Raw genomic sequence first — 115,343 nt, 5'->3', positions numbered from 1 at the left:
TGCAGAGCCAGCGGACAGTCGACTGAGAACCCCTCCTACCTGCAGACGGGGCGCATTCCGTCAATAGCAGGCTTCGTAGCGCTCCACGATCTGCGGCATCTCAAGCGCTAAGGAGTTGTGTGGTGGCATCCGTTGCAGTCCAGCCGCTGGCCCGTCGCTCACTCAGGTGGCCTGGCTTCTTTCTTGGATTTGCACTGGGAGGGTTCTTTGACGGCATCCTGCTGCACCAGATTCTGCAATGGCACCACCTGCTTTCCAACGTGCAGGGAGTGCGGGACATGCGCTGGCAGATCATGGCAGACGGGCTTTTTCACGCACTGATGTACGGGGTGGCTGTGCTGGCAATGGTGCAACTGTGGCGACGTCGCAGTGCGCTCATGCTCCGCACGGCCGGGCGCGCGCTGTGGGCGCTGGCGCTGCTGGGCTTCGGGGGCTGGCATATGCTGGATGGCACGCTCTCGCACTGGATTCTGGGCATCCACCGCGTCAAGGTGGACGCCGCACAGCCTCTGGTGTGGGACCTGGTGTGGTTTGTTGTGTTCGGTGTGGTGCCCGCTGTGGTGGGCTGGAGGATGTTGCGCAGAGGGGGCGGCACAGGCGGTTCTGGGTCTGGCTCGGGCCGGGGCGATGACCAGGGCACTATGGGCGCGGTTGCACCCACCGACTACTACCAGACGGGATCGGGAGCCGCCGTGGTGCTGGTGCTGGCAGCCCTGATCGCTGGACCAGTGGCAGCACTGCCTTCCGGTGAGCAGGATCAGGCGGTGGTGCTGTTTGCACCCGGCGTTACCCCCGCAGAGGCCTTCAACGCACTGGCCCGGCAGGACGCGCGGGTGCTGTGGGCAGACGCAGCCGGAGGCACCTGGGTGGTGCGCCTTTCCCCATCCCACAGCGCCAGCGCTCTGTACCGCGAAGGCGCCATGCTGGTCGGGCGCTCTGTTGCAGCCTGGGGCTGCGTGGGATGGGTGCGATAAGCGTGAACTTAAGCGTGAGCGCTTTTTACGCACTCAAACCTTCTTGAGGCGCATTTCTGCCGCCTGCGCGTGGGCCTGCAGCCCCTCGCCGTAGGCCAGCTCTGCCGCGATGGTGCCCAGCACCTGGGCGCCGGCTTCGCTCACTTCGATCAGGCTGCTGCGCTTCTGGAAGTCGTACACCCCCAGCGGAGACGAGAACCTGGCCGTGCCGCTGGTGGGCAGCACGTGGTTGGGACCAGCGCAGTAGTCGCCCAGACTTTCGCTAGTGTAGGCCCCCAGGAAGATCGCGCCCGCATGGCGCAGCAGTGGCTCCCAGCGGTGTGGATCGGTACTGGAAACTTCCAGATGCTCGGGCGCAATGCGGTTGCTGATGGCGCAGGCCTCTTCCATATCGCGGGTAAGAATCAGCGCGCCACGGCCCGTCAGGCTCTTGGCAATGATCTCTGCACGCGGCATGGTGGGCAGCAGGCGATCGATCTCGCGCTGCACCGCGTCCAGGTAGGCGGCGTCAGGGCACAGCAGGATGCTCTGGGCCAGTTCATCGTGCTCGGCCTGGCTGAAGAGGTCCATGGCCACCCAGTCAGGGGGCGTGGTGCCATCGGCCAGCACCAGAATTTCGGAGGGGCCCGCAATCATGTCGATGCCCACGGTGCCGAACACGCGCTTCTTGGCGCTGGCCACGTAGGCGTTGCCGGGGCCCGTGATCTTGTCAACCTTGGGCACTGTGGCCGTGCCATAGGCCAGCGCGGCCACTGCCTGCGCACCACCAATGGTGAAGGCGCGTGTGACGCCCGCCACGTAGGCGGCAGCCAGCACCAGCGCGTTCTTCTCCCCCTTGGGGGTGGGCACCACCATGATGATTTCTTGAACCCCGGCGACATGGGCTGGAATGGCATTCATCAACACGCTGGAGGGGTAGGCCGCCTTGCCGCCCGGCACGTAGATGCCCACACGATCGAGCGGCGTGACCTTCTGGCCCAGCAAGGTGCCGTCTTCGTCGCGGTAGCTCCAGCTCTCGCCCGTGGCTTTTTTCTGCGCCTCGTGGTACTTGCGCACACGGGCTGCAGCCGCCTGCAGAGCATCGCGTTGGGCTGCAGGAATAGCGTCGAAGGCAGCCTTGAGCTCTACCTGGGTCAATTCCAGCGCAGCCATGGAGGCTGCGTTCAGACCATCGAACCGGGCGGTGTACTCGAGCACCGCGGTATCGCCCCGCGACCGCACATCGGACAGGATGTCCGCCACGCGCTGCTCAATGGCCGCATCGGTGTCTGCAGACCAGTGCAGACGCGCCTTGAAAGCAGCTTCAAAGTCAGGTGTGGCGGTGGACAGGCGCAGGGGCGTTGCTTTCATGGTTCTCCAAATTCAGAGAGGTTTATTCAGTGTCTGCAGATACATCCCCGGTCTTGCGGTTGTAGCGCAGGGTGATCTTGTGAAGCTCACAGAGGTTGAAGCCTTCCCATTCAACCTCTGAGTCGTCATCAGTAAAGATGACCTTGATGTCTTGTACGCAATTCTTGGTGTCGCCAAAGCGGAAAGTCCGCGCCTGGCCATTGAGCAATTGATTGCGACCCAAGCGGTCTTTCCCCCAGCTGTCTTTCTGGGTGGGAGAGATATACACCTCATTGATGGCATAACCGGTGCGATTCACCAGAGTGAAATCCGCATCTGCCGCATACGCCAAGCCACTCAAAGCCAGAGCCGCAAAAACCACTGTTTTCTTCAACATGGAACCCCCACAGGATGATTATTTAGGACACGAAGAGACATTCTTCATGCGGTGGGGGATTGTCTGCTCAGCATCGCACATCACCAAGAAAAACTGGCGCAGCTTTTTCGTCAAGATGACTGGGGAATCGCCGAGGCAAACGCGTCGATGATGCGGCGCAGCCGCTCACGCTTGAGCTTGAGTGCGGCCTGGTTGACGACCAGATAAGAGCTGATGTCCATGATGCGCTCGACCTCGACCAGATGGTTGGCCTTCAGGGTATTGCCTGTGGAGACAAGATCCACGATCGCATCGGCCAAACCGGTCAGCGGTGCCAGCTCCATGGAGCCGTAGAGCTTGACCATGTCCACGTGCACGCCCTTGGCGGCAAAGAACTCGCGGGCGATGGAGGTGTACTTGGTGGCCACCTTCAACCGCGAACCCTGCTTGACAGCACGCTCGTAATCAAAGTCCTTGCGCACGGCCACGCTCACACGGCATTTGGCGATGCGCAGGTCCAGCGGCTGGTAGAGCCCTTGGGTTCCATGCTCAATCAGGGAGTCCTTGCCCGACACGCCCATGTCGGCACCGCCGTACTCCACATAGGTCGGAACATCCGAAGCGCGTACCAGCACCACGCGCACATCCGCATGGTTGGTCGGCAGGATGAGCTTGCGCGATTTTTCGGGGTCTTCCAGCACCTCAATGCCCGCAGCAGCCAGCAGGGGCAGAGTCTCTTCAAAGATACGGCCCTTCGAAAGTGCCAGGGTGATCATGTTGCTGCTCATGCTTTTACTCGTTCGATGTCGGCACCAATACCGCGCAGTTTGGCTTCCATGCAGTCGTAGCCGCGGTCCAGATGGTAGATACGGTCCACCATGGTTTCGCCATCTGCTACCAGACCGGCGATGACCAGACTGGCAGATGCGCGCAGGTCGGTAGCCATCACGGTGGCACCCGACAGGCGGGGCACGCCTTCCATCACGGCCACCTTGCCATCCACCTGAATTTTTGCACCCAGCCGCATCAACTCGTTGACGTGCATGAAGCGGTTTTCAAAAATGGTTTCTGTCACCGTGGCGGTGCCCTGCGCAATGCAGTTGAGCGCCATGAACTGGGCCTGCATGTCGGTGGGAAAGCCGGGGTATTCGGTGGTGCGAAAGCCCTGGGCCTTCAGCACAGCGCCGCCAGGGCTTTGCACGCGGATACCGCCGTCTACCGCCTGCACGGTGGCTCCGGCTTCGCGCAGTTTGTCGATGACGGCGTCCAGATGGTCGGCCCGCCCGTGGCGCAGCACCACATCACCGCCCGTGGCGGCTACGGCGCACAGGAAGGTACCTGCTTCAATCCGGTCGGCCACCACACGGTGGGTGCAACCGTGCAGTTTCTCCACGCCCTGGATGCGGATGCGGCTCGTGCCGTGGCCTTCGATCTTCGCGCCCATGGCGATGAGCATTTCAGCCAGATCCACAATCTCGGGCTCCTGGGCGGCGTTTTCCAGCACGGTCTCGCCTTCGGCCAAGGCGGCGGCCATCATGAAGTTCTCCGTGCCTGTCACCGTCACCATGTCGGTGGTGATGCGGGCACCCTTCAGGCGTGTCCAGCCTGCGGGCAGCTTGGCGATCATGTAGCCATGCTCCACCACAATCTCGGCCCCCATGGCCGCCATGCCCTTGATGTGCTGATCGACCGGACGCGAGCCAATGGCGCAGCCACCGGGCAGCGACACCGTGGCCTCGCCAAAGCGGGCCAGCAGTGGCCCCAGGGCCAGCACGGAGGCGCGCATGGTCTTGACCAACTCGTACGGGGCCTCTGGCGTATTGAGCGCGCTGGCGTCAATGCGCACCGTGCCGTCGTCTGACCGCTCTGCCGTCACGCCCATGTTGCGGATCAGCTTGAGCATGGTGCTCACGTCCTGCAGTTGCGGCACGTTCAGCAGCGTTACGGGGTCTGCGGTGAGCAGTGCGGCGCACAACTCCGGCAGGGCGGCATTCTTGGCACCAGATACCAGCACCTCGCCTTGGAGGGTGCGGCCGCCACGGATCAGGAGTTTGTCCATTTCAAAACCAAATCATTAGAAAAAACGCTTCCAGCGCCCATTGAATAAGCGCAGGCAGCTATCAATACAATAGCAAATCCATCAGGCTTGCTGGGCTGCCCACTCTGCGGGGGTGTACGTTTTCATGGACAGGGCATGCACCTCGTCGGTCTGCATGCGGTTGCCCAGCGTGGCGTACACCGCGCGCTGGCGTTGCAGGGTGCGCTGGCCCTCGAAACTGGCCGAAACGATGGTCGCATACCAGTGGCGGCCATCGCCTTCGAGCGTGATGTGGTCGCAAGCCAGGCCTGCGGTGATGATGTCTTTGAGTTGGTCAGCGGTCATGGCAGCGATTCATTGTGGGAGGTTACCTGGGGGCACTGGCGCAGCCCAAGCCATGGGACGGCGCTGTGCGGTTCAGGAGGGGGATGTTCATCAGTTTCTGATCTTGTAGCCCGTGCGCAGCAGGTGCACCGCCAGGGTACTCACCGCCAGCCATGCAAAGCCCACAATACCAAGGCTGACCCAGGGCGACACATCGCTCTGCCCAAAGAAGCCGTAGCGGAAGCCGTCAATCATGTAGAAGAACGGATTGAGGTGGCTGACCGTTTGCCAGAACGGGGGCAGCGACTGGATGGAATAAAACACGCCCGACAGGAAAGTCATCGGCACGATGATGAAGTTCTGGAAGGCAGCCATCTGGTCGAACTTGTCGGCCCACAGGCCCGCAATCAGCCCCAGTGTGGCCAGCAGGCCCGCGCCCATCAGCGCAAAGGCCACAATCCACAGCGGCGCAGCAAACTCGGGCCGCGCAAAGGCCAGCGTGACAATGAAGACACCCAGCCCCACCACCAGACCGCGCACGATGGACGAGCCCACATAGGCCACGAACCAGGCCCAGTGCGACAGCGGCGTTAGCAGCACGAACACGAGGTTGCCCATGATCTTGCTCTGGATCAGGCTCGACGAACTGTTGGCAAACGCGTTCTGCAACACGCTCATCATCACCAGGCCTGGCACCAGGAAGGCGGTGTAGCTGATGCGGTCGTACACCTTGACGTGGTCTTCCAGCACGTGGCCAAAGATCAGCAGGTACAACACGGCGGTCAGCACCGGGGCCGCCACGGTCTGGAAACTCACCTTCCAAAAGCGCAGCACTTCTTTGTAGAACAGGGTTTGCCAGCCGGTCATGCTGCGGCTCCTTGCGTGACAGCCGCGGCATTGCCAGTGCCTGCACCGGACATGACCTGCAGGAAAACGTCTTCCAGATCGGGGCGGCGAATCTCCATGTCCTGCACATCCACCCCCGCAACCCGCAGGGCCGCCAGGTGGCTTTCAATCTCTGCGGCATCGTGCGCGGGCAGTTGCACGATGCGCCCCGTCACCCGCGCCTGCTCAGCCAACGGGGCGGGCAGCGCCGCATCGGTCTTGAACTGCAACACGCTGCCGGATGCTGCCTTGAGCAGCTCGGAAGTGCGGTTGAGCGCGACCACCTGCCCCGCCTTGAGCATGGCAATGCGGCCACACAGGGCTTCGGCTTCTTCCAGATAGTGGGTGGTGAGCAGCACGGTGTGCCCTTCCTTGTTGAGGCGGGCAATGAAGTGCCAGAGCGTCTGGCGCAACTCCACGTCCACCCCTGCGGTGGGTTCGTCCAGCACGATGATGGGCGGCTTGTGCACCAGGGCCTGGGCCACCAGCACGCGGCGCTTCATACCACCGGAGAGCTGGCGCATGTTGGCGTTGGCCTTGTCGGCCAGGCCCAGGTTTTCCAGCAGCTCGTCAATCCAGGCATCGTTGTTCTTGACGCCGAAGTAGCCCGACTGGATGCGCAAGGCCTCGCGCACGTTGAAAAATGGGTCGAACACCAACTCCTGCGGCACGATGCCCAGCTTGCGGCGGGCATCGGCGTACTGGGTCTGCACGTCACTGCCATGCACCAGCACCCGGCCACTGGTGGCCCGTGCAAGGCCCGCCAGAATGCTGATCAGGGTGGTTTTGCCAGCGCCATTGGGGCCCAGAAGGCCGAAAAACTCGCCCTGCTCAATGTCCAGGCTGACTTGCTGGAGTGCTTGAAAAGGGCCTTTGGGCGTGACAAAGGTCTTGGAGACGGCTTGGAATGAGACTGCGGGCATGAGCCCTTGATTTTAAGGCCAGGGCCGTCCACGCGCTGGCCAGGGGCTGATCAGTGTGGCGAGGTCTGGGATGCGGCCGCCACCTGCAGCAGAGCATCCACGCCATACAACCCGGCCATGCCTTGCAGTGCCGCGGGCAGGCCCTGCACACCGAACGACACGCCTGCCGCCAAAGCCTCGCGGCGGAACTCCAGCAGCACCGCCAATGCCGAGGTGTCAAACACCTGCAAAGCAGAAGCATCCACCACGGCAGCACCCCCACCACTGACCGCCCGCAGAGATTGCAGCAGTTGTGCCAGACAGGCCGCAGCCTGCCGGTGGGTCAGCTCAGAGGGCAAGCGCAAGGCAGAAGATACAGGGGTCATGTCAGCGGACGGTTTCAGACAAGAGAGCCGTGGGTCAGCTCTTGGCCGCGGCGTTGGACTTGTTGCGCGCCACCAGCGTGTTGATCAGGCCATCAATGCCCTTGGCGTTGATTTCCTGGGCAAACTGGCTGCGGTAGGTTTCCACCAGCCACACACCCAGCACGTTCAGGTTGTAGATCTTCCAGCCAGCGCCCTCGCCCGGCGTCTTCTCCAGGCGGTAATCCAGCTGGATCGGGTCACCCTTGCCCACGATTTCAGTGCGCACCAGCACGTCCTTGTCGTCCGCACCGGCCCGCAGGGGCTTGATCTGCACGGTCTGGTCGCTCACCTGGGCCAAAGCACCGGCATAAGTGCGGACCAGCAGCACCTTGAATTCATCCTGCAGTCGCTTTTGCTGCTCGGGCGTGGCCTGACGCCAGCCAGGGCCGACTGCAGCGGCTGTCATGCGGCGGAAATTCACGTTGGGCATGACGGTGGAGTCCACCAGGGCGATGACCTTGTTGATGTCCCCCGCCTGGATCGCCTTGTCAGCGCGCACGGCGTTGAGCACATCCACGGACAGGCGCTTGATCAGCGCGTCGGGCGTCTCGTCGGCAGCCATCGCCACCATGGGCAGCCCCCATGCCATCGCGGTACCCGCCACCAGGGCAGCACCTGCCCACATACGTCGATTCATCATTTCATTCAGCTCCGGCCGCACCTCAGGCGACCCTTGAAAACATTGTGCGCACGCCACGCCGGGCGCATGCTTCAGCGGTGTACCAAGGTGCAAGCAAGTGCAACACCGTGGCCGTCACACTCAACGATCAGGCTCCGGGGGCAAGATGCCGTCATTACCACCCTTGTCCGAGTCGTCCTTGAACAATGGCTCGCTGGACTGCCCCTGGCGCACCTGCAGGAACACGTCCCGCGTGAAGGAATACTTGTCCAGCGCAGCGCCATCAATCACTGCGCCTGCCCGCAGCAGGTTCGCCCGGGTGTCCACAATGCGCAGGCCATACAGCGCATTGCGCGCGGAGACCGGGTCTGCATAGCGAATCGGGTTGCCCATGGTGTCTACAGGCAAAGCCACGGTGTCACGCAGCGTGGAGGGGCCGAGAATGGGCAGAACCACGTACGGCCCCGTGCCCACGCCCCAACGGCCCAGGGTGAGTCCAAAGTCTTGCCGCGAACGCTCAATGCCCAGTTCGCTGGCCACGTCCAGCAAGCCACCCAGGCCAAAGAAGGTGTTCACGTTCACGCGCATGAAGCTGTTGGCAGCACCCTCGGCGCGCAGCTGCAGCACGTTGTTCACGAATGACCAGACATCACCCAGGTTGGCGAAGAAGTTGCTCACCCCCGTGCGCACCGGGGTGGGAGTCACGTCCACATAGGCCGTCGCCACAGGCTTGAGCACCACGGCATCCACATGCTCGTTGAAGCGGGTCATGCTGCGGTTGTACGACTCAAAAGGGTCGTCGGGATTGGCGTGCGGGCCCGTGGCGCAGCCTGTCAGCGCTGCAAGCGCCACCATGGGCAGCACGCGGCGCACACCGGCGAAGCGGGTATGAGTCGTGGAGGAGACCACCACGGTGGCGTTGGATGTTGTTGTCATTTGTTGGAACCCGCTGCAGCACCCTTGCTGCCGTCTTCGGCCTTGTTGTAGAGGAATTGACCGATGAGGTTTTCCAGCACCACGGCGGACTGGGTCGCCGTGACGGTATCCCCCGCAGCCAGATTCTTTTCATCGGCACCGGCCTCAATACCGATGTACTGCTCACCAAGCAGACCACTGGTCAGGATTTTCAGCGAACTGTCCTTGGGGAAAGCATACCGGTCATCCATCGAAAGCGTCACGCGGGCCTGAAAGGTCTTGTCGTCAAACGTGATGGATTCCACACGCCCCACCAGCACACCCGCACTGCGCACGGCCGCCTGGGGTTTGAGCCCGCCGATGTTGTCAAACCGCGCGGTAATGCGGTAGCCCTTGTGGAAGTTGAGGCTGAGCAAGTTGGCGGACTGCAGGGCCAGGAACACCAGCGCCACAGCACCGAGCATCACAAACAGGCCGACCCACACATCATTTTTGGAGCGTTGCATCGCTTGAATCCTTTTTGCCGGGAATGCGGCTTCAAATACTGAACATCAGAGCCGTCAGGACAAAGTCCAGGGCCAGCACCGACAGCGAGGCGATCACCACGGTGCGGGTGGTGGCACGTGCCACCCCTTCAGGCGTAGGCCGCGCGACAAACCCCTGCAGCAGCGCAATAAAGGTCACCGTAAAACCGAACACCAGGCTTTTGAGCACGCCGTTACCCACATCCTTCCAGACATCGACACCGCCTTGCATCTGGCTCCAGAAAGCACCGGGGTCGATACCGATCATCAACACACCCACCACCCAGCCGCCAATCACACCCACGGCGCTGAACACGGCTGCCAGCAAAGGCATGGTGATGACACCCGCCCAGAACCGGGGGGCCAGAATGCGGCGCACGGGGTCCACCGCCATCATTTCCATGGCGCTGAGCTGCTCCCCTGCGCGCATGAGGCCAATCTCGGCGGTCAGCGAGGTGCCAGCCCGGCCAGCAAACAAAAGCGCGGTGACCACAGGCCCCAGCTCGCGCACCAGGGACAGGGCCACCAGCAGGCCCAGCGCCTCCGACGAGCCATAGCGCTGCAGCGTGTAGTAGCCCTGCAAGCCCAGCACGAAGCCCACAAACAGACCCGACACGGCAATGATGGCCAGCGAGTAGTTGCCCAGGAAATGGATCTGGTCACGCACCAGACCAGGCCGGGTCAGCACCGCGCCTGCCAGTTGGACCAGCCGCGCAAACAGACGCGCGGCATGGCCCAGATCGGCCAGCTTGGAGCGGACCGCAAAACCGATATTGGAGGGATGAAACCAGCTCATGAGCGCACCCCTGCCGTGGGGCCAAAGTCCTGCGCGGCGTCAGGGCCCGGGTAATGAAACGGCACGGGGCCTGAAGGCAAAGCGTGCACAAACTGATGCACCAGCGGATCGGTGCTGGCCATCACCTCTTGCGGCGAGCCCTGGGCTGCAATCACCCCAGCGCCGAGGATGATGACGTGATCCGCAAGCCGGAACGTCTCCTCCAGATCGTGCGACACCAAAATGCTGGTAAGCCCCATGGCATCGTTGAGCTGGCGGATGAGCTGCGCAGTGGTTCCCAGCGAGATGGGATCGAGCCCCGCAAAGGGCTCGTCGTACATGATGAGTTCAGGGTCCAGCGCAATCGCGCGGGCCAGGGCCACACGCCGGGCCATGCCGCCGGAAATCTGGCTGGGCATCAGGTCCCGAGCGCCCCGCAAGCCCACCGCATTGAGCTTCATCAGCACCACATCGCGGATCAGGGCTTCGGACAGATCGGTGTGCTCACGCAGAGGAAAGGCCACGTTCTCAAACACACTCAAGTCGGTGAACAGCGCGCCAAACTGGAACAGCATGCCCATGCGTCGGCGCACCGCAAACAGGCCTTTGGCATCCAGCTTGCCCACATCCTGCCCATCAAACAGCACCTGCCCTTGCCGGGCGTGCTGCTGTCCGCCAATCAGACGCAGCACGGTGGTCTTGCCCCCGCCCGAAGCCCCCATCAGGGCCGTGACCTTGCCACGCGGCACCTGCAGCGACACATCGCGCAGGATCACCCGGTCTCCGTAGGAGAAGGTGACGTTGCGCAAATCAACGAGAGCGGGAGTGTCAGACATTCAATGCAGACCTGGTGGACTAGGCGGAAGGCAGGGGCAAACCCCGATTGTCGGGGGCAAGCATTCGCCGCATGGGGCGCTATGGTAATACAAGCAGGCATACATACATTCACGTCTGTTTGTTTCCAAAAGGTGAATGCTGTGTTGCTGAAAAAATGCCGGCCCCTTACCCGCATCGGCGGGTAGGGGCCCGAGCCCATTCAAAGCATGTGGTTCAGGAAAGCACGGCTGCGCTCGTGGCCTGGCGCGGCAAAAAAATCTGCCGCGGGGCGGGTTTCCAGCAACTCGCCCTGGTCCATGAAGGCCACCGTATGGGCCACCTCGCGCGCAAAGCCCATTTCATGGGTGACCACCAGCATCGTCATGTGCTCCTGCGCCAGCGCACGCATGGTGCGCAGCACTTCGCCCGTCAGCTCCGGGTCCAGGGCCGAGGTAGGTTCGTCGAAGAGCATGATGTCGGGCTCCATGGCCAGTGCGCGGGCAATGGCCACGCGCTGCTTCTGCCCACCCGACAGACGTGCAGGGTAGTTGTCGCGTTTGGCGCGCAGGCCTACCTTGTCGAGCAACACCTCAGCACGGGCGATGGATTCGTCGCGAGACATGCCGCGCACCACCATCGGTGCCTCGATCAGGTTCTCCAGCACCGTCAGGTGCGGAAACAGGTTGAAGTGCTGGAACACCATGCCCATTTTGCGGCAGATGCGCCGCACCTCGGCTTCAGGCACATAGGTACAGCGCCCGGCGGCATCCGTGGCTGCAAGGCTCTGGCCTTCGATGGCGATGGAGCCGCTGTCGATGGTTTCAAGGTGGTTCAGGCAGCGCAAGAAGGTGCTCTTGCCAGACCCCGAAGGGCCGATCAAAGCCACCACCTCGCCCCGCCCCACGGTCAGCGACACATTGCGCAGCACGGGCACCCTTCCAAAGGCCTTGTGGATGCCACGCGCCTCGATCATCGGCACGGGGACAGACAGGCCGCCCTGCCCGCCCGAGCGTTCATTCGTCGTGCTTGGCATAACGTTTCTCCAGACGCTGGAAGCCCCAGGTCAGCACCAGGGTCATGACGAGATAGAAAGCCGCCGCCACAATGAAGGGCGTGGTGGTGAAGTCGCGCTGTACGATGCCCCGTGCGGCACGCAGCAGATCGTTCAACGCCAGCACGTAGATGAGCGAGGTGTCCTTGACCAAAGTGATGGTCTCGTTGCTCATGGGCGGCAGAATGCGGCGCACCATCTGCGGCAGCACGATGCGGCGCATGGTCTGGCCATAGGTCATGCCCAGCACCTTGGCACCTTCGTATTGCCCGCGGTCAATCGACTGGATGCCCGCGCGGAAAATCTCTGCAAAGTAAGCCGCGTAGTTGAGCGCAAACGCCACCACGGCGGCGGGAAAATCGGGCAAGCGCACGCCAATCACCGGCACAAAAGGCAGCGCAAAGTAGATGAACAACATCTGCAGCATGAGCGGCGTGCCGCGCATGAGCCAGATGTAGCCATTGACGAAAGCCGACAAGGCCTTCCAGCGCGACACACGCGCCAGCGCCAACACCAGCCCCAGCGGTACCGCCAGCAGCAGGGTGATGACGAAAAGCTTCAGGGTGACGGTAGCGCCTTGCGCCAGCGGCCCCAGAAGAGAGAGAACGTAATCCATAGCGGCAACGGTTCCGAGTTTTGTACTGTCTGCTGCCATCACAACTGGCGCGGCCCAGACCAAAGACCGCCGCGCAAGGGCCGCCCCGCCGCGCTGGCGGTGTCCCCCTTCCGCATCGCACAGCGATGCCAGAGAAGGGGGAAGGCGCGCAGCGCCTCAGGGGGTTGTTCTTTATTTGATGATGTTCTTGCCAAACCACTGTTCGGCAATCTTGGCAGCAGCGCCGTCCTTCTTCATCTCGGCAAGCACCTTGTCGAGCTTGGCTTGCAGTTCGGTGTCATCCTTGCGCACACCCACGCCATAGTCTTCCGTGCCAAAGTGGGCTTCCAGCACCACGTAGTCCTGGGGCTTCTTGGCCACGTAGTAACGGCCCACCACTTCGTCCACCACCACGGCATCCAGGCGGCCGGTGGACAGGTCCATCAGCGCCGTCACGTTGTCACCAAAAACCTTGAACTCCTTGAAGGTCTTGAACACGGCATCGTCCTTCTTGACCGCATCCACGGCGCTGCTGCCGTCCTGCGCGCCCACGGTCTTGCCCGCCAAGTCAGCCTTGGTCTTGATGGGGGACTGGGCTGCCACCACGATGATCTGGTGGTTTTCCATGTAAGGGGCGGTGAAGGCAATGTTCTGCTTGCGTTCTTCGGTAATGGTCAGACCGTTCCACAGGGCATCCACGCGCTTGCCAGACAGCTCGGCCTCCTTGGCGCTCCAGTCGATGGGCTTGAAGTCCACTTCCACGCCCAGGCGCTTGGCAGCCTCGCGTGCCATGTCGATGTCAAAGCCGACCAGTTCGTTCTTCTCATTGCGAAAGCCCATGGGAGGGAAGTTGTCGTCCAGACCGACAACGATCTTGGCCGCTGCGGCGTGTGCTGGGGTGGCAGCGGCAGGCGCAGGTTCTTGCTTGGAGCAGGCAGACAGAAGGGCACCCAGGGAAACCAGGGCGACAGCGGCAATCTTTTGGAAGGAGTTGGGTTGCATGGTGCGGAAAGAGAAAAAGGGGCTTTGCCCCCAGGAAAACCCTTGATTTTCCCACCACTGGGCCGCTGCCTCTTGCGCAGGCACCAAAAAATGAGGAAAGGCGGCTTCCAGGGTAATACGCAGCGCTCTTATTTTGAGAGCATCTTGCGCCCATCCTGCTTGCCCTGCAGGCCAAAATGGCTATAAACCGGCCGCATACAGCCCCCCCCAGCGGCACCGCAAGGGGTGAAAGTCGCTTGAAGCAGCTCCAAATGCAAAAGGCCTGAAGCACTTTCGCACTCCAGGCCTTATGGAATCAGCGCAGGCAGCTACATATTCAATAGCACGCGCCATGCGTCCCTCTGCAGGACGCTACGGGTAACCCGACTCAGCGAGGCAGGTCCGAATAGCCCATCAGGAACTCGTCCACAGCGCGGGCAGCCTGGCGGCCCTCGCGGATGGCCCACACCACCAGACTCTGGCCGCGACGGATGTCACCCGCTGCGAACACCTTGGGCACGTTGGTGGCATAGCCGCCTGTGAAGTCGGTGGTGGCCTTGGCGTTGCCGCGGGCGTCCTTCTCTACGCCAAAGGCGTCGAGCACGGCAGCGACAGGGCTCACAAAGCCCATGGCCAGCAGCACCAGATCAGCCTTGATGACCTGCTCGGAGCCCGCCACCTCGACCATCTTGCCGTCCTTCCACTCCACACGCACGGTCTTCAGGCCAGTGACTTTGCCCTTCTCGCCAATGAATTCCTTGGTGGAGATGGCGAACTCGCGGTCACAACCCTCTTCATGGCTGGAGCTGGTGCGCAGCTTGATCGGCCAGTAAGGCCAGGTCATGGGGCGATTTTCTTCCTTGGGTGGCTGAGGCATCAGCTCAAACTGCGTCACGCTCACCGCGCCGTGGCGGTTGCTGGTGCCCACGCAGTCGCTGCCGGTGTCGCCCCCGCCAATCACCACCACATGCTTGCCGTCGGCGCGCAGTTGACCCTTGAGCTTGTCGCCCGCGTTGACCTTGTTCTGCTGGGGCAGGAACTCCATGGCGAAGTGGATGCCGTCCAGATCGCGGCCAGGCACAGGCAGATCACGCGATTGCTCGGCGCCACCGGTCAGCAGCACAGCGTCGAACTCCTTGTTCAACTGCTCGGGCGTGACTGTTTCCTTGGCCCAGTTGGTGACCTTGGAGTCCTTGCCCAAGCCGTCCTTGGCGGCACCGACGAACACACCGGTGCGGATGACCACGCCTTCGGCTTCGAGCTGCTTGACGCGGCGGTCGATGTGCGACTTTTCCATCTTGAAGTCAGGGATGCCGTAGCGCAGCAGGCCGCCCACGCGGTCGTTCTTTTCAAACAGCGTGACGCTGTGGCCCGCACGCGCCAGCTGCTGTGCAGCGGCCAAGCCTGCAGGGCCGGAACCTACCACAGCCACCTTCTTGCCCGTCTGGTGCTTGGCGGGACGAGGCTGAACCCAGCCCTCAGCCCAGGCGCGGTCGATGATGGCGTGCTCGATGGACTTGATGCCCACCGCGTCGTTGTTGACGTTCAGCACACAGGCTGCCTCGCAAGGTGCGGGGCAGATGCGACCGGTGAACTCCGGAAAGTTGTTGGTGCTGTGCAGCACCTCGATCGCGCTCTTCCAGTCTTGCTGGTACACCAGATCGTTGAAGTCCGGAATGATGTTGTTGACCGGGCAGCCGTTGTTGCAGAACGGCGTGCCACAGTCCATGCAGCGCGCCCCCTGGATCTTGGCTTGCGCGTCATCGAGACCGATGACGAATTCCTTGTAGTGCTTCAGGCGCTCGGGCACGGGCTTGTAGCCCTCCTCGATGCGCTCGTATTCCATGAAGCCAGTAGTCTTTCCCATGACGATGTCCTTATCTATGAATGTGGTGCTGAATCAATGGCCGGGCCTTACTTGGCGGGCACCGCTTCCTTTTTGGTAGCAGCTACCGCTGGTGCAGCGGACTCTTCCAGCACTTTTCGTTCATAAATCTCAGCCAGGGCGCGCTTGTATTCGGTCGGGAACACCTTCACGAACTTGCCACGCGACGAGGCCCAGTTGTCCAGCAGCTCGCGGGCACGCTTGCTGCCCGTCCAGCGGTTGTGGTCTTCCAGCAGCTTCTTGAGCTGCGCCTCATCCGTCTGGCCGTTGTGCCAGATCGAGCGGGGCACCGTGGCCTCCTGCTCTGCTGCAGGCAGGATGCGCTCCAGCGTCACCATCGACATGTTGCAACGGGTGTCGAACTGGCCGTCCTCGTCATAGACGTAGGCCACGCCACCGCTCATGCCAGCGGCAAAGTTGCGGCCTGTCTTGCCCAGCACCACCACCGTGCCGCCGGTCATGTATTCGCAACCGTGGTCGCCCGTGCCTTCCACCACCGCAGTGGCGCCCGACAGGCGCACCGCAAAGCGCTCGCCAGCCACGCCGCTGAAGAAGGCCTCACCGGTGGTCGCACCGTACATCACGGTGTTGCCGACGATGGTGTTGCGCACTGCGTCGCCACGGAAGTCGATGCTGGGGCGCACGATGACGCGGCCACCCGACAGGCCCTTGCCCGTGTAGTCGTTGGCATCGCCAATCAGGTACAGCGTGATACCGCGTGTGAGGAACGCACCGAACGACTGACCGCCCGTGCCTTCCAGCTGGATGCGGATGGTGTCGTCTGGCAGGCCTTCGGGATGCACGCGGGTGACAGCACCCGACAACATCGCGCCGACCGAGCGGTTCACGTTACGCGCCACTTCGATGAATTGCACGCGCTCGCCCTTGTCGATGGCAGGCTTGCTGCGCTCGATCAGTTTGCGGTCCAGCGTGTGGTCGATGTTGTGGTCCTGCTTGTCCACGTGGAAGCGTGGCACATCGGCAGGCACCGCAGGCTGGGCGAACAGGCGGCCGAAATCCAGACCGCGGGCCTTCCAGTGCTCGATGCCTTGGCGCATATCGAGCAGATCGGTGCGGCCAATCATGTCGTCGAACTTGCGGATACCCAGCTGGGCCATGATCTGGCGCACTTCTTCCGCGATGAAGAAGAAGTAGTTCACCACATGCTCTGGCTTGCCCGAGAACTTCTTGCGCAGCTCAGGGTCTTGCGTGGCCACGCCCACGGGGCAGGTGTTGAGGTGGCACTTGCGCATCATGATGCAGCCTTCCACCACCAGCGGTGCGGTGGCAAAGCCGAATTCATCCGCGCCCAGCAGCGCGCCGATGGCGACGTCACGGCCGGTCTTCATCTGGCCGTCGGCCTGCACACGGATACGGCCGCGCAGGCGGTTGAGCACCAGGGTTTGCTGGGTTTCAGCCAGGCCGATTTCCCAGGGGCCGCCCGCATGCTTGATGGACGACCAGGGCGAAGCGCCCGTGCCGCCGTCGTGACCAGCGATCACCACGTGGTCGCTCTTGCACTTGGCCACGCCCGCAGCGATCGTGCCCACGCCCACCTCGGACACCAGCTTGACGCTGATGTCAGCGTGCGGAGCCACGTTCTTCAGATCGTGGATCAGCTGCGCCAGGTCTTCGATGGAGTAGATGTCGTGGTGGGGTGGTGGCGAGATCAGACCCACGCCAGGCACGCTGTGGCGCAGCTTGCCGATGTAGGTAGACACCTTGCCGCCAGGCAGCTGGCCGCCCTCACCGGGCTTGGCGCCCTGGGCCATCTTGATCTGGATCTGGTCGGCCGACGACAGGTACTCGGCCGTCACACCAAAGCGGCCCGAGGCCACCTGCTTGATGCGGCTGCGCAGCGAATCGCCGTCCATCAACGGCAGGTCCACCTCCACGTTCTCAGCACCGATCACGCTCTTGAGGGTGTCGCCCTTCTTGATCGGGATGCCCTTGAGTTCGTTGCGGTAACGGCGCTCGTCTTCGCCGCCTTCACCCGTGTTGCTCTTGCCGCCAATACGGTTCATGGCCACAGCCAGGGTGGCGTGGGCTTCCGTAGAGATGGACCCCAGCGACATGGCACCGGTAGCAAAGCGCTTGACGATTTCCTTGGCGGGCTCGACCTCGTCGATAGAGATCGCCTTGGAGGGATCGATCCTGAACTCGAACAGGCCGCGCAGCGTCATGTGGCGCTTGCTCTGGTCGTTGATGATCTGGGCGTACTCCTTGTACGTGTTCCAGTTGTTGGCGCGCGTGCTGTGCTGCAGCTTGGCAATCGCGTCAGGCGTCCACATGTGGTCTTCGCCACGGGCACGCCAGGCGTATTCGCCACCGGCGTCCAGCATGGTTTCGAGCACGGGGTCGTCACCAAAAGCGGCCTTGTGCATGCGGATGGCTTCTTCGGCGATTTCGAAGACGCCGATACCTTCCACACGGCTGGCGGTGCCGGTGAAGTACTTGCTCACGGTTTCCGAGTTCAGACCGATGGCCTCGAACAGCTGGGCACCGCAGTAGCTCATGTAGGTGCTGACGCCCATCTTGGACATGATCTTGGACAGACCCTTGCCAATCGCCTTGACGTAGTTGTAGATGGCCTTGTCGGCAGACAGGTCACCACCCAGGTCCTTGTGCATGCTGGCCAGGGTTTCCATGGCCAGGTAGGGGTGCACGGCCTCTGCGCCGTAACCTGCCAACACGGCAAAGTGGTGCACTTCGCGGGCAGTACCGGTCTCGACCACCAGGCCTGCTGTAGTGCGCAGGCCCGTGACCACCAGATGCTGGTGGATGGCAGACAGCGCCAGCAGCGCGGGGATGGCCACTTGCGTGGCGCTCACGGCGCGGTCGCTGATGATGAGGATGTTGGCACCGCCCTTGATGGCATCGACAGCCTGCGCGCACAGCGACGCCAGCTTGGCTTCCACGCCTTCACGGCCCCAGCTCAGTGGGTAGGTGATGTCGATGGTGGCGCTCTTGAACTTGCCGTTGGTGTACTGCTCGATATTGCGCAGCTTGGCCATGTCGGCAAAGTCCAGCACGGGCTGGCTCACTTCCAGCCGCATGGGCGGGTTGACCTGGTTGATATCCAGCAGGTTGGGCTTGGGGCCGATGAAGCTGTTGAGCGACATCACGATGGCCTCGCGGATCGGGTCGATCGGCGGGTTGGTCACCTGAGCGAACAGCTGCTTAAAGTAGTTGTACAGCGGCTTGTTCTTGCCCGAGAGCACGGCCAGGGGGCTGTCGTTGCCCATGGAGCCGATGCCTTCTTCGCCGTTCTTGGCCATGGGAGCCATCAGGAACTTGATGTCTTCCTGGGTGTAACCAAAGGCTTGCTGGCGATCCAGCAGCGGCAGGTCAGCAGCTTGCGGTGCCGCAGCCTGGGCACCGGCTTCAATGCTGTCGAGCTTGATGCGCAGGTTTTCAATCCACTGCTTGTAAGGCTTTGTGTTGACGATGTTGGCTTTGAGCTCATCGTCTTCAATCAGACGGCCCTGCTCCAGATCGATCAGGAACATCTTGCCGGGCTGCAGACGCCACTTGCGCACAATCTTGTTCTCAGGCACGGGCAGCACGCCGGATTCGGAACCCATGATGACCAGATCGTCATCAGTGATGCAGTAGCGCGAGGGGCGCAGGCCATTGCGGTCCAGAGTGGCACCAATCTGGCGGCCGTCGGTGAACACGATGGACGCGGGGCCATCCCAAGGCTCCAGCATCGCGGCGTGGTACTCATAGAAGGCGCGGCGGCGCTCATCCATGGTGGTGTGCTGCTCCCAGGGCTCAGGGATCATCATCATCACGGCCTGGCTGATGGGGTAGCCCGCCATGGTCAGCAGTTCAAGGCAGTTGTCGAACGTGGCAGTGTCGGACTGGTCGGCAAAGCTGATGGGGTAGAGCTTTTGCAGATCGGCAGCCAGCACGGGCGAGGCCATCACGCCTTCGCGCGCCTTCATCCAGTTGTAGTTGCCCTTGACGGTGTTGATTTCACCGTTGTGCGCCACATAGCGGTAAGGGTGGGCCAGAGGCCATTCAGGGAAGGTATTGGTGGAGAAGCGTTGGTGCACCAGGCCGATGGCCGAAACGCAGCGCTCGTCTTGCAGGTCGAGGTAGTACTTGCCCACTTGGTCGGCCAGCAGCAGGCCCTTGTAGACCACGGTGCGGCTGGACATGGAAGGAACGTAGTATTCCTTGCTGTGCTTGAGCTTGAGGGCCTGGATGTTGGCGCTGGCTGTCTTGCGGATCACGTACAGCTTGCGCTCCAGCGCGTCCTGCACGATCACATCGTTGCCGCGGCCAATGAAGACCTGGCGCAGGATGGGCTCCTTCTTGCGCACGGTGGGCGACATGGGCATGTCCACATTCACCGGAACATCGCGCCAGCCCAGCAGCACCTGACCTTCGGCCTTGATGGCGCGCTCCATCTCCTGCTCGCAAGCCAGACGCGATGCGTGCTCCTTGGGCAGGAAGATCATGCCAACGCCGTACTCACCTGCGGCAGGCAAGGTCACGCCTTGCTTGGCCATCTCTTCGCGGTACAGCGCATCAGGAATCTGGATCAGGATACCTGCGCCATCGCCCATCAGCGGGTCGGCACCCACAGCACCACGGTGGTCGATGTTTTCCAGAATCTTCAGGGCCTGCGTCACGATATCGTGGCGCTTGACACCCTTGATGTGGGCAACGAAGCCGAGCCCGCAGGCGTCGTGTTCGTTACCCGATGAGTACAAACCGTGTTGTTGCAGATGCTGGATCTCGGCGGCCGTAGTCATGGCGCATTCCTCATAGTTTTCGCAGGGAAGCCGAGATTAGTGCAATGCAACATTCGAGGCAAGCGATTTAAATAGGGTCAGATACCATTTAATTGCCGACAAAATTCATAGAAAATTTATTGGGGACACATTAAAAAGACGAAACTAAACCGATTGAGATTCAGACTTGGCTTCTCAGCCGGTTGTGTTGACAGTCTTCTTTGGCCTGCCCGGCGAGGCGCGCACAACCCGTCTGGATGTTTTTTGCCCCAGGGATTCCTTGAACTGAACAGAGCCAAGCGCCCAACCATTGAGCGCCGAATCGGTGATTGCCTGCTGTTGCTGCATATCCAATCCGCTCTGCAGCATTTCTCCGTAAGCTGCTTCTCGCGCAAAAGGCGTATTCCCCAGCGCCCAGTAGCACGCGTGGGATGTAAGCAATCGCTCATTCCGCATCCCAAGCCAGTGCGCGCAGCTGGACCAGGGATATTCCTGCGCGATAGACACAAGCCCCGAACGCACAGGATTCAAGTCCATGTAGACCATGCAGGGCAGCAAATAGGTCTCCGCCTCCAGCACAGTGGATCTATAGCGCCCTTCCCATAGGGTGCCGGACCGCTGATAGGCCTTGTTGAAATACTGCGCGTAAGCTCTGCCCACGCTCTGCATCATTTTGGACAAGCCTTCTGCAGCATCCGGCGTTACCAAAAGATGAAAGTGGTTGGGCATCAGCACATAGGCATGCACCTTGACCTTGTGACGACTTGATTGATCAAGCAGCAGGGAGAGAAAAAAGGAATAGTCGTCAGCATTCAGAAAGACAGGCTGACGGTTGTTTCCACGCTGGATGATGTGATGCGGATAACCGGAAAGCGAAAGGCGTGGCAAGCGGGCCATGGCGCACCACCGTTACGAGAATAAAGACACGCTGGAAGCTCTGGCCTCAATTAGCAGAATGCGTGGAGACCGATTCAGCAGGGATACCAAACCTGACACCCATGGCCGAGCGCAAACCGAACTCATCCAGGATAGCGCCGAGGCGCTCTGCCGCGCTGCGCTTTCTCTGCCCCGTGTAACGCGCAATGATGAGTTCGTTCTTCATGCTGTGCTCCCAGCCAACCAGCTCAGTCACCGTCACTTGGTAGCCACTGGCCTCCAGATACAAGCAGCGAAGCACATTGGTCACCTGACTGCCAAGTTCGCGGGTATGTATGGGGTGACGCCACAACTCTGCCAACGGCGTTCGCGAGAGCTGCATCGCCTTGTCCCGACGAAGACAGGCCGCCATTTCAGCCTGGCAGCAGGGTACAAGCACCATGGCTTTGGCTTTCTTTTGCAGGCCAAAGGCTATTGCGTCATCGGTCGCGGTATCACATGCATGCAATGCCGTCACGATATCGATCTGTGCGGGCAGATCCCCAGCACTCATTGCATCCGCAACCGACAAGTTCAGGAACGACATTCTTTCAAATGCCAGCTGCTGGGCCAGTGCCTTCGACTTATCGACCAGCTCCCCACGGGTCTCAATCCCGTAAATCCGCCCTCGCCCAAATGCCTGGAAGAACAGGTCATACAGAATGAACCCCAGATAGGACTTGCCAGCCCCGTGATCTGCAAGCGATACCTCATGCCCATCGGTAGACAGCTCTTTCAGTAAAGGCTCGATGAAATTAAAGAGGTGATATACCTGCTTGAGCTTGCGGCGAGAGTCCTGATTGAGGCGCCCCTCCCGGGTCAGGATGTGCAATTCTTTCAACAACTCGACCGATTGCCCAGGGCGCAGTTCATCAAGGAGCGAAGGCTTCGCCGCCTCTTCCTTTTGAGAGACGGAATGACGCGCTTGTTTGTTGCGTGATCGTTGATTCGCCATGCTCACCTCGATGCCTCTTTTGCGTCCAGATCTCCCGCCCCGGTCGCTTCTGGCGGATGCCGCCCTACATCCAGGGCGCGCCATCCTTCCATACCCATATCCTCCAGCAACCGAATATTCCGCTCATAGATCGCATCGGCCTCAGGAAATGCGGCTACCGCACGGTCAATGCTCTCCTCTCGGATCAGATGTAACGTCGGATAGGGTGACCTGTTGGAGCAGTTGGAAACATCCTCGATCGACGTTCCAGCAAACTGGAAGTCGGGATGAAAAAAGGCTACCTGCAACACACCATCAAGGTCCAGTTTCCCCACCAAGTCGTCTGCAACTGCGGTGAAATCATTGAAGTCGAAAAAGTCCTCCATGCACCGCGGGGCTATCAAAAGCGTGGTGTCGCGAACCTCTGGACTCATTTGCGATAGAGCCAGCAATTCCTGGCGCAAATCCTCCGCCAACCCTTCCGCACCCTCAGCCCGACTCACTACATAGTGGATCTGCTTCTTGACGTGAACACTCTTGGCAAAGGGACACAAATTCAGGCCGATCACGGCCCTCTCCAGCCATTGCACGGTGTCTGCAACCACTGAGCCCTCGAACAATTGCGTAGAGTCTGGAGACATCGGAAGACAAACAGGCATTGGCTGGGGAGAGGGAATAAGGAGGGGTGGCGGATTGTATGCGGGCCATCAAATGGTCTCTCTTTGCGCCCCATCAAAAACTATCGGGCCACCGGCAATACACAGCCCGAGAAGTCCACAAGCATTCAATCAATCGGGTGTAAAGGTCTCTGCTGAAACTACACGCTACACGCCCATCAACTTCGTGTGAAGCAAGCGCTCGTGTTCGCGTATTGCATAGCGATCGGTCATGCCAGCGATGAAGTCAGCAACAACCCTTGCGCGCAACTCCATATCCCCACGGGCAGCCCGTTGCCCGAACGCAGGTTTCATTTCGGCGGGCTTTTCGAGATAAACACCAAAAAGCTCATGGATCACCTGTTTTGCCCGACCGGTGGTTTCCATGACCTGGGGGTGCCGATAAAGCGATCGGAACAAAAATGACTTCAACTCTGCAGAACGTTGCTTCATCTCTGCACTGAATTGAACCAATGGCGGTAACTCACGGACATGTGCAACGCTTTGCGGCTGATATTTGTCCAATACAGCGCGAGTTGCATCAATAAGGTCATACACCTGCGCACTCAGCATGCGGCGGATGGACTCATTCAACAGCCGCCTGCGCATGTCATCGCTTCCTAACCCCGGGTGCTCTGCCAGACTGGCTCGACGAAACCGATCAAATAGATCCACTTCTTGAAGCTGGTCCATGGTTAACAAACCGGATCGCACCCCGTCGTCTATATCGTGAGCGTTGTACGCAATCTCATCTGCAAGATTACAGAGTTGCGCCTCCAGACTGGGGCGGCGTTTCAGTAGAAATCTTTCTCCAACTCCCCGGGGCTCCACTGCTTCCAGTTTGGAGGCATTGGCAAGCGAACAATGCTTGAGAATTCCTTCCCTTGTTTCGAAAGTCAGATTCAAACCGTCATAAGTGGGGTAACGCTCTTCCAAAAAATCTACTACCCGAAGACTTTGGAGGTTGTGCTCAAAGCCCCCATATTGCTCCGTACAAGCATTGAGTGCGTCTTGGCCTGCATGACCGAACGGGGTGTGACCCAGATCGTGCGCCAGAGAAATTGCTTCCACCAAGTCCTCATTGAGGCCCAATGTACGAGCTACTGAGCGCCCCAACTGAGCGACCTCCAACGAATGCGTAAGTCTGGTTCTGAACAGGTCGCCCTCGTGATTCAGGAAAACCTGGGTCTTGTAAACCAGTCGTCGGAACGCAGTGGAATGCACGATGCGATCCCGATCGCGCTGATAGTCCGTACGGGTCGGCGCGTCAGCTTCCGCAAACTTGCGTCCGCGGGTTGCAGAAGGATGACACGCGTATGAGGCAAGCGTGGGGTGACTTTGATCCACAGTCAGCCCGCTCTTTACTTAGGCGCAGCAGTCATTGATCACTTCTTTGACCAATTCATCCGGTACCGAGCGAAGAACTGCTTTGCCCGGCCCATCTATGAGGATGAAGCGTATCTCTCCGCCCTCCGACTTTTTGTCTAAGCGCATCAGCTCCAGATAACGCTCTGCATTTCGTGCAGCGTCTAGTACAGGACCTTGAACTGGCAATCCGGCCCTTTGAATCAAAGCTTTTAAACGCTGCACAAAGTTGGCATCCACCATGCCCAAACGAGCCGACAACTCGGCAGCCATCACCATGCCTGCCGCGACCCCCTCGCCATGCAGCCAAGTGCCATAGCCCATTCCCGCTTCAATAGCATGCCCGAAGGTATGACCAAAATTCAAAATGGCACGCAGACCACTTTCCTTTTCATCTTGCTCAACTACATGCGCTTTGATTTCACACGAGCGTTGAATCGCATATGCCAAGCTCGCAGAATCTTTTTTTACAAGCAAATCGATGGAGCCCTCTAACCACGACATGAAATTCATATCGAATATGGGTCCATATTTAATTACCTCCGCTAGGCCTGCGGACAACTCTCTCTCTGGCAGAGTCTTTAATGCATCTACGTTACAAACTACCACTTTAGGCTGATAAAACGCCCCAATCATGTTTTTCCCCTTGGGATGATTGATAGCAGTTTTACCCCCAACCGACGAATCTACCTGAGCCAGCAAAGTAGTCGGAACTTGGACAAAGGCGATACCACGCATGTATGCGGATGCTGCAAAACCTGTCAAATCTCCAATTACTCCCCCACCAAGCGCGTAAAGCACCGTACTGCGATCACAATGATTCTGAATCAAAAAATCGAAAACTTCATTTAAGGACTCCCAATTTTTATAAGATTCTCCATCAGGCAAAACAATATCAAAAACAGCAGAATAACGGGAAGATATTTCATCTCGCAACGCCGCGGCATATAGCGGTGAAATTTTAGAGTTCGTTACAACAACAGCAGAACCACCAAAAGGAACAACTCCAAAAAGACCCTCAAAAATAGAAAAACCTTGCGTTATATATATTGGATAACCTCTATCCTTCAAACCAACAGATATACATGGAATCGAATTAATATTCAAATCAGGAGCCATTTCAAAGACCACAAAATAACAATCCGATTAATAAAAATAAAAAAGGGGACACCCATTTGAGCGCCCCCTCATTCAAAAAATTCAAAAATTAATTAAGAGTAAAAGGAATAACAGTGGTCAAACCACCGGGGCTTGTGATTTTAACATTTACAACCCCCCCTCTCGCACATCCCTTGAGGCCAATCGACACACGCGTCTTCAAGTCCTCACCAGGATTACCTGGTGTCGCCGGAGTGTTAACCACTGGAGAACCAGCAATATCAGCCACAGTACACCCATCAGCCAAGGGAGTCGCAGAAATAATCGTACCGGCAGGCATAGGCAACAAATTATTATCAGCACTACCCAGAGCAAAATTAATACCTCCGGCACTTGCGACCTGATCGGCAACAAATGGGGAAGACGACGAGAATAATATTACTGCCGTCTGCCGCACTGTCGTAGAGAGCCCAATATTACAAGTATTCTCTCTAGAGGCAAACGCACCTCCGACGCCGGGGCAGGAGAGAGTGCCACCACGCGAAACAACGAATTCCCCCGAATCAAAGAGACCATTCTCGTTGTCGTCACGGAAAGCATCACCTAGCTGGCGAAGATTATCCGTCGAATCAAAAATATTATTTCCATTTAAATCATCGTAATCTTTTGTGCCAGCCAAATAAGCCATAACAGATACTCGCCCCCCGGAAGTCCGGGGATTTTGCGTGCGAAACTCTACTGAGCATGACGATATTTTATTTGTGGTTGTCGTTGCACAACTATTTGCAACCTGTCCACCTTCTGCAGTAAAGTTAATGACAGTTCCATCCGCAACTGCATTTCCCTGTCTATCAGCAATTCTCGCTGTCAGGGTTGTAGAAACACCATCTACACCCCATCCCTCAATATTAAACGTGCTGACTGAAAGGCTCATGAATTTTTGGGATGCGGGCCCAGAAGCAATAGTCAGGTTCTGTGTTTCCGAAAAAACAGTCGGTGCCGCAACAAGGGAGGCCTTAACTTTGACTGGCCCTGGAATGGTTCCAGAAAAAATTGACACTGAAACCAGCCCAGCCTGATCCGTAGTTGCAGTAACACTCGATGTAGAACCAGATGCATTCAAACCAACCCCACCTGGATTCTCTGAAATGCTGAAACTAACCGGTATCCCCGATATCGGCGTGCCCGATGCTGCAAGCACCTTGAATGTAGCAACAGCCTGCTCTGCAGAGCCTGAGCCTGCTACGAAAATTTGATTGGGCGTCGCCGAGACAAAAACAATCGCGTTAGCAACCGGAGGAGCGATCGATACAGAAGCGGTGCGTGCAGCAGCTCCTGGGCTGGTGGCAGTAATACTCACACTACCACTACACAATGAACCATCCGAGTTGACCGAAACATAGGTGACTGATGCTTTACCTGCACCATCTGTCTGTGTGCTAACTCCGCCTCCTGAAGCGTCTAGACCATTTATGCGACCGCAAGAAACAGTAAAAGCGACATTAACGGGTGTGCCGACTAGCGGAGAACCAGCTACCAATGCACTAACTGAAACAACTGTATTACCACCTGCCTGCAAGTTTGGATTAGCAATCACCAAAGGAGATAAACTTAATCCAGCAGCAGCAACAGCAAAATCCTTCGATACAGTTCCGACGCTTACAGATCCGCCTGAAGTGGATGGCAATTCGACTGTAGCCTTCAGCGTCGCTGCACCGGAAGCGGTGAAAGATGCAGCACTTATCTGAACAATAGCCACACCAGCAGCATCAGTCAGAGCTGAGTTTTGCTGCAGTACTGCAATAGTCGTGTTAGATACTTCAAATGTTACTTTCCGGTTAGCCACCAAATTATTGGAAGAATCACGGACCGTCGCTTTTACTTGGTACGCCTTACCCGCCGTAATGCTACTTACAACTTTACCATCAGTATCACTCAATTCGAGTTGCACAATTGGAGTTGGCGTACCTCCTGAAGGACTTGAACCAGCACTACCACCGCCCCCACCACATGCCGCAAGCACAGCAGCCAATATCAAGAATATATATCTAATCATATTTTTCATAAATACTCCTCTTTTCATCTCGCCACACTACGGTCGGCAATAACTTTGGGCGTTATAAATATAAGCATCTCACGCTTTACAGATTCTTTTGTTTTGTTTTTGAAAAGATTTCCAACAACTGGGACATCACCAAGGACGGGAATCTTATTTTCTTGATTTGTTTCTTCAAGCTCAAAGATCCCACCTATCACAACGGTACCGCCATTTTCAATAAGGACTTGGGTCTTTATGTGCTTAGTATCGATCGCCACGCCTTGAGTAGTAGTTTCACCCCTACTGTCTTTGTTGACGTCCAAGTCAAGGATAATATTACCTTCCGGTGTTATCTGCGGAGTAACCTCCAGCTTCAGAACTGCCTTCTTGAACGCAATAGTGGTCGCACCGTTTGGTGCTGTTACAGAGTATGGATACTCAGTACCTTGTTCAATCAATGCCTTTGTCTGATCTGCAGTGATCAGCCGTGGGCTTGAGACTACCTTGCCTTGGCCATCAGCTTCCATAGCAGAAAGTTCAAGAGTCAAGAATCGGTTAGCTGCCGAGTTAAAGATTGAAAGGGCGAACGAGCCAAAGTTACTAGCGTTTGACAATGAAGCAGGCAAATTCACAAATGTGCCAGATGTGTTGACTGCCGTTCCATAACCCGCAGAACTGGTAGCGTTTGCATAACTGGTGCCAAATGCAACACGATTGTTGCCACCAATACTATAACCACCATCGCCACCGTTTTGAGCCCGGAGATCACCCCCCCCGAGTTTCACCCCTAATGAACGCCCAAAAGTATCACGTGCCTCAACGATACGAGCCTCAATCATAACTTGGCGCACGGCTACATCTAAGGTAGAAAGAAGCTTGCTCACACTCTCCAGTCTACTCGGAGTGTCAGTGACAAAAATCTGATTAGTTCGAGGTTCTGCGATGGCACTTCCCCGTTCCGACAAGAACCGGTTTGAATTATTTGCTCCTCCGCTTGAGCTGGTCGTGGTGAGTTGGCTAACCATATCGGCAGCCTTCGCATAGTTCAACTGAAAAGCTTGGGTTTTCAGGGGTTCCAGCTTTTGTATTGCAAGAGCTGCTTCATAATCTTTTTTGGTTCTGTCATCGATTTCATCCTTGGGTGCAATCCACAAGACGCTGCCAGTCTTACGCATTCCCAAACCTTTAGCGTCCATGATAATTTGAAGAGCCTGATCCCAAGGAACGTCCTTCAGCCGAAGAGTGAGCGCTCCCGTTACAGTATCGGAAGTAACGATATTAAAGTTAGTGAAATCAGCAATTACCTGCAGCAAAGATCGAACTTCAATATTTTGAAAATTCAACGATAGTTTTTCACCGCTGTAATTAGGCCCTGAAGTGAGTTTTGACAAATCAACTTTCTTTTGCCTAACTTCAACGACAAGCTGGCTATCGCTCTGATAAGCGGAGTGCTCCCAATCGCCGATAGGCTCGATGACCATTCGGACTTTGTCACCCTGTTGCGTAGTAGTTATGGACTGAACTGGCGTCCCAAAGTCGGCCACATCTAAGCGCCGACGCAACCCTTCGGGCAATGACGAACGAAGAAACTCCACATTAAGAGATTTCCCCTGCTGCTTCAAATCCACTCCGATTTGATTGCTAGGCAGTTCAATAATTACCCTTCCAGCGCCGTCTGCCCCCCTACGGAAATCAATATCCTTAAGGGACTGAACATCGCTGTTATAACTATCAGCAAACTTAGCCTGCTGAGACGCGGACGAACTGTTACTTACAGCACCCGCAATCGGATCCAGCACCACAAAAATGCTGGTGCCTACGATCTCAGTCTTATAAGAGGTCGGCTGTTTTAAGTTCAAAACGATACGCGACCGCCCTCCAGCCTCGACCACATTGGCAGATTTCAGATTGCCCTGATTAATTTCAATGGAAGCTTTTCCTGTCGAGTTTGCAGCCCCGAGGAAATCCAGGGCAATCCTGGCAGGAGATTGAGTAGAAAACCCCGTAGGCGGAGATGTGAGGGGCTCCTGCAAATCGATCTTCAAAACTTCAACACCCGCCTGCATGGAACCGGAGACTGCTTTAATAGCTTGTTCCGCCAAAGCACTCAATGGTGCGCAGGTGACACATAATGCAATAGCTGCAAATTTGAAAAACACCATATTTTTCCTGTTTTTATGTATCATTTTTTTGCACCCTCTTGCAGATCTAGTGATGTCATACGCTCAGTCCAGTCACCCGTTGCATCTTGAACAATTTCTCTCAACTGAAGACCAGACTCATTAATCTTCACAATGCGACCGTAGTTTTGACCAAGATATTGACCTACATAAACTTGATATAGCAAATTATCAACTTTTAGCAATGCAGTTGGTTTGCCATTCTTGGTCATGCTACCAACCATAGAAATAGAGTCCAATGGAAAGGCTTCCAAAGGTTCTTTTTTTCTAATTTGTTCAGGTGCAATAAGAGCAGCATTCGCACCCGTCTGAGATGAGTCTCTCTTCAGTGCCTGAGTCAACTTCAATGGATTAAATGGATCAATTTCAGATGAAACTGTGTAATCCTGTGGTTCAAACTTCTTGGGTTCTGATATGGGAGTAATTCTCGGACGAGCCTGAGCACGTTCGTTTGCCATCCATTGGCGAAGATCTTCGTCAGCTGAAGACATGCATCCGACCAGGATTAAGCTCAACACCAGAGGGGACAGTGCGTAGAAATTTTTCATTTCCCTCCTCCTGGCTTACCTGCTGCAGCTTTACGCTGCGCTTGAACCTCTTCAGTATCAAGATATCTGAAGGTACGAGCAGTACCCTCGAGAGTCAAAGAACTTAAGTCTTTAGGGTTGGCAGTAACAGCAAGATCGTTCAAAGTCACGATACGAGAAAGATGCGCTACATCGGACGCAAATGCACCTATATCATGGTATTTACCACTAACTTTCAAAGCAATAGGCAACTCAGCATAATAATCTTTTGCCACCAATTGACCAGGACGGAATAGTTCAAATTGCAAACTCCTTCCCAGCCCGGCTTGGTTGATATCAGAAAGTAGAGCCGCCATTTCTGCTTTACTTGGCAATTGTTTTTCCAACTGAATCACGTACTGCTGAACTTGCTCACGTTGTTTTTTAAGAGCATCCAAACTGACCGCTTTCAAAAGCTTCTTCTGATAGTCAGCCTTAAGGGTTGTCTCAGTATTGCGTTCTGCATCGAGTTCTGCTTCATAGTCCTTGAGCACAGCAAACCAAAGTGCTACAGCAACAAAAATTGCCGTTATCACATAAAGCAAAACACGGGGAAGTGTAGGCCACAACGAGGGATCCTTGGGATCCAGGCCCACAAACTGTTTGGAGAGTTGATTTTGCAATTCTGCAAAATCAATAGCTGCTGCTTTCTTCTTTGTGGCCATTTTTATTTAGCCTCTCCACCTGATTTGGCACCACTCTCCGATGACTTGGCGTCACTGGGTCTCGTCAGAGTAAATTTCATGCGAAAGCTAGAAACTCTTCGCTGATCCTTAGGGGTCAATGGCACTGTAGCGGAAACAATTTCTTGCAGCTCAGGCTTTGATATCCAAGGCGAACTGTCTGCCAAGTTTCTCAGCAATTCGGAAACACGTTCGTTAGACTGAGCCATGCCTTGCAAGGTAACAGAGCGATCAGTTTGCTTAAAGCTGCTGATATAGACACCATCCGGCAACTGTTTGACCAGTTCATTTAAAAGATGAACAGGCGTATTTCTGTCGGATTGCAAATTTTCAACCGCCTTCTGGCGGGCAACAAGGGCTGCGATTTCGTCTTCGATATTAGCGATTTCTTTGATTTGATTTTCCAGGACAGCTATCTCTTGCTTGAGAAAATTATTTTTCTCCTGCTGTTCAGAAATCAGCATTTGCAGCCACCAATAGATAGCGCCCGCAATCACCAAACCCATTAAAAAAGATGCAAAGAGTGCAGCTTGGAATGCCTCACGCCTGCGCTTTCTTGCAGCCTCTCGGTGTGGTAGAAGGTTAATTAAAATCACCGCAAAAACCTCCGCATTGCCAAGCCACAAGAAGTCAGATACGACGGAGCTTCACGAGCCATCTTCTTCAAACGAACATTGCTTCCAATTTCCATCCCATCAAAGGGATTAACAGAAGTACATGCAAAGCCGGATTGCTGAGTGACAGCCTCCGTCAAACCAGGCAATGGCGCAGATCCACCAGCCAGAAGAATATGATCAACCCTGTTGTGCGGGGTACTTGTGAAAAAGAACTGCAAAGCTCGGACAATTTCTTGTGCCATGCTGTCTACAAATGGACGAAGCACTGCCGAGTTATAGTCCTCTGGTAAATCCCCACTGCGTTTTTTGCTCTCGGCCTCTTCTACTGAAAATCCATACTGCCTTACGATCAATTGTGTGAGCTGAGCACCACCGAAAGCCTGGTCACGGTCATATAGAACTTCATCATTCAAAATGACTTGCATGCTGGTGGTGAGCGCTCCTACCTCAAAAAGCGCGACCATGGCATTGGCGCCCTTGCCGGGCAAACCTTCAATCAAACGGCTAGCAGCCAAACGTGAAGCATTGGATTCAATATCCAGAATGACCGGCTTTAAACCGGCAGCCTCAGCAAGCCCCTGCCGATCCTGCACCTTTTCTCGGCGTGAAGCAGCAATCAGCACATCTACATCACCCTGAGAGCTTTTGCTTGGCCCGATAACACAAAAATCCAAACTCACTTCATCAAGAGAGAAGGGAATGTACTGATTGGCTTCAGACTCCACCTGCACCTCCAACTCCTGCTCAGACATACCTCCGGGCAGCGAAATGCGCTTGGTGATCACAGCAGAAGATGGCAATGCAAGCGCCACGTTTTTCGTTCGAGTACCGCTCTTTTTCACCAAGCGGCGCATTGCCTCGGCAACTTCATCGAATTTTTCGATGTTACCGTCGGTGATCCACCCACGCTCAAGCGGCTCGATGGCGCAACGCTCCAGCACAAGGCCTCCCGCCTTGTCGCGGCCAAGCTCCACCAGTTTGACGCTGGAGGAACTGATGTCTATCCCCAGCAGAGGTGCAGCCTGACGACTGAACAAAGATCCCATTGAGATCAAGATTGGTCCCCTGTAACCCGTCAAAATGACGCAACAAAACTTAACACTTCACATGAATGCTATCAGTAAGATACTTCAGCGGCAAAGGATTTTGCCCGCTTGCTTACCATAGAGCGTTGTCAAAATCCGACGATTTTCTATCGCTCTACTCCCACCTAAAACCAATCGTTCCCAAGTTTTGGGAACGCATTGCATCGCTCTCAACAAGTTCGAATCTGAAATTTTTGTCAACATTTTTATAATGTTGAGAGCAGCTTTTTCGATCCAATGACCTCCACCTCGCAACACCAACCCTCAAAGAAATCGTCGCCACCACCAAGCAGGGGAAATCGCTGGCTGGCCTTAACAGCCAAGGCGTTGATGTGGAGCCTGGGACTCTTAATGGCTGGCATAGCATGTCTGGCACTGGCAGTGGCCTTGGCCCTGGCCGTCGCATACCCCAACCTTCCTGACGTTTCTGATCTGGCCGACTACCGTCCCAAGCTGCCTCTGCGCGTTTTTTCGTCCGAGGGTGCTTTGCTTGGAGAGTTTGGCGAAGAGCGCCGCAGCTTGACTCCCATCCAAGAGATTCCGCAGGTGATGAAGGATGCGGTGCTAGCCATTGAAGACGCTCGTTTCTTCCAGCACGGAGGCGTTGATTACAAGGGTGTAGTACGCGCAGGTTTGGCAAACCTGGGACGAGTTAAAAGTCAGGGCGCCTCCACGATTACCATGCAAGTCGCGAGAAATGTATACCTCTCATCAGAAAAAACATTTACTCGCAAAATTTACGAAATATTACTCACATTCAAACTCGAGCATCTGCTGACAAAGAACCAGATTCTCGAGATTTATATGAATCAGATTTATCTGGGAAACCGTGCCTATGGTTTTGCTGCGGCAGCCGAGACATATTTTGGCAAGCCCCTGCAATCCATTTCCATCGCGGAGGCGGCAATGCTCGCAGGGCTACCCAAAGCGCCCTCGGCGTACAACCCAATCAGTAACCCCAAACGTGCCCGCTCAAGACAGCTCTACATCATTGAAAGGATGGAGGAAAACGGGTTCATTACCGAGCAAGAGGCGGCAGATGCTAAGAAAGAAGAACTCAAGATTCGCTCGGGTTTTGCGTCCACAAGGGTGCACGCGGAATACGTGGCAGAAATGGCGCGTCAACTGATCTTCACCCAGTATGGAAACGAAGCATACACGCGGGGATTGAACGTATACACGACGCTCAACGCCGGAGACCAAGAGGCCGCTTACACAGCCTTGCGTAGAGGCATCATGGACTACGAGCGGCGGCAACAGTATCGAGGCCCCGAAAAGTTTGTGACACTCCCCGCAGGTAATGGGCAAGATGTGGAAGATGCGATCGATGATGCGTTAGCCAACCATCCCGACAATGGAGATGTGCTGGCCGCCATTGTGCTGGACGCTAACAGCAAGAAAGTGACCGTGGCGCGAGCTAACGGCGACGTCCTCGAGGTGTCGGGCGACGGATTGAAGCCCGTGCAGTCCGGTCTGAGTGACAAGGCTCCCCCTAATCTCAAAATCAGGCGTGGGGCTATCGTACGGGTGTCCAAGACAGCAAAGAGCACGTGGGAGCTGACCCAGCTCCCCGAAGTGGAAGGGGCGTTTGTAGCGTTGGATCCGCGCTCTGGCGCGATCAAGGCCTTGGTTGGGGGTTTCGACTTTGATAAAAACAAGTTCAACCATGCCTCACAAGCATGGCGCCAGCCTGGCTCAAGCTTCAAGCCCTTCATTTACTCAGCGTCTCTAGAAAAGGGATTCACTCCCGCCACCGTGATCAATGACTCCCCACTGTTTTTCGATGCAGGCGTGACTGGTGGTCAGCCATGGGAGCCCAAGAATTACGATGGCAAGTACGACGGTCCAATGACCATGCGGACAGGTTTGGCGAAGTCAAAAAACATGATCTCGATCCGAGTCCTTCAAGCGGTAGGCCCGAAAAATGCACAGGAATGGATCACGCGCTTTGGTTTCGAAGCAGAAAAACATCCTGCATACCTCACGATGGCTCTCGGGGCAGGCTCGGTGACCCCACTGCAAATGGCAAGTGCTTACTCTGTCTTCGCCAATGGCGGTTATCGGGTAAATCCTTGGCTGATTGCGAAGGTGACGGATCAGAAAGGGAAAATCATTTCTGAAACGCCGACGCCAGTGCTGAGTGAAGAGAACAGGGCCATCGACGCACGCAACGCGTTTGTCATGAATAGCCTGCTGCAGGAGGTGACGCGGGCAGGTACTGCTGCGAGAGCGCAAGCCACGCTCAAGCGCCCGGACATAGCGGGCAAGACAGGCACGACTAACGATGCCGTCGATGCATGGTTTGCCGGCTATCAGCCCACCATCGCGGCTGTCACCTGGATTGGCTATGACACGCCCCGCAATCTTGGAAGCCGCGAAACAGGTGGCGGGTTGAGCTTGCCCGTATGGATCAGCTTCATGGAGCGCGCACTGAAGGGTGTACCCGTTTCTGAGCCCAAAGTCCCCCCTGGTTTGATCAATGTGGGCGGCGAATGGATTTATGAAGAATACGCTCGAGGAGGTGTATCCAACGTAGGTCTGGAAGAGCGGGCGCCACTGCCTGGCGGATCTGCAGCGCCCCCCAGCCAACCACCTGCTTCAGAGGAAAGAAATCGCATTTTGGATTTGTTCCGCAACTGAACCCGACATAAGGCGTGCACGAGGAACTGCACGCCTTCTACTTACCGAAGCCTTATTGCCTCAAGCAACAACAAGAACTGCCTACCCTTGGAACTGGATTGCTGCGCCGGATTGGGCTGATGCTTCGCGCGTAAGACACTGGTAGAACTCGCCAGCGCCCTTGGTGTCTTGCCAGCCAGCGACTTCATCAAAGCGAAAGTGGTATCCGCCGGACTTCGCCGCCATCCAGACCTCATGCAAAGGCTTCTGCAGATTAATGACGATCTGGCTGCGGTTGGAAAAAACCAGGGTCACCATGCCACCTGAACGCTGATTATCAATATCAACATCCGTAGTTTCATTGAGCGTGTCACACGTTTGCTCCACGGCTCGCAGCAGTTTCTCGGCCCTGTCCATGAATTCAAGGTCAGTCATTACAATTCCATGATGTTGAAAACCGTCCAAATTCTATTCAGAGCGCATGTCCTCGCAGCTTGTGCGGTGGTTGTCACCGGGTGCGGTCAACGCGGCCCACTTTATTTACCGACCACGCCTGAAGCCCAGCAAAGAGCAACGTTGCCAGAGACATTGACACCCAAAGCCTCTGACAGCGAAAAAGCCACCAAGTAATTGCTGTCTGAGCAAAGTAGCGCTGCCCCTGGCGGCAGCACAAGCGTCTCAGCGTTATCCCAAAGTTGTTGAGCAGGGGGCAAAACCAAATTTCAGATAAAAGGCCCCGCTCGCCAAGACAACGAAGACTGGGCCTCACAGCGTGCCGTAGCTGTGCAGACCGCTCAGAAACATATTCACGCCCAGAAACGCGAAGGTGGTCACCACCAATCCCACCAAAGCCCACCAGGCCGAAACGGTACCGCGCAAACCTTTCATCAACCGCATGTGCAACCAAGCTGCGTAGTTGAGCCACACAATCAAAGCCCAGGTTTCCTTGGGATCCCAGCTCCAGTAGCCACCCCACGCTTCAGCAGCCCACAGGGCCCCCAGCACGGTGGCGATGGTGAAGAAGGCAAAGCCCACCGCGATGGATTTGTACATCACATCGTCCAGTACCTCAAAAGCGGGAAGTCTCTCGGCAATGCGCTTGCGGCCCCACAAGATGCTAGCGACGATGAAAGCCGACACGCCGAAGTAAATCATCCAGTAGCTGCTACCGCCTTCGGTGGCGTTTTGCCTGAACACGATAGGCTCGAAACAGAGCACCACCCCGAGCAGCCAGAGGGGAGCCAGCTTGTACCAGCGGGTTTCAGTTGCCTGCTGCTTGATCAGGTATGCAAACGCAACCATGGCCGCAAGAGCAAAGGTTCCATATCCGATGAAGTTGGCTGGCACATGCAGCTTCATCCACCAGCTTTTGAGCGCTGGCACCAAGGGTTGAATTTCGTGCGCCTCACGCACCACCGTGTACCAGAGCAGAAAGCCCACTGCCGCACTGACGACCAGCATGACAAAAGCGCCCAGCGAACGAGTCTCGTACTGGGCTTCGTAGTACAGGTAGAACACCGCCGTCATCCAGCAAAACATGACGAATACTTCGTACAGATTGCTGACGGGGATATGGCCAATGTCCGGACCAATCAGGTAGCTTTCATACCAGCGCACCATGGTTCCGATCAGGGCCATAGCGACGGCCACCCACGCGATGCGTGAACCCATCATGCTCAGCGCCTGCCCCTCGCCCCGCGAAAACATCCCCAGCCAGTAGAAGACCGTGCTCATGAAGAACAACATGCTCATCCACAGAATGGAGGACTGACTGGACAGGAAATACTTGAGCCCAAAGACCGTGTCGGCTCGCGCCAGGTTGCCCGCCCCATCTTGCTGGTAGAGGCCAATTGCTAGTAAAGCCACCGCAGCCACAACCATCATCAACACACGCAGCGGACGCCAGAACCAGCCCAGCCAAATGGCACAAGGCACGGCACCGATCAGGATGCCTTTTTCATACACATCCATGAATGCGCCGTACCGCTGGAGCGCATAAAGCCCTCCCAGCACCGTGACGGCGGCAAAGAGCCAGTCCAGCCAGTTACGGCGCGAAAAGTAACCCTCATTGAGAGTGATCGTGGTGGTAGCTGTGTTCATGCGTGGCCTGCTGAAGGAGAAGCGCCGATCAGTTTTTGGGCAAGTTGGGCAAACTCTTTGTCGCCATCCATGGTTTTACGATTCGCGGAGAGCGCCAGCAGCGCCTGGCAGCCCCCATCACGAGGCGATAGCCAGACCCACACCCTCCGTTCGCGGATGTAGAGCATGGCAAAAACCCCCAGAATCAGCAACAGACACCCCAGGTAGACAATGTTTTTCCCCGGAGCGCGCGCGACCTGGAACACGCTGGCCTGCACCTGGGTAAAGTCCTTCAACTCAAAAGCGATGGGGGCGGGATAAGCCACGGCATCACTGAGAGACAACACGGCTTGGGTCATGAATGCGCGTGTACGGTCATCCTGCTCCATGGTCTTGAGGCCTGCAGCCTCCCTCGTCAGTTGGGCCAGTTCGAACAGGGTTCCATTGAGGATACGGACCAGTACCTCGCCAGCACGCGATCTTTCTGCCTCGGGAACATTGGCTTCCATAAAGTCTGAGATGGCCTGCAGCCCGCCTGCAGGCCTTCCCTCGACCGGAGGTACAGCACCAGCAAATACTGCCAGCGCCCGAGATGCGGACTGGGAGAGCTGCTCGGCCAGTTCAGGGCGCGATGGCTCAATGGCCATGGCCACATAGCGGCGCACAGCCTTCTCCCTCAGGGCCGCATCCGCCAAAGCAGCACGCATGCGGACAAACCCTTCCATGCTGCCCTGGTCGTCCGCAGGCACACGCAAATAGCGGAAAGGCTCAGATGGCGATTCGCGCACACCAAGCAGAAAGACCGGCACGCCCTCTCCCGTGTCCACAGGCAACATGTAGTTGTGATATTCGCGCGCCTGCCCTGCTGCATCACGCAGCTTGTAACTCACACTGGGGCCCACATTGCGCAACTCCTTCTTGGTCACGGTCTTGTTGGCCGCTCCCAGACGAGACTCCACCGACTCCCGCAGATCCACCTTGCGCACATCGACACCAGAGCTGCCCTGCCCTCCCCCGACAAAATTCTCGACATTGATGGTTCGCAGCGCTGTGAACTCCAGCGTCATCGTATCGCTGCCAGGGGCCCCGCCCTTGTTGGTAAGTTCAGTAGAACCGCCCACCACACCTTCCACATCAAAGGGCCTGGCACCTGCCACCATGGGCACGGCACGCAGCTTCAGCCGTGAGCCTCCATCATCAAAACTGGACTGGTAGATCTCGATCCCTTTGTAGCTTGCAGGGTGGTTCACCTCTACACGGGCCGGGATCTTCTCTCCCGTCTCCTTGTCGTGAATCACGATCTCGCTGGCAAACAGCTTGGGCATGCCGGTGGAGTAGTGCTCCACGATGAACTTTTGCAGCTCAATGGCAAAGGGCAGTTCTTGCAGCAACACACCGTCGGACTGGCTGAGAATGGCCGTGCTCGACTGCGTCCCCTCAGCCACCAGCAAGTTGCCACGGAAGGTGGGGTTGCGCTCGGACAGGCGGTGCTCAGGCTTCACGTCAGCAATCAATCCTCCACCGGCGTAGGGCGTCTTGCCTCCCAGCAGCATCTGAGCCCGGACGATGAGGTCGCCGTCCAGCAGGCCTCCCACGCAAATCAGCACGATGGCGCTATGGGCTGCGATATAGCCAATCTTGTTGGCTGCCCCCGCCTTGGCGGCGACCATCCAGCCCGCGCCGGATGATGTCTCACGCTGCTGCAAACGCACTTTCCACCCTGCTTTGGCCAACATGCCGCCGATGCGGCGGGCCTCGGCCTCGGTGCTTTCACCCAGCGTCGCCTCGGCTTTGTGGTGAAAGGCGCGCAGGCTTTGTTCTCTGACGTTTTCTTTGAAAGACTTGATGTCGCTCAAATATTTGGGGGTATTGCGCGCAATGCACAGCGACGTGCTCACCACCAAAAACGCCAGGATGAGCAGAAACCACCAGGCGCTGTAAACAGCGTTGAGCTGCAGCGCACCGAACAGCTCGGCCCAGAAGGGGCCAAACTGGTTGACGTAATTGACCGCAGGTTCATGCTGCTTGAGCACCGTGCCAATCACAGATGCGATGCAGATCACCGTCAGCAAGGCAATCGCAAAGCGCATGGAAGACAGCAGCTCAACCCCTGCGCGGAGCGCTCGGGAGCCAGACTGGACGCGAACGCCTTGGGTGGTTTCAGACATGAAGAGGTGAGGGAAGGCGAAAGAAAAAGGGCGGGGCCATCGGTTGGATGGACCCGCCCTTTTTTGGGTTTGTTTATTGGCGGTTGGTTCCGTGCGGCACCGGTTCAGTACCGCGGCTCACACACGCTCAGCGCAAGCCAGCGATGTAGTCAGCCACCGCCTTGATTTCCTTGTCGTTCAGCTTGGCGGCCACCTGGGTCATCTGTGTGCTGTTGGCGCGTGTGCCGTCGCGGAAGGTGTTGAGCTGCGCGACCGTGTAATCGGCATGTTGACCCGACAGTCGGGGGTACTGTGCAGGAATACCTGCACCGTTGGGGCTATGGCAACCGGCACAGGCGGCAATGTTGCGGTCTGGAACACCGCCGCGGTAGATGCGCTCGCCCAGTGACACCAAGTCCTTGTCCTTGGCGAATCCGGCCTTGGCAGGCTTGGACGCAACCCAGTAGGCAATGTTTTTCATGTCCTCGTCAGACAGCATGGAGGCAAAGCCCTTCATGACTGCGTTGTTGCGCTTGCCAGACTTGAACTCCTGCAGTTGCTTGACCAGGTACTCAGGATGCTGCTGCGCAAGCTTGGGATTGGCGGCGATGGCAGAGTTGCCATCGGCACCATGGCACGCTGCGCACACGGCTGTAAAGCTGGCCTCGCCCTTGACGAGATCTGGTTTGGCTGCCTTGGGTGCATCACCCGCAGCAAAGGCCGAGAAAACAGGTGCTGCCAGCACGGCAGCCGTCAACAGGGGGGCAAGCAGCTTCATATCGAGGGTGTATGTTTATGTGCCAAAAGCGTGACGATTCTACAATGAGGCTCCAGAGCAGCCCAACTTTCCATGACTACCCCACCTCCCGCGCCAGTTGACGGCGCCCCCGCTCCTGTGCCAGACGCAAAAACGGCCATGGGCTGGATGCACACCGCACGCTTCCTCACCACGGCGGCCCAGTTGCACCACCTTCCCCCCATCGATGTGCCGGAAATCGCCTTTGTGGGACGCTCCAATGCAGGCAAATCTACCTGCATCAACACCCTTACACAGCAAAAACAGCTGGCATTTGCCTCCAAGAAGCCTGGGCGTACACAGCACATCAACCTGTTCTCACTGGGAAAGCAGGGCGTGACGGACGCTGTGCTTGCCGACCTGCCGGGCTACGGCTACGCGGCGGTGTCGCGGTCGGACAAAGTGCGCTGGCAACAGGTCATGGTGAACTATCTGGTCAGCCGCACCAGCCTCACAGGCATTGTTTTGCTGTGCGATCCCCGACTCGGGTTGACGGAGCTGGACGAGGCCCTGCTCGAAGTCGTTCGTCCCCGCGTGGAAGAGGGCCTGAAGTTCCTCATCCTGCTGACCAAGGCAGACAAGCTGACCCGGTCGGAGCAGGCTAAGGTCCTGTCCATTACGCGACTGCAGGCGGGCGGGGGTGAGGTGAAGATGTTTTCTGCCCTCAAAAAGCAGGGGGTTGATGACGTAGCTCAACTGTTGTGGCAATGGTCCCATCCAGCGCAGCCGCTGGCAGCGCCCAATGCACCTTCAGCAGACCCAGAGCCTACGGTTGCCGCCCCTGAAACAACCTCAGAGCAAAATAGCCTCTAGCGCTTACAAATCGGGCGCAAGAAGCTATTAAATTCATAGCAAGCGCCATGATTCAACAACGCACCATCGCCCTGCCTCACGGTATTTCACTGGTCTGCCGGGAAGCCGGTATTCCTGGTCGACCAACCCTGCTGTTCCTGCACGGGTTTCCCGAGGGTGCCTTCATCTGGGATGAGCTGTTGCTGCACTTTTCGCGACCAGAAAACGGCGGCTACTACTGCGTTGCGCCGTACTTGCGCGGGTTCGGAGACTCCAGCAGCCCAGCCGCTACGGACGCCTACCGGGCCAAGCATCTGGTGCAGGACATCATTGCGCTGATCTCCACCATTTGCCCATCCGGGGCTGTGGAATGCCTGGTGGCGCACGACTGGGGCGGCGCTGTGGCCTGGAATCTGGCCAACCAGCAGCCCCAATGGCTCAAGCGGCTGGCCATCATCAACTCGCCCCATCCAGGGGCCTTCCTGCGCGAGTTGCAAAGCAACCCTGCTCAGCAGGCAGCCAGCCAATACATGCACTTTTTGTGCAGAGCTGATGCAGAAGCACTGCTGTCAGACCATCAGTTCGAGCGGCTGTTCGGCTTCTTCCACACGCCCGCTGGCCTGCCCCCCGGCTGGCTGACTGACACAGTGCGATCACAGTACAAGGCCCTGTGGAGCAAAGGCCTCACAGGTGCATGCAACTACTACCGGGCCAGTCCTCTGCGCCCACCCCGCGAGGGCGACCGCGCCGCGCTGGACCTGGAGCTGCCCCCTTCCATGCTGCAAGTGGATATGCCCACGATGGTGCTATGGGGCATGGACGACCCGGCCCTGTTGCCAGGCTTGCTTCATGGCCTGCCGGACTGGGTGCATCGCCTGCACTTGCGACAGGTGGAGCACGCATCCCACTGGATTGTTCACGAGCAGCCCGAACGTGTCGCTACCGAGCTAAGGCACTTTTTGCTATTAAATTGGTAGCGTGTTGCGCTTTTCCCACGCTCCAAAACCCTGATTTTGGTCAAACTTCCGGCAAAAATGTTTCAGGGTCGGCAGCGTTCAGCACGGCTTACTTGGACTGGACCCGACAAGGCCAAGGCGGGGCCAACGCCAAGGGGCGGAAGCCGTCGCGTTTATCCGTACACCGAAGGCTGCCCTTCAGGACGTGTCTTGAAGCGCTTGTGCACCCAGTAATACTGGCCAGGCATGGTGTTGATGTAGCCCTCCAGTTCCCGGTTCATGCGGGCCGTGTCGGCCAGCACGTCGTCTGTGGGGTAGTTGTCCCAGGCGGGTGTCAGCTCGGCCACATAGCCTTCAGGGGTCAGCCGGGTGTACATGCCAATCACCTTGGCACGCCCCAGCCGCGCAAAACGAGACAGCGAAGGCACCGTGGCTGCCTGCACGCCATAAAAGGGCACAAAGACCGATTCGCCCGCACCAAAATCCATATCGGGCAGCAGATACAGCAAGCCGCCCTTGCGCAGGTTGGAAATGATGGGCTTCACGCCATCGGCCCGATTGAGCATGCGCACATCGCCAAACCGCTGGCGGCCTTGCATGAACCATGCATCGATGGCCGGATCCGGATGGGTGGAGAAAATGGAGGTGAAGGCGCGCGTGGTACGCAAGGGCAACACCAGCCCGCCAGCGTCCATGCCGTAGAAGTGGGGCGCAAAGATGATGGTGGGCTCGTCGCCTTCAAGCTCATGCACCGCGCCCTGCAGCTTGACGCGGCGCTCCACCACCTCGCGCGGCGCAGACCACAGCCAGCTGCGGTCCAGCCAGGTCTGGCAGAACACCACAAAGCTCTCCCGCGCCCACTGCAGGCGCTGGGCCTCAGAGGCTTGCGGAAAGCACAACTCCAGGTTACGCAACGTGATCCTGCGGCGCGGCGCGGCCAGCACGAACAGCAAGCGCCCCAAGCCATACCCCAGGCCCCGCAACACCGGTAGCGGCAGGTGCGCAAGCATGCCCATGAACCACACGCCAAAGCGGCTCATCATGCATTCCCTTCGGTTGCCGGACCATCGGCCCGAGGCTGCTTGTAGCGGCCATAACCCCACAGGTACTGGCCGGGGCACTGCCGAATCACATGTTCCATGGCTTCGTTGATTTGCCGCACGGCAGTCTCCAGATCGGTCGAAAGCGGTTGCGGCAGAGGCTCCGCATACATCACAAATCCACGGCCTGCGCTCTCACGCTCACAGCGCACCAGCAGCACCGTGGCCCCCGTCTGCAAGGCCAGGCGCGCAGCCAGCGTCATGGTGTAGGCGTCTTTGCCAAACACGGGCGACCACATGCCCAGCCCTTCAGGCGGCACCTGGTCGGGCAGCAGGCCCACAGCCTCGCCACGGCGCAGGGCTTTGATCATCTGCCGCACACCCGCCAGCGTGGTAGGCACGGCCTGCATGCCCGGGCGGTTGCGCGCTGTCTCCATCACCTTGGCCAGCCAGGCCTGGCGGGCAGGCCGGTAGAGCACTGTGATGGGCCCGCGCTGCTGGCTCCAGCGCTGGGCCACCGCTTGCGCAGACATCTCAAAGCAACCCAGATGCGGCGTCAGGAAGATGATGCCGCGCCCCGCCTCCCAGGCAGCCTCCACACACGGCTCATTCACCACACGCACGGGCACAGGCGCACCCAGCCACAGCCGGGGCAGCTCGGCCACCATGCGCCCGGCATGGCCGACTGCAGCGCGCACCTGGGCAAAGGAATAACCGGCCAAGGCTGCATTGGCCAGAAAGCGCCTGCGATAGATACCCGAGGCAGCAAATGCCACCCAGCCCAATACAAACCCCAGGGCATGCAGCAGCCACAAAGGAAATCGGGAAAAGAAACGGAAGACGACTGGCATTAAAATAGATGTGTCGCTGAGTTAAATGAGCAACTTGCAGGGCGACGTGAAAAAAATCTGCTAAAGCGTTCGCCAAAGCTCCAAGGCTGCGGGCGACGCCCAAAATGCCGGAACACAGGAGTTTATTCAAATGGCGAACGACTTTCTCTTTACCTCGGAATCCGTCTCTGAAGGCCACCCCGACAAGGTGGCAGACCAGATCTCTGACGCGATCCTGGACGCAATCTTCGAACAAGACCCCAAGAGCCGTGTGGCCGCTGAGACGCTGACCAACACCGGCCTCGTCGTGCTGGCGGGTGAGATCACCACCAACGCCCACGTCGACTACATCCAGGTCGCGCGCGACACCATCAAGCGCATCGGCTACGACAACACCGAATACGGCATCGACTACAAGGGCTGCGCGGTGCTGGTGGCCTACGACAAGCAATCCAACGACATCGCCCAGGGCGTGGACCACGCCTCCGATGACCACCTGAACATCGGTGCAGGCGACCAAGGCCTGATGTTTGGCTACGCCTGCGACGAAACGCCCGAGCTGATGCCTGCGCCCATCTACTACGCCCACCGCGTGGTCGAGCGCCAGGCCCAGTTGCGCAAGGACGGCCGCCTGCCCTTCCTGCGCCCTGATGCCAAGAGCCAGATCACGATGCGCTATGTGGACGGCAAGCCCCACAGCATCGACACCGTGGTGCTCTCCACCCAGCACAGCCCCGACCAGTCGGAAACAGCCACCAAGATGAAGGCCAGCTTCTACGAGGCCTGCATCGAGGAAATCATCAAGCCCGTGCTGCCCAAGGAATGGCTGCAGGACACCAAGTACCTGATCAACCCCACAGGCCGCTTCGTCATCGGCGGCCCGCAAGGCGACTGCGGTCTGACTGGCCGCAAGATCATCGTGGACACCTACGGCGGTGCCTGCCCCCACGGTGGCGGCGCCTTCAGCGGCAAGGACCCCAGCAAGGTGGACCGCTCGGCCGCCTACGCTGCCCGTTACGTGGCCAAGAACATCGTGGCCGCTGGCCTGGCGCGCCAGTGCCAGATTCAGGTGGCGTACGCGATTGGCGTGGCCCGCCCGATGAACATCACTGTGTACACCGAAGGCACCGGTGTGATCCCCGACGCAGAGATCGCCAAGCTGGTGGAAGCCCACTTTGACCTGCGCCCCAAGGGCATCATCCAGATGCTGGACCTGCTGCGCCCCATCTACAGCAAGACCGCCGCCTACGGCCACTTCGGCCGCGAAGAGCCCGAGTTCACTTGGGAAAAGACAGACAAGGCAGCGGCGCTGCGCGCTGCTGCGGGCCTGTAAAGGCCCCGAGCGAAGCGAGCTTGGCTGGCTTTCGGCGCAGGCTCATATCGGCAACGCCGATGTGAAGGGTCGCAAGGCCCGTGCCGCAGCCAACGCACGGACAAGGCAGCGGCACTGCGTGCTGCTGCAGGGCTGTAAGCCCGCCGCGCTGACAGCGCGGTATCGGTCTTGGGGCGGAGTTCATATCGCGCCAGCGATGTGAACGCGGACCAAAAACAGACACCACACATAAGGGCCCCAAGGGGCCCTTTTGCATTGCCGCGCCAAAAGACCCCTTCCTATGCTCGCCCTCCTACATCAGGTCTGCTTCCATCCCTACGCACCCATAGCGCCCCGCTGCTTATCGTTTGCACACCAAGGGCCGCACGGTGCGGACCCGATCACGGAGGAGACCCCCATGCTCAAGTACGCCATCCTGTTTGCCATCGTTTCCCTGATTGCGGGGGCCATGGGATTCACCGGTGTCGCTTCCGGTGCGGCCGGTATCGCCAAGATTCTGTTTGTGCTCTTCCTCGCACTGGCTGTGGTGTTTGTCATTCTGGCAGTCAAAGGTGCCAGCGCCGTGCGCAACAGTCTCAAGTAAGGGAGGCCCTCGCCTTGAACATCTTTGAAGCCCTGCGCCAAAGCCACGAGTTGCAAAGAAGCTTGAGCGCCCGACTGCTGGAGACCCGTGGTGACACCCCCGAGCGGCACGATCTGTTTGCCGCGCTCAAGCAAGAGCTGGCCGTTCACGCGCTGGCGGAAGACCGGCACTTCTACATTCCGCTCATGCAGCACGATGAGGGCATGGACCTCTCCCGCCACGCCATCGCAGAGCACCACCAGATTGACGAGTTGGTGGAGGAACTGGAAGCTACAGAAGCATCCAGCCCAGCCTGGTTACCCTTGGCCCGAAAGCTCACACACAAGGTGGAGCACCATCTGAAAGAAGAAGAACACCGCTTCTTCCAGATGGCGGGCAAGCTGCTGAGTGAGGATCAGAAGACAGCGCTGGCAAATGCCTACATCACTGAATACGCATCTGCCAAAGCGAACTGGGGCGAGCTGCATACCGCCCCGGCGCACTGACCAACCTGCTTTAGATAGGCAGGGTAGGCTGCGGGCCTGAAGCCCCTGGCTCTGCCGCCTGCACCACGCGGTTGCGGCCCTGTGACTTGGCCATGTACAAGGCCTCATCCGCCCGCTTGATCAGGGCATGGCTGTCTTCGCGGTGGTCCCAGGTGGCCACGCCAAAGCTGGCGCTGACATGGCCCACAGCGTCGAACGGCGTGCCAGCAATGCGTGCGCGCACGGCCTCGGCAATGGCCATGGCGGCATCCAGCGGGGTCTCCTTGAGCAGGATGATGAACTCCTCCCCGCCAAACCGTGCAGCGCAGTCTGAGGAGCGCAGCAGCTCCCGCACCCGCAGGGCCGTGCTCTTGAGAACGACGTCACCCGAGTCATGACCAAAGGTGTCGTTGATGCGCTTGAAGAAGTCGATATCGAAGATCACCACCGACAGGCTGCTGTTCTTGACCCGGATGGCAGCCATCTCGGTCTCCAGCCGCTCAAAGAAGCGGCGGCGGTTGACCAGATCCGTGAGGAAGTCTTTGGTCGCCAGGTCTTCCAGCTTGCTGTTGAGCCGCGCCATGGGCTCAATCACCAGCGAAGACAGCGACAGGTTCAGCCCCACAAACAACAGCACAAAGCTGCCCACCAAGGCACCCATCACGTTGTAGAAGGTCTGGCGGGCCTTCTCCAGTGGATAGAACATGGGCACCTTCACCACCTGCACCCCTACGGTTTCGTTCATGGCCCAGCCAAAGCCGTTCTTTTCACCGTAAATCTTGAGCATGGTGGGCGGAGCCACCGCCGGCGAGCTATGGCAAGCCATGCACTGGGGCTGCTTGATGGTGATGGGCCGCGCCACGTACAGGGCGCGGTGCATGCCCTCGCCCACCTCACCGGTTACCTCCTGCTTGAGGTCGAGCTTGCCGTCACGGAAGTCATGAATGACACGCTCCTCCCACTCGTTGGCTCGGTCGCGCGCGTTGGTGGGGTTGAGCACGGCCTCTTTGTATTCGTAGCCCGGAAACCGCGTCTGCAAGCGCTTGAGGGTTTCGGTGGCTGCATAGGCGGGCACCGTCTGCGGCAGGAACTGGTCTGCCAGCTTTTCGTCGAGATGGGGCTTGACCAGTTCGGTGGTGTAGTCCCGGATGGCCATGGCCGAATGCATCATCAGCTGCGAGTTGTGGCGCACTTCCTCCAGTGCAGCCTTCTGCAGAAAACCATGCACGTAATACCCGGCCCCCACAGCCGCCAGCAACAGCACGACGGCCAGTACCAGGTTGAATTTGAGCCTTATCGACATCCACGCTCCTGCATCGCAGCCCCCAGGCCGCAACATATTCAATGATGGGTACGCAGCCGCAGCACCATGACAGCAGCGCGTTTTGGTGACGGAAGCGCAGGCTCACTCGCAATGGCCGAGCCTGTTCATGGCAATCCGTGGGCGCGTTTGTGCCAGATTCGTTTTGGCAAGTCCACCAAAATTCTGCAAACACCCCGCCACCTGCGGGTCACACAGAGGCAGGCTGTTCAGAGACCGCGAAGGCTTGTAGACAAACTGCAACGAAAAGCCGGTTTGAGTCGGTACATCTGCGCAGGCCGGTGCGCTGCACCGGTTTGCATGGCCCCAGGCATAGGCTCCAGCATGCCCAGCTCTTCCATCTTGCGGCGAAAGCTCACCTTGTTCAGCGGCTCGCCCAGCACCGCTTCGTACACCGACTGCAGCTGGGGCAGCGTGAACGGCTCGGCACACAGATACACAGGCATGGACGAGTATTGGCTCTTGTTGCGCACCCGGGTCACCGCCGCCTCCACCATCGCCCGGTGGTCAAAGGGCAAGGGAGGCAAGGCAGACACAGGCACCAGTTCCAGCGCTCCACCTTCCAGCAAAGCCGCAGGCACCAGAGCGCAATACGCCACGGCCAGCGACCAGCCACGGGGGTCGCGCACGGGGCCGGAGAAGGTGGCAAGCTGCTCCAGATAAGGGCTTTGCAGACCCGACTTCTCGCGCAGCACGCGCGCAGCGCTGGCCTGGGTGTCTGCATCCTCCTGCGCGTGGATATACCCGCCCGGAAGCGCCAGCGCCCCGGCAAACGGGGCTTTGTCGCGGCGCAGCAGCGCTGCGTGCAACGTGTCCTGCACCAGCGTGAGCAGGACCACGTCCACAGTACAGATCACAGCGGGGTTGGCAGCGGGAGTCATAAGCCTAAGTTTGTCACAAACTTAAACAAACTGGCTGCTGCGTTGTTGGAATCAATGGACCAAATCCTTCTTTCCATACAAACACTTGCAACTTAGTTAGTTTATTTTTTGTACTAACTACCTTACACTGGCGTCAACCAATCAGGAGAAGACCATGCCCCGCAACATCCAGCTGCTGGTGATTGACCCTCAAAACGACTTTTGCGATCTGCCTGCCGCATGGCAGCCCATGGATACGCTCACTGGCCAGCGCACCGCCCCCAGCCTGCCTGTGCCCGGCGCCCATGCCGACATGCAGCGGCTGGCCCGGTTCATTCGCCAGCAAGGCCACCAGCTCGACGCCATCACCGTCACGCTGGACTCGCACCAGCGCTTGGACATCGCCCACCCCGGCTTCTGGCAGACCGGCGCGGGGGCTGATGTGGTGCCCTTCACCCCCATCACCGCCGCCCAGGTGCGTGCGGGCGACTTCACGCCGCGCGACCCCGCCGCCCTGCCGCGCACGCTGCAATACCTCGACGCGCTGGAAGCCCAGGGCCGCTACACCCTGATGGTGTGGCCCGTGCACTGCGAAGTAGGCAGCTGGGGCCACGGCGTGCATGCCGATGTGCTGGCCGCCTGCGGCGATTGGCAACTGCAGCGCCAGCGTGCGGTGCGCAATGTGTTCAAAGGCACCAACCCCTGGACGGAGCACTACAGCGCCATCGAGGCCGAAGTGCCCGATGCCGATGACGACAGCACAGCACTGAACACCGCCCTGCTGCAGTCACTGGGCCAGGCCGATGTGCTGCTGATTGCGGGCGAGGCCAGCAGTCACTGCGTGCGATCGACCACCGAGCACATCGTGCAGCACCTGCCCCGCCTGCAGCCGCTCTGGCAGGCCAGCCGCATCGTGCTGCTGACCGATGGCATGAGCCCCGTGGGTGGGTTCGAGGCGCAGCACCAGGCGTTTCTAGAAGGCATGCGCGCTGCGGGCGCACAGCTTTCAAACATGAATCAAATCAGCCTCTAGCGCTTATGCAACAAGCGCAAGCAGCTATTAATAAGTGAGCATCACCATGCAACCCGTCATCACCAGCCTGCTCGACACCGACCTCTACAAGTTCACCATGTGGCAGGCGCTGCTGCACCGCCACCCGCAAACGCAAAGCGAATACCGCTTTGTGTGCCGCAACACACCCGCCTACCCGCTGGCCGAGCTGCTGCCCGAGGTGAATGCCGCGCTGGACCACCTGTGCACGCTGCGCTTCACACAGGACGAACTGGCCTACGTGGCCAGCCTGCGCTACATCAAAAGCGACTTTGTGGACTTTCTGCGCATCTTCCAGTTCCAGCGCAGCTTCATCCGCGCCTGGGCCGAAGGCGAGCAGTTGCACATCGTGGCGCAGGGGCCGCAGGTGCATGTGATGGGCTTTGAGATTTTTGTGCTGGCCATCGTCAACGAGTTGTACTTTCGCCGCTTTGACGTGGCCCAGGCCCTCACCAGCGGCCGCGAACGCTTGGCGGCCAAGGTGCAGCAACTACAGGCCCTGGCCCAGCAGGCCACGCTGCGGCATCCGTTCGAGTTGTTCGACTTTGGCCTGCGCCGCCGCTACAGCGGGGCCTGGCAGCGCGAGGTGGTGCAGACCTTTGCCACACAGGCGCCGCAGTGGTTCAAAGGCACCAGCAACGTGCTGCTGGCGCGCGACCTGAATCTCGTGCCCATAGGCACCATGGCGCACGAATACCTGCAAAGCTACCAGGCCCTGGGCGTGCGCCTGCGCGACTTTCAAAAAGCCGCGCTCGAAGACTGGGTGCAGGAATACCGCGGCGACCTGGGCATTGCGCTGACCGACACCGTGGGCATGGACGCCTTCCTGGCCGACTTTGACCTGTACTTTGCCAAGCTGTTCGACGGCCTGCGGCACGACTCGGGCGACCCCGTGGCCTGGGGCGAAAAGGCCCTGGCGCACTACGCCAAGCTGCGCATTGATGCGCACACCAAGCGGCTGGTGTTCTCTGACGGGCTCAACCTGGAGCGCGCCCTGATGCTCTACCGCCACTTTGGCGACCGCACGCAGCTGGGTTTTGGCATTGGCACCCATCTCACCAACGACATGGGTGCGGACCACAAGCCCCTGAACATCGTGATGAAGCTCGTGCGCGCCAACGGGCAGCCGGTGGCGAAGCTGTCGGACACGCCCGGCAAGACGCTGTGTGACGATGAGACTTACTTGGCCTATCTGCGCCAGGTTTTCCAAGTAAAGGACTGACCATGCTGCGCATCACCCTTGCCCAACTCAACCTCACCGTCGGCGACATCGAAGGCAATGTCGCCCGCATGGTGGCTGCCGCGCAGCAAGCGGCCCGCGAGCAGGCCGACCTCATAGTGTTCAGCGAACTGTCCCTGTGCGGCTACTACCCCGGCGACCTGCTGGAAGAATCGGCCTTTCTGCAGCGCATTGACGCGGGCATGGCCGCGCTGCAACAGGCCTCTGCCGCCCTGCCGCAATTGCACTGGGTGGTGGGCGCCCCCACACCCACGCAAGGCCCGGGCAAAAAGCTGCACAACAGCCTGCTGGTGCTGCAAGGCGGCGCCGTGCGCCTGCAGTACGCCAAGCAGTTGCTGCCCACGTACAACATCTTTGACGAACGCCGCCACTTTGAGCCCGGCCCCGACGTAGCCAAGGTGCTGCGCATCGGCAACGCACAGGTGGGCCTGCTGGTGTGTGAGGACGGCTGGAACGACCACGGCGCCGACTACGCCACCAACCCGTTCGAGCGCCTGCGCGACGCCGCGCCGGACCTGGTGGTGAGCATCAACGCCAGCCCCAGCCACCTGGGCAAGCGTGAGCAGCGCCACCAGATTTTTGCCGGAGCCTCGCGCCGCCACGGCCTGCCCGTGCTGTATGTGAACCAGGTGGGTGGGCACGACCAGCTGGTGTACGACGGCGCTTCATTTGCCGCAGAGCCCGATGCGGGCGTGGTGTTTGAGGCCGCCCGGTTTGTGGAGGATGTGCGCACCCTGCAGTTTGACAACGGCCACTTCCGCACCGCTGATGGCGCAGCGCCAGCCCCCGTGCCCGCCGAAGGCATCCCCACCATGGAGTTTTACCGCCAGCAGATCGTGCTGGGCCTCAAGGACTACGCCCGGCGCTGCGGCTTCACGCAGGTGGTGGTGGGCAGCTCGGGCGGCATCGACAGTGCACTCACGCTGGCGCTGGCCGCACAAGCCCTGGGCCCGGACAACGTGGTGGGCGTGACCATGCCCTCGCGCTACTCCAGCAGTGGCTCGGTCGATGATTCCGCCCAGCTCTGCCAGAACTTGGGCGTGCGATTGCACACGCACCCGATTGCCGAGCTGGTGGCAGGCTACGCACAGCAGTTTGAGGCCAGCTTTGGCCAGCCGCTGGCGGGCCTGCCGCTCGAAAACCTGCAGGCCCGCATTCGCGGCACGGTGCTGATGGAATACTCCAACGCCTTCGGCCACCTGCTGCTCACCACGGGCAACAAGAGCGAGATTGCGGTGGGCTACTGCACGCTGTATGGCGACACCAACGGCGGGCTGGGCCTGATTGGCGATTTGTACAAGACCGAGGTGTTTGCCCTGTCGCGCCACGTCAACGCCCACGCCGGGCGCGAGCTGATTCCGCAGGCCATCATCGACAAAGAACCCTCTGCCGAACTGGCCCCCGGCCAGCGCGATGTGGACAGCCTGCCGCCCTACCCGGTGCTGGACGAAGTGCTCAAGCTGGTGATTGAAGGCGAGCGCCTGTCTACCCCCGAACACGCAGCGGCGCGCGCCTTCGTGGCACAGCTGGAGAGCGACGAGGCCGGCCGCGCGCTGGTGCAACGCGTACGCAGCATGGTGGCCCGCAACGAATACAAGCGCCGCCAGGCCCCACCCATCGTGCGTGTGCGCCCAAGAGCCTTTGGCAGCGGGCGACAGATGCCGATAGCGGCACGGTATGTGTGACAACCCCCTGAGCCGCTTTGCGGCTTCCCCCTTCTCTCACGCTGCGCGTGGGAAGGGGGACGACGCCAGCGCGGCGGGGCGGCGCGGCCAGCTCAGGCCCTTGCGCGGCGTCCGCTGGTGGGGGCCGCGCCGGTACCCATCGGCGCGCCCCTTCCCTAAAGGCAATCACTACTAAAATCGTAGCTACCCGCGCTTGATAGATAAGCGCTAGAGCCTAAAAATACCCATAAAGCACTGGAGACCCATGCACGACACCGCCCTTCTCATTGGCCGTTTTGAACCCGTGCACAGCGGTCACATCGCCCTGCTGCAAGAGGCGCTGCGTCAGGCACCGCAGGTCATCGTCGTGGTCGGATCTGCGTGGCAGGCCCGTTCGCCCAAGAACCCCTTCACCTGGCAAGAGCGCGAAGCCATGCTGTTGCAGGCCTTGCCCGAAGCCGACCGTGCACGCGTGCAGGTGATGCCCGTGCGCGACTACTACAACGAAGCCGTGTGGGTGCAGGCCGTGCGCGCAGGCGTGGCCGAGCGCACGCAGGCTGGGGCACGCATCGCGCTGGTGGGCCACTTCAAGGACGCCACCAGCAGCTACCTGCGCGCCTTCCCCGGCTGGTCCCTCATTGATCTGCCGCGCCAGGGCAGCATGGACGCCACCACCATCCGCGACGCCTACTTTGGCGCCACGCCCGACACCGTGACCACCGCCCTGGCGCCGCTGGCCGCAGAGATCCCGGCCAGCACCTTGGCTGCGCTGCAGGCCTTTGCCCACACCGCCCACTACCCCGCGCTGCAGCAAGAGTGGCGCATGCTGCGCGGCTACCGCGAAGCCTGGGCCAAGGCCCCCTACCCGCCGGTGTTCGTCACCGTGGATGCAGTGCTGCGCTGCCAAAACCATGTGCTGCTCATCCGACGCGCTCATGCCCCTGGCAAGGGCCAGTTGGCCGTGCCCGGCGGCTTTATCGAGCAGCGCGAAACCGTGTGGCAATCCTGCCTGCGCGAGTTGGTGGAAGAAACCCACTGCCATCTGCCCGAAGCCGCCATGCGCGCCGCGCTGCAGTCTGTGGCCGTGTTCGACCACCCCGACCGCAGCCAGCGTGGCCGCACGCTGACGCATGCACACTACTTTGATCTGGGGAATGCACCCTTCCCCGTGGTGCAGGCCGATGACGATGCGGCGCTGGTGCAGTGGACACGTATCGACCAGCTGGCGGGCATGGAGGAGGAATTCTTTGAAGACCACTTCCACATGCTGGACCACTTTTTGAAACTGACGCCCGCGCTTGCATCAGCGCGGTAGCAAAGGGCGAGGCTGGGGAAAGGAGACCCAGCTCACGCCACTCTGAACTTGCTCACCACCTGAGACAACGCCACAGCCTGCTGGCTCAATGACTGTGCTGCGGCCAGGGCCTCTTCCACCAGCGCGGCGTTCTGCTGCGTGCCCTGGTCCATTTGCGTGACTGCCTGGTTCACTTGGGCAATGCCTGCACTTTGTTCGCTGCTGGCGGCACTGATCTGCGCCACCATGGCCGTCACGCTCTTGACGCCATTGACCACTTCGCCCATGGTGGTGCCTGCGCGCTCCACCAGCTGCGTGCCCACGCCGACCTTGGCCACGGAGTCATCGATCAGTGCCTTGATCTCCTTGGCGGCCTCTGCACTGCGCTGTGCCAGGCCACGCACTTCGCTCGCCACCACCGCAAAGCCCCGCCCTTGCTCACCGGCCCGCGCAGCTTCCACCGCAGCGTTCAAGGCCAGGATATTGGTCTGGAAGGCAATGCCGTCAATCACGCTGATGATGTCCACAATCTTGCGGGAAGACTGCTCGATGGAGTCCATCGTGCCCACCACTTCGTGCACGACCTCACCGCCCCGCACGGCCATGTCTGAAGCGGCGCGTGCCAGCTCATCGGCCTGTCGGGCGTTGGCAGCGTTCTGCTGCACGGTGGATGTGAGCTGCTCCATGGAGGCGGCTGTCTGCTGCAAGGCGCTGGCTTGGGATTCGGTGCGGGCAGACAGATCGCTGTTGCCTGCTGCAATTTCAGCAGAAGCCGTCGTAATCGAATCGGTACTGTCGCGCACCTGGCCCACCAGATGCGCCAGGTTGTCGCGCATGGTGCGAATCGCATGAAGAATGCTGGTGCTATCGCCCGGCAAGGTCTGCACATCCACGGCCAGGTTGCCATCTGCAATCTGGCTGACCACCTCGGCGGCGTATTGCGGCTCGCCACCCAGCTGGTGGACCAAGGTGCGCAGCATCTGCCAGGCCATCATGGCAATCACCAGCATCAACACGGCGCCGATGGAAAGCAGAATGGCCGTGTTGCGCCAGAAGGCAGTTTCAATGTCATCCACATAGTCGCCGAAGCCGATGATCCAGTCCCAAGGTTCAAACTTGATCACGGCGTACAGCTTGTCGACAGGCTCCTTGGCCCCGGGCCGGGTGCCAGGCGCAGTGACGAAACCCACCGTGGTGCCCTGCAAGGAAGCGCGATAGCGCACACCCGCCTCTTTGCCGCCCTTTTCATCCACGATGCCAATGCGCTTGGGGTTGGGGTGAACGTAGTTCACATCGTCCGAGTAGCCGCGCACAAAGAAATACTTGTCCTTTTCCACAAAGCTGCCGATGGCGCTTTTGGCTTCCTGGAGGGCGGCATCGCGCGACAAGGCTCCGCTCTTTTCCTTGTCATACGCCTTCTGGGCTGCAGCGTGGGCCAGCACGACCAGGTTGGACAACTGCGCGCGTCGCTCAGCCATCATGGATCGGTACAACGTGGTGGCCGCCACGGCAGACAACACCACCAGCCCCAGCAGGGTGGCCGCGCAAAGCCAGAGAATTCGCGTTTTCAATTTCATGTTTGCGTGACCTCGATCAATATGCAGAAGTTACAACACGATACACGCAGAAATCGTCAACACATGGTAAGCACCCACACTCCGGCTGTTTTCGAAGGCCGAAATAAAACACTTTCCATCACCGAGGTCCGGCTGCGAGGCGAAAAGACTTTTTCAGCCAAGCAAGCCGCCTGTGAACAGGCCTTTATTGCACCTCTTGACGCAGCCAGGCCGTGAACTCATCCACCGGCAAGGGCCGCGAATACAGATAGCCCTGGTACTGGTCGATGCCGTGCTGGACGAGCCAGTCCAGCTGCTCCTGCGTCTCCACGCCTTCAGCCACGGCGGTGAGCTTCATCAGCTTGCAGATCTGCACGATCAGCGCAGCAAGGGAGCGGTTGGCGTCCGAGCCCTGGATGAAGGTCTTGTCGATCTTGAGGGTGTGGATGGGAAAGCGCTGCAGGTAAGCAAGGTTGGAATACCCGGTGCCAAAGTCGTCCAGCGCAATCGACAGCCCCATGGCCGTGATGGCCTTCACCAGCTCCAGTTGGCGCGGGTCGTGCCCCAGCAGCATGGATTCGGTGATTTCCACCTCCAGCCGCGAAGGGTCTGCACCGGCCTGCTGCAGGGCGCGCTGCAGGTCGTTCAGCAGTTCGGGGTGCATGAACTGGCGGGCCGAGAGATTGACTGACACCATCAGATCAAAACCCTGCGCCGCCCACGCCACCTGCTGCTGCGCCGCACGCGCAAACACCCACAACCCCAGTTGCCGGATCAGGCCAGTGCTCTCGCACAAGGGGATGAAATGCTCTGGCGACACCACGCCCAGGCGCGGGTGCTGCCAGCGCACCAGGGCTTCCACCGCCATGATGGTGTTGGTGGCGGCATCCACCCGCGGCTGGTAGAACACTTCAAACTGCTGGCGTTCCAGCGCGTGGCGCAACTCGGCTTCCAGCTCGGTGCGGCTGCGCACGGTCTGGGCCATCTGCTCGTCAAAAAAGGCCAGTGTGTCGCGCCCCCGCTCTTTGGCTGCGTACATGGCCAAGTCTGCGTTACGCAGCAGGATCTCGATGGTGTCCCCATCGCGCGGATACAAGGCTACGCCGATGCTGGGGGTGACGCGCACATCGGAATCGGCAACGCGAACCGGCGTGGACACGGCAAAAGAAATGCGTTCGTGCAGGGCGGCCAGATCGTCCCGGATGTTGGGCGACATGACCAGCACCAGAAACTCGTCACCACCCCAACGGGCCACCACATCGTTGCCATGCTTGGCGTGGCGCAGGCGCTGGGCCATGGTCACCAGCAACTGGTCGCCCGCGGCGTGGCCCAGTGTGTCGTTCACATCCTTGAAGTGGTCCAGATCAATGAACAGCAGGGCCACCTCCTGCCCCTGGGCCTGAGCTTGCGACACCGCCCATGAGAACCGCTGCATGAAATGCGTGCGGTTGGGCAAGCCGGTCAGGGCATCGTGCAAGGCCTGGAAGTTGGCGCGCTCCTCGGTGCGCTTGATGGCGCTGATGTCGGCCTCGCTCACCAGCAGTGCGTCCTGGCCAGTGACAGCATCACGGCACTGGCGGGCCGAAAGCTCGTGCCAGCGGCGGCCTGCCGGGGTGGCCACCGACAAGGTAAGGGTGCCCACGCCACGCTCTTGCAGGCTGGAGCACAGCTGCGCATAGGCTGCTGCATCTCCCACTCGCTCTTCCAGGCGCTCATCGGGGTTGCAGACTGCCGCACGGGCTGCGGGGTTGCGATAGAGAGCGTGCCCATCCTGGCCGTACAGGGTGATCATGACTGCGGTGTGCAGCAGCGCCTCGACCGAGCGCAGGGATGCCGGAGCCACACTGCCCACGGGCTCGGCCTCGCACAGCATGCACATGCGCCCATCCGGCAAGCGGTGGCCACTGAAGCGCACGTTGAGCGACACCGGCACCCCGGCGGGGTACACCGTCCACTGCTCGTTGAACTGGGCGCCCTTGGCGATGAAATCGCTTTGGTACTGGACCAAGCGCTGCGCTACGGAATCGGACATGTCTCGGCCCATGTCCCGCGTGCAAAGCTCCTGCAAGGTCAGCGCATTCCACACCGACAGCGCAGCGGCATTGGCCCAATACACCCGCTTGTGGTCAATATCAAAAACCCACACGGGGCGAGAGATCCAGTCGAGCGCGGCATAGCGGCGCGTGCGCTCTGCCAGGTTGTCCAGCTCTGCGACGTCAGATACTGGCTCTGACTGGGCGGGAAGAGGAAACGACATCCCGAGCGCCTTCATGCCAGCCCGCCAGGCAGGTGGGCAAAGACAAAGACACCTGGCAAGGCAGACAGACAGAGCAGACGGGGCATGGAGAAAACGCGGGGAAAAACAGGCGGGAGAGGAATGAACCTGGTTACAGGCTCTTACATACTCTCATAAGTCGCGGATTTTTCCATGCACTTTTTGACCACCACAGAGGACCACTACCTACGCAGTCCTGGTGATCAAGGCGGCCACCTTCAGCCCCTCGCGACGGGCAAGAAAGTGAACAACATGTCAATTCGCACGGTGTGGGCTAAGTCTGCGCACGCACCCAGAGATAAAAGCAGCGCTTGCGCCCGTCTGTAAAGCGCAAGCAGCTATCAAAAGCAGAGCAAACTCAGACGACGCTCAAGCAGCGCCCGCACGCTCCAGCATCGCATGCAGCAGCACGTTGCACCCGGCGGTGATGTGCTCGGGGCTGGCATCCTCGATCTCGTTGTGGCTGATGCCGTCCTTGCAGGGGATGAAGATCATGCCGCTGGGCGCAAGCTTGGCCATGTACACAGCGTCGTGCCCCGCGCCCGACACAGCAGGCATGTGGCTGTAGCCCAGCTTGGCAGCCGCCCGGCCCACTGCCTCTACGCATTCAGCATGGAACTGCTGCGCAGGGTAGCTGGAGACCAGATCAATCTGCACCTGCACGCCGTGCTCCTTGGCCACCTGGTCGGCAAAGGCTTTGACCTCGGCGGCCATCTGGTCCACCAGCGCGTCGGTGCTGTTGCGCAGGTCAATGCTGAACTTGACCCGGCCCGGAATCACATTGCGGCTGTTGGGGAACACCTGCACCATGCCCACGGTGCCCCGGCCGTGCGGCGGGTGGCGGTGGGCGGCTGCCACCACGTCTTGCATGATGCGCGTGGCGGCCAGCATCGCGTCCTTGCGCAGCCCCATGGGCGTGGGGCCTGCGTGGGCTTCCATGCCGATCACGGTGCAGTCAAACCAGCGGATGCCGAGCACGCCTTCCACCACGCCAATGGTCTTGTCGTTGTCCTCCAGCACCGGGCCTTGCTCGATGTGGGTCTCAAAGTAGGCGCCGATGGGGTGGTCACCGGGCTCCTGGTCGCCGATGTAGCCGATGCGCTCCAGCTCGCCCTTCACCGTCTTGCCTTCGGTGTCGGTGGCGGCATAAGCGTGCTCCAGCGTGAAGGCTTTGGCAAACACGCCCGAGCCCATCATCACGGGCACAAAGCGCGATCCTTCTTCGTTGGTCCAGAACGCCACCTCAATGGGCGCTTCCGTTTCGATGCCATGGTCGTTGAGCGTGCGCACCACCTCGATGCCCGCGAGCACGCCGTAGTTGCCGTCAAACTTGCCGCCCGTGGGCTGGGTGTCGATGTGGCTGCCCGTCATGATGGGCGGCAGGCTGTTGTTGCGGCCGGGGCGGCGCATGAAGGCGTTGCCGATCTTGTCGATGGTGACGCTCATACCCGCTTCGCGGGCCCAGCCCAAAACGAGATCGCGGCCCTGCTTGTCCAGGTCCGTGAGCGTCAGGCGGCACACGCCCCCCTTGGGGGTGCCGCCGATTTGCGCCAGCTCCATGAGCGAATCCCACAGGCGCTGGCCGTTGATGCGCAGGTTCTCGATGTTGGGTTTGACTTGGGTGTCCATAGTGTTCTCCGGATGCATTGCAGCGGTTAGCGCGCCACTGCGGTGGGGGCCAGGTCCTGCGCGCGCTTCTGCACCGCTTGGAAGTTGGCACCAAACGCGGGGCGCTTGATGTAGCGGCCCTTGCCCTGCTCGGCGCGCAGGTCGCCGTTGGCAAACACCACGCGGCCCTGGCTGACGGTGTGGCTGGGGATGCCGCGCACGGTACGGCCTTCAAAGATGTTGAAGTCGCCCTTGCTGAACTGCGTCTTGGCCGAGAAGGTCTTGGTGCCTTGTGGGTCCCACAGCACCAGATCGGCATCTGCACCTTCGCCAATGAAACCCTTGCGCGGGTAGATGTTGAACAGCTTGGCGGCGTTGGCCGACGTGATGGCCACGAACTCGCTGGGCGTGAGGCGCCCGGTGTTTACGCCGCCGTCCCACAACGCGGCCATGCGCTCTTCCACGCCGCCGGTGCCGTTGGGGATCTTGGCAAAGTTCTCTTTGCCCATGGCCTTTTGCGCGGCGCAGAAGGTGCAGTGGTCCGTCGCCGTGGTGTGCAGCTGGCCCGACTGCAGGCCGCGCCACAGCGCCTCCTGGTGACCCTTGGGACGGAAGGGTGGGCTCATCACATAGGCGGCGGCTTTGGCAAAGTCGGGGTCGCGGTACACGCTGTCGTCCACCAGCAGGTGCCCCGCCAGCACCTCGCCGTACACACGCTGGCCACGTGCGCGGGCACGGGCAATGGCGTCGGCCGATTCCATGCAGCTCACGTGCACCACGTAGATGGGCACGCCCAGTACATCGGCAATCGCGATGGCGCGGTTGGCAGCCTCGGCCTCGACCATGGGCGGGCGCGAGAGCGGGTGGCCCTCGGGGCCGGTGATGCCCATCTTGGCGACCTCCTGCTGCAGCAGGTAGACCAGCTCGCCGTTTTCGGCATGCACCGTGGGCATGGCCCCGAGTTCGAGTGCGCGCTTGAAGCTGTTCACCAGCGTTTCGTCATCGCACATGATGGCGTTCTTGTAGGCCATGAAGTGCTTGAAGCTGTTCACGCCCTCCTCCTGCACCAGCGTGCCCATGTCGGCACGCACCTGCTCGCTCCACCAAGTGACGGCGACGTGGAAGGAATAGTCGGCCGCCGATTTTTCGGCCCAGCCGCGCCACTTGCGGTAGGCGTCCATCAGCGGCTCCTGCGGGTCGGGGATCACGAAGTCGATGATGCTCGTGGTGCCCCCCGCCAGCGCGGCGGCCGTGCCGGTGAAGAAGTCATCCATGGTGACGGTGCCCATGAACGGCAGCTGCATGTGGGTGTGCGGGTCGATGCCGCCGGGCAGCACGTACTGGCCGCTGGCGTCAAGCACCTGCGCACCTGCAGGGGCCTGGGCCGCGGCCTGCGAGCCCACGGCGGCAATGGTGCCATTGACGCACAACACATCGGCACGGGTTTCGCAGTCGGCGTTGACCACGGTGCCACCACGGATCAGCAGGGCTTGGCTCATGGAGTCTCCTTGTGGGTTGGAGTGATTTGGAGGGAGTTAGAGATAAAGGGGGTTGCCCGCGCTCAGCGCTTCTTGGCCGTCAGGTAGTAATAGGTGCCCGACACGGCCAAACTGAAGAACCAGCCAAAGTCGAACAGACCCAGCAGCAGCCCCGGCACAGAGGCCTTGTCGATGACGCCCGACACGGCAAGGTAGCCAGGCAGGCAAGGCAACACGCCAAGGAAGAAGCCCACAAGGGCATGCACATTCCAGCCGTTGCTGTACTCGTACTCACCGCCCCGGCGGTACAGGTCGTTGACCTTCAGCTCCGTCTTGCGCACCAGGTAGTAGTCCACCAGCAGCACGCCCGCAATCGCCCCCAGCAGCGTGCCGTAGCCGCCCAGCCAGGTGAACAGATAGCCGCCCGAGGTGGCGAGCAACTTCCAGGGCATGAATACCAGGCCGATCAGCGCAGCAATCAGCCCACCCATGCGAAAACTCACCTTGCTAGGCGCGCACTGGCTGAAGTCATACGAGGGAGACACCAGGTTGGCAGCCACATTGGTGGTGAGGTTGGCCAGCAAGATCACCAGCAGCCCCAGGCCGGAAGCCACACTGCCCATCTGCGTGAGCAGGCCATCCGGGAACAGCTGCGCCTTGCCATACAGAATGGCCGAAGCCGAGAAGCCAATCACCCCCACCATGGAGAACAGCGCCATGGGAATGGGCAAGCCTACAGCCTGGCCCAGCACCTGGTCTTTTTGCGACTTGGCGAAACGGGTGAAGTCAGGAATGTTGAGCGCCAGCGTGGCCCAGAAGCCCACAAGCCCGGTCAGGGCTGCCCAGGTTTTGGGGCCACCCTCCACCACCTTGGCGGGCAGGTTGAACAGCTGGCCTGAGGGCACCTTCACCATCAGCACCACCACCAGAAGCACAGACGCTGCAATCATCAACGGCGCGGCAATCACTTCCAGTTTGCGGATGGATTCAGGCCCCTTCCAGATGAACCAGATGTGCACCGCCCAGAAGGCAAGGAAGCACACGAACTGCGAGGTGCTGATGGTCTCGCCCTGCGCAGGCCCCGCCAGCCCCATGCCAAGGATGTTGAGAAACCCGTGCAGTGCCAGGGCACCAAAGTAGCAGTTGATGGAGAACCATCCGCAAGCCACCAGCCCGCGCAGCACCGCAGGCAGGTTGGCCCCTTTGACACCAAACGAGGCCCGCGCCAGCACGGGGAAAGGAATGCCGTGCTTGGGCCCCACACGCCCGATCAGCAGCATGGGCACCAGCACAATGCAGTTGGCCACAAACACCAGCCATACCGCCATTTGCCAGGAAAATCCCTGGTCCAGCATCGAGCTGGCCATGGTGTAGGTGGGCACGCAAACCACCATGCCCACCCACAGGGCCGCAAAGTCCTTCCAGCCCCAATGGCGCTGGGCTGCGGTGGTGGGTAGCAGGTCTTCGTTGGCCAGCGTCTGGTCGCTGGATGCAGACGCGGGCACGCCCATGGAAGCGGTGCCACTGGAACTGTTCATCATTCCGGTACTCCTGTCAGAAACCTCATCGGTATTGCACACATCCCGGCCAATGCATTGCCCAACGCAGGGGACATGCACCAGCGCCGGGCAAGGAAGCCTTGGGGCCAGACGTTGCGACGCAAGAAGCACACCCGAGAGAACGGAGAAAAGTCCTCACAGCAGGCCCTTCCGCTGCACATCTTCGAGCCAGATCAAGCGGCCACGCGCTGCGGGTTGTTGGGGTGTGTCGTCCAGTTCGCGTACTCGGCAGACACGGGGGTTCCGGTGCGCTGGTCCACCTCGCCCGGCTCCAGGCTGCGCATGGTGATGCACTCGGGCACAGGGCAGATCGACACGCACAGGTTGCAACCCACGCACTCGGCCTCATTCACCTCAAACTTGCGCACACCGCCTTCCTTGCTGAAGGTGATGGCCTGATGCGATGTGTCTTCGCACACCACATGGCAGCGGCCGCACTGGATGCAGGCGTCCTGGTTGATGACGGCCTTATCCACGTGGTTGAGGTTCAGGTTTTTCCAGTCCTTCACAGTGGGTACGGCCTGGCCCTTAAAGTCGTCGAGCGTGGCATAGCCGTGCTCGTCCATGAAGTTGGACAAGCCGTCGCACATGTCCTGCACGATCTTGAAACCATAGACCATGGCGGCGGTGCACACCTGCACCGTGCCGCAGCCCAGCGCGATGTACTCAGCCGCATCGCGCCAGGTGGTCACCCCGCCAATGCCGCTGATGGGCAGCCCGGCGGTCTGCGCGTCTCGCGCGATCTCGGCCACCATGTTCAGCGCAATGGGCTTGACGGCTGGGCCGCAGTAGCCGCCGTGCGAGCCCCAGCCGTCGGTGCTCGGGCTCATCACCATGCGGTCCAGGTCCACGCCCATGATGGAGTTGATGGTGTTGATGAGCGACACCGCATCGGCCCCGCCCGCCTTGGCCGCACGCGCCGGGTGACGCACGTCGGTGATGTTGGGCGTGAGCTTCACGATCACCGGCAGCTTGCTGTAGTGCTTGCACCAGGCCGTCACCATCTGGATGTATTCGGGCACCTGCCCTACGGCGGCACCCATGCCGCGCTCGCTCATCCCGTGCGGGCAGCCGAAGTTCAGCTCAATGCCATCGGCACCGGTGTCTTCCACCATGGGCAGGATGCGCTTCCAGCTTTCTTCCACGCAAGGCACCATGAGCGAGACGATCATGGCGCGGTCGGGCCAGTTGCGCTTGACGCGTGCAATCTCTTCCAGGTTGGTCTGAAGGGGGCGATCGGTGATCAGCTCGATGTTGTTCAGGCCGATCACGCGGCGGTCTTGCGACATGAGCGTGGAGTAGCGCGGGCCACTGACGTTGACGACCGGTGGGTCTTCACCCAGTGTCTTCCACACCACGCCACCCCAACCTGCCTCAAAGGCGCGGGTCACGTTGATCTCTTTGTCGGTAGGCGGCGCGGAGGCCAGCCAGAAGGGGTTGGGGCTGTGGATGCCCAAAAAATTGCTGCGAATGTCTGCCATGGGAGGCTCCCTTGTGTTCGTGGATGTGGGTGGTGTCGCCAGTGCTTCAGGCCGCCATGGCCACAGGAGCAGTCAGCGCTTCATGGATGGAGATGGCGGCCACCTTGCCGTGCTCCACCGCCTCCACCGTCAGGTCTCGCCCGCCTGCGCGGCAGTCACCACCGGCCCACACACGCGCCACGCTGGTGCGGCCTGCTTCATCCGTGCAAATGCGCCCCGCCTCCAGAGTGATCGCCTTGCCTGCAGGCTCTGCCACATAGGTCTGCCCAATGGCCTTGAGCACCATGTCGGCGGCCAGGGTGAAAAACTCCCCGGTCTCGGTCAACTTGCCAGAGGCGTCTGGCGCAGTCACGGCAAAGCGCATGCCGGTCACTGCACCGTTTTCGCACAGCACCTCTTTAGGCGCTGCCCAGTGGCGAATGGTCACACCGTTGGTTTGCGCCCATTGCTGCTCCACCGTCGATGCAGACATTGCATCTGCCCCCCGGCGGTAGACGATGGTCACCTCTTCAGCGCCCAGCTTGCGCGACTGCACCGCGGCGTCCACCGCTGTCATGCCTCCGCCAATCACCACCACGCGTCGCCCGACGGGCAAGGCGGAAAGATCCGTGCTCTGGCGCAGCTCGGCAATGAAGTCCACCGCATTGCGCAACCCTTGCGCCTGCGGCTCGGCAATGCCCAACGCGTTGACGCCCTGCAGGCCCAGCCCCAGGAAGACCGCGTCATAGCTGGCCAGCAAGCTGTCGAGCGTGAAGTCGCGCCCCAGTTGCTGCCCAGTACGCACTTCAATACCGCCGATGGAGAGCAGCCACTGCACCTCCTTCTGGGCAAAGTCATTTGTGGTCTTGTAGCTGGCAAGGCCGTATTCATTCAGACCGCCCAGCTTGGAGCGCGCTTCCAGCAGCACCACATCGTGTCCACGCACCGCCAGCCCATGTGCGCAGGCCAGCCCTGCGGGGCCCGCGCCCACCACCGCCACACGCTTGCCCGTGGGCGCAGCACGCTGGAACAGCGGCGCGCCGGGGCGTGCAAAAAAGGCATCGGTGGCGTAGCGCTGCAGTGCACCAATCTCTACCGGCTTGTCTTCATTGGTGTTGCGTACGCAGGCCTGCTCGCACAGCACCTCGGTGGGGCAAACCCGTGCGCACATGCCCCCCAGCGGGTTGGCTTCCAGAATAGCCCGCGCTGCACCGCGGTTGTTGTCCTGCGCGATGCGATGAATGAACGAGGGAATGTCGATCCCCGTGGGACACGCGGTAGCGCAGGGCGCGTCATGGCAGTAGTAGCAACGCTCCGCCTCGATCAGCGCCTGCGCCCGGTTCAGCGGCGGGTGGGCATCACCAAAGTTGACGGCGTAGTCAGCGAGATTCAGACGCGCAGCATGAATGCCGCAAGCGCGGCTTGCAGGGGTGTCCATCAGGATTCCTCCGGAAAGTGGGGATGTGGGTGGGGGTGGTTTGGGCGGACGGCAGGAGCCTGGCCAAAGAGGCTCAAGCCAGCCATGTGCTGCAAGGCAACATGACCCAGCGACGCGGCGTAGCCCCGCGCGCCAGCGTTGGCAATTTCCAGAGGGTTCATCGTGGTCCTCGGTCGTTGTGCCGATGCCTGCGGGTGGTCCACACGGTGCTCGGCTTGTGGTCAATTTACTTACTGGTAAAAATTTACCAATTGGTAAAATCCCTACAGCAAACCGCATGCCAGGTTTTGGGGTTACAGCTTGTTCCACAATGGTGCAATGACAGCCACAAGAAAGCCCTCCAAGCCCTCCGCCTCGCCCGCTCGCAAGAGCGACCGCACCACCCCGGCTACTTCATCAGAGCCCGCCGCGCGCCCCCCAAAGCCCTCCCGCCTGCTCAAGGAGCAAGGCATCCTGAAGGAGGCCGAAAGCCACTTTTCCCAGTTCGGATTCGAAGGCGCTTCGCTGGAGAACATTGCCGCCGCCGCAGGCATCAGCCGCCACAACCTGCTCTATTACTTTCCCAGCAAAGAGGCGCTGTACCAGCGCGTGCTGGACGATGTGCTCAACCAGTGGCTGGCGGGCATGGAAGATCTCTCCCATAGTGATGACCCCCAAGCCGCCCTGCGGCAGTACATCCGCGCCAAGCTGCGCTACTCGCGTGAGCACCCACAAGGTGCCAAGGTGTTCACCAAAGAAGTGATTGCAGGAGCCCCACGCTACGGCCAAGCCATCGCCGAGCGGGTCGGCCCCCTGCTCAAAACCGAAGTGCGTACGTTTGAACGCTGGGCCAAAGAGGGTCGCATCGCCCGCGTCAACTTCACCCACCTCATGTTCATCATCTGGTCCGTCACGCAGGCATACGCCGACCAGGAAGCCCAGTTTGCCCTGCTGCTGGGCAAGCCAGCGCTGACGGACAAGGATTTTGAGAAGGCGGAAGAGGTGATAGTGAAAATGGTTCTGAGTGCCTTGGAGTGTCCGTTGCCTTGACAACGAACGCGTCCAGGAAAAGCGCCCTACTGTGGCTCGCTATCTTTTTGGTAGCTACCTGGCATTGCCAGACATAGGCTATTGACTGTTTTTAGGTATCAAGCCGCAAAGAAATTTAGCCCTCGCCACAGTTCGGTGTCTTGAAATCGACACAGACAGCCCTATCATTAGCACTCACCACAGACGAGTGCTAACACTCCCTGATGGCAGTTTATGGTTGCGCCCGGTATTCGGGCGCTGAGTACATCCGCTTTTTATTGAAACAGGAGCAATGCAATGAACCTTCGCCCTCTGCACGACCGCGTGATTGTCAAGCGCATCGAAAGCGAAACCACGACGGCTTCCGGCATCGTGATTCCTGACAACGCCGCTGAGAAGCCTGACCAAGGTGAAGTGCTGGCTGTGGGTCCTGGCAAGAAGAATGACAAGGGTGATGTGATCGCCCTGAACGTGAAGGTCGGTGACCGCGTTCTGTTCGGCAAGTACTCGGGCCAGACCGTCAAGGTCAACGGCAATGAGCTGCTGGTCATGAAAGAAGACGATTTGTTCGCAGTGGTCGAGAAGTAATTCTCGCCCCTCTGACTCACTCACTTTTTCATAGCTGCTTCCGCTCATCAGATAAGCGCTAGCAGCCAATTTGAATCATATTTTCAGGAGCTCCAAAATGGCAGCAAAAGACGTAGTTTTCGGCGGCGAAGCCCGCGCTCGCATGGTTGAAGGCGTGAACATCCTGGCCAATGCGGTCAAGGTGACTCTGGGCCCCAAGGGCCGCAACGTGGTGCTGGAGCGCTCGTTCGGCGCCCCTACCGTGACCAAGGACGGTGTGTCCGTGGCCAAGGAAATCGAACTGAAGGACAAGCTGCAGAACATGGGCGCCCAGCTCGTGAAGGAAGTGGCCTCCAAGACCAGCGACAACGCTGGTGACGGCACCACCACCGCTACCGTGCTGGCCCAAGCCATCGTGCGCGAAGGCTCCAAGTACGTGGCCGCAGGTCTGAACCCCATGGATCTGAAGCGCGGTATCGACAAGGCCGTGGCTGCCCTGGTGGAAGAGCTGAAGAAGGCTTCCAAGCCCACCACCACTTCCAAGGAAATCGCCCAAGTGGGTTCGATCTCCGCCAACTCTGACGCTTCCATCGGCCAGATCATTGCTGACGCCATGGACAAGGTCGGCAAGGAAGGCGTGATCACCGTGGAAGACGGCAAGTCGCTGCAAAACGAGCTGGATGTTGTGGAAGGCATGCAGTTTGACCGCGGCTACCTGTCGCCCTACTTCATCAACAACCCAGAAAAGCAAGCTGCTCTGCTGGACAACCCCTTCGTGCTGCTGTTCGATAAGAAGATCAGCAACATCCGCGACCTGCTGCCCACACTGGAGCAAGTTGCCAAGGCTGGCCGTCCCCTGCTGATCATTGCTGAAGAAGTCGAAGGCGAAGCCCTGGCTACGCTGGTGGTCAACACCATTCGCGGCATCCTGAAGGTTGTGGCTGTCAAGGCTCCTGGCTTCGGCGACCGTCGCAAGGCCATGCTGGAAGACATCGCCATCCTGACAGGCGGCAAGGTCATCGCCGAAGAAGTAGGCCTGAGCCTGGAGAAGGTGACCCTGGCCGACCTGGGCCAAGCCAAGCGTATCGAAGTGGGCAAGGAAAACACCATCATCATCGACGGTGCTGGTGCCGCTGCCGACATCGAAGCCCGCGTGAAGCAAATCCGCATCCAGATCGAAGAAGCGACCAGCGACTACGACCGTGAAAAGCTGCAAGAGCGCGTGGCCAAGCTGGCCGGCGGCGTGGCAGTGATCAAGGTCGGCGCTGCGACCGAAGTCGAAATGAAGGAAAAGAAGGCCCGCGTGGAAGACGCCCTGCACGCGACCCGCGCTGCTGTGGAAGAAGGCATCGTGGCCGGTGGTGGCGTGGCCCTGCTGCGCGCACGCCAAGCGGCTGGCGAGATCAAGGGTGACAACGCTGACCAGGACGCCGGCGTGAAGCTGATCCTGAAGGCCATCGAAGCCCCTCTGCGCGAGATCGTTTACAACGCCGGTGGCGAGCCATCGGTGGTGGTGAACGCAGTGCTGAACGGCGAGGGCAACTACGGCTTCAACGCTGCCAACGACACCTACGGCGACATGATCGAAATGGGTATCCTGGACCCCACCAAGGTGACCCGTACCGCTCTGCAGAACGCCGCTTCCGTGGCATCTCTGCTGCTGACGACCGAAGCCATGGTGGCTGAGGCTCCAAAGGACGACGCACCTGCTGCTGGCATGCCCGACATGGGTGGCATGGGTGGCATGGGCGGCATGGGCATGTAATGCCTACGGCCTTTCGCTGCCAAGCTGGCCACGATCCGGCAAGGCAGCCATAAAGGCCGCGCCTTATGGCAAAAACCCCGCAGGTTGCGAGACCGGCGGGGTTTTTTCATATGGGCGCTTGCGGCGTGATCTGGCTTGACCGGGCGGCGTTCGGCATGACGCCAAGATAAGCCCCCATATCCACACCAAGGGCTATGGAGCCTGACTGGTGGAACTTGAAATATCTGTTCGGGTTGAGCCCTCAACAAGCTCAGGACAGGTTTGTCAAAACCTGCACGGCGCATCAACTGCGCTCAGTGAACGGGTCTATCAGCCTCAGGCTGATCAACAAAGCACTTCAAATTTGATAGCTGCTAGCGCTTGCTACATAAGCGCTAGCGGCTATTTCTCCGTATATCACAACGCAGGCATCACACCGATTCGCGCAACGCCTGGGCGTCTTTGGCCAGTTGGGTAATGCGCGCCCAGTCGCCAGACTTCACCGCATCGGCGGGTGTGAGCCACGAACCGCCCACGCAGCGCACGTTGGGCAGCGCCAGGTAGTTGGATGCCGTGGCTGGGGTAATGCCGCCCGTGGGGCAAAAGCTGATCTGGCTGAACGGGCTGACCCAGGACTTGAGCAGCGGGATGCCGCCCACGGCCTCGGCCGGGAAAAGCTTGAGGAACGAGAACCCGTCGGCCAGCGCCATCATGATCTCGCTGGAGGTGGACACGCCCGGCAGCAAAGGCAGGTTCAGGCCCTTGCAGGCACTACCCACTTCCGAGGTGTAGCCAGGGCTCACCGCAAACCGCGCACCGGCTTCGCTCGCACGGCGGGCATCGTCGGCATTGAGCACCGTGCCCACGCCCACCACCGCTTCTGGCAGGTGGCGCGCAATGGCTTCGATGGAGGGCAGGCCCGCTGCGGTACGCAGAGTCACCTCCAGCACCTTCACACCACCGGCCAGCAGGGCCTCGGCCAGGGGCAGCGCGTCTTCCACGCGGTCGATCACGATGACGGGGATGACGGGGCCATGACTGGCGATGTCCAGCGGATTCATGGGAGTAGAAGCGGGGGTTACAGCCATGTGCAGGCTCCTTGTTCAGCACCGCCAGCGTGGCGGCGAAAGTTGGCGAAGAGTTCGCGGCCAAAGCCGGTTTGCGAAGGGGCACTGTAAGGCGCGGGGGTGCGGGTAGCCCAGGTGGCTTCATCGACCAGCACGTCCAGCGTGCCCGCCACGGCATCAACGCGCACGATGTCGCCATCGCGCACCTTGGCCAGCGGGCCACCGGCAAGCGCCTCGGGCGTGACATGGATGGCGGCAGGCACCTTGCCGGATGCGCCGCTCATGCGCCCATCGGTCACCAACGCCACCTTGAAGCCCTGGTTTTGCAGCACCGCCAGCGGGGGGGTGAGCTTGTGCAGCTCGGGCATGCCGTTGGCCTGCGGGCCCTGAAAGCGCACCACGGCCACCATGTCCTGGTTCACCTCGCCCGCGCTGAAGGCGGCAAGCAGCGCCTCTTGCGAATCAAATACGCGGGCGGGGGCTTCGATGATGTGGCGGTCTTCCGGCACGGCAGACACCTTGATCACCGCACGGCCCAGGCGGCCTTGCAGCAGGCGCAGGCCGCCCGTGGGCGAGAAGGGTTTGGACACCGGGCGCAGCACGCTTTCGTCGCCCGACTGGGCCGGGGCGCCCTGCCCGCCTGCGGCAATGCCACCGGCGTTCACGCTCATCACATCCGCATGCATGAAACCACCGGCCAGCAGCTCGCGCAGGATCCACGCGGGGCCGCCTGCAGCCTGGAACTGGTTCACATCGGCCTCGCCGTTGGGGTACACGCGGGCCAGCAGCGGCACCACCGACGAGAGTTCGTCAAAGTCCGTCCAGTCGATCAGGATGCCTGCGCTGCGCGCAATGGCCACCCAATGGATCAGGTGGTTGGTGGAGCCGCCCGTGGCCAGCAGGGCCACCATGGCGTTGACGATGCAGCGCTCGTCCACCAGCTTGCCGATGGGGGTGAAGCGGTTGCCGCGCTTGCCGATATCGAGCACGGTGCGCAGCGCCTGGCGCGTGAAGGCCTCGCGCGCCTCGGTGCCGGGCGATTCAAACGCCGCGCCGGGCACATGCAGGCCCATGGCTTCCAGCAGCATCTGGTTGCTGTTGGCCGTGCCGTAAAACGTGCAAGTGCCAGGGCTGTGGTACGCGGCGGACTCCGCCTTGAGCAGCTCGTCACGGCCCACCAGTCCTTGTGCGTACTGCTCGCGCACCTTGGCTTTGTCTTTGTTCGACAGGCCCGTGCCCATGGGGCCTGCAGGCACAAACACGCAGGGCAAGTGGCCGTAGTGCAGCGCGCCAATCAGCAGGCCGGGCACGATCTTGTCGCACACGCCCAGCAGCAGTGCACCGTCAAACACATCATGGGACAGCGCTACCGCAGTGGCCATGGCAATGGCATCGCGCGAGAACAGCGACAACTCCATGCCGGGCGTGCCCTGCGTCACGCCATCACACATGGCAGGCACGCCGCCAGCCACCTGCACGGTAGCACCTTGCCTGGCGGCCTCGTCACGCAGAATGGCGGGGTAGCCTTGGTATGGCTGGTGGGCCGAGAGCATGTCGTTGTAGGCCGTGACGATGCCGATGTTGGGGGCCTTCTCGACGGTGACCTTGAACTTGTCGGAACCCGGCAGCGCCGCGTAGGCATGGGCCAGATTGGCGCAGCCCATGCGGTCTTGGGCGGGCTTGCGGGCGATCATGGCGTCGATGCCTGCAAGGTAGGAGCCGCGGGTGTCTGCGCTGCGTTGAATGATGCGCTCGGTGACGCGCGCTACGACTGGGTGCATGGAAGTCTCCATCGGTGGGTGGCTTGGCCCCAGGGCGGTGTGCCTGGCGCCTGTTATGTGAGGCCCTAGAATGTAACTCGATAACAACCCCGCTTCAACCCATGTCCCTGCAAACCCTGCCCTTGCCGCCGTCCGAACTGGGCGAATCCCCCTTCTGGCACCCCACGGAAAAATCCCTTTACTGGTGTGACATTCAGGGACATGCGGTGCACTCGTGGCGTCCCGACAGTGGCACACATCGGCAATGGCACATGCCCAGCGAGCCAGGCTGCTGCGCGCCAGCGGCTGGTGGGCGATTGGTAATCGGGTTACGAAACGGTTTCTATCTTCTGGATACGACGAAGGACAGTGCCGATCCCACCGCCCTCACCTGCCTGGCCTTGCTACCGCCCGAGCAGCACGACACCACCATGCTGCGGCTGAATGATGGCCGTTGCGACACCGCAGGCCGCTTCTGGGCAGGCTCGGTCATCACGCCGCGCACAGCACCAAATGCCGCGCTGTGGTGCCTGCAGGCCGATGCCGGCAGCGCCACCGGCTACAGCGTGCGCCACATGGCGGGCGACAACTTCACCGCCAACGGCCTGGCCTTCAGCCCCGACAACCGCACGATGTATTGGTCCAACACGCCCGAGCACCGCATTGACCGGTTTGACTTTGACGTGACCACGGGCGAGATCACGAACCGCCGCCCCTGGGTGCACTTTGACCGCAAGGTGGAAGGCAAGCCCTACGGCGGCAGGCCCGATGGTGCGGCGGTGGATGTGGAGGGGAATTACTGGGTCGCTATGTATGAGGGCGCATGCGTGCTACAGCTCTCGCCAGCGGGTGAGGTTCTGCAGCGCATTGCCGTGCCGGTGCAGTGCCCGACGATGGTGTGTTTTGGGGGGGAGGATTTGCGGACGCTGTTCATTACGTCGGCACGGGCGGGAAGATCTGCGGAAGAGCAGGAAGCGGTGATTCCGGCAGGATCGCTGTTCAGAGTGCGGGTGAAGGTAGCGGGACTGCCTGCAAATTTTTTCGACAACTAATGGCTGCCAACGCACAGCCGTTCTCATCGGACATACTGCGCTGGGCGACTCAAGAACTCAATTCGGTTGGGATGTAGAGATAACAAGAGACCAACGGGACGTCGCCTTATCAAAGAACACTACGCCCGACCGACGCATTGCCTGCAACCTCTCATTGACCGTCTCATCCGCACTCTGCGAAGGAGACGTCCCTGCACGCTTTCTAGCCACCCGATGGGCACGGGTACGGACCTCGTCCAGCTCCAAGATGGCAGGCAGCATTAAAGGACGCACTTTGAGTGAATCCAAGATAGCCGCGTCAAGTGTCGAATAGTCTTTCATTCAAACAAAGCTGGGTTGGTCATAGTGAGGGAGGGCCCTCACGCTCAAATGAACGCACCCTCACAAGAGATGCCCCCAGAACGTCATAACAGGCCCCCATGTTGTGATAGTCCACCTTCCCCGCATTGCTCTTCTCGCGGGTGGTGTTGCGGTTGTCGCGGTGCAGAATGCGAAACCACGCGCCATGGTCATGGTCCACAAAATGTGCCCAGCAGTAGGCCCAGATGCGGTCGTACCACTGCCAGTACCGATCATCGCCCGTGCGCACGGCCAGCACGGCTGCGGCGGCCATGCTTTCGGCCTGTACCCAGTGGTATTTGCCGTCGTCGCAGATGCTGCCGTCGGGTGACATGCCGTAGTAGATGCCGCCGTGCTCAGCATCCCAGCCTTTGGCTAAGGCATCGTCGAACAGCTTTTGCGCGCAGGGCAGGTGCCAGTCTGCGGGTAGCAAGGCGTCGAGTTGCAGCAGCAGCTTGGCCCATTCGGTCTGGTGGCCGATCTGGTAGCCCCAGGGGCGGAAGATGTTGCTGCGGTCGTGGCGGTTGTAGTCCCAGTCTACCGACCAGTCGGCGTGGTAGTGCTCCCACACCCAGCCTTCGGCTGCGGGCGCGATCGCTTCGGTGGACAACGCCGCCTGTCGCTGGCAGATGCCCTGCGCCAGTTGCTCGGCACGCTCGATGTAGCGGCGCTCGCCCGTGGCGCGGAAGGCGGAGATCATGGCCTCGCAGGCGTGCATGTTGGCGTTCTGGCCTCGGTAGCTGGTGAGCTGCCAATCAGGGCCCGCCTCGTCGGCATACAGGCCTGCGGCGGGTTGCCAGAAGCGCTGCTCGGCAGTGTCAAACGCCTCAGCCAGCCATGTACGGGCTTCAGGCACACCGGCCTCAAAGGCACGGGCATAGGCCAGCATCACAAACGCCATGCCGTAGCAGTGGCGCGTGGCGTCTTGCACGGTGGCGCGGCTTTCATGCCAGTCGATCAACCAGGCGTAGCCGCCCGTGGCCGGATCGAGGAACGCGGTGCGCAGGAAGCGCAGCGCGTGCCGCATGCCATCCAGGTAACGCGCCTCGCCCGTGGTGCGGTAGAGCATGGCGTGCGTGACCACAAAGCGCGTGGCGCTGACGAGGTGGCGGGTGGCGGGGTTGTAGACCGTGCCGTCGTCCAGAAAGAAGTGGTACTGGCCACCCGTGGGGTCGGTGGCCACGGGGTTGTAGAAGGCCATCGTGTCCTGCAGATGCTGGCGCAGGAAGGCGGGGGAACGGAAATCGGGCAAAGGCACGACCATGGTGAAAGTCTCCTGAACCGTTTTGCGCTGAGTGGATGGATGGGTCGAAGTTTGGCGCAGCGCTTCGACAGGCTCAGCGTGAACGGATATTTGTTCTTGAGATGCGCACTGACAGACGCAACGCGCAGGGCTTCGACTGGCTCAGCCCGAACGGCAAGGTGTGGACTGCGGACTATGCCGTCCATCCATCCCCATCGCGCAACAGCCCCAGCAGCCCGGCGGTTGAGCCATCCAGGCCCGCTACGTCGCCACTCTCAAGCCGCGCCTCAATGTCTTTGGCCAGCACCTTGCCCAGCTCCACGCCCCACTGGTCAAAGCTGTTGATGCCCCACAGGCTGCCACTCACAAACACGCGGTGCTCCTGCAGTGCAATCAATGCGCCCAGCGATGCGGGTGTGAGCGAGTCCAGCAGCAGCAAGGTGCTGGGGCGGTTGCCCGGAAAGTGGCGGTGTCCGTCTTCGCTGGCCTTACCCACCATCAGCGCCTGCGCCTGCGCAAGGGCGTTGGCCAGCAGCTTTTGCTGGTGGCCGGGCAGCGGGTGCGAAGCCTTGCGCACGGCCACGATTTCCAGAGGCAGCACATCGCAGCCCTGGTGCAACATCTGAAAGAACGCGTGCTGGCCGTTGGTGCCCGGCTCGCCCCAGATCACGGGGGATGTGGTGCAGGCCAGCGCCCGGCCGTCGAGCCCCACACGCTTGCCGTTGCTCTCCATCTCTAGCTGCTGCAGGTAGGCGGCGTAACGGGTCAGCGCTGCGTGGTAGGGTGCCACGCAGCGGCTGGTGAAGCCATGAAAGTTGCGGTACCACAGGTCCAGCAGGCCCATGCGCACGGGCAGGTTCTGCGCCAGCGGGGCGGTGCGGAAATGCTCATCCATGGCATGAGCCCCAGCCAGAAAATCGCGAAAGCCCTGCGCACCGATGGCGATGGCAATCGGCAGGCCGATGGCCGACCACAGCGAGTAGCGCCCACCCACCCAGTCCCAGAACCCGAAGGTGGTGGTGATGCCCAGGGCGGCTGCGGCTTCGATGTTGGTGGTGAGCGCCGCGAAGTGGCGCGCCACATCCCGCCCGCCTTGCGCTGCAAACCAGGCCAGCGCAGAGCGGGCATTGGTCATGGTCTCTGCCGTGGTGAAGGTTTTGGAGGCCACCAGGAACAGCGTGCTTTCTGGCCGCACGGCCTTGAGCACATGGTGCAGCTCATGCCCGTCCACGTTGGACACAAAATGAAACCGCTTGCCGGGGGCGCGGAACTCCTCCAGCGCCCGCACGGCCATGTGCGGCCCCAGGTCTGAACCGCCAATGCCGATGTTGACCACATCGGTAATGGCCGCATCGCCACGCACCTGCTCGGCGTACTGCAGCATGGCATTGAGGGTGCTATGCACATCGGCCAGGCGCGCGGCTGTTTCGGGCACGTCGCCCGGCAGGCTCATGCCCGCAGGCCGGCGCAGCAGCGTGTGCAGCACGGCGCGGTTTTCTGTGGTGTTGATGGGCTGGCCACCCTGCATGGCGTCGCGGTGCTGCTCCAGGCCACATACGGCGGCCAGCTCCAGCAGCAGGGCCTCGGTGTCGCGGTCCCACAGGTTTTTGGACAAGTCGGCAAACACATGCGGGGCCGACTGGCTGAAGTGTGCAAACCGGTCAGCATCCCGCTCAAAGGCCTGGCGCAGGTCCAGATGGGAGCCCTGGGCCGTGTAGTGGGACTGCAGCAGGGGCCAGGTGGGAGTCAGGTCACAGCGAAGCTTCATGGACAGGTCTCGGTGTTGGAATACGGGAGCGGGACGAATAGTAACTTGATTACACAAACAACACGAAATTTATAGATTCTTTCTGGTTACGAAAGCGTACAGAGCCTGGGAATAGGATGCAAAACCATGTAACGTGATTACAATCCCAGCAACAAAACGCACCCCAACCCACACCCATCACGGAGACACCATGAGTTTTGACCTCGTCCTGTTCGGCGGCACTGGCGATCTCGCCTGGCGCAAGCTCATGCCCGCGCTGTTTCAGGCTTTTCGCCATGGCACCTTGCCCGAGGGCGGGCGCATCATCGCCGTGGCGCGCGACGACCTGAGCGACGAACAATACCGCAGCCTGATCCAGTCGCGGTTTGACAGCGTGGAGCTGGCCAAGCGGCCCAGCCCGGACGAGTTTGCGCAGTTTGCAGCCCTGCTGCATTACCTGCGCATGGATCTCTCCAAGACCGAAGACTACCAGCGCCTTGCCGACACCCTGAAGCAGCGCGGGGCAGATTCGGTGGTGATGTACGTGGCCACCGCGCCCAGCCTGTTCACCAACGTGTGCGAGCAGATTGCCGCCGTGGGCCTGAACGGCCCCACCACCCGCGTGGTGTTGGAAAAGCCGCTGGGGCACGACCTGGCCTCCAACCAGGCCATCAACGACACCCTGCGCCGCGTGCTCAAGGAGGAACAGGTGTTCCGCATCGACCACTACCTGGGCAAGCCCTCGGTGCAGAACCTGTTTGCCCTGCGCTTTGGCAATGCGCTGTTCGAGCCCCTGTGGCGGCGCGAGACGATTGCCAACATCCAGATCACCATCGCCGAAGAACTGGGCGTGGAGTCGCGCGGCGCGTTTTATGACCAAACCGGCGCGCTGCGCGACATGGTGCAGAACCATGCGCTGCAGCTGCTGTGCGCCATCGGCATGGAGCCCCCCATCAACTCCAGCGCCAACGCCATCCGCGACGAAAAGCTCAAGGTGCTGCAGGCCCTCAAGCCCTGGACGCTGGAATCGATTGGCCAGCATGTGATCCGCGGCCAATACGCTGCGGGCAACCACCAGGGCCACCCCGTGCCCGGCTATGCGCAAGAAAAAGGCGTGGCCCCCGGCAGCACCACCGAAACCTTTGTGGCGCTGCGCACCGAGATCAGCAACTGGCGCTGGGCGGGCGTGCCGTTCTACATCCGCACCGGCAAGCGGCTGGCGGGGCGCGATGCGCACATCGTCATCAACTTCCGCCCCGTGCCCCACCCCATCTTCAAGACGCCTGCAGGCGCAGCCAACCGGCTGGTCATCAACCTGCAGCCCAAGGACGGGCTGGAGCTGCACCTGATGGCCCAGGGCGCGGCCCAGAACCAGACCGAGCCCGCACTGTCGCAAGTGCACCTGAACCTGGACTTTGACCAGCGCTTTGGCACCGAGCGCGTGGGGGCCTACGAGCGCCTGCTGCTCGATGTGATTGCAGGCCGCCTGAACCTGTTTGTGCGCAGCGACGAGCAGGAAGAAGCCTGGCGCTGGGTGGAACCCATCCTGCAATACTGGAAGAACGACCCCGCAGGCCCACGCCCCTACGCTGCAGGCAGCTGGGGCCCACGGGCCGCCAGCGCGATGATTGCGCGGGATGGGTATTGCTGGAGCGAAGAGATGTAAAGGTGCCGCAGGCCATATCCGTGGCCTGACCCTCACTGAACAGCGACGGCCCGCAAGGGCCGTTTTTTGTGGCCACCGCACGGCCCGGTTCAGCGTGGCAGCCATGGCAAGCTACCGGTTCATTGATGGGACCAATCCACGGTCTGCTCCACCAGCTCAATCGGCAGCCCATCCGGGTCCGCCAGGAAGGTGAAGCGCGCTCCGGTCACAGGGTCTACACGCACCGGCTCGACCGCCACGCCATGGGCAGCCAGCACCTGCAGGCTTGCATCCATATCGGCCACACGCAAGGCCAGATGCCGCAGGCCGCAGGCTTCGGGGTAGGACGGGCGCGGGGGTGGAGAGGGAAAAGAAAACAGCTCCAGCTGGGTGCCATCAGGCAGTTGCAAGTCCAGCTTGTACGACTGGCGCTCGGCGCGGTACATCTCGTGCACCACGGGCAAGCCCAGCACCTGGGTGTAGAAATGCCGGGAGCGGACGTAGTCCGAGGCGATCAGGGCCACATGGTGAATGCCCAGAGGTTGCAGCGCGCCCTGCGGTGTGAACGGCTGCTCCACCGCATCCGCTTGCGCACCTGCAGAACCCGCAGGACTTGCCGAGGGCAACGCCATCACAACCCACCTGCAAGGTCCAGCGCACGGGCTGCGCCGTGCAGAGCGGGGGCGGCGCTCGGGTCGATCACCCAGCAGGGAATGGGGGCGAGGTAGGACTGGAATCGCCCCTTGGACTCAAACCGGGCGCGGAAGGGGGACTGGTCAAACCAGGCTCCCAACCTGTGCACCACCCCACCGCCAAGGTAGACACCGCCGCGCGCGCCCAGCGTCAGCGCCAGGTTGCCCGCCACATTGCCGAGGAAGGCGCAGAACAGCTCCAGCGCCTGCAAGGCCAGCGGGTCGTTGCCTTGCAAGGCCAGTTCGGTCACCTGCGCGGCAGAACTGACTTCTGCCCCACCCGCCTGCGCCAGCTGACGCACCGCGTGGTACAGATCCACCAGCCCCGCACCGCACACGGCGCGCTCGGCAGACACATGCCCGTAGCGCGCCTGCAGAATGCGCAGCACATCAAACTCGAGCTGGGTCTGCGCGGCCAGGGTGACGTGCCCGCCCTCGCCCGCCAGCGGCACTCCCTGGTGCGAACCGGGCGGAAACACGAGCCCCGACACCCCCAGCCCGGTGCCCGGCCCCACCAGCGCAATGGCGCAGCCGGGCACCGCCGTGCCACCGCCTACTTGGCGCAGCTGCGCGGGCTCCAGCGTGGGCAGTGCCAGCGCCAGCGCGGTGAAGTCGTTGATGACCACCAGCCGCTGCAGGCCCAGCGCAGCTTTGAGGGCGCTTTGCGAAAAGCTCCAGCTGTGGTTGGTCATGCGCACCTCGTCGCCCGTGACGGGGTTGGCAATGCCAAACGCGGCCTCATGCGGGGTGGCAATGTTCACTTCGGCCAGATAGGTGCGAATGGCCGCATCCACCGTGGGGTACTGCGCGCAGGGCAGCACGCGCGTGTCATGCAAAGGGCCACCTGGCTGGTCTTGCCAGGCTAGCCGGATGTTGGTGCCGCCAATGTCGGCAAGCAAGCGCAGTGGAGTCATACGATTCAAAAAAAAACAGCCCCTAGCGCTTATTCAAAAAGCGCAAGCAGCTATCAAATAAATAGCAAACGTCATGCTGTCGTTACTGACTGCAGTGCCTAACTTTGTCACGCCATGCACCGCACATGGCGTGCATGGCGCAAGGCAGGGGGCACTGCAAACCGTCGCAACATAACCCAAGACGATGCTTGCGCCTGTCAGCTTTCTTCGCCAGCGGTTTCAAGCCCAATGGTTTCAAGCCAAACGGTTTTCAGTCTTGGCATCAAACCAGTGGGCGTTGGCGGGCTCCACCGCCAGACCCACCCTGTCGCCGGGCTGCACGCGGGTCTGGGCGTCGGTGCGCAGGGTGACGGTGCCTGCGGCCGTGTCCACCATCACGTAGGTGTCAGGGCCGGTGGGTTCCACCACGCTCACCTGACCGCGCCAGGGTGCGTTGTCTTGCATGACCAGATGCTCGGGCCGCACGCCCAGCAGCAGGTCGCCACTGCTGGCGCTTTGCCCCCCGGTGGGCGGCGTGAGCTGCAGCGATGCGCCCTCCATGCCAAACTGCCCACCGCTAGCCGATCCGCGCAGCAGGTTCATGGTGGGCGAGCCGATGAAGGTGGCCACGTAGGTGTTGGCCGGGCGGTTGTAGATGTCGTCGGGCGTGCCCAGTTGCTGCACCACGCCGCCCTTCATCACCGCAATGCGCGAGCCCAGCGTCATGGCCTCGACCTGGTCGTGCGTGACGTAGACGCTGGTGATGCCGCTGGCCTGGTGCAAGCGTTTGATCTCGGCGCGCATCTCCACACGCAGCTTGGCGTCCAGGTTGGACAGCGGCTCGTCAAACAAAAACAGCTGCGGCTGGCGCGCCAGCGCCCGCCCCATGGCCACACGCTGGCGCTGGCCACCGGAGAGCTGGCTGGGGCGACGGTCCAGCAGGTGGCTGATCTGCAGCATGGCCGCGACTTCATCGATGCGCTTTTGGCGCTCGGCCTTGGGCATCTTGCGCATCTCCAGCGCAAAGCCGATGTTGTCGGCCACGCTGAGTGTGGGGTACAGCGCGTAGCTCTGGAACACCATGGCGATGTCGCGGTCGCGCGGGGGCATGCCCACCACGTTCTTGCCGCCGATGCGGATCTCGCCCTCGGTGGGCTCATCCAGCCCGGCAATGATGTTGAGCAACGTGGACTTGCCACAGCCTGAGGGGCCAACCAGGATGAGGAACTCGCCAGGCGCGACGTGGATGTCCACCTTGCGCAGTACTTCCACGCTCTTGTCGCCTTTGCCAAAGCGCTTGTTGATGCCTGCAATGTCGAGTGATGACGCCATGATTTCTTACTCTCTTAACCTTTGACGGCGCCAGCAGTGAGCCCGCGCACAAAAAACTTGCCAGCCAGTACATAGATCACCATCGTGGGCAAGCCCGCGATGATGGCTGCGGCCATGTCCACGTTGTAGGCCTTCACACTGCTGCTGGTGTTGGCCAAGTTGTTCAGGCCCACGGTGATGGGCTTGGATTCGGTGCCCGAGAACACCACGCCGAACAGAAAGTCGTTCCAGATGTTGGTGAACTGCCAGATCAACGTGACCATCACGATGGGTGTGGACAGCGGCAGCACGATGCGCCAGAAGATCTGCCAGAAGCTGGCACCGTCCATGCGGGCCGCGTTCACCAGTTCTTTGGGAATGGCTGCGTAGTAGTTGCGGAAGAACAGCGTGGTACCTGCCAAGCCCGCCAGACAGTGCACCAGCACCAGCCCGGTGATGGAGCTGGACAGCCCCAGCATGCCCAGCACCTGGCTCATGGGCAGCAGCACCACCTGGAAGGGCATGAACACGCCAAACAGCAGCAGGCCAAACAGCGTGTCGCTGCCGCGAAACTTCCACAGGCTCAGCACATAGCCGTTGAGCGCGCCCCACACGGTAGAGATGAGCACTGCAGGCACGGCCATGGCCACAGAGTTCCAGAAGAACGGACGCAGGCCATTGCAGTCCACGCCCGTGCAGGCGCTGGACCAAGCCGTAGACCATGCGGACCAGTCCAGACCACCGGGCAAGGCCAGCAACGAAGTCGAGCGGATTTCCTCCGCATCCTTGAACGATGTCACCAGCATGGCATACAGCGGCAACAGGAAGAACGCAACGGCCAAGGCCAGCACGGCATACACCAGCATGCGCCCCACGGACGGAAAAACACTTGAAGACACCGAGGGATTAGCGGTCATGGGGCTTGCTCCGCAATTCGCTGTAAAGGTAAGGAATGACAAGGGCGGCCACGGTGGCCAGCATCATGGTGGCGCTGGCCGCGCCCAGACCAATCTGCCCGCGAGAGAACGACATGGTGTACATGAAGGTGGCAGGCACATCGGTGGCAAAACCAGGCCCGCCCGCCGTGAGCGCCATCACCAAGTCAAAACTCTTGATGGCGAGATGCGACAGCACCATGAGCGTGGAAAAGAACACCGGGCGCAGCGCGGGCAGCACGATGCGCCAGTAAATGCGCGGCAGCGACGCACCATCGACCTGCGCGGCCTTGATGATGCTGTCGTCAATGCCCCGCAGCCCCGCCAGAAACAGCGCCATGGCAAACCCGGCGCTCTGCCAGATGCCCGCAATCACCACGCAGTAGATGGCCATCTCGGTATCCACCAGCCAGCCAAATTCAAAGTGGGTGAAGCCCCAGTCGCGCATGAGCTTTTCGAAACCCATACCGGGGTTGAGCAGCCACTTCCAGGCCGTGCCCGTCACCACAAACGACAGCGCCATGGGGTACAGGTAAATGGTGCGCAGCGCACCTTCGGCACGGATCCTCTGGTCCAGCAGCACAGCCAGCAGCACCCCGATGATCAGCGAGCCGCCCACGTAGCCCACGCCAAAAATGCCCAGGTTCTTGAGCGCAACCCACCAGCGGTCCATGGCCCAGAGCTTCTCGTACTGCGCCAGGCCCACCCACTCGTAATTGGGCAGCATGCGCGAGGCCGAGAAGCTGAGTACCCCGTTCCACACCATGAGCCCGTAGATGAATGCGAAGCCCAGCACAAAGGCCGGTGCCACCACCAGCTTGGGCAGCCAGGTTTCAAAGGAATTCTTCATTTTCAAAAGGAGTCTTCTACGCTGTCATGCGTTCTTGTTCACACCAATCAGGCAACTCACCATGAGCCGCTCACGCAAACCGTCTGGCGGGGCATATTCCGCTGAAACATGCCACTCCAGCCAGATGTCACAGAGGGTGCCTCTGTGCGGTTTGCGTCAGCTGCTGGTGGTGGATCGGGATGCGAATGCTCGCTCCTGCCCTTCATGAAAAAAGGGGGGTGCGCCCAGAGCACCCCCCAATGAACAAAGTGTTTACCTCAGACTAACTCGCTCTACTCACACTCTTACCACCAGACCTCGTACTGCACCCCCACCAGAGTGCGCGAAGTCTTGCCACCAGCACCGAACGTTGCGGCGTTAGCCACTGCGGCGGCGCGGTTCCAGTTGGCCTTGGTCACGTACAGACGCAGCTCGGGGCGCGACCAGAAGTCCTGATCCAGCGCCAGAGCAGCGGCCAGCGTGACCTTGGACAGGCGCTGGTCTGGACCTGTGCCCTTGCGGGTCGTGGTGGACAGCTCTGTCAGGCCCTTGAAGTTCTTGGTGAATGCATACGAGCCACGACCACCCAGAGAGAAGTCTTTGGTCTCCACGCCAGTCAGGTCGGCCTTGTTGGTCTGGTAGCCAATCAGCGCCTGGCCGCCGAAGCGCCCAAACTGCCAGCCGATCGAATCCGCAATACGGTTCACGCGCTTGCCCGCGGACTTGCCGTCGATGGACTCAAACTCACCGTCAATACGGGCATGGCCACGGGATGTCTGCAGGAACAGGGCGTTGTTCAGGCCGGGAACCAGAAAATCCTTCTGGTTGTGCGACACCGAAATACCGGAGCCAGAGCCTCCGTTGACCTGACCCGAGCCGCTCACAGACGTCAGCAACACACGCAGCGTGCCACCGGGGTTGGTGTTGATCTCGGAGATGTCTGCGTTCAGGCGGCGTGCCTTCACACCGTTGGGCAGGCTGTTGTCAAACTTGTCGCCAGTGAACACACCCAGGCCCAGCTTGGCGCCCATCAACGGCACGTCCGTCACGCCAGCGCCCTGGTTGTCACCGTAGTTCATCAGGAAGTTGTCCACGATGTGAACGTCCTGGATACGCAGACGGCGCTGACCCGCCCAGAACTTGGCCTCGGGGGCAAAGTCGAAGCCACCCATTTCCACAAAGGCCTGTTCGGTGGTGATGTCGCCGCTACCCCATTTGGCGGGCATGTAGTGGACCTTCCACTTGATGCCGTTGGTCTCAAAGCGCTTGATGAAGTCGACTTCAATACCGTTGTCGCCCTCGTTACCCAGGCGGTACTTTTGCAGCTCTCCGCCCAAAGCCAGGTTGCCCTTGACCCCGTCAGAGTAGTTGAACACGGGGCCACCCCGTGAGTAACCGTGGAACTCAAAGCCTGCTACATCCATAGCAAAGGCGCCATTCGCGCATGCGGCGGCCAAAGCCACCGCCGTGAGGCGGTTTCTTGTCTTCATGGGAAGTTGTCTCCTGTGGGGTTTACTTGGTCTTCGCGGCGGTCGCGATCTTCTTCATGGCATCGGCGACGCTGATCTTGTCGTCGTTCCAGAACTGGCTGACAGCGTCCTTGATCGCGCCTTCGGTGGCAGGAGCAATGGCCATGCCGTGGGCCACGCTAGGCACCAGGCCGCCGGACTTGGCCGTGTCGGTAAAGTCCTTGGCAGAGGCCTTGGCGCAGTCGTCAAACTTGTCCATCTTCTGGCCTGCACGCACAGGGATCGAGCCCTTGTTCAGGTTGAAGACTTCCTGGAACTCCGGGCTCATGATGGAGCTGGCCAGATCGCTTTGGGCCTTCTGTGCCGCGGCGTCCTTGAGCTTGAACAGAATGAACGAGTCCACGTTGAAGGTGTAGGCGTTGGAGGTGCCTGGAGCAGGAGCACACATGAAGTCCTTGCCCGGCACCTTGCCTGCGGCCAGGAACTCGCCCTTGGCCCAGTCACCCATCAGCTGAAAACCTGCCTTGCCCTGGATGAGCATCGCGGTGGTGAGGTTCCAGTCGCGGCCAGGCGCAGCGGGGTCGGTGTAACTCTTGATGCGGCGGAAGGTCTCCAGCGACTTCTTCATCGTGTCGCTGTTCAGAGCCTTGTCGTCCAGCTTGATGAGCGCGTCCTGGTAGAACTTGGGGCCACCCACGCCCAACACCACGGATTCGAAAGTGGTGAAGTCCTGCCAGTTCTGGCCACCATGGGCCACAGGAATCACGCCTGCAGCCTTGAGCTTATCGGCTGCGGCAAAGAACTCATCCCAGGTCTTGGGCATGGCCGTGACGCCAGCCTTTTTGAGGGCCTCTGCGCTGCCCCACATCCAGTTCACGCGGTGCACGTTCACGGGGGCTGCCACGTAGTTCCCCTTGTACTTCATGACATCGGCAACCACCTTGGGCAGCAGCTCGTCCCACTTCTCGGCTTTGGCCAGAGTGTCCATGTTGCCCAGCACGCCTTCTGAGGCCCATTCCTGGATGGCAGGACCCTTGACCTGGGCTGCGGAAGGAGGGTTGCCGGAGATGACACGGCTCTTGAGCACGGTCATGGCGCTATCGCCGCCGCCCCCAGCCACCGCAAAGTCACGCCATGTGTGGCCCTTGGCCTGCATGATCTTCTTGAGCTCTGCCGCGGACTTGGCCTCTCCGCCCGAAGTCCAGTAGTGCAGCACCTCCACCTCACCCGCATGCGCAGCCACTGTCGCCGCTACGGTAACCGCCACAGCGGCGAGTTTTGTCAACTTCCACATATCCCTTGTCTCCTCATGTTTTTGCATCTGGTTCAGCGCAGCCGGATCGGTGCGTTCAGCGCAGGCTGTACTTTAATTACAATAATTAAAGAAATTCTCAGGGCTTTCCCTGACCTGTGACACCGTGCCCACAGGGGGCTGTCTATAAGGGCTTTGCTATGCTCAAACCCATGGCCACGATACTGATAGTCGAAGACGACGCACTGCTTCTGGACGCTCTGACGGGACAACTCAAGCAACTCAATTACAGCGTTTGCACGGCAACCAGCGTGGCACAAGGCACCACCGTTCTGCAGGAACAGGCAGTGGACGGAATCATCCTGGACCTGGGCTTGCCTGATGCCGATGGCCTTGACCTGCTGACCTGGGCACGCACCCATATCGTGGGCCTGCCAGTGCTCATCCTCACAGCCCGCGATGGCATTGACGACCGCGTGCGTGGCCTCAATGTAGGCGCAGACGATTACCTCACCAAGCCCTTCAACATGCAGGAATTGCAGGCCCGGCTGCAAGCCATGTTGCGCCGGGCGCGCCAGCCCGCCTTCACCCAGGCCAGCAATGCGCAAGGGGGCCCCAGCACCACCATTGGCAGCCTGCACCTGGACCACAACAGCCGCGTGGCAGCACTGGATGGCCAGCCACTGGAGCTGACCCAGCGCGAATGGGAACTGCTGGAGCTGCTGGTGCACCGCTGCGGCGAGGTGGTGACACGTGACGATGTACTGGCCGCATGGCGCGCCAGCCCGCCTGAGCCCGGGCAGACGGCGGCGCCCCTGAACTCCAACGCATTGGAGGTCTATGTGCACCGGCTGCGCAAAAAGCTGGACCAATCCAGCCTCAACATCCGCAATATCCGCGGGTTGGGGTACATGCTGAACAGACCGTAGATGGAACACTCCTCCAAGTCGCTGGGCGCCTTCCCTCCAATCTCGCTTTGGACCCTGGCCATGCCTAGTCGTTGGGAGCGCTGACATGCGCCACGTCCCGGGCGTTTCCCTTCAACGCAAGCTGCTGCTGTGGCTGCTGTTGCCGCAACTGGTGCTATGGCTGTCAGGTGGCTTTCTGGCGTGGCGCATTGCGCTGCAAAACGGCGAAAAGGGTATTGACCAGACGCTGACCCAATCCGTGCGGGCGCTGGCCCGGCAGATCAAGCCCATCGGCGATGGGCTGTTGGTGGACTTTCCCAAGGCCGCGCAGGACATTCTGGAACAGGACCCTACCGACCGGGTGACCTACATGGTGTCCTCACCGCCCGGACGGTTCCTTCTAGGCAACGCACAACTGCCTCCCCCGCCCCCGGTGGATGTGGCAGTGGATGAACCTTTTCTGTACCACGCCCGTGTAGATGACCGCCCTGTGCGGGTGGCCCTGCTGGATGTGAACTACGGCACCGGCCCTACACGACAGCGCCTGCGCGTGCAGGTGGCGCAAAGCCTGACTGTGCGCGAGCGCATTGCACACGAGTTGCTGGAGCAGCTGCTGCTGCCCATGGGCATGATGGGCCTGGTGCTGAGTGCCCTGGTGTATGCCGGGGTGCTGCGCGGGCTGCAGCCCCTCAAGCGCCTGGAGGCGCAAATTGAGCGCGCTGGCAAGCGCAGCCACAACACGGCCGACCCGCTTCCCCCCATTGAGCTGACATCGGCACCGCAGGAGGTGTATTCACTGGCGAGCACCATCAACCGCTTGCTGGAAGCTGTGGCACGCGGGCAGCAGAAGGAAAAGCGTTTCCTCAACGATGCAGCCCATCAACTGCGCACGCCGTTGGCAGGCTTGATTGGCCAGACCGAACTGGCGCTGCACGAAAGCCACGAGCCCCAGGTGCGTGAGCGCCTGCAGAAGGTGCTGGCTGCGGCCAACCGGAGCGCCCACCTGGTGCACCAGCTGCTGCAGCTGGCCCGCTCGGAAAGCAACGTCCCCATGCAGCCGCTGAACCTGCCGCAGCTGGCCTGCGAAGTGGCCCGGGACTGGACCGCCAAGGCGCTGGCAGCAGGCATTGACCTGGGCTACGAAGGCGAAGAGCAGCTCAGCGTGTTGGGGCACCCCCTGCTGCTGCGCGAAGCCCTCAACAACCTGATTGACAACGCGCTGCACTATGCCGGGCACGGTGCCACCGTTACCGTCCGGGTCTACATCACGGCGCCGGGGATGACCGCGCTGGTCGTGGAAGACGATGGGCCGGGCGTACCTGCCGCCCATCTTGGTGATCTGTTTGCGCGCTTTTGGCGAGGGTCAGACAAGGCGGGCGGATGCGGGCTGGGCTTGTCCATCGTGGAAGAGATTGCACTGCGGCATGGCGGAGGCACCCTGGCAGAAGCCAGTGGAATACGCGGACTGCGGGTGGGAATGCGGCTTCCAATGAACACAGACAAGGCGTAAGGCAACGCCGAACAAGCCTCGCGCACGCAATGCATGCGCAGAGCATCCCTGCGCTCCGTGCAGCCTGCTGTGTTTCAAATCACTGCAACAGCCACGGCTACCGCTGCGCTCTGCAGCCCACCTACACGCAGGCCCGGTCGCCTTGCCGAAGTTGGTTCAGGGCTGCTATCACCTCAACCAGCACTTTGCAACGAGGCTGCGGCTGCGGCTGCGGTACGGTAGTCCGTGGGCAGCTGCCCAGACCATCGCTTGAACGCCCGCCGAAATGCCCGTGCATCCGAATAGCCCACGGCATCGGCCACCTGGGCCATGGTCATGGAGGTGCGGGCCAGCAGATCACGCGCTCGCTCGAAACGTGTCTCGTCGCGCAAAGCCCGGTAGCTCACGGATTGCGCCTCCAGCCTTCGGCGCAAGGTACGCTCACTGACGTTGACCATGTGCGCAAGCTCCCGCTGGGGCATGCGCTCATCCACCCCGACCCGAAGCCGGTTGGCCAGTGACTCCACCAGGTCGTTGCGGCCAATCGGCTTTTGCAGCAGCGTGTTGAGCTGCTCCCGCACCAGCCCGCAGGTGATGCGGTCGTAGCCCGGCAGCCGCGCGCCCAGCCAGTGGGACTCGATGGTCATACGGCTCCTGCCAGCATCAAACCGCACCGGGCAACGGAAAAAGCGGCGGTACACCTCTTCGTGCGATGGCTTGGGAAATGCCAGATCAATGCGCAGCGGCGCAAATTCAGCCCCCACCAGATAGCGGCTCACAGCTACAGCCCCTGCAAAGTTTTCCGTCACCAGAAAGTTCTCGACTTCCACGTCAAACAGGCGTGGTGTCACATCCAGATGCGCCTCGCGCCCCCGCACCTCAAACACGTTGTGCAGCATGGCTCCACCAGCCCCCTGCTGGGCCAGACCATATTCGATGGCCTCTCCAAAAGTTTCGCAGGTCAGCATGGCCAGGCCCAGCAACCCCCAGGACACGGGCGTCTGACGTGCGCCGCACGCCAGACCCAAGGCTGGATCGCGCGTGATGGCCTGCGCCCGCAGGATGAGGCTGCGCACCTGCTGGTGGGACAGCAGCAGATGCCGGTCCAGCAGGTCGGTATGGGTGAATCCGAGCCCACGGCACAGGCGCTCCAGCGGCGCACCCCGGTCCTCCATCAGTCCCAGCAGCGCGCGCGCCAAAAAGGGAACGATATCGGCCACCGTGTGGGCATCAGGCACAGCGGAGGGCGAAGACTCAGAAGTGGAGGCAGGCAACATCAGTGGCAACTTCGGAACAAGGACCAATGCTCATGATGACCCGAAATGTCCTTCTCGTCATGACGAAAGCTCCCACCATACCCGGTTAACTCCATAACAAACCTTTGATTTCATTGAATTTTTTATCATCACCGTTTTCTTTTTTTGCATGAAGTTGTCCGATCTAGTCACTCTTCTGGCCGCATCAGCCCCCTCCGCATAACTGTGCCAACGGGGAACTTCGAACATCCCTCGAAAACCTTGCAGAGGGTGCCTCTCAGATAGTCCGGACCGGACCATTGACCGAAATTGTCTCAACGTCGTCCTGTCCAGCCCCCCGCCTCCAGACACCCCACACCTACAGTGCGTTCACCGTTTCATCCGGTAACGCACCCACCGGGGACCGCGCTACCGCAACGCACTTCAATCCCCTGTCGAGGTCCACCGTGTTGTCTTCACTCGTTGCCCCCTTGCCGCGCCAAGCCCTGTACTGGGCGATGGCTGCGGGTGTTCTTGTTCTCTCTGCGGGTTGCAGCCCAGCCACCCCACCTGCCAAGCCCGAAGCAATCCGCCCTGCCCTGGTGGTGCCGGTACGCGATGCGGGTGCGAGCAGCCTCCAGCTGGTGGGCGAGATTCGCGCGGCACAGCGAGCCGAGCTGGCGTTTGCCGTGGGCGGCCGGGTGCAAAGCGTGCTGGTCGAGCCCGGTGACACCGTGCAGCGCGGCCAGGTGCTGGCCCAGCTGGATGAGCAACCACTGCGCGCCCAGCGGGCCACAGCAGCGGGCGAGGTAGCCCGCGCCAAAGCACAAGCGGGCGAGTTGGCCCTGCGTGCCGAACGGGTGCGGCAGGCCCACCAGGCGGGTGCCACGGGTGTCGGTGAATGGACCGCCGTGCAGGCCGAGCTGGCCGCCGCAGAGGCCGCGCTGAAGGCCGCCCAGGCGCAGGAGAGCACCGCGCAGTGGTCTCTGGACCAGGCCCAGTTGCGCGCACCATTCAGCGGCGTGGTGGGCGTGCGGCACCTGGAGGCCGGGCAAACCGCTGGCCCCGGTGCACCCGTGTTGAACATCGACGGCACGGGGCGCGAGCTGGTGTTGACGGCCCCCGCCGCGCTGTCATTGAAAGTGGGACAAGCCGTGACCCTGACCCCGGCCCAAGCCGATCTCCAGTCGGCACAAGCCCTGCCCAGCCGGGTGCTGCGGGTGGCCAGCCGCCAAGACGCGGGCGGCACGGTGCGCGTCACGCTGGCGGCACCTGCCAACGCCATGGTCGGCTCGACCTGGGCCATCCATATCCCGACCGCCGTGGGCAACACGACCAGCACCGCGGCACCCACCGGGGTGCTGGTGCCACTGCGTGCGGTGGTGCCCAGCGCACAAGCAGGCCAGGGCCATGTGCTGCGGCTGGCGCAAGACGGCAAGACCACCGAGCGGGTGGACGTGACCCTGGGCAGCCCCCAGGGCGACTGGGTGCATGTGGCGCAAGGCTTGGCAAGCACCGACCGGGTGGTGCTGGCGGGCGCGACCCACTTGCCGCACGGAACGGCCATCCAGCCCGTAGCCCCCCACGGGAGCCAGCCATGAGCCTCTCTACCGCTGCCCTGGCGCGCCCGCGCTTCACGCTGCTGACCATGATGGCTTTGGTGCTGGTGGGGCTGTGGCTGGCGCTGGACTTTCCTTCGACCGAAGAGCCCCCGGTCACCATCCGCACCGCCACCGTGCTGAGCATGGCTCCCGGTGCCAACGTGGAACGGGTAGAGCAACTGGTGGCCCGCCCCACCGAAGAGTCCATCCTCGGTCTGCCCGAGGTCAAGCGCGTGAAAACCACGGTGCGCCCCGGCTTTGCATTCACCTATGTGGAGCTGGATGCCGCCGTGCCGCCCGACCGCCTGCCCGAGGTGTGGCAGCGCCTGCGCACCCGCATGAACCAGTTGCAGCCGCAGTTGCCTGCTGGCACGCTGGGCCCGCTGGTGGACGACGAGTTTGGCCGCGTGGCCGTGCTCACCCTGGGCCTGACAGGCCCCGACTACCAGGCCGGTGAACTGCGTCAGTACGCCCGCAAGATGCGCGACGAACTGCTCAAGGTGCCCGGCGTGGAGCGCGTGTCGCTGCACGGCGTGCGCGACGAGCAGGTGCAGATCGTGCTGGACGTGGCCGCCATGGCCGCCAAGGGCCTGAGCCCCAGCGCGGTGGAACGCGCCGTGGCCTCGCGCAACGTGGTGGCCGCTGCAGGTTTCATGGACATTGCTGGCACCGAGATCTCGCTGACCGTGAGCGGCGACGCCCGCACCCCCGCTGACCTAGGCACTACCCCGATTGCGCTGCCCCAGGGCGGCACGGTGCTGCTCAAGAACATTGCGCGCATCGAGCGCACGCCCCAAGACCCACCGCTGTCCGGCGCGTTTGTGGATGGCACGCCTGCGGCCGTGATTGCGGTGTCGATGGACCCGGGCCTGAACGTGGTGAGCTTTGCCAAGAACCTGCGTGCGCAGGTGCAAAACCTCGAAAACCAACTGCCCGTGGGCATGAGCCTGGTGCCCATCACCGACCAGGCCCAGATCGTGACCAAGCAGCTCACGCAGGTCGGCCAGGTCTTTTTGGAGACCACGCTCATCGTGATGGCGGTGGTGGTGCTGTTCCTGGGCTTGCGCACCGGGCTGATCGTGGGGGCCATCGTGCCCACCACGGTGCTGGGCACCCTGGCCATCATGAAGCTGCTGAACATCGACCTGCACATCATCTCGGTGGGCGCCATCATCATTGCGCTGGGCCTGTTTGTGGACAACGCCATCGTGGTGGCCGAAGACATGGAACGCCGCCTGGCGCTGGGCGAGCCGCGAGAGCAAGCCGCCGCCGAAGCCGGGCGCACGATGCTGGTGCCGCTGTTGGTGTCCTCGCTGGCCATCATCCTGACCTTCATGCCGCTGGTGCTCTCAAAGACCGAAACGGGCGAATACCTGCGCAGCATGGGCATCGTGATGGCGATTGCGCTGCTGCTCTCGCTGGTGCTGGCCGTCACCGTCACGCCCCTGCTGTGCCAATACTTTGCCAAGCACCATGCCGAGCTCAGCCGCACCGCACGCGCCGTGGAGTCGCTGACTGCTTGGTATCGGGGCAAAGTGCGCTGGGTGCTGGGCCACAAGACCCTCTACATCGGTGCCATGGTGGCCCTGCTGGTGGCTGCCGGATGGCTGTTCACCAAAGTGCCGTCTGAGCTGATGCCTGCATCGGAACGGCGCCAATTGCAAATGGCCATCGAGCTGGCCCCGGACGCCAGCCCACGCCACACGCTGGAGACCACCGCCGCCATCAGCCGCGCGCTGGCCGACAAAAAGGCCTTCCCCGAAATCGCCAGTGCAGCGTTGTACATGGGCGATGGCGGCCCGCGTTTCATCCTGGCGCTGAACCCGCCCACACCTGCGGCCCACCGGGCATATGCCGTGCTCACCCTGGCACCGGACGTGACCCACGCCGCCGCCATTGAAAGCCTGCGCACAGGGCTTGGCCAAAGGTTCCCAGAGCTGCGACTGGACCCCAAGCGCTTCTCTATGGGCTCGTCGGACGCGGGCACCGCCGTGTTCCGCATCACCGCCAGCGACGGCAAGAGCCACTACGCAGCCGCCGAGGCGCTGGAAGAAGCCCTGCGCGCCACCCCCGGCATCGGAGAAGTTCACAACGACGCAGAGCGTTTCATCCAGCAGCTGGATGTGCGCGTGGATCAGGTCAAGGCGCAAGCCGCTGGCGTGAGCAGCAGCGACATCGCGCGCAGCCTGGACCAGGTGCTATCGGGCGCCACCATCTCGCACTTCCGCGAGGGCGACACGGTGCTGCCCATCGTGCTGCGCGGCGATGCCGCCTGGCGCACCCGCATCGAGCAACTGCCCGCACTGCCTATTCAGAAGGCCGATGGCAGCGGCGGCGTGCCGCTGGGCCAGGTGGCCACGGTGCAACTGACGCCCCAGCCCTCAGTGATCCAGCGCTACAACCAGGAGCGCGCCATCACCATCACAGCCAAGCACCCGAACATGACCGCGCAAGGCGTGGCCGACAGCGTGCAAAGCACCCTGAAGCAACTGCAAGCCCCCGGCAATGCCACTGGCAGCGTGCACGTGGCCCTGGGCGGCGAAGTCGAGGAAAACGCCAGCGCCAACGGTGCGATTGCGCAACTGCTGCCCGTGTGCGTGGTGGCCATGTTCATCCTGTTCGTGTGGCAGTTTGAAAGCGTGCGCAAGAGCCTCATCGTGCTGGCCAGCATTCCGTTCGTGTCCATCGGCGCGGCCCTGGCACTCATCGCCACGGGTACCACGCTCACCTTCGTGGGCACGCTGGGCCTGCTGGCGCTGGCCGGGATCATCGTGAACAACGCGGTGCTGCTGCTGGACGCCATTGAAGAAGCCCGCCGCAGCGGCATGCCCGCCGCCGAGGCCATTGAAGACGCCGCCTCCAAGCGCCTGCGCCCCATCGTCATGACCAAGATGGTCTGCATCCTGGGGCTGGTTCCGCTGTGGCTGTTTGGCGGCTCGGTGTGGACCAGCCTGGCCGTCGTGATGATGGGCGGCCTGGCCCTGGGCACCCTGATCACCCTGGGCCTGATCCCGGCCCTGTATGCCGCCGCCTACCGCGTGCAACCCACTAAAGCCTGAAGGAGAACCTCATGCGCGCCCCACTTCTCCACCGCTGCACCGCCCTGGCCGGATTGCTGGCCCTGGCACTCACCGGCTGCGCCAGCGTGGCGCCACCCAGCGCCATCGGCCCCGCCACTGAACGCCACAGCACCGCCCTGCCCGCCACCGCCGCTCTGGGCCTGGCCACCGGCACCCCCAGCCGCCACTGGTGGCACGCCCTGCAAGACGACAAGCTCAACACCTTGGTGCAGACCGCCATGCAGCACAACCAGGACCGCCAGGCCGCCGTGGCCGCCGTGCGCCAAGCCCGCGCCCTGGCCGGGCTGGCCGAGCGCAACGCCCTGCCCCAGGGCAGCCTGAGCGCCCAGGCCCAGGCCCAGCGCCCCTCACTGGCCGAAGTGGACCCCTACAACCAAGGCCTGCAGCGCCCACCCCAACAACGCCTGGGCACCATCGCCCAGATGGTGTCGTGGGAGATCGACCTGTTTGGCCGCGTGGGCACCGCCAGCGCCGTGGCCCAGCGCCAGGCCGATGCCGCTGCCGCCACCGCCCACAGCGCCGAAGCCCTGCTGCAGGCCGAGGTGGTGCGCCACTACGTGCTGCTGCGCCTGTACCAGCACGACCTGGCCCGGCTGCACGAAGAAAGCGACGTGCTGCAACGCCGCCATACCCTGCTGCAAGCCCGCGAGCACGCAGGCCTGGCCGATAAGCGCGAAGCCCTGGCCGCCCAAGCCCAGCGCGAACAGGCCCTGGCCACCATCGCCCAGACCCAGGCCGCGCTGCACGGCACCCGCGCCGCCCTTGCCGTGCTGGCAGGCCGTGCGCCCACCACCGCCGAAGGGGATAGCACCTGGCAAGCCCTGCTGGCGCCCCAAGCCCACCCCGGCCTGGCCCTGCCCACCGTGCCCGACACCAGCGGCGTTGTGCAGCCCACCGACCTGCTGGCGCGCCGCCCCGATGTGGCGCGGGCCGATGCCCAACTGCGCGCCGCGCTGGGCGACACCGTGCTGGCCGACCGCGCTCACCTGCCCCGCCTGAGCCTGAACCTGAGCGCAGGCCTGAACGCCCCCTTTGGCGCCCTGGGCCAAGCCAGCGCAGTGCGCTACGCCGCGGGCCCCGCCCTGCAATGGGACTGGCTGGACGCCGGCCGCAACCGCGCCCGCGCCGCTGCCGCCAAGGCGGGCGACGAAGTGGCATGGCACCAGTTGGAGCAGACCGTGCTGCAGGCCCTGGCCGACAGCGAATCGGCCCTGCGCCAATGGGGCGCCGCACGCACCGCTTGGCAACACGCCACACAGGCCGAAGGCGCAGCCCAGCGCGCCGCCCAGCATGCGCAAAAGCGCTTTGACACCGGCCTGGAGCCTCCCACCGAAGCCTTGCAGCAGCAGGCCCAGTGGCTGCAGGCACGCCGCAGCACCACGGCCCAGCAAGCCGATGCCCTGCAGGCCTACGCCCGCGTGCAACTGGCCTTGGCCGCCTGGCAGCCCGACGATGCAGGCACTGAGCGCACTGCAGCCAACCCCACCGCCAAGCCATGACCCACCGCTTCTCCCCCTGCCCGCGCATCGTCATCGTGGGCGGCGGCACCGCCGGGCTGCTGCTGGCCACCCGGCTGGGCCAGCAAGTGGGGCGCAAAGGCCACGCCCAGGTCACGCTGATCGACCGCAGCCTCACCCACCTGTGGAAGCCCATGCTGCACACGATTGCGGCCGGCACGCGCGATGTGCACCAGCACAAAGTCAGCCTGCTGGCCCAGGCGCGCGCCCAAGGCTTTGCGTATGAGCCCGGCGAGCTGTGCGGGCTCAGCCGCAACCGCCGTCTGGTGCACTTGGCAGCATTGCCATCGGCGGGCGACCGCCCCGTGGTCGGGCCGCGCGCCGTGCCCTACGACGTGCTGGTGCTCGCCCTGGGCAGCGGTGCCAACGACTTTGGCGTGCCCGGCGTGCAGGCGCACTGCCACTTCATCGACAGCCAGGCCCAGGCCGAAGCCTTCAACCACCGCCTGCGCTGGCAACTGTTTCGCGGCGCGCCGCAAGATGAAGCCGTGACCATCGACATCGTGGGCGCAGGTGCTACCGGGGTCGAATTGGCCGCAGAGCTGAGCCACCTGATGGAAATGGCCGCGCATTTTGGTGACCCGTCCTTGCGCGATCGCCTGCGCCTGACGCTCTACGAAAGCGCCCCGAGCATCCTGGCCGCCTTCCCCGAACGCGTGTCCGAATCCAGCCACCGCGTGCTGGAAAAGCTGGGCTTCACCATCCGCACCAGCACCCGCGTGCAAGCCGCGCAGGCCCAAGGCCTGGTCACGGCCGATACCCCGCTGGCCACTAACGACATGACGGTGTGGGCTGCAGGCATCAAGGCACCCGAGGTGCTGTCGCGCCTGGGAGGCCTGCGCACCAACCCCAGCCACCAGTTGCTGATCGATGCCACGCTGCGCTGCGTGGACGATGAGCACATCTTTGCCCTGGGCGACTGCAGCACCCTCACCCTGCCCGACCAGCCACGCCCCCTGCCCGCCAGCGCCCAGGTGGCGGTGCAGCAAGCCACGCACCTGGCGCGCCACCTACCCGGCTGGCTGCGGTGCAGCGCACTGCCCGCCTTTAAATACCGCGACCTGGGCGGGCTGGTATCCCTGGGCCGCTACGGTGCCTACGGCACGGTGGGCAAGGCGGGGCTGCTGCCGGGGCAATTTTTGGGCGGCGCATTGGCCCGCCTGGGCCACGAGCTGGTCTACCGCAACTACCAGCGCAGCCTGCACGGCCTGGGCAAGACCGGGCTGCTCTGGGCCACAGAAAGCCTCAACGGCTGGACGCATCCGGGGATACGGCTGGGTTGAGGAGCCCAGCATTCACTATTATTTTTATAGCTGCCTGCGCTTTACCAATAAGCGCAGGATCCATTTTTTACTTCATCAAAGCGCCAGAATCAGCTTTTCCAGCTTGACCGCATCCACCGCAAACGCGCGAATGCCCTCGGCCAGCTTCTCGGTGGCCATGGCGTCTTCGTTCAGGGCGTAGCGGAAACCGGCTTCGTCGTAGTTCACGGCGGGCAGGTCCATGACTCGGGCTTCGTCAGCGCTCAGGGCACGCTGCAGGGGGGCTTCGCTGGCGGCCAGTTGGGCCAGCAGTTCAGGGGCAATGGTCAGCAGGTCGCAGCCTGCCAGCGCCGTGATCTGGCCGATGTTGCGGAAGCTCGCGCCCATCACCTCAGTCGCAATGCCAAAGCGCTTATAGTGGTTGTAGATCTGCGTGACGGACTGCACGCCCGGGTCATTGGCACCGCTGCGTGCGGCTTCGTCCCAGCTCGCGCCCGCCTGCTTCTTGTACCAGTCGTAAATGCGCCCCACAAAAGGCGAGATCAGTTGTACCTTGGCCTGACCACAGGCCACGGCCTGGCAGAAGGCGAACAGCAGCGTGAGGTTGGTGTGGATACCCTTGCGTTCCAGTTGCTCGGCGGCCTTGATACCTTCCCAGGTGGCTGCGATCTTGATGAGCACCCGGTCGATGTGGATGCCCTCGGCCTGGTACAACTCGATGATGCGCTCGGCACGGGTCACGGTGGCGCTGGTGTCAAAGCTCAGGCGCGCATCCACCTCCGTGGAGACACGCCCGGGCACGGTGGCCAGGATTTCGCAGCCAAAGCGCACCAGCAAGCGGTCGATGATTTCTTCCATGGCACGCCCCTTGAACTTGGCCACGGTGTCCTGCAGCAGGGGCGCGTACTCGGGCTTTTGCACCGCTTTCAGGATGAGGGAAGGATTGGTCGTCGCATCCTGTGGGCGGAACTGCGCCAGTTGCTTGAAATCGCCGGTATCGGCAACCACGGTGGTGAACTGTTTGAGGGCGTCGAGCTGGTTCATGGCGTAAGTCTTGGGGTAACAGGGAACAGGCAAAGGACATGCAGGCCACCCGGCCCACATCCGTGGCGCGCGCAGCCTCCAACCCGCAAGTGTAGACGGCCCGTTACTGCCATGGTCACGAACATGAAACCGAGTTACATTGCGGTTACTACGTTTTCGTCTTTGTGTGGAACTGACATGCTCGAACGCATCACCGCATCCCTGAGTTCCCTGGCCCCCGCTGAGCAGCGCGTGGCCAAGCTGGTGCTGACCGACCCCCGTGCCTTTGCCCGCCTGCCCGTGCGTGAGCTGGCTGAACGCGCCCATGTGAGCAAGCCCACCGTGGTGCGCTTTTGCCGCAGCATGGGGTACGACGGGCTGGCAGACTTCAAGCTCAAGCTGGTGGGCAGTGTTAGCGAAGGCGTACCCTTCATCCACCGCAGCGTGGATGTGGATGACAAGACGGGCGACGTGCTGGTGAAAGTGGTGGACAACGCCGTGGCGGCCTTCCTGCAATACCGCAACGCCGCCAGCACGGTGGCCCTGGAGCGCGCGGCAGGTGCGATCTCGGACACCTGGAAGAAAGGTAAGCGCATCGAGTTTTACGGCGTGGGCAACTCGGGCATCGTGGCGCAAGACGCGCAGCACAAATTCTTCCGCCTCGGGGTCACGTCGATTGCCACCAGCGACGGCCACATGCAGGTGATGAGCGCCACCCTGCTGCGGCCGGGTGACTGTGCCGTGATCATCTCCAACTCAGGCCGCACCCGCGACCTGATGGATGCGGCCGACATCGCCCGCAAGAACGGCGCCACCACCATCGCCATCACCGCCAGCGGCTCACCGCTGGCCAGCACCTGCAACATCCATCTGGCGGCCGACCACCCCGAAGGCTATGACCGCTACAGCCCCATGGTGTCGCGCCTGATGCACCTGCTCATCATCGATGTGCTGGCCACCTGCGTGGCGTTGCGCATTGGCGGATCGCTGCAGCCCATCCTGCAGCAGATGAAAGAAAACCTGCGGGCCAAGCGTTACGCCTGATCTGCGCAACGCTTTCATGAGGCGATAGCGCCACTCATTGGCGCTATCGCATGCACGTCATAACGGAATGGTCGCAGTACAGGTGGCGTTGCACATATTGCAGTGCGCGTCCCCACCAGTGCAACTCGTTTCATTGATGTTGTTGCCGTCGTCGCAAACCTCACCCGACTCCACGATGCCATTGCCGCAGACGGCTGGAGAAACTACAGGCGCAATATCCAACCAGGTACAGGTGGCTGTGCATATCCTGCAGCTGGATTCTCCGTTGGGACACGACCTCTCCGTCGTTGTATTGCCATCATCACAAGCCTCCCCCGGCTCCAGAATTCCGTTGCCACAAATGGGAGGTCGGGTTACTGGCGTGAGATCAAGATCCACCAGCGTACAGGTTGCACTGCAAACTGTGCAGCGGAACTGGCCATTAGGGCAGCTTGCCTCTGTAACGGTATTGCCGTCATCACAGGCTTCCCCGCTCTGCCGAATCCCGTCGCCACAGATGGAGGGAACCATGGGGACTACAGCAAGCCTTGCAACACTCCAGCTACCGGGCTTGTAGCGATTGCTCGCCCGGTACTCGAACTGGAAATTACCTGGCATGGTAGGTGCACCCACGGCGATGCTGCCGTCTGGCCGCACCATGAGAGAAGTGCCCGCTATAGGAACAGAGTCCCCTGCAGCCGCAGTAGTGGTGGAGCCTGCCACACGTACCTCCCGCACCTGCATGGCGGGGCTGCCCAGACTGTCATTGGCCAGCAAGCCTGGGGCGGGCACGGAAAGGGGTGTACCCACGGTCATGTTGTAAGGACCGTCATCCTGAGTCGCTCCGTCACGGATTCCAAGGTCCACGTCATAGCGAAGGTTCAGCGTCGTGCCCTCCAGCTGCGCATAGACCGCTGACAACTGCAGCGGGCCGGATGAAGCACTGCGGGCTATGGCCGGGGTGTTCCCCCAGTCAGCCGGGGCACCATCTCGCACGATGGCAGACCACGCCACCCCTACCACCAACAAAAGACACAACACGGCGCAAGACGCAGTCCACCGCCGAAATCGTGCTGAGCGTTGCGTTACCCAGCCCAGCAAAGCCGCCAGCCCCATCAATCCACCCAGTCCCAGTGCAGGCACTGCCACGGCTGTTGGCGGGGCCTGCAAGAGCACGCCACCTGCACCTGCGCCACTCGGCGAAAGCAATGCAGTTGCAGCCATGCTGCCGTCGGTAGTGCTGGCGGAGAAGCCCAGCCGCAGCGAAGCGACTGGAGCGAACAACTTGGCGTAACTCTCGACCACATCCACCTGTGCACCTGCTGCTGCAACGCCTAACGACCACCGCTGCGGTGACGCAGGAACGAAGCTGGCGTCTGTCACCAGCACACCCCCTTGGCAGACTTCTTGGGACACATCTCCCACAGGGTCTGTAGCGCTCAGGTCCACACGCGTGACGGATGCGATATCTGCCCCCGCAAAGACACCCGCAGCGGTAGTCACCGTACAGCCTGTGGCCGGATTGTTGTCGCTGTCGATCAAGGTGCGCAGCTCCATCACGGTCTGCGCATGCGCAGAGCCGTGCATCACCAGCCACCCCATGCACAGCGTTACAACAAGCCCCCAGACAAAACGGGACGGCCGACTCAAAGGGGAAACTGCTGCAAACATGGGGAGAGGAGATGTGGAGGAACAGTGCTGGCGGCAAGGCCACGCGAGAGACTGCTGCGGCGTATGCACCACGAGCAGCGGCGCATCATACAAATGGCTGGCGACCGCGCCAAACACTAAATGCGCAAGCTTTCAAGCTGAACACGGCCGCAACTGTCAACACATATTCAACCCACGACTGCGCCAGCAGAGCGGGCCTTCAACAGCCATGAGAGGGAGCGAAAAATCGCTGCCGGGGCATACCTTGATCCGGGCCTCTCAAGCCTCCCATCGCTTGAGCAGCAGTGTTGCATTCACCCCACCAAATCCGAAGCCATTGAGCATTGCGTGCTGCAGCGCCATTTTTCGAGGCTGCAGGGCGACCATGTCCAGGCCTTCGGCCAGCTCGTCAGGCTGCTGCAGGTTCAGCGTGCCGGGCACCACCTGGTCGCGCAGGGCCAGTGTGGTGAAGATGGCAGCCACGGCGCCTGCTGCGCCCAGCAGGTGACCTGTGGCGGATTTGGTGGAGGCAATGGCGACCGATTTGTCCGTGCCAAACACCCGGCGAATGGCGGCCAGCTCACCCCGATCACCGACATAGGTGGAGGTGGCGTGCGCGTTCAAATGCTGCACGTCACTGGCCGCCAAGCCTGCCTGGGCCAAGGCCATTTCCATGCTGCGGCGGGCACCGTCGCCGTCTTCGGGCCCTGAGGTGATGTGGTACGCATCTGCCGATGTGCCGTAACCCACCACCTCCGCCAGAGGCTTGGCACCGCGTGCCAGCGCATGATCCAGCGATTCGAGCACCAGCATGCCAGCGCCCTCGCCCATCACAAAGCCATCACGCGCCGCATCAAACGGGCGTGAGGACTGTTCGGGGTGGTCGGCAAAGCCCGTGGACAGGGCTTTGGCTGCCGCAAAGCCGCCCAGGCTCACGCGGTCGATGGCAGCCTCGGTACCGCCGCACACCGCCACATCGACCTCGCCGTAGCGGATCATGCGCGCCGCATCGCCAATCGCCTGCACGCTGGCAGCGCAGGCCGTTACCGGTGCGCCAATCGGGCCTTTCAAGCCATGGTGGATAGACACATGGCCTGCCGCCAGGTTGACCAGAAACGATGGCACGGTGAACGGCGACAGCCGCTGCGGCCCGCGCGTGTCGGTAGTGCGCACGGCTTCGGCAATGGCACCGAAGCCGCCGATGCCCGAGGCAATCACGGTGGCGGTGCGGGCCTTTGCGCCTTCGTCCTCGGGTGCCCAGCCCGCCTGGGTCAGCGCCTGTTGTGCCGCGCCCAGAGCAAAGGGGATGAAGCGGTCCATCTTGCGCAGGTCCTTGGCAGAGACCACAGTTTCGGGGTTCCAGCCGCCTTCAGGATCTTCTTCCGCCGTAGGCACCACGCCGCCAACCTTGGCCGCAAGGCCCTCCACCACCGCATCGGGCAAGCGGCGCAGGCCCGATGCACCTTGCAGCAGGCGACTCCAGGCCAGCTCAACCCCGCAGCCCAGCGGAGACACCAGCCCCATGCCGGTGATCACCACCCGCCGCACTTGCTGCGCTGCGCCTGTCGTGCCTTGCGTACCATTGTTTGTTGTTGCCATGCTCAGTCCTTTGAAGAGCGGCGCGGTTGCGCCAGCTATTTATGATTACGACCATCATCATAAAGGCGCACGGCTTTTTTGCTTACGATCATCATCAAAAACTGGCTCGCCATGAAAGTCTCCAAAACCCAGTCTGCTGAAAACCGCCAAGGCATCGTGGATGCCGCAGCACGTCTGTACCGGGAGCGCGGCCTCGCAGGCGTAGGGGTGGCTGACATCACGCGTGACGCGGGCCTGACCCACGGTGGCCTTTACCGCCACTTCGAGAACAAGGACGCCCTGGTGCGCGAAGCCTGCGCACGCGCATTCGACTGGTCCATCGCACCGCTGGATGGTGTGCAACTGCGTGGCGAAGCGGCGCCCACGGGGCTTGCAGCCAAGGTGGCCAGTTACCTGTCTGCAGAACACCGCGACCACCCCGGCGAGGGCTGCCCGGCGGCGGCACTGGCGGTGGATGCAGCCCGCGCAGGCAGCGAACTGTCTGCAGTATTTGCGCAGGGCATTGAGCGCAACATCGAACGCTTTGCCCGCGTCATTGAAGGCCTGCAAGAAGGCTCCCCCAGCCCCGAAAACCGCGAACGCGCACTGTGCATGCTGGCCACCATGGTCGGCGGCCTGGTACTGGCTCGCGCCACCGTGGCGGCCAACCCCACACTGTCGGACGAAATTCTGGCCACCCTGCGCGCGCACCTGAGCCCCCCCGCCGAACCAGCCAAAGCCTCTGCGACCTCATCCTCCAAAAAGCAAGGCAGAACCTCCAGCAAGGGCAAGGCCCCAAAGAAGTAAATGCCCTTCAGGCCGCCAGCGCCCATTCCATCAGCGCAAGCAGCTATCTATTCAATAGCAAAACCACGCTCCCCTCCCCACCCACCCAGCCAAGGGCCGAGCGAAGCAATGGCCCGAACGGCTGTTCGGCTGTTCGGCTGTTCGGCTCCCCCCCCTGCTGGCTGCGCCTGCGGCGGTGCGGTTGCGGGGTGGCATGGGCGTCGAAGCGCCCATGCTTCGTCAACTGACTCGCCGCAGTTGTCCGAGCGAAGCGCCCACGGCGCGCAGCGAGTTCTGCGGCGCACCCCGCAATCGCACCGCCGCAGGTTTGCCCCTTCGCACCGCGAAGGGGCCGCAGACTGGGGGTCGCCTTCTTTTGCCTTCTTTTCTTGGCGACGCAAGAAAAGAAGGTGCGCCGCCGGGCGCACATCCCGGCTCCCACCCTTGGCACAGGCATGCGGCCAGATCCACGCACAAGCCTTGGCTTCGACGAGATCAGCCCGAACGGTTGGGGGTGTGAGGCGGTGCCCTGGCTTCGACAGGCTCAGCCTGAACGGGTACGAAACACCCATGCAACCACTATCAATTCAATAGCTGCCAGCGCATATACATCCAGCGCCAGCCAACGTTTTCCCATAAAAACACCGCCCCACCCACTTCACAAAACCTGTGCGCAAACGCACATACCTCCAGCCCGCGCCCCACCAGACTACAGCTCTTCCAACACATTCAGCGCAAGGGACGCACCATGAACACAACGAACTTTGACAACGCCACCGCCACCTCCAACACCGACGACGCAGGCAAGCTCGTACTGCGCGTTGCCATCGGCCTGCTCGTGCTGCTGCACGGCATCTTCAAGATCACGCACGGTGTGGGCTTTATCGGCGGCATGCTCGACAAGGCCGGCCTGCCCGGGTTCCTGGCCTACGGCGTGTACATCGGCGAAGTGGTCGCGCCCCTGATGATGATGCTGGGCGTAGGTGCCCGCGCCGGGGCGGCCATTGTGGTGGTCAACATGCTGGTGGCCCTGGGCCTGGTGCACATGGGTGACCTGTTCGTCATCACCAAACAAGGCGGCTGGGCGCTGGAGCTGCAGGGCCTGTACCTGTTTGGCGCACTGGCCGTGGCCCTGCTGGGTGCAGGCCGCTACAGCGTGATGCCTCCCAGCCGCGTGAACTGAGAACGCTCTGTTTTTCATAGCTGCCAGCGCTCATGCATCAAGCGCTGGCAGGCGCTTTCACTTCAAAAGCTCCCAGCGGGCGCAGCATCCATCAATTAGCAAAGCTCTTGGTGCTGTACAGCTCCACGGGCAAGCGCTTGAGGGTGGGCAGGCCGGTCGCAGCATCCTTGGCCTGCTTGTCGATGTAGCTGAAGAACACATCGGCATCGAGCACACCAATGTCCAGACGACGCGCGGCGGGCACGGCGGCCAGGGTCTTGTAGCCATCGCCGCCCGTGGCGTTGAAGCTCAGCACAAACAGCTTGTAAGTCTTGCTCAGGTCGATGGCACTCCACACACCGGTGGTGGGGTTGCGCACTTCGATGTTGCTGGCGCGCGCGCCCTTAGCGGCCTTGGCATTCACATCAAAGCGCAGGCCGCCGGTGTAGGGGTACGGGCCGGTGGAGCCACCGGTGCCAAAGGTGGCTTCCAAGCCGTCTTCGAGCATGCCCTTCACCTCCTGCCCGGTCACGTCCAGGCGGAACAGCATGTTGCCAAACGGCAGCACCTGAATGACCTGCGCGGCCGTCACCGTGCCTTGCAGCGGCACGCGCACCCCACCACCGCTTTGCAAGGTGATATCGGCCCCGCCGTACTGGGCGTTGGCCACTTCCAGATAAGCCTGCGCCACCAGTTGCTGGATGTCACCGCCACGCAGGCTGACGCTGCCTTCAGCGTTGCAGGCAGCGCTGGAGCGGCTGTAGTCCACCGAGCCCACGCCGCCCGGCACGCGGCGCGAGCACAGCTCTTGCGGCACCACGGCGACCTGGGTCTGGTTGAACACGGCCACCTTGTCCTTGAAGGGCTGCAGCACCGCCGTGGCGCTGGCCGATGGCTGGGTGATGCGCAGGAAGCCCGTGGCTGCGGCGCTGGCCTTGAGGGCAGTCTTTTCCGCGTCGGTCGCCGCCTTGCCGCCGATGGTGAAGTTGTCGCCAATCAGCACATGCGGCGTGCCCTTGCACTGGGTGACGTTGCCCTGCGCGTCAAAGTTCACCTTCAGCTCGCCCACCACCTGGGCGTATTCCCACGCTTGCACCACGCACACGGGCTTGCCGTCCTTGTCGGTGAGCTGGGTGGGATACGCACCGCCGGGTGTGCCCACACCGGTGGTCGCCAGGGCGGCAGGGCCGAGCAGGGTGTGCGAATCTGCGCCCACCACCACGTCCACGCCGCTGAGCTTGGGCGCAATCTGCAGGTCGTACTCGTAGCCGACATGGCTCATGACGATGATCTTGTTGATGCCTTGGCCGCGCAGGCGGTCGATCTCGCGCTGGGCGGCGGTGGTCTCGTCTTCAAAGTTGGTGTCCGCGTCGGGGCTGGACGAGGCCTTGGTCTTTTGGGCAATGGTCAGGCCCACGATGCCGATCTTTTGCCCGCCGCGCTCCACCACGGTGGAGGGACTGACGTAGCCCGGCGCACGGCTGGGGTTCAGGGCTGAATTGGCGCCAAACTGCACGTTGGCGCTGAGCACTGGCGTCTTGCAGGTGCCCTTGCGCAGCAGGTCGATAAAGCCCTTGAGGCCGCTGTCGCCCTTGTCGAACTCGTGGTTGCCCAGCGTGAAGGCATCAAAGCACACGGTGTTCATCATGGCCGCATCGGCCTCGCCATTGGCTCCGGCGCGGTTGAAATACAGCGTGCCCGTCAGCGCATCGCCCGCGTGCAGCTTGAGCACATTGGTGCTCTGCGCCGCCAGCTCGCTGATGGCGGCCGTCACGCGCGGAAAGCCTGCGGCGTCCACTGCCACATCCACCGCGCCGGCGCCACCGGCGGAGAGCTTGAGGGTTTTGGACTTGCTCTCCAGCGTGGAGTGGTGGTCGTTGATGTGCAGGATGGTCAGCGTGAGCGGCTGGCCCGCGTCATCGCTGCCGGAGCCACCACAGGCAGCCACCATGCCTGCCACAGCCAGCGCCAGCGCACCCACGCGCACACTGCGTGCGACTTGCCACTGCTTTGCCCACATCGTTGTCATCGCCAATCCCTCTGTGTCGGTTCAACAAAAACCGAGATGGTGGGATGTGTGCATGACATGGCGATGAAATACGGGGCCGTTGCAGACCCCAAAGCCAACAGGCTCCCTCAGGAGCCTGTTTTGATAAAAATAGCCTCTAGCGCCCTACAAATAAGCTCAAGCAGCTATCAATTCAATAGCAAACCTCAGATGCGACCTTCTTCCACCGCATGGCACGCAATGCGGATGCCACCAAGGCTTTGCAGCTTGGGGCGCTCGGTGCGGCAGCGGTCGTTGGCGTGGGGGCAACGGGGGTTGAAGGCGCAGCCGGGTGGCGGGTTCAACGGGTTGGGCACCTCGCCCTGCACGGGGGTGCGCGCCTTGCCGGTGTCGTGCATCTTGGGGATGGCATCGAGCAGCATGCGCGTGTAGGGGTGGCGGGGCGACTCGAACAGCTGGTGTTTGTCGGCCAGTTCCACCAGACGGCCCAGGTACATCACGCCCACCTGATCGCTCACATGGCGCACCACCGCCAGGTTGTGGCTGATGAACAGGTAGGTGAGCTGCCGCTGGCGCTGCAGGTCTTTCATGATGTTGAGCACCTGCGCCTGCACCGACACATCGAGCGCGCTGGTGGGCTCGTCGCACACCAGAAATTCAGGCTCGGTGGCCAATGCGCGGGCAATGGAGATGCGCTGGCGCTGTCCGCCCGAGAACTGGTGCGGGTACTTGACCATGTCGAGCGGCGACAGGCCCACCGACTGCAGCAGCTCGCCCACACGTTGCTTGAGCTGGACCTTGTCGGTGATGAGGCCATGCTCGCGCAAGGGTTCGCCAATGATGTCTTCCACCAACCAGCGCGGGTTCAGGCTGGCGTAGGGGTCCTGAAAGATCATCTGGATGCGGCGGCGCATGGCCTTGGCATCGTTGCCCTTGAAGGCGGCGTGGGCGTCTTGCCCGTCGAACGTGAGACCGCCGCGCGTGGGATCGTACAAGCCCACCAGCAGGCGGGCCACGGTGCTTTTGCCGCAGCCAGATTCGCCCACCAGGGCCAGGGTCTTACCCTTTTCGATCTCGAAGCTCACGCCATCCACAGCGTGCAGCAGCGTGCGGGGCTTGCCCTCGAGCACGCGGTTGAGCCAGGGGGCCGAGACGTCAAAGGTCTTGGCCAGGTCGTGCGCCTGCACCAGGGGCTTGTGGGAAGAATTCACTGCGCTGCTCATGCGGCCACCTTGGTGTTGTCAGCAGCGTGCAGCCAGCAGGCGGCGCGGGTGTTTCCGGCGCTCATCAGGTCGGGGCGTTCGGTCATGCAGCGGTCAAAGGTTTTGGGGCAACGGGGGTTGTAGGCGCAGCCCTTGGGAATGGCGTTCAGGCGCGGCATGGCACCGTCGATCTGGTTCAGACGCTCGCGGTCTTGCTCCATGTCGGGGATGGAGGCCATGAGCCCTGCGGTGTACGGGTGCGATGGCTGGTTGATCACGTCGTGCACCGGGCCAATCTCGGCCACGCGCCCGGCGTACAGCACGGCTACGCGGTCGCAGGTTTCGGCAATCACCCCCATGTCGTGGGTGATGAGCATCACGGCCGCACCGCGCGATTTACAGATGTTTTTGAGCAGCGTGATGATCTGCGCCTGGATGGACACATCCAGCGCCGTGGTGGGCTCGTCGGCCACGATGAGCTTGGGCTCGGCCGCCAGGGCCAGGGCAATCACTACGCGCTGGCGCATGCCGCCCGAGAACTGGTGCGGGTAGTGGTCGATGCGCTCTTCGGCGGCAGGAATGCCGGTGTCCTTGAGCAGCTGGATGGCGCGCTGGCGAGCTTCTGCCGCATTCACGGGCAGGTGGGCCAGGATGGTTTCCGTCAACTGGCGGCCCACGGTGTACAGCGGGTTCAGCGAGGTGAGCGGGTCCTGAAAAATCGCGCCGATGCGGCGGCCACGGATGTGGCGCATTTCTTCATGGCCCAGGTTGTCGATGCGCTGGCCCTCCAGCAGGATCTGGCCCGAGGCCACACGGCCTGGAGGCTCCAGCAGGCCGATGATGGCTGCGCCGGTGAGCGACTTGCCCGCGCCCGATTCACCCACCACGCCCAGGATCTCGCCGGGAGCGATGGAGAAGGAAATGTCGTCCAGAGCGCGCAGGGTGCCGCGACGGCCCGGGAATTCGACAACGAGGTTTTTGACTTCTAGGAGACTCATGGGGTGGTCACTTCTTTTGCTCTTCGTGTTCAGCGCAGGCGGGGGTTCAGGGCATCACGCAGCCAGTCGCCCAGCAGGTTCACCGACAGGGCAATCAGCACCAGCATGACGCCGGGGAACACGGTGATCCACCATTCGCCCGAGAACAGATAGTCGTTGCCAATGCGGATCAGGGTGCCCAGCGAGGGCGACGTGGGCGGAGCCCCCACCCCCAGAAAGGACAGCGTGGCCTCGGTGATGATGGCCGTGGCGACCTGGATGGTGGCCAGCACCATCACCGGGCCCAGCACGTTGGGCAGCACATGCTTACGCATGATGCGAAGCGGTGACACGCCAGTGACGCGGGCGGCCTGCACGTATTCCTTGTTGCGCTCCACCAGCGTGGAGCCGCGCACCGTACGTGCGTATTGCACCCAGCCCGTGAGCGAGATCGACAAGATGAGCACACCAAATGCAAGGGATTCATGCGCGTTGGGAAACAGCGCACGGCCCACACCCGCAATCAGCAAGGCCACCAGAATGGCGGGGAAGGACAGCATCACATCGCACAGGCGCATGAGCACCGCATCGATCCAGCCGCCGCGAAACCCGGCCAGCAGACCCAGCGCCACGCCCACCACCACCGACAGGAGCACCGAGGCCAGCCCCACCACCAGCGAGATGCGGGCGCCATAGATCAGCGCAGACAGAATGTCGCGCCCCTGGTCGTCCGTGCCCAGCAGGTACTTGGAAGTGCCATGCTCATTCCAGGCCGGGGGCAGGCGGGCGTCGCCCAGCTCCAGCGTGGCCAGATCAAACGGGTTGTGCGGAGCCACCCAGCCTGCGAAGACCGAGCAGACCACGCACACCAGGGCAATGAAGGCCGCCAGCATCGCCATGGGCGAAGTGCGAAAGCTGTAGCCGATGTCGCTGTCGAACCAGCGGGCAAGTGTTTTTTTCATCGTAGAAACCAGAAACATCCGCGTGCGCGCATGGCTTGTGGCCAGCGGGTCTGCCCAGCCTGCACAGGGTTTGCACCCCGGCAGTGGTGGGCAGCGCAGCGGTCAATCAAACAAGAGAAAAAGATCAGGAAGCGTGCCCTGGCTCAGGGCGCTGGGCTCAGGGGATGCTGATCCACTTGAAATACATGAAGTTGTCGGCCAGCTGCACGAGCTTGACCTTCTTGTTCACGCCCCAGGCCAATGCCTGCTGGTGCAGGGGGATGTGGCCCACATCGGCAGCGTGCAAGTCGAACGCTTCCTTGATGTAGGCATTGCGTTTGTCCTTGTCGGTCTCCGCCTGGACTTTGAGAGTCAGCTCGTCCACCTTGGGGTTGCAGTAAGCCCCCAGGTTGAACTGGCCCGCGCCCTTGTCATCCACGCAGCGCATGATGGCATTCATGGCGTTGTGCGCGTCGTAGGTGGCGGGGGTCCAGCCCAGCATGTAGAAGCTGGTGTCGCGGCGCAGTACCTTGGGGAAGTAGGTGCCCTTGGTTTCTGCCTGCAGGTTGATCTTGACGTTGATGCGCGAGAGGTTGGCTGCCACGGTCTGGCAGATGCGGCCGTCGTTCACATAACGGTCGTTGGGGCAGTTCATCGACACTTCGAAGCCGTTGGGGTAACCCGCCTCGGCCATCAGCTTCTTGGCCGCTTCCACGTCATAGGGCAAACGCTTCATGTCAGGTTGAAAGCCGTTGATGCCCGGGCCCACCAGCTGTGCAGACGGGTTGGAGGCACCGCGCATCACGGTCTTCTTGATGCCTTCGATGTCGATGGCCTGGTAGAAGGCCTGGCGCACGCGCTTGTCCTTGAAGGGGTTCTTGCCCTTGACGTTGGAGTAGAGCAGCTCGTCACGCTTCTGGTCCATGCCCAGGAAGATGGTGCGCAGCTCAGGCCCCGTAATGGCGCGGGTGTTGGGGCTGCTGTTGACGCGGTCAATGTCCTGCACTGGCACAGGTTCCATCACATCCACCTCACCCGACAGCAGCGCTGCCACGCGGGTTGCGTCGTTACCGATGGGGGTGAACACCACCTCGCTCACGTTGCCTTCAATCTTGCCCCAGTAGGAGCCATTGCGAGTGAACACGGTGCGCACATTGGGCTGGCGCTCACGCAAGCGGAAGGGGCCGGTGCCATTGGCACGGAAGGAGGCGGCGTTTTCAATGCCCTTGCGACGATCCACTGGCACGGTGGCCTGGTTGGTCTCGCACCACTTCTTGCTCATGATGTAAACGAGCGAGAGCACATCCGGCAGGATGGGGAATGGCGTCTTGGTCTCAATCTCGACCGTGTGGCTGTCGATCTTGCGCACTTCCTTGAAGTCGTTGGTGTAGCTCTTCATGTCAGAGCCTTCGACCTGGGTGCGGGCGAGGCTGAACACCACATCGTCTGCCGTGAAGGGGGTGCCATCATGAAACTGGACACCCTTGCGCAGTTCAAAACGCCACACGGTGGGCGAGGTCTGCTTCCAGCTGGTGGCCAGCGCGGGGGCCAGGCTCAGGTCCTTGTTGCGGCCCACCAGGGGTTCATACACATTGCCTGTCACGCTCAACTGCAGGGTTTCGTTGAGAGAGTGCGGGTCCATGGACAAGGAGTCGCCCTGGTTGGCAATGCGCACCGTTTGCGCGCTGGCCACCATGCCTGCTGCAGACAAGGCAACACACAAGGCTGCCGCGGTCATTTTGCGTTGGATTTTCATGCGGTTCTCCTGGGGAGGGTGGGGAAAGGACTCAGGCGTTAAAGGAAAAAGCGCCGGACATGGCAAGCGGGCTCATCTGCCTCAAGGCATGGGCAGCGGCATGGCCCGCTCGATCAGGCTGGCGTGCAATGCCGAGCCCAAGGGCAGGATGTCGTCATTGAAGTCGTAGCGGCTGTTGTGCAGGGCACTGCCACTGGCACCGGTGCCCTGCCCTATGCGCAGATAGGCGCCGGGCTTGGTCTGCAGCATGAAAGAGAAGTCTTCTGCGCCCATGCTGGGCTCCAGGTCACGCACCACATGGTCAGCGCCCACCAGAGACTCGGCAACGTCGCCCGCAAAAATGGCTTCGCTTTCGGTGTTGATGGTTGCCGGATAGATGCGCTCGTAATGCACGGTGGCCGTGGCACCAAAGCCCAAGGCAATGGCGCTGCACAGTTCCTTGAGGCGGTTCTCGACCATCTCCTGCACCACGGGGTTGAACGTGCGTACGGTGCCCACGAGCGTGGCTGAGCCCGGCAAAACGCTGAATGCGCCCAGCTCGCCCGCCTTCATGGCGCAGAGGCTGACCACCGCGCTTTCGAGCGGCCGCACGTTGCGCGACACAATGCTCTGAGCAGCCGTGATGATCTGCGCGGCCACCAGCACCACATCCACCGTCTGGTAGGCATGGGCACCATGCCCTCCGCGGCCCGTGATCTCAATGGTGACACGGTCTGCGGCCGCCATCATGGGGCCGGGATTGATGCCGATGGTGCCGGGCTGCATGGCAGGCCAGTTGTGCATGGCATAGATGGATTGCACCGGAAAGCGGTCAAACAGACCGTCTTCCATCATCACGCGCGCTCCCGCAAAACCCTCTTCACCAGGCTGGAACACAAGCACGGCGGTGCCATCAAAGTTGCGGGTTTCTGCAAGGTAACGCGCCGCACCCACCAGCATGGCAGTGTGCCCGTCGTGCCCACAGCCGTGCATCAAACCGGGCTTGCAGGACTTCCATGCGAAGTCGTTGTGCTCTGCCAGCGGCAGCGCGTCCATATCTGCACGCAAGCCCACCATGGCGCCACTGGCCACACTGCGCCCGCGGATGACGGCCACGATACCGGTGCGGCCAATGCCTTCGTGGATCTCATCCACGCCACAGACCTTAAGGGCTTCTACCACCCGTTTGCCGGTGTAGACCTCTTCAAAGCCCAGCTCCGGGTGGGCGTGCAAGTCCCGCCGCAGGGCGGTCAGCTCAGGGTGGTATTGGGCAATGTGGGCAAATGCACGGCCCCCTGCCTTCATGCGAGGTGCCTGCATCAGTGCCCCCCTGCCTTGCCTACGCGCAGCCGTGGATCGACCACAAAGTACAGCAGATCCACCACCAGATTGATGACCACAAAAATCAGTGCAATCAGGCACAGGTAAGCGGCCATCACGGGAATGTCGGCAAACGTTACCGCCTGGATGAACAGCAGGCCCATGCCTGGCCACTGGAACACGGTCTCGGTGATGATGGCAAATGCGATGAGCCCACCCAGTTGCAGCCCGGTGATGGTCATCACGGGCACCAGCGTGTTCTTGAGGGCATGCCCAAAATGGATGGCACGGTTGGACAGGCCACGAGCCCGGGCGAACTTGATGTAGTCGGTGCGCAGCACTTCCAGCATCTCAGCCCGCACGAGACGCATGATCAATGTGAGCTGGAAGATGGCCAGCGTGATGGCAGGCAGAGTGATGTGGTGCCAGCCCTTGGCTGTGAGCAACCCGGAACTCCACCAGCCGAGCTTGACCACTTCACCCCGCCCAAAGCTGGGGAACCAGCCGAGGGTGACGGAAAACACCAGGATCAGCAAGATACCGATGAGGAAGGTGGGCAGCGAGACGCCCAGCAGGGAAATCGTCATGAACAGCTGGCTGGTGAATGTGCCGCGCTTGAGGGCGGCATAAACACCCATGGGCACACCGACCAGCAGGGCTAGGAACGCGGCAACCAGCGCCAACTCCAGGGTGGCCGGAAAGCGCTCGGCAATCAGGCGGGACACCTTCGCCCCTTGACGCAGGCTCAACCCAAACTCACCTTGCGCAGCATTGACCAGGAAGTGCCAGAACTGCACAAAGAAGGGCTTGTCGAGCCCAAGCGAGGCCCTCAGCTCACGAATCTGCTCGGGGGTGGCATCCTGCCCCAGCAAAAACACCACCGGATCCCCCACGTACTGGAACAGCATGAAGGCGATGAAGGCCACCGTGACCATCACGATCACTGCCTGGATGAGGCGGCGGAGAATAAAAGCAAGCATCGGAGCGTCGAGTTGGTTTTCGAAAGCGTGACATCGCCGCTTTTGGCCGCCATGTCACTTTATCGGGAACAAACGCCGTGGTCATGATGAAGCACGAAGACCGCGGCGGGAAAAGTTTCGCAAAAGACTGTCGGTCTACGGGACAGCACCGCAGACCTTCCCAAGAAAACCGAGGGCCTCAGCCCCCGGTTTTCTTATATGCATTTCCGGTCAGTTCACCTTGACGGTACGCATGTCTACGCGGTTGTCCGCGCGGTGCACCATTTCCACATTTTTCTTCATCGCCCAAGGGATCACTTGGTCATGCAGAGGGATGTGTGACACCGTATCGTTGGACAGTTGCAGGGCCTCGGTCAGCATGCGAGCGCGCACAGGCGCGTCGGTTTCGACCTTGATGCGGTCCACCAGGTAATCCATGCGCTGATTGCTGTAGCGGCCTACGTTGTAGTTGCCATCACCGCCGGTTCCGACAGAGCGCACCAGGGACTGCAGGCTGTAGAGGGAGTCAAACGTGGGCACACCCCAGCCCAGCATGTAGATGCTGGCTTCGTAGCGTTGAATCATGGGGAAGTAATTGACCAGCGGCAAGGTGCGCAGCTTGGCCTTCACGCCCACACGCGACCACATGGCTGTGACCGCTTGGCAAATGGCCTCGTCGTTGATGTAACGGTTGTTGGGGCATGCAAAGTCCACTTCAAAACCGTCGGGGTAGCCTGCCTCAGCCAGCAGTTTCTTGGCAGTATCAACGCTGTAAGGCAAGCGCTTGGCCACGGACTCAGTCCAGCCAGCGACTTGAGGCGCCACCAGGGTGCCAGTAGGTTTGCCCAGCCCGCGCATGATGCTGCGGGAGATGGTGTCTGCATCAATCGCTTGGTACAAAGCCTTGCGGACACGCACATCCTTCAAAGGATTCTTGCCCTTGACGTTGGAGCCAGGCAGTTCGTCGCGGAACTGATCCATACCCAAAAAGATGGTGCGGTTCTCAAGACCATCAACGACCTTCAGCTCCGAGTTGGCGCGCAAGCGCGCCAAGTCTTGAGGCGTTGGGTCAAGTACAAGATCCACTTCACCCGAGAGCAGTGCAGCAATGCGGGTAGCAGCCGACTTGATGGGGGTGTAGACGATTTCCGTCACGTTTCCATCCATCTTGCCCCACCAGTTGGGATTGCGCTTGAACACCATCTTCACATCGGGCTGCCACGACTCCAGCATGTAGGGGCCAGTGCCCATGGCATTGCGGTGGGCAAAGTTTTCGTCGGTGCCTTTGATGTCCTTGGGTTCTACAGACTTGTTCTTTTCAGACCAGGCCTTGCTCATGATGCGCAGCTCCGTCATCTGGCGGAGCAAAACGGGGTTGGGCGCACTGAGGATGACGTCCACCGTTTGCGCATCGACCTTGTTGACCTTGGAGATGCCTTGTGTGTAGGGCGTGTAGTTGGACGTCTTTGCCATGGCCCGATTCAGGGAGAAGACCACATCGTCCGCTGTCATGACAGAGCCGTCATGAAACTTGACATCCTTGCGCAGAGTAAAGCGCACCTGAGTGGGTGTCACTTCCTTCCATGCAGTGGCGAGCATGGGCTCGACGTTGAAAGTCTTGCTGTCGTAGTACACAAGGCTCTCATAGACATTTGCATGCAGCCCGTTTTGGAGGGCATTGTTTTGCGAGTGAATATCCCAGGTAGCAATTTCACCCTGGCTGGTCCACTTGAAAGTCTTGGCCTGCAAAGCAGGAGTGAAAGACAACGCCACAGCTGCTGCCAACAAAACGTGCTTTAACTTCATGGAACATTCTCTTTAAAAAAATTTACTATGCAGTAAAGGGCCTTGAAAACCAAGAGGGAATCCCTGATTTCCGTGAATCACGCAGGCCAATGGGTTGACCTGATTCAAGTCTTGGCTACTTCGCAAATTCGGTGCCAATAAAATTGCGCCGTTGCGGCCCCGAAGAGGGGCACCATTCGCCAAAAAGAGGCGATATGGTTCGGCACAAAATAAAAAACACCGGAATGCATCTCGCGAACCTGAACCATAAGGCTCGCAAAATGCCCGGTGTTCTCTATCGGTCGCACTGCAAATCCCCACCAAGCAACATGCGACCCACTTGAGCAGGCCCTCAGGCAACGAGGGACCTTGCTTTCACATCAGAAACGGTGGCGCAGACCGATGGTGAAACCTGTGCGGCTCTTGGCACCATTCACGGTACCACCCGCAGCACTGCTGCTCAGGCTGACGTTGCCCTTCAAACGGGTGTTGTCCACTTCGACGTATGCATCCGTACGCTTGGAGAAAGCGTAGTCTGCCGCCATGGTGAAGAAGTTGGCAGTAGCGTCAGCCGCGGCTGATGCGCCAGATTGCTTGGCATGGAAATAGTGCACGCCCAAATTCAGCTGAGGTGTGATCTGGTAACCCGCGCCCACCTTGTAGATAGTGCGCTTGTTCGCCAACAGGAATGCGGGGCCACCAAAACCGCCGTTGATGGTGCCTTGCCACATGGCGCCCAGCACAGCCAAGTCAGTAGGACTGGTGAGCGCGTCTACCTTGTTCTCACCATAACCGGCATTGAAGTACCAGTTACCCATGCGATACGAGCCGCCCAGGGTCCAAGCTTCCACTTCTTTGCCGGACGCAAACTTGTAGCTTTCGTAGCCTGCACCTGCAGCCAAACCATCAGCCGCATAGCGCAAATAGGCACCTACAGTCTTGCCACCTGTGGGGCTCTTCTCATCGAACGAGTATTGCAAGGCACCACGCACAGGGCCGATTTCAGCCATGTACTTGATCATGTTGTCTGCACGCGCGCCCAGAGCAAAGCCGATCTCTGGCTTGTACACGTCCATGTAGGGTGAGTAGGGATAAGACGCATAGGTACTGGTAACAAGGTCAAACAGCACGTTGTACTGACGACCCAGCGTGACGCGGCCGTATCCGCCCTGCAAACCCACCCAGGATTGCTGGAAGTATGGGCCCGTAGCACCCGAGTTTGGCGCGCCTGTATCAGCACCAAAGCGGTTTTCAACGTTGGCCAAGGCCTTGTTACCGCCACCAAGATCTTCAGAAACGTTCAGGCCCCAACGGCTTTGCGACATACCGCCACCGACAAGCTGGTTGAGCGACTGCGCAGTGTTACCTGCTGGACCTTCGTTATTGGTACGACGATAGGCTACGTCTACGATGCCGTACAACTGCACCGAGCTTGCGCTGGCTTGGGCAAATGCAGAGCCCGACACAAGGGCAACTACCCCCAGAGCAAACAGTCTCTTCGCGTCAAGATTTTTCATAGATCCCGTCTCTTCCTGTGGTTGATATGCGACTCAATCAGTGTAGTGAGCCACTTCTCTCACAGTGCACGCATGTTGCTCAATCCCTACACAGGGTTTCCCTAATAGAACGACCGTTCGTTTTTTAATTTTACTGACGATATGCAAGCAAATGCGCAGAACTCATAGGTCCATCCCATCAACCGCACTTTGCCAAGAAGGTACGAGCCAGAAGCATAAGAAAAGTAAAAAGCCACTCAGCTTTCGCTGAGTGGCTTTTTTGTTCTTCACACAAACGGGCGTTAAGCCCGTGAGCA

At 61.1% G+C, this 115,343-nt stretch carries 95 protein-coding genes (1 of these 95 only partly in view); 26 read left to right on the top strand and 69 right to left on the bottom strand.

Annotation, left to right across the window (positions count from 1 at the left end; genetic code table 11):
• On the top strand, nt 1–26 hold the final stretch of the coding sequence (locus AACH87_RS04885) for a DUF2917 domain-containing protein (protein ID WP_338797630.1). The gene continues 322 nt to the left of window position 1, outside the view; only the last 26 of its 348 coding nucleotides appear in the window; its start codon lies off the left edge, out of view; its stop codon occupies nt 24–26.
• A gap of 96 nt (nt 27–122) precedes the next feature.
• A complete protein-coding gene (locus tag AACH87_RS04880; RefSeq protein ID WP_338797628.1) occupies nt 123–974 on the top strand; it encodes a DUF2243 domain-containing protein in 852 nt (283 codons plus the stop codon).
• Between the two features lie 33 nt (nt 975–1,007).
• Here the strand turns inward: AACH87_RS04880 and hisD are convergent, their stop codons facing one another.
• From hisD to AACH87_RS04735, 29 genes are all read right to left on the bottom strand, one after another.
• The gene (hisD, locus tag AACH87_RS04875; protein ID WP_338797627.1) at nt 1,008–2,324 is read right to left on the bottom strand and encodes a histidinol dehydrogenase; all 1,317 of its coding nucleotides are present in this window, start codon (nt 2,322–2,324) and stop codon (nt 1,008–1,010) included.
• A 22-nt stretch (nt 2,325–2,346) separates the two neighbouring features.
• Entirely contained in the window at nt 2,347–2,700 is a 354-nt protein-coding gene (locus AACH87_RS04870) for a hypothetical protein (protein ID WP_338797626.1), read from the bottom strand.
• Nucleotides 2,701–2,810: 110 nt separating this feature from the next.
• Nucleotides 2,811–3,467, bottom strand: a complete 657-nt coding sequence (gene hisG, locus AACH87_RS04865) for an ATP phosphoribosyltransferase (protein ID WP_338797625.1) — start codon at nt 3,465–3,467, stop codon at nt 2,811–2,813.
• Nucleotides 3,464–4,738, bottom strand: coding sequence for a UDP-N-acetylglucosamine 1-carboxyvinyltransferase (gene murA / locus AACH87_RS04860; protein ID WP_338797624.1), 1,275 nt, complete (start codon nt 4,736–4,738; stop codon nt 3,464–3,466). The genes hisG and murA overlap by 4 nt, the downstream gene beginning before the upstream one ends.
• 81 nt (nt 4,739–4,819) lie before the next feature.
• Nucleotides 4,820–5,062, bottom strand: a complete 243-nt coding sequence (locus AACH87_RS04855) for a BolA family protein (protein ID WP_338797622.1) — start codon at nt 5,060–5,062, stop codon at nt 4,820–4,822.
• Nucleotides 5,063–5,152: 90 nt separating this feature from the next.
• Entirely contained in the window at nt 5,153–5,908 is a 756-nt protein-coding gene (locus AACH87_RS04850) for an ABC transporter permease (protein WP_338797621.1), read from the bottom strand.
• Nucleotides 5,905–6,849, bottom strand: a complete 945-nt coding sequence (locus AACH87_RS04845; protein WP_338797620.1) for an ABC transporter ATP-binding protein — start codon at nt 6,847–6,849, stop codon at nt 5,905–5,907. Before AACH87_RS04845 ends, AACH87_RS04850 begins: the two co-directional genes overlap by 4 nt.
• A gap of 50 nt (nt 6,850–6,899) precedes the next feature.
• The gene (locus tag AACH87_RS04840; protein ID WP_338797618.1) at nt 6,900–7,214 is read right to left on the bottom strand and encodes an STAS domain-containing protein; all 315 of its coding nucleotides are present in this window, start codon (nt 7,212–7,214) and stop codon (nt 6,900–6,902) included.
• Between the two features lie 34 nt (nt 7,215–7,248).
• Entirely contained in the window at nt 7,249–7,893 is a 645-nt protein-coding gene (locus tag AACH87_RS04835; RefSeq protein WP_338797617.1) for an ABC transporter substrate-binding protein, read from the bottom strand.
• Nucleotides 7,894–8,013: 120 nt separating this feature from the next.
• Nucleotides 8,014–8,727: a VacJ family lipoprotein gene (locus AACH87_RS04830; RefSeq protein ID WP_338798853.1), complete on the bottom strand. Its 714-nt coding sequence runs from the start codon at nt 8,725–8,727 to the stop codon at nt 8,014–8,016.
• A 77-nt stretch (nt 8,728–8,804) separates the two neighbouring features.
• A complete protein-coding gene (mlaD, locus tag AACH87_RS04825; RefSeq protein ID WP_338797616.1) occupies nt 8,805–9,293 on the bottom strand; it encodes an outer membrane lipid asymmetry maintenance protein MlaD in 489 nt (162 codons plus the stop codon).
• A 31-nt stretch (nt 9,294–9,324) separates the two neighbouring features.
• Nucleotides 9,325–10,107, bottom strand: coding sequence for a lipid asymmetry maintenance ABC transporter permease subunit MlaE (mlaE, locus tag AACH87_RS04820; protein ID WP_338797615.1), 783 nt, complete (start codon nt 10,105–10,107; stop codon nt 9,325–9,327).
• Entirely contained in the window at nt 10,104–10,922 is an 819-nt protein-coding gene (locus AACH87_RS04815; protein WP_338797614.1) for an ABC transporter ATP-binding protein, read from the bottom strand. Before AACH87_RS04815 ends, mlaE begins: the two co-directional genes overlap by 4 nt.
• A gap of 200 nt (nt 10,923–11,122) precedes the next feature.
• Nucleotides 11,123–11,935: an amino acid ABC transporter ATP-binding protein gene (locus AACH87_RS04810; RefSeq protein WP_338797613.1), complete on the bottom strand. Its 813-nt coding sequence runs from the start codon at nt 11,933–11,935 to the stop codon at nt 11,123–11,125.
• Nucleotides 11,916–12,569, bottom strand: a complete 654-nt coding sequence (locus AACH87_RS04805) for an amino acid ABC transporter permease (RefSeq protein WP_338797612.1) — start codon at nt 12,567–12,569, stop codon at nt 11,916–11,918. The genes AACH87_RS04810 and AACH87_RS04805 overlap by 20 nt, the downstream gene beginning before the upstream one ends.
• A gap of 171 nt (nt 12,570–12,740) precedes the next feature.
• Nucleotides 12,741–13,550: an amino acid ABC transporter substrate-binding protein gene (locus AACH87_RS04800; protein ID WP_338797611.1), complete on the bottom strand. Its 810-nt coding sequence runs from the start codon at nt 13,548–13,550 to the stop codon at nt 12,741–12,743.
• Between the two features lie 367 nt (nt 13,551–13,917).
• Nucleotides 13,918–15,396, bottom strand: a complete 1,479-nt coding sequence (locus AACH87_RS04795; RefSeq protein WP_338797610.1) for a glutamate synthase subunit beta — start codon at nt 15,394–15,396, stop codon at nt 13,918–13,920.
• Between the two features lie 47 nt (nt 15,397–15,443).
• Nucleotides 15,444–20,177 (bottom strand): glutamate synthase-related protein, encoded by a 4,734-nt coding sequence (locus AACH87_RS04790; RefSeq protein ID WP_338797609.1) that lies wholly within the window; start codon nt 20,175–20,177, stop codon nt 15,444–15,446.
• A 174-nt stretch (nt 20,178–20,351) separates the two neighbouring features.
• Nucleotides 20,352–21,053, bottom strand: coding sequence for a transposase (locus tag AACH87_RS04785; RefSeq protein WP_338797608.1), 702 nt, complete (start codon nt 21,051–21,053; stop codon nt 20,352–20,354).
• A gap of 46 nt (nt 21,054–21,099) precedes the next feature.
• On the bottom strand, nt 21,100–22,026 hold the full coding sequence (locus AACH87_RS04780) for an SAM-dependent methyltransferase (protein WP_338797607.1): 927 nt from the start codon (nt 22,024–22,026) through the stop codon (nt 21,100–21,102).
• A 2-nt stretch (nt 22,027–22,028) separates the two neighbouring features.
• On the bottom strand, nt 22,029–22,646 hold the full coding sequence (locus tag AACH87_RS04775; RefSeq protein WP_338797606.1) for a DUF1415 domain-containing protein: 618 nt from the start codon (nt 22,644–22,646) through the stop codon (nt 22,029–22,031).
• Nucleotides 22,647–22,829: 183 nt separating this feature from the next.
• Nucleotides 22,830–24,008 (bottom strand): deoxyguanosinetriphosphate triphosphohydrolase, encoded by a 1,179-nt coding sequence (locus AACH87_RS04770; RefSeq protein ID WP_338797605.1) that lies wholly within the window; start codon nt 24,006–24,008, stop codon nt 22,830–22,832.
• 18 nt (nt 24,009–24,026) lie between these two features.
• Nucleotides 24,027–25,145: a 3-dehydroquinate synthase gene (aroB, locus tag AACH87_RS04765; RefSeq protein WP_338797604.1), complete on the bottom strand. Its 1,119-nt coding sequence runs from the start codon at nt 25,143–25,145 to the stop codon at nt 24,027–24,029.
• Nucleotides 25,146–25,233: 88 nt separating this feature from the next.
• Nucleotides 25,234–27,189 (bottom strand): Ig-like domain-containing protein, encoded by a 1,956-nt coding sequence (locus AACH87_RS04760; protein ID WP_338797603.1) that lies wholly within the window; start codon nt 27,187–27,189, stop codon nt 25,234–25,236.
• Nucleotides 27,190–27,203: 14 nt separating this feature from the next.
• On the bottom strand, nt 27,204–29,324 hold the full coding sequence (locus AACH87_RS04755) for a type IV pilus secretin PilQ (protein WP_338797602.1): 2,121 nt from the start codon (nt 29,322–29,324) through the stop codon (nt 27,204–27,206).
• A 20-nt stretch (nt 29,325–29,344) separates the two neighbouring features.
• Nucleotides 29,345–29,890 carry a pilus assembly protein PilP gene (locus AACH87_RS04750; protein WP_338797601.1) on the bottom strand — a complete coding sequence of 182 codons (546 nt, stop codon included), beginning with the start codon at nt 29,888–29,890 and terminating at the stop codon, nt 29,345–29,347.
• Nucleotides 29,887–30,573, bottom strand: coding sequence for a type 4a pilus biogenesis protein PilO (locus AACH87_RS04745; RefSeq protein ID WP_338797600.1), 687 nt, complete (start codon nt 30,571–30,573; stop codon nt 29,887–29,889). Before AACH87_RS04745 ends, AACH87_RS04750 begins: the two co-directional genes overlap by 4 nt.
• Before the next feature lie 2 nt (nt 30,574–30,575).
• Complete coding sequence (locus tag AACH87_RS04740) at nt 30,576–31,187, bottom strand: PilN domain-containing protein (protein WP_338797599.1); 612 nt, start codon at nt 31,185–31,187, stop codon at nt 30,576–30,578.
• Complete coding sequence (locus AACH87_RS04735) at nt 31,184–32,263, bottom strand: pilus assembly protein PilM (RefSeq protein ID WP_338797598.1); 1,080 nt, start codon at nt 32,261–32,263, stop codon at nt 31,184–31,186. Before AACH87_RS04735 ends, AACH87_RS04740 begins: the two co-directional genes overlap by 4 nt.
• Before the next feature lie 360 nt (nt 32,264–32,623).
• On the opposite strand from AACH87_RS04735, the gene AACH87_RS04730 reads away from it, so the two are divergent.
• On the top strand, nt 32,624–34,933 hold the full coding sequence (locus AACH87_RS04730; protein ID WP_338798852.1) for a penicillin-binding protein 1A: 2,310 nt from the start codon (nt 32,624–32,626) through the stop codon (nt 34,931–34,933).
• An 81-nt stretch (nt 34,934–35,014) separates the two neighbouring features.
• Here the strand turns inward: AACH87_RS04730 and cyaY are convergent, their stop codons facing one another.
• The 4 genes from cyaY to AACH87_RS04710 form a co-directional block, all read right to left on the bottom strand.
• Entirely contained in the window at nt 35,015–35,347 is a 333-nt protein-coding gene (gene cyaY / locus AACH87_RS04725) for an iron donor protein CyaY (protein WP_338797597.1), read from the bottom strand.
• 330 nt (nt 35,348–35,677) lie between these two features.
• Nucleotides 35,678–37,012 carry a c-type cytochrome biogenesis protein CcsB gene (ccsB, locus tag AACH87_RS04720; RefSeq protein WP_338797596.1) on the bottom strand — a complete coding sequence of 445 codons (1,335 nt, stop codon included), beginning with the start codon at nt 37,010–37,012 and terminating at the stop codon, nt 35,678–35,680.
• A complete protein-coding gene (locus AACH87_RS04715) occupies nt 37,009–39,159 on the bottom strand; it encodes a cytochrome c biogenesis protein ResB (protein WP_338797595.1) in 2,151 nt (716 codons plus the stop codon). Before AACH87_RS04715 ends, ccsB begins: the two co-directional genes overlap by 4 nt.
• Nucleotides 39,160–39,286: 127 nt before the next feature.
• Nucleotides 39,287–39,916, bottom strand: a complete 630-nt coding sequence (locus tag AACH87_RS04710) for a c-type cytochrome (RefSeq protein ID WP_338797594.1) — start codon at nt 39,914–39,916, stop codon at nt 39,287–39,289.
• A gap of 72 nt (nt 39,917–39,988) precedes the next feature.
• Between AACH87_RS04710 and yihA the strand changes: the two genes are divergently transcribed.
• Together yihA and AACH87_RS04700 are read left to right on the top strand one after the other, a co-directional pair.
• Nucleotides 39,989–40,747, top strand: a complete 759-nt coding sequence (yihA, locus tag AACH87_RS04705) for a ribosome biogenesis GTP-binding protein YihA/YsxC (RefSeq protein ID WP_338797593.1) — start codon at nt 39,989–39,991, stop codon at nt 40,745–40,747.
• A 47-nt stretch (nt 40,748–40,794) separates the two neighbouring features.
• Nucleotides 40,795–41,703: an alpha/beta fold hydrolase gene (locus AACH87_RS04700; RefSeq protein WP_338797592.1), complete on the top strand. Its 909-nt coding sequence runs from the start codon at nt 40,795–40,797 to the stop codon at nt 41,701–41,703.
• Between the two features lie 152 nt (nt 41,704–41,855).
• Here AACH87_RS04700 and AACH87_RS04695 read toward each other — a convergent pair whose 3' ends face one another.
• Nucleotides 41,856–42,725, bottom strand: a complete 870-nt coding sequence (locus AACH87_RS04695) for a lipid A biosynthesis acyltransferase (protein ID WP_338797591.1) — start codon at nt 42,723–42,725, stop codon at nt 41,856–41,858.
• Entirely contained in the window at nt 42,722–43,573 is an 852-nt protein-coding gene (locus tag AACH87_RS04690) for a lysophospholipid acyltransferase family protein (RefSeq protein WP_338797590.1), read from the bottom strand. The genes AACH87_RS04695 and AACH87_RS04690 overlap by 4 nt, the downstream gene beginning before the upstream one ends.
• 130 nt (nt 43,574–43,703) lie before the next feature.
• On the opposite strand from AACH87_RS04690, the gene metK reads away from it, so the two are divergent.
• The 3 genes from metK (at nt 43,704) to AACH87_RS04675 (ending at nt 45,953) form a co-directional block, all read left to right on the top strand.
• Nucleotides 43,704–44,885 (top strand): methionine adenosyltransferase, encoded by a 1,182-nt coding sequence (metK, locus tag AACH87_RS04685; RefSeq protein ID WP_338797589.1) that lies wholly within the window; start codon nt 43,704–43,706, stop codon nt 44,883–44,885.
• Between the two features lie 397 nt (nt 44,886–45,282).
• The gene (locus AACH87_RS04680) at nt 45,283–45,468 is read left to right on the top strand and encodes a DUF1328 domain-containing protein (protein ID WP_338797588.1); all 186 of its coding nucleotides are present in this window, start codon (nt 45,283–45,285) and stop codon (nt 45,466–45,468) included.
• 14 nt (nt 45,469–45,482) lie between these two features.
• On the top strand, nt 45,483–45,953 hold the full coding sequence (locus tag AACH87_RS04675; RefSeq protein ID WP_338797587.1) for a hemerythrin domain-containing protein: 471 nt from the start codon (nt 45,483–45,485) through the stop codon (nt 45,951–45,953).
• A 10-nt stretch (nt 45,954–45,963) separates the two neighbouring features.
• Here the strand turns inward: AACH87_RS04675 and AACH87_RS04670 are convergent, their stop codons facing one another.
• Entirely contained in the window at nt 45,964–47,235 is a 1,272-nt protein-coding gene (locus AACH87_RS04670; protein WP_338797586.1) for a diguanylate cyclase, read from the bottom strand.
• Nucleotides 47,236–47,462: 227 nt separating this feature from the next.
• Nucleotides 47,463–48,134, bottom strand: coding sequence for an NUDIX hydrolase (locus tag AACH87_RS04665; RefSeq protein ID WP_338797585.1), 672 nt, complete (start codon nt 48,132–48,134; stop codon nt 47,463–47,465).
• Between the two features lie 154 nt (nt 48,135–48,288).
• On the opposite strand from AACH87_RS04665, the gene AACH87_RS04660 reads away from it, so the two are divergent.
• From AACH87_RS04660 to AACH87_RS04645, 4 genes are all read left to right on the top strand, one after another.
• On the top strand, nt 48,289–49,146 hold the full coding sequence (locus tag AACH87_RS04660; RefSeq protein ID WP_338797584.1) for a cysteine hydrolase: 858 nt from the start codon (nt 48,289–48,291) through the stop codon (nt 49,144–49,146).
• 46 nt (nt 49,147–49,192) lie between these two features.
• Nucleotides 49,193–50,386, top strand: a complete 1,194-nt coding sequence (gene pncB / locus AACH87_RS04655) for a nicotinate phosphoribosyltransferase (protein WP_338797582.1) — start codon at nt 49,193–49,195, stop codon at nt 50,384–50,386.
• Between the two features lie 2 nt (nt 50,387–50,388).
• Nucleotides 50,389–52,089, top strand: coding sequence for an NAD+ synthase (locus tag AACH87_RS04650; RefSeq protein ID WP_338797581.1), 1,701 nt, complete (start codon nt 50,389–50,391; stop codon nt 52,087–52,089).
• A gap of 244 nt (nt 52,090–52,333) precedes the next feature.
• The gene (locus AACH87_RS04645) at nt 52,334–53,383 is read left to right on the top strand and encodes a bifunctional nicotinamide-nucleotide adenylyltransferase/Nudix hydroxylase (RefSeq protein ID WP_338797580.1); all 1,050 of its coding nucleotides are present in this window, start codon (nt 52,334–52,336) and stop codon (nt 53,381–53,383) included.
• A 32-nt stretch (nt 53,384–53,415) separates the two neighbouring features.
• Here AACH87_RS04645 and AACH87_RS04640 read toward each other — a convergent pair whose 3' ends face one another.
• The 8 genes from AACH87_RS04640 to AACH87_RS04605 all read right to left on the bottom strand — a co-directional run bounded on the left by AACH87_RS04640 (nt 53,416) and on the right by AACH87_RS04605 (nt 64,897).
• On the bottom strand, nt 53,416–54,939 hold the full coding sequence (locus AACH87_RS04640) for a methyl-accepting chemotaxis protein (RefSeq protein ID WP_338797579.1): 1,524 nt from the start codon (nt 54,937–54,939) through the stop codon (nt 53,416–53,418).
• A gap of 184 nt (nt 54,940–55,123) precedes the next feature.
• Nucleotides 55,124–57,175, bottom strand: coding sequence for an EAL domain-containing protein (locus AACH87_RS04635; protein WP_338797578.1), 2,052 nt, complete (start codon nt 57,173–57,175; stop codon nt 55,124–55,126).
• A 387-nt stretch (nt 57,176–57,562) separates the two neighbouring features.
• A complete protein-coding gene (locus AACH87_RS04630) occupies nt 57,563–58,822 on the bottom strand; it encodes a Zn-dependent hydrolase (protein ID WP_338797577.1) in 1,260 nt (419 codons plus the stop codon).
• A gap of 26 nt (nt 58,823–58,848) precedes the next feature.
• Entirely contained in the window at nt 58,849–60,300 is a 1,452-nt protein-coding gene (gene hydA / locus AACH87_RS04625) for a dihydropyrimidinase (RefSeq protein WP_338797575.1), read from the bottom strand.
• Nucleotides 60,301–60,362: 62 nt separating this feature from the next.
• Nucleotides 60,363–61,817: an NCS1 family nucleobase:cation symporter-1 gene (locus AACH87_RS04620; protein ID WP_338798851.1), complete on the bottom strand. Its 1,455-nt coding sequence runs from the start codon at nt 61,815–61,817 to the stop codon at nt 60,363–60,365.
• Nucleotides 61,818–62,011: 194 nt separating this feature from the next.
• Nucleotides 62,012–63,319, bottom strand: a complete 1,308-nt coding sequence (gene preA, locus AACH87_RS04615; RefSeq protein WP_338797573.1) for an NAD-dependent dihydropyrimidine dehydrogenase subunit PreA — start codon at nt 63,317–63,319, stop codon at nt 62,012–62,014.
• A 46-nt stretch (nt 63,320–63,365) separates the two neighbouring features.
• Nucleotides 63,366–64,736, bottom strand: coding sequence for an NAD(P)-dependent oxidoreductase (locus AACH87_RS04610; protein WP_338797572.1), 1,371 nt, complete (start codon nt 64,734–64,736; stop codon nt 63,366–63,368).
• Nucleotides 64,736–64,897, bottom strand: a complete 162-nt coding sequence (locus tag AACH87_RS04605; protein WP_338797571.1) for a hypothetical protein — start codon at nt 64,895–64,897, stop codon at nt 64,736–64,738. Before AACH87_RS04605 ends, AACH87_RS04610 begins: the two co-directional genes overlap by 1 nt.
• Before the next feature lie 157 nt (nt 64,898–65,054).
• On the opposite strand from AACH87_RS04605, the gene AACH87_RS04600 reads away from it, so the two are divergent.
• From AACH87_RS04600 to groL, 3 genes are all read left to right on the top strand, one after another.
• Nucleotides 65,055–65,765 (top strand): TetR/AcrR family transcriptional regulator, encoded by a 711-nt coding sequence (locus AACH87_RS04600; RefSeq protein WP_338797570.1) that lies wholly within the window; start codon nt 65,055–65,057, stop codon nt 65,763–65,765.
• 276 nt (nt 65,766–66,041) lie between these two features.
• Entirely contained in the window at nt 66,042–66,332 is a 291-nt protein-coding gene (locus AACH87_RS04595; protein ID WP_338797569.1) for a co-chaperone GroES, read from the top strand.
• Between the two features lie 97 nt (nt 66,333–66,429).
• Nucleotides 66,430–68,076 (top strand): chaperonin GroEL, encoded by a 1,647-nt coding sequence (gene groL, locus AACH87_RS04590; RefSeq protein ID WP_338797568.1) that lies wholly within the window; start codon nt 66,430–66,432, stop codon nt 68,074–68,076.
• 410 nt (nt 68,077–68,486) lie between these two features.
• Here groL and eda read toward each other — a convergent pair whose 3' ends face one another.
• Nucleotides 68,487–69,143, bottom strand: coding sequence for a bifunctional 4-hydroxy-2-oxoglutarate aldolase/2-dehydro-3-deoxy-phosphogluconate aldolase (gene eda / locus AACH87_RS04585; protein WP_338797567.1), 657 nt, complete (start codon nt 69,141–69,143; stop codon nt 68,487–68,489).
• Nucleotides 69,134–70,903 (bottom strand): phosphogluconate dehydratase, encoded by a 1,770-nt coding sequence (gene edd / locus AACH87_RS04580; RefSeq protein ID WP_338797566.1) that lies wholly within the window; start codon nt 70,901–70,903, stop codon nt 69,134–69,136. Before edd ends, eda begins: the two co-directional genes overlap by 10 nt.
• A gap of 101 nt (nt 70,904–71,004) precedes the next feature.
• Between edd and AACH87_RS04575 the strand changes: the two genes are divergently transcribed.
• Nucleotides 71,005–71,934 carry an SMP-30/gluconolactonase/LRE family protein gene (locus AACH87_RS04575; protein WP_338797565.1) on the top strand — a complete coding sequence of 310 codons (930 nt, stop codon included), beginning with the start codon at nt 71,005–71,007 and terminating at the stop codon, nt 71,932–71,934.
• Nucleotides 71,935–72,274: 340 nt separating this feature from the next.
• Here AACH87_RS04575 and AACH87_RS04570 read toward each other — a convergent pair whose 3' ends face one another.
• Entirely contained in the window at nt 72,275–73,537 is a 1,263-nt protein-coding gene (locus AACH87_RS04570; RefSeq protein ID WP_338797564.1) for an AGE family epimerase/isomerase, read from the bottom strand.
• A 172-nt stretch (nt 73,538–73,709) separates the two neighbouring features.
• Complete coding sequence (gene pgi, locus AACH87_RS04565; RefSeq protein WP_338797563.1) at nt 73,710–75,284, bottom strand: glucose-6-phosphate isomerase; 1,575 nt, start codon at nt 75,282–75,284, stop codon at nt 73,710–73,712.
• Between the two features lie 190 nt (nt 75,285–75,474).
• On the opposite strand from pgi, the gene zwf reads away from it, so the two are divergent.
• The gene (gene zwf / locus AACH87_RS04560) at nt 75,475–76,929 is read left to right on the top strand and encodes a glucose-6-phosphate dehydrogenase (RefSeq protein WP_338797561.1); all 1,455 of its coding nucleotides are present in this window, start codon (nt 75,475–75,477) and stop codon (nt 76,927–76,929) included.
• A gap of 119 nt (nt 76,930–77,048) precedes the next feature.
• Here the strand turns inward: zwf and AACH87_RS04555 are convergent, their stop codons facing one another.
• The 7 genes from AACH87_RS04555 to AACH87_RS04525 all read right to left on the bottom strand — a co-directional run bounded on the left by AACH87_RS04555 (nt 77,049) and on the right by AACH87_RS04525 (nt 84,331).
• Complete coding sequence (locus AACH87_RS04555; protein WP_338798850.1) at nt 77,049–77,456, bottom strand: VOC family protein; 408 nt, start codon at nt 77,454–77,456, stop codon at nt 77,049–77,051.
• 83 nt (nt 77,457–77,539) lie between these two features.
• Nucleotides 77,540–78,514 carry a glucokinase gene (locus AACH87_RS04550; RefSeq protein WP_338797560.1) on the bottom strand — a complete coding sequence of 325 codons (975 nt, stop codon included), beginning with the start codon at nt 78,512–78,514 and terminating at the stop codon, nt 77,540–77,542.
• A 234-nt stretch (nt 78,515–78,748) separates the two neighbouring features.
• A complete protein-coding gene (locus tag AACH87_RS04545; RefSeq protein ID WP_338797559.1) occupies nt 78,749–79,825 on the bottom strand; it encodes an ABC transporter ATP-binding protein in 1,077 nt (358 codons plus the stop codon).
• A 14-nt stretch (nt 79,826–79,839) separates the two neighbouring features.
• Nucleotides 79,840–80,721: a carbohydrate ABC transporter permease gene (locus tag AACH87_RS04540; RefSeq protein ID WP_338797558.1), complete on the bottom strand. Its 882-nt coding sequence runs from the start codon at nt 80,719–80,721 to the stop codon at nt 79,840–79,842.
• Nucleotides 80,711–81,589, bottom strand: a complete 879-nt coding sequence (locus tag AACH87_RS04535) for a sugar ABC transporter permease (protein WP_338797557.1) — start codon at nt 81,587–81,589, stop codon at nt 80,711–80,713. Before AACH87_RS04535 ends, AACH87_RS04540 begins: the two co-directional genes overlap by 11 nt.
• Before the next feature lie 284 nt (nt 81,590–81,873).
• On the bottom strand, nt 81,874–83,058 hold the full coding sequence (locus AACH87_RS04530) for a carbohydrate porin (RefSeq protein ID WP_338797556.1): 1,185 nt from the start codon (nt 83,056–83,058) through the stop codon (nt 81,874–81,876).
• A gap of 22 nt (nt 83,059–83,080) precedes the next feature.
• A complete protein-coding gene (locus tag AACH87_RS04525) occupies nt 83,081–84,331 on the bottom strand; it encodes an ABC transporter substrate-binding protein (RefSeq protein WP_338797555.1) in 1,251 nt (416 codons plus the stop codon).
• A gap of 170 nt (nt 84,332–84,501) precedes the next feature.
• Between AACH87_RS04525 and AACH87_RS04520 the strand changes: the two genes are divergently transcribed.
• Nucleotides 84,502–85,218 carry a response regulator transcription factor gene (locus tag AACH87_RS04520; protein ID WP_338797554.1) on the top strand — a complete coding sequence of 239 codons (717 nt, stop codon included), beginning with the start codon at nt 84,502–84,504 and terminating at the stop codon, nt 85,216–85,218.
• A gap of 85 nt (nt 85,219–85,303) precedes the next feature.
• A complete protein-coding gene (locus tag AACH87_RS04515; protein ID WP_338797552.1) occupies nt 85,304–86,707 on the top strand; it encodes a sensor histidine kinase in 1,404 nt (467 codons plus the stop codon).
• A 173-nt stretch (nt 86,708–86,880) separates the two neighbouring features.
• On the opposite strand, the gene AACH87_RS04510 is transcribed toward AACH87_RS04515, so the two are convergent.
• The gene (locus AACH87_RS04510; RefSeq protein WP_338797550.1) at nt 86,881–87,963 is read right to left on the bottom strand and encodes an AraC family transcriptional regulator; all 1,083 of its coding nucleotides are present in this window, start codon (nt 87,961–87,963) and stop codon (nt 86,881–86,883) included.
• Between the two features lie 425 nt (nt 87,964–88,388).
• Between AACH87_RS04510 and AACH87_RS04505 the strand changes: the two genes are divergently transcribed.
• The 4 genes from AACH87_RS04505 to AACH87_RS04490 are packed head-to-tail and all read left to right on the top strand — an operon-like array spanning nt 88,389 to nt 95,402.
• Nucleotides 88,389–89,522, top strand: a complete 1,134-nt coding sequence (locus tag AACH87_RS04505; RefSeq protein WP_338797548.1) for an efflux RND transporter periplasmic adaptor subunit — start codon at nt 88,389–88,391, stop codon at nt 89,520–89,522.
• Nucleotides 89,519–92,581: an efflux RND transporter permease subunit gene (locus AACH87_RS04500; RefSeq protein ID WP_338797547.1), complete on the top strand. Its 3,063-nt coding sequence runs from the start codon at nt 89,519–89,521 to the stop codon at nt 92,579–92,581. The genes AACH87_RS04505 and AACH87_RS04500 overlap by 4 nt, the downstream gene beginning before the upstream one ends.
• Nucleotides 92,582–92,592: 11 nt before the next feature.
• The gene (locus tag AACH87_RS04495) at nt 92,593–94,101 is read left to right on the top strand and encodes a TolC family protein (RefSeq protein WP_338797546.1); all 1,509 of its coding nucleotides are present in this window, start codon (nt 92,593–92,595) and stop codon (nt 94,099–94,101) included.
• Nucleotides 94,098–95,402 (top strand): NAD(P)/FAD-dependent oxidoreductase, encoded by a 1,305-nt coding sequence (locus tag AACH87_RS04490; RefSeq protein ID WP_338797545.1) that lies wholly within the window; start codon nt 94,098–94,100, stop codon nt 95,400–95,402. The genes AACH87_RS04495 and AACH87_RS04490 overlap by 4 nt, the downstream gene beginning before the upstream one ends.
• 75 nt (nt 95,403–95,477) lie before the next feature.
• Here the strand turns inward: AACH87_RS04490 and tal are convergent, their stop codons facing one another.
• On the bottom strand, nt 95,478–96,425 hold the full coding sequence (tal, locus tag AACH87_RS04485) for a transaldolase (protein ID WP_338797544.1): 948 nt from the start codon (nt 96,423–96,425) through the stop codon (nt 95,478–95,480).
• A 177-nt stretch (nt 96,426–96,602) separates the two neighbouring features.
• Between tal and AACH87_RS04480 the strand changes: the two genes are divergently transcribed.
• Nucleotides 96,603–97,448, top strand: a complete 846-nt coding sequence (locus AACH87_RS04480) for an SIS domain-containing protein (RefSeq protein WP_338797543.1) — start codon at nt 96,603–96,605, stop codon at nt 97,446–97,448.
• A 57-nt stretch (nt 97,449–97,505) separates the two neighbouring features.
• Here AACH87_RS04480 and AACH87_RS04475 read toward each other — a convergent pair whose 3' ends face one another.
• Complete coding sequence (locus tag AACH87_RS04475; protein WP_338797542.1) at nt 97,506–99,098, bottom strand: hypothetical protein; 1,593 nt, start codon at nt 99,096–99,098, stop codon at nt 97,506–97,508.
• A gap of 258 nt (nt 99,099–99,356) precedes the next feature.
• Nucleotides 99,357–100,676 carry a beta-ketoacyl-ACP synthase II gene (gene fabF, locus AACH87_RS04470; RefSeq protein WP_338797540.1) on the bottom strand — a complete coding sequence of 440 codons (1,320 nt, stop codon included), beginning with the start codon at nt 100,674–100,676 and terminating at the stop codon, nt 99,357–99,359.
• Nucleotides 100,677–100,787: 111 nt separating this feature from the next.
• On the opposite strand from fabF, the gene AACH87_RS04465 reads away from it, so the two are divergent.
• Nucleotides 100,788–101,462, top strand: a complete 675-nt coding sequence (locus AACH87_RS04465) for a TetR/AcrR family transcriptional regulator (RefSeq protein WP_338797538.1) — start codon at nt 100,788–100,790, stop codon at nt 101,460–101,462.
• Nucleotides 101,463–102,189: 727 nt separating this feature from the next.
• On the top strand, nt 102,190–102,624 hold the full coding sequence (locus AACH87_RS04460) for a DoxX family protein (RefSeq protein ID WP_338797536.1): 435 nt from the start codon (nt 102,190–102,192) through the stop codon (nt 102,622–102,624).
• A 91-nt stretch (nt 102,625–102,715) separates the two neighbouring features.
• Here AACH87_RS04460 and AACH87_RS04455 read toward each other — a convergent pair whose 3' ends face one another.
• From AACH87_RS04455 to AACH87_RS04415, 9 genes are all read right to left on the bottom strand, one after another.
• On the bottom strand, nt 102,716–104,632 hold the full coding sequence (locus AACH87_RS04455; protein WP_338797534.1) for a 5'-nucleotidase C-terminal domain-containing protein: 1,917 nt from the start codon (nt 104,630–104,632) through the stop codon (nt 102,716–102,718).
• A 185-nt stretch (nt 104,633–104,817) separates the two neighbouring features.
• Nucleotides 104,818–105,834, bottom strand: a complete 1,017-nt coding sequence (locus AACH87_RS04450; protein ID WP_338797533.1) for a dipeptide ABC transporter ATP-binding protein — start codon at nt 105,832–105,834, stop codon at nt 104,818–104,820.
• On the bottom strand, nt 105,831–106,811 hold the full coding sequence (locus AACH87_RS04445) for an ABC transporter ATP-binding protein (protein WP_338797532.1): 981 nt from the start codon (nt 106,809–106,811) through the stop codon (nt 105,831–105,833). Before AACH87_RS04445 ends, AACH87_RS04450 begins: the two co-directional genes overlap by 4 nt.
• A gap of 29 nt (nt 106,812–106,840) precedes the next feature.
• Nucleotides 106,841–107,752 (bottom strand): ABC transporter permease, encoded by a 912-nt coding sequence (locus tag AACH87_RS04440; protein ID WP_338797531.1) that lies wholly within the window; start codon nt 107,750–107,752, stop codon nt 106,841–106,843.
• Between the two features lie 157 nt (nt 107,753–107,909).
• Nucleotides 107,910–109,487, bottom strand: coding sequence for an ABC transporter substrate-binding protein (locus tag AACH87_RS04435; protein WP_338797530.1), 1,578 nt, complete (start codon nt 109,485–109,487; stop codon nt 107,910–107,912).
• An 81-nt stretch (nt 109,488–109,568) separates the two neighbouring features.
• Nucleotides 109,569–110,786 carry a M20 aminoacylase family protein gene (locus tag AACH87_RS04430; protein ID WP_338797529.1) on the bottom strand — a complete coding sequence of 406 codons (1,218 nt, stop codon included), beginning with the start codon at nt 110,784–110,786 and terminating at the stop codon, nt 109,569–109,571.
• Nucleotides 110,786–111,766 (bottom strand): ABC transporter permease, encoded by a 981-nt coding sequence (locus AACH87_RS04425; RefSeq protein ID WP_338797528.1) that lies wholly within the window; start codon nt 111,764–111,766, stop codon nt 110,786–110,788. Before AACH87_RS04425 ends, AACH87_RS04430 begins: the two co-directional genes overlap by 1 nt.
• Before the next feature lie 210 nt (nt 111,767–111,976).
• On the bottom strand, nt 111,977–113,551 hold the full coding sequence (locus AACH87_RS04420; protein WP_338797527.1) for an ABC transporter substrate-binding protein: 1,575 nt from the start codon (nt 113,549–113,551) through the stop codon (nt 111,977–111,979).
• Nucleotides 113,552–113,910: 359 nt separating this feature from the next.
• Nucleotides 113,911–115,047, bottom strand: coding sequence for a porin (locus AACH87_RS04415; protein ID WP_338797526.1), 1,137 nt, complete (start codon nt 115,045–115,047; stop codon nt 113,911–113,913).
• Nucleotides 115,048–115,343 lie beyond the last annotated feature (296 nt).

Source organism: Acidovorax sp. DW039, from assembly GCF_037101375.1.
Classification (GTDB): domain Bacteria; phylum Pseudomonadota; class Gammaproteobacteria; order Burkholderiales; family Burkholderiaceae_C; genus Acidovorax.
Note: the sequence above shows the minus strand (reverse complement) of the source record. Positions and strands in the feature narration are given on the sequence as shown.

Coding starts and splice junctions, on each gene's coding strand:
- hisD (WP_338797627.1), bottom strand. CDS start 2,324: ATGAAAGCAACGCCCCTGCGCCTGTCCACCGCCACACCTGACTTTGAA.
- AACH87_RS04870 (WP_338797626.1), bottom strand. CDS start 2,700: ATGTTGAAGAAAACAGTGGTTTTTGCGGCTCTGGCTTTGAGTGGCTTG.
- hisG (WP_338797625.1), bottom strand. CDS start 3,467: ATGAGCAGCAACATGATCACCCTGGCACTTTCGAAGGGCCGTATCTTT.
- murA (WP_338797624.1), bottom strand. CDS start 4,738: ATGGACAAACTCCTGATCCGTGGCGGCCGCACCCTCCAAGGCGAGGTG.
- AACH87_RS04855 (WP_338797622.1), bottom strand. CDS start 5,062: ATGACCGCTGACCAACTCAAAGACATCATCACCGCAGGCCTGGCTTGC.
- AACH87_RS04850 (WP_338797621.1), bottom strand. CDS start 5,908: ATGACCGGCTGGCAAACCCTGTTCTACAAAGAAGTGCTGCGCTTTTGG.
- AACH87_RS04845 (WP_338797620.1), bottom strand. CDS start 6,849: ATGCCCGCAGTCTCATTCCAAGCCGTCTCCAAGACCTTTGTCACGCCC.
- AACH87_RS04840 (WP_338797618.1), bottom strand. CDS start 7,214: ATGACCCCTGTATCTTCTGCCTTGCGCTTGCCCTCTGAGCTGACCCAC.
- AACH87_RS04835 (WP_338797617.1), bottom strand. CDS start 7,893: ATGATGAATCGACGTATGTGGGCAGGTGCTGCCCTGGTGGCGGGTACC.
- AACH87_RS04830 (WP_338798853.1), bottom strand. CDS start 8,727: ATGGTGGCGCTTGCAGCGCTGACAGGCTGCGCCACGGGCCCGCACGCC.
- mlaD (WP_338797616.1), bottom strand. CDS start 9,293: ATGCAACGCTCCAAAAATGATGTGTGGGTCGGCCTGTTTGTGATGCTC.
- mlaE (WP_338797615.1), bottom strand. CDS start 10,107: ATGAGCTGGTTTCATCCCTCCAATATCGGTTTTGCGGTCCGCTCCAAG.
- AACH87_RS04815 (WP_338797614.1), bottom strand. CDS start 10,922: ATGTCTGACACTCCCGCTCTCGTTGATTTGCGCAACGTCACCTTCTCC.
- AACH87_RS04810 (WP_338797613.1), bottom strand. CDS start 11,935: ATGCCAAGCACGACGAATGAACGCTCGGGCGGGCAGGGCGGCCTGTCT.
- AACH87_RS04805 (WP_338797612.1), bottom strand. CDS start 12,569: ATGGATTACGTTCTCTCTCTTCTGGGGCCGCTGGCGCAAGGCGCTACC.
- AACH87_RS04800 (WP_338797611.1), bottom strand. CDS start 13,550: ATGCAACCCAACTCCTTCCAAAAGATTGCCGCTGTCGCCCTGGTTTCC.
- AACH87_RS04795 (WP_338797610.1), bottom strand. CDS start 15,396: ATGGGAAAGACTACTGGCTTCATGGAATACGAGCGCATCGAGGAGGGC.
- AACH87_RS04790 (WP_338797609.1), bottom strand. CDS start 20,177: ATGACTACGGCCGCCGAGATCCAGCATCTGCAACAACACGGTTTGTAC.
- AACH87_RS04785 (WP_338797608.1), bottom strand. CDS start 21,053: ATGGCCCGCTTGCCACGCCTTTCGCTTTCCGGTTATCCGCATCACATC.
- AACH87_RS04780 (WP_338797607.1), bottom strand. CDS start 22,026: ATGGCGAATCAACGATCACGCAACAAACAAGCGCGTCATTCCGTCTCT.
- AACH87_RS04775 (WP_338797606.1), bottom strand. CDS start 22,646: ATGTCTCCAGACTCTACGCAATTGTTCGAGGGCTCAGTGGTTGCAGAC.
- aroB (WP_338797604.1), bottom strand. CDS start 25,145: ATGGCTCCTGATTTGAATATTAATTCGATTCCATGTATATCTGTTGGT.
- AACH87_RS04760 (WP_338797603.1), bottom strand. CDS start 27,189: ATGAAAAATATGATTAGATATATATTCTTGATATTGGCTGCTGTGCTT.
- AACH87_RS04755 (WP_338797602.1), bottom strand. CDS start 29,324: ATGGTGTTTTTCAAATTTGCAGCTATTGCATTATGTGTCACCTGCGCA.
- AACH87_RS04750 (WP_338797601.1), bottom strand. CDS start 29,890: ATGAAAAATTTCTACGCACTGTCCCCTCTGGTGTTGAGCTTAATCCTG.
- AACH87_RS04745 (WP_338797600.1), bottom strand. CDS start 30,573: ATGGCCACAAAGAAGAAAGCAGCAGCTATTGATTTTGCAGAATTGCAA.
- AACH87_RS04730 (WP_338798852.1), top strand. CDS start 32,624: ATGTGGAGCCTGGGACTCTTAATGGCTGGCATAGCATGTCTGGCACTG.
- cyaY (WP_338797597.1), bottom strand. CDS start 35,347: ATGACTGACCTTGAATTCATGGACAGGGCCGAGAAACTGCTGCGAGCC.
- ccsB (WP_338797596.1), bottom strand. CDS start 37,012: ATGAACACAGCTACCACCACGATCACTCTCAATGAGGGTTACTTTTCG.
- AACH87_RS04715 (WP_338797595.1), bottom strand. CDS start 39,159: ATGTCTGAAACCACCCAAGGCGTTCGCGTCCAGTCTGGCTCCCGAGCG.
- AACH87_RS04710 (WP_338797594.1), bottom strand. CDS start 39,916: ATGAAGCTGCTTGCCCCCCTGTTGACGGCTGCCGTGCTGGCAGCACCT.
- yihA (WP_338797593.1), top strand. CDS start 39,989: ATGACTACCCCACCTCCCGCGCCAGTTGACGGCGCCCCCGCTCCTGTG.
- AACH87_RS04700 (WP_338797592.1), top strand. CDS start 40,795: ATGATTCAACAACGCACCATCGCCCTGCCTCACGGTATTTCACTGGTC.
- AACH87_RS04695 (WP_338797591.1), bottom strand. CDS start 42,725: ATGATGAGCCGCTTTGGCGTGTGGTTCATGGGCATGCTTGCGCACCTG.
- AACH87_RS04690 (WP_338797590.1), bottom strand. CDS start 43,573: ATGCCAGTCGTCTTCCGTTTCTTTTCCCGATTTCCTTTGTGGCTGCTG.
- metK (WP_338797589.1), top strand. CDS start 43,704: ATGGCGAACGACTTTCTCTTTACCTCGGAATCCGTCTCTGAAGGCCAC.
- AACH87_RS04680 (WP_338797588.1), top strand. CDS start 45,283: ATGCTCAAGTACGCCATCCTGTTTGCCATCGTTTCCCTGATTGCGGGG.
- AACH87_RS04670 (WP_338797586.1), bottom strand. CDS start 47,235: ATGTCGATAAGGCTCAAATTCAACCTGGTACTGGCCGTCGTGCTGTTG.
- AACH87_RS04665 (WP_338797585.1), bottom strand. CDS start 48,134: ATGACTCCCGCTGCCAACCCCGCTGTGATCTGTACTGTGGACGTGGTC.
- AACH87_RS04660 (WP_338797584.1), top strand. CDS start 48,289: ATGCCCCGCAACATCCAGCTGCTGGTGATTGACCCTCAAAACGACTTT.
- pncB (WP_338797582.1), top strand. CDS start 49,193: ATGCAACCCGTCATCACCAGCCTGCTCGACACCGACCTCTACAAGTTC.
- AACH87_RS04650 (WP_338797581.1), top strand. CDS start 50,389: ATGCTGCGCATCACCCTTGCCCAACTCAACCTCACCGTCGGCGACATC.
- AACH87_RS04645 (WP_338797580.1), top strand. CDS start 52,334: ATGCACGACACCGCCCTTCTCATTGGCCGTTTTGAACCCGTGCACAGC.
- AACH87_RS04640 (WP_338797579.1), bottom strand. CDS start 54,939: ATGAAATTGAAAACGCGAATTCTCTGGCTTTGCGCGGCCACCCTGCTG.
- AACH87_RS04635 (WP_338797578.1), bottom strand. CDS start 57,175: ATGTCGTTTCCTCTTCCCGCCCAGTCAGAGCCAGTATCTGACGTCGCA.
- AACH87_RS04630 (WP_338797577.1), bottom strand. CDS start 58,822: ATGGACACCCAAGTCAAACCCAACATCGAGAACCTGCGCATCAACGGC.
- hydA (WP_338797575.1), bottom strand. CDS start 60,300: ATGAGCCAAGCCCTGCTGATCCGTGGTGGCACCGTGGTCAACGCCGAC.
- AACH87_RS04620 (WP_338798851.1), bottom strand. CDS start 61,817: ATGAACAGTTCCAGTGGCACCGCTTCCATGGGCGTGCCCGCGTCTGCA.
- preA (WP_338797573.1), bottom strand. CDS start 63,319: ATGGCAGACATTCGCAGCAATTTTTTGGGCATCCACAGCCCCAACCCC.
- AACH87_RS04610 (WP_338797572.1), bottom strand. CDS start 64,736: ATGGACACCCCTGCAAGCCGCGCTTGCGGCATTCATGCTGCGCGTCTG.
- AACH87_RS04605 (WP_338797571.1), bottom strand. CDS start 64,897: ATGAACCCTCTGGAAATTGCCAACGCTGGCGCGCGGGGCTACGCCGCG.
- AACH87_RS04600 (WP_338797570.1), top strand. CDS start 65,055: ATGACAGCCACAAGAAAGCCCTCCAAGCCCTCCGCCTCGCCCGCTCGC.
- AACH87_RS04595 (WP_338797569.1), top strand. CDS start 66,042: ATGAACCTTCGCCCTCTGCACGACCGCGTGATTGTCAAGCGCATCGAA.
- groL (WP_338797568.1), top strand. CDS start 66,430: ATGGCAGCAAAAGACGTAGTTTTCGGCGGCGAAGCCCGCGCTCGCATG.
- eda (WP_338797567.1), bottom strand. CDS start 69,143: ATGGCTGTAACCCCCGCTTCTACTCCCATGAATCCGCTGGACATCGCC.
- edd (WP_338797566.1), bottom strand. CDS start 70,903: ATGCACCCAGTCGTAGCGCGCGTCACCGAGCGCATCATTCAACGCAGC.
- AACH87_RS04575 (WP_338797565.1), top strand. CDS start 71,005: ATGTCCCTGCAAACCCTGCCCTTGCCGCCGTCCGAACTGGGCGAATCC.
- AACH87_RS04570 (WP_338797564.1), bottom strand. CDS start 73,537: ATGGTCGTGCCTTTGCCCGATTTCCGTTCCCCCGCCTTCCTGCGCCAG.
- pgi (WP_338797563.1), bottom strand. CDS start 75,284: ATGAAGCTTCGCTGTGACCTGACTCCCACCTGGCCCCTGCTGCAGTCC.
- zwf (WP_338797561.1), top strand. CDS start 75,475: ATGAGTTTTGACCTCGTCCTGTTCGGCGGCACTGGCGATCTCGCCTGG.
- AACH87_RS04550 (WP_338797560.1), bottom strand. CDS start 78,514: ATGACTCCACTGCGCTTGCTTGCCGACATTGGCGGCACCAACATCCGG.
- AACH87_RS04545 (WP_338797559.1), bottom strand. CDS start 79,825: ATGGCGTCATCACTCGACATTGCAGGCATCAACAAGCGCTTTGGCAAA.
- AACH87_RS04540 (WP_338797558.1), bottom strand. CDS start 80,721: ATGACCGCTAATCCCTCGGTGTCTTCAAGTGTTTTTCCGTCCGTGGGG.
- AACH87_RS04535 (WP_338797557.1), bottom strand. CDS start 81,589: ATGAAGAATTCCTTTGAAACCTGGCTGCCCAAGCTGGTGGTGGCACCG.
- AACH87_RS04530 (WP_338797556.1), bottom strand. CDS start 83,058: ATGAAGACAAGAAACCGCCTCACGGCGGTGGCTTTGGCCGCCGCATGC.
- AACH87_RS04525 (WP_338797555.1), bottom strand. CDS start 84,331: ATGTGGAAGTTGACAAAACTCGCCGCTGTGGCGGTTACCGTAGCGGCG.
- AACH87_RS04520 (WP_338797554.1), top strand. CDS start 84,502: ATGGCCACGATACTGATAGTCGAAGACGACGCACTGCTTCTGGACGCT.
- AACH87_RS04515 (WP_338797552.1), top strand. CDS start 85,304: ATGCGCCACGTCCCGGGCGTTTCCCTTCAACGCAAGCTGCTGCTGTGG.
- AACH87_RS04510 (WP_338797550.1), bottom strand. CDS start 87,963: ATGTTGCCTGCCTCCACTTCTGAGTCTTCGCCCTCCGCTGTGCCTGAT.
- AACH87_RS04500 (WP_338797547.1), top strand. CDS start 89,519: ATGAGCCTCTCTACCGCTGCCCTGGCGCGCCCGCGCTTCACGCTGCTG.
- AACH87_RS04495 (WP_338797546.1), top strand. CDS start 92,593: ATGCGCGCCCCACTTCTCCACCGCTGCACCGCCCTGGCCGGATTGCTG.
- AACH87_RS04490 (WP_338797545.1), top strand. CDS start 94,098: ATGACCCACCGCTTCTCCCCCTGCCCGCGCATCGTCATCGTGGGCGGC.
- tal (WP_338797544.1), bottom strand. CDS start 96,425: ATGAACCAGCTCGACGCCCTCAAACAGTTCACCACCGTGGTTGCCGAT.
- AACH87_RS04480 (WP_338797543.1), top strand. CDS start 96,603: ATGCTCGAACGCATCACCGCATCCCTGAGTTCCCTGGCCCCCGCTGAG.
- AACH87_RS04475 (WP_338797542.1), bottom strand. CDS start 99,098: ATGTTTGCAGCAGTTTCCCCTTTGAGTCGGCCGTCCCGTTTTGTCTGG.
- fabF (WP_338797540.1), bottom strand. CDS start 100,676: ATGGCAACAACAAACAATGGTACGCAAGGCACGACAGGCGCAGCGCAG.
- AACH87_RS04465 (WP_338797538.1), top strand. CDS start 100,788: ATGAAAGTCTCCAAAACCCAGTCTGCTGAAAACCGCCAAGGCATCGTG.
- AACH87_RS04460 (WP_338797536.1), top strand. CDS start 102,190: ATGAACACAACGAACTTTGACAACGCCACCGCCACCTCCAACACCGAC.
- AACH87_RS04455 (WP_338797534.1), bottom strand. CDS start 104,632: ATGACAACGATGTGGGCAAAGCAGTGGCAAGTCGCACGCAGTGTGCGC.
- AACH87_RS04450 (WP_338797533.1), bottom strand. CDS start 105,834: ATGAGCAGCGCAGTGAATTCTTCCCACAAGCCCCTGGTGCAGGCGCAC.
- AACH87_RS04445 (WP_338797532.1), bottom strand. CDS start 106,811: ATGAGTCTCCTAGAAGTCAAAAACCTCGTTGTCGAATTCCCGGGCCGT.
- AACH87_RS04440 (WP_338797531.1), bottom strand. CDS start 107,752: ATGAAAAAAACACTTGCCCGCTGGTTCGACAGCGACATCGGCTACAGC.
- AACH87_RS04435 (WP_338797530.1), bottom strand. CDS start 109,487: ATGAAAATCCAACGCAAAATGACCGCGGCAGCCTTGTGTGTTGCCTTG.
- AACH87_RS04430 (WP_338797529.1), bottom strand. CDS start 110,786: ATGCAGGCACCTCGCATGAAGGCAGGGGGCCGTGCATTTGCCCACATT.
- AACH87_RS04425 (WP_338797528.1), bottom strand. CDS start 111,766: ATGCTTGCTTTTATTCTCCGCCGCCTCATCCAGGCAGTGATCGTGATG.
- AACH87_RS04420 (WP_338797527.1), bottom strand. CDS start 113,551: ATGAAGTTAAAGCACGTTTTGTTGGCAGCAGCTGTGGCGTTGTCTTTC.
- AACH87_RS04415 (WP_338797526.1), bottom strand. CDS start 115,047: ATGAAAAATCTTGACGCGAAGAGACTGTTTGCTCTGGGGGTAGTTGCC.